The organism is Rhizobium sp. PL01 (assembly GCF_033447125.1).
Lineage (GTDB): Bacteria > Pseudomonadota > Alphaproteobacteria > Rhizobiales > Rhizobiaceae > Pararhizobium.
Genome location: NZ_JAWQUM010000017.1, coordinates 1 through 111,572 on the forward strand (window position 1 = coordinate 1; position 111,572 = coordinate 111,572).

General features: G+C 60.8%; 102 protein-coding genes and 4 pseudogenes. 49 read left to right on the forward strand and 57 right to left on the reverse strand.

Annotation, left to right across the window (positions count from 1 at the left end):
- Positions 1-433: 433 nt before the first annotated feature.
- Positions 434-1,663 carry a PD-(D/E)XK nuclease family protein gene (locus R6X40_RS29205; protein WP_318418448.1) on the reverse strand — a complete coding sequence of 410 codons (1,230 nt, stop codon included), beginning with the start codon at positions 1,661-1,663 and terminating at the stop codon, positions 434-436.
- Between the two features lie 198 nt (positions 1,664-1,861).
- On the opposite strand from R6X40_RS29205, the gene R6X40_RS29210 reads away from it, so the two are divergent.
- A complete protein-coding gene (locus R6X40_RS29210) occupies positions 1,862-2,491 on the forward strand; it encodes a recombinase family protein (protein ID WP_318418450.1) in 630 nt (209 codons plus the stop codon).
- A 583-nt stretch (positions 2,492-3,074) separates the two neighbouring features.
- On the opposite strand, the gene R6X40_RS29215 is transcribed toward R6X40_RS29210, so the two are convergent.
- The 11 genes and pseudogenes from R6X40_RS29215 to rsmI all read right to left on the reverse strand — a co-directional run bounded on the left by R6X40_RS29215 (position 3,075) and on the right by rsmI (position 16,199).
- Positions 3,075-4,382, reverse strand: coding sequence for a hypothetical protein (locus R6X40_RS29215; protein ID WP_318418451.1), 1,308 nt, complete (start codon positions 4,380-4,382; stop codon positions 3,075-3,077).
- A gap of 528 nt (positions 4,383-4,910) precedes the next feature.
- The gene (locus R6X40_RS29220) at positions 4,911-6,614 is read right to left on the reverse strand and encodes a recombinase family protein (protein ID WP_318418453.1); all 1,704 of its coding nucleotides are present in this window, start codon (positions 6,612-6,614) and stop codon (positions 4,911-4,913) included.
- A gap of 46 nt (positions 6,615-6,660) precedes the next feature.
- Positions 6,661-6,762, reverse strand: a pseudogene (locus R6X40_RS29225) (ATP-binding protein); the annotation flags it as partial.
- A gap of 254 nt (positions 6,763-7,016) precedes the next feature.
- Positions 7,017-7,964, reverse strand: a complete 948-nt coding sequence (gene gshB, locus R6X40_RS29230) for a glutathione synthase (RefSeq protein ID WP_318418455.1) — start codon at positions 7,962-7,964, stop codon at positions 7,017-7,019.
- A gap of 750 nt (positions 7,965-8,714) precedes the next feature.
- A complete protein-coding gene (locus R6X40_RS29235) occupies positions 8,715-9,923 on the reverse strand; it encodes a hypothetical protein (protein ID WP_318418456.1) in 1,209 nt (402 codons plus the stop codon).
- A gap of 464 nt (positions 9,924-10,387) precedes the next feature.
- Entirely contained in the window at positions 10,388-11,497 is a 1,110-nt protein-coding gene (locus R6X40_RS29240; RefSeq protein WP_318418458.1) for a sn-glycerol-3-phosphate import ATP-binding protein UgpC, read from the reverse strand.
- A 13-nt stretch (positions 11,498-11,510) separates the two neighbouring features.
- The gene (gene ugpE, locus R6X40_RS29245) at positions 11,511-12,353 is read right to left on the reverse strand and encodes a sn-glycerol-3-phosphate ABC transporter permease UgpE (RefSeq protein ID WP_318418460.1); all 843 of its coding nucleotides are present in this window, start codon (positions 12,351-12,353) and stop codon (positions 11,511-11,513) included.
- Between the two features lie 14 nt (positions 12,354-12,367).
- Entirely contained in the window at positions 12,368-13,297 is a 930-nt protein-coding gene (locus R6X40_RS29250) for an ABC transporter permease subunit (protein ID WP_318418607.1), read from the reverse strand.
- 211 nt (positions 13,298-13,508) lie between these two features.
- Positions 13,509-14,807, reverse strand: a complete 1,299-nt coding sequence (locus R6X40_RS29255; protein ID WP_318418462.1) for an extracellular solute-binding protein — start codon at positions 14,805-14,807, stop codon at positions 13,509-13,511.
- A gap of 104 nt (positions 14,808-14,911) precedes the next feature.
- Positions 14,912-15,280, reverse strand: coding sequence for a YraN family protein (locus R6X40_RS29260; protein WP_318418463.1), 369 nt, complete (start codon positions 15,278-15,280; stop codon positions 14,912-14,914).
- Positions 15,270-16,199, reverse strand: coding sequence for a 16S rRNA (cytidine(1402)-2'-O)-methyltransferase (gene rsmI / locus R6X40_RS29265; protein WP_318418465.1), 930 nt, complete (start codon positions 16,197-16,199; stop codon positions 15,270-15,272). The genes R6X40_RS29260 and rsmI overlap by 11 nt, the downstream gene beginning before the upstream one ends.
- A 258-nt stretch (positions 16,200-16,457) precedes the next feature.
- Between rsmI and dnaN the strand changes: the two genes are divergently transcribed.
- The 7 genes from dnaN (at position 16,458) to R6X40_RS29300 (ending at position 21,694) form a co-directional block, all read left to right on the forward strand.
- On the forward strand, positions 16,458-17,576 hold the full coding sequence (gene dnaN / locus R6X40_RS29270; RefSeq protein ID WP_318418467.1) for a DNA polymerase III subunit beta: 1,119 nt from the start codon (positions 16,458-16,460) through the stop codon (positions 17,574-17,576).
- A gap of 235 nt (positions 17,577-17,811) precedes the next feature.
- On the forward strand, positions 17,812-18,408 hold the full coding sequence (pmtA, locus tag R6X40_RS29275; protein ID WP_412178490.1) for a phospholipid N-methyltransferase PmtA: 597 nt from the start codon (positions 17,812-17,814) through the stop codon (positions 18,406-18,408).
- Positions 18,409-18,417: 9 nt separating this feature from the next.
- Positions 18,418-19,008, forward strand: coding sequence for a histidine phosphatase family protein (locus R6X40_RS29280; RefSeq protein WP_318418468.1), 591 nt, complete (start codon positions 18,418-18,420; stop codon positions 19,006-19,008).
- Complete coding sequence (gene pyrF, locus R6X40_RS29285) at positions 19,005-19,703, forward strand: orotidine-5'-phosphate decarboxylase (protein WP_318418470.1); 699 nt, start codon at positions 19,005-19,007, stop codon at positions 19,701-19,703. The genes R6X40_RS29280 and pyrF overlap by 4 nt, the downstream gene beginning before the upstream one ends.
- Positions 19,704-19,890: 187 nt before the next feature.
- Positions 19,891-20,178, forward strand: a complete 288-nt coding sequence (locus tag R6X40_RS29290; protein ID WP_318418471.1) for a DUF1330 domain-containing protein — start codon at positions 19,891-19,893, stop codon at positions 20,176-20,178.
- Between the two features lie 121 nt (positions 20,179-20,299).
- Entirely contained in the window at positions 20,300-21,280 is a 981-nt protein-coding gene (locus tag R6X40_RS29295; protein ID WP_318418473.1) for a complex I NDUFA9 subunit family protein, read from the forward strand.
- A gap of 249 nt (positions 21,281-21,529) precedes the next feature.
- The gene (locus tag R6X40_RS29300) at positions 21,530-21,694 is read left to right on the forward strand and encodes a hypothetical protein (protein WP_264220845.1); all 165 of its coding nucleotides are present in this window, start codon (positions 21,530-21,532) and stop codon (positions 21,692-21,694) included.
- A 95-nt stretch (positions 21,695-21,789) separates the two neighbouring features.
- Here R6X40_RS29300 and R6X40_RS29305 read toward each other — a convergent pair whose 3' ends face one another.
- Positions 21,790-22,596, reverse strand: coding sequence for an undecaprenyl-diphosphate phosphatase (locus R6X40_RS29305; RefSeq protein ID WP_318418477.1), 807 nt, complete (start codon positions 22,594-22,596; stop codon positions 21,790-21,792).
- A 178-nt stretch (positions 22,597-22,774) separates the two neighbouring features.
- Between R6X40_RS29305 and R6X40_RS29310 the strand changes: the two genes are divergently transcribed.
- The 10 genes from R6X40_RS29310 to R6X40_RS29355 all read left to right on the forward strand — a co-directional run bounded on the left by R6X40_RS29310 (position 22,775) and on the right by R6X40_RS29355 (position 34,677).
- Entirely contained in the window at positions 22,775-23,467 is a 693-nt protein-coding gene (locus tag R6X40_RS29310) for a glutathione S-transferase family protein (RefSeq protein ID WP_318418479.1), read from the forward strand.
- A gap of 11 nt (positions 23,468-23,478) precedes the next feature.
- Positions 23,479-24,639 (forward strand): tRNA epoxyqueuosine(34) reductase QueG, encoded by a 1,161-nt coding sequence (gene queG, locus R6X40_RS29315; protein WP_318418482.1) that lies wholly within the window; start codon positions 23,479-23,481, stop codon positions 24,637-24,639.
- On the forward strand, positions 24,639-25,511 hold the full coding sequence (locus tag R6X40_RS29320) for an SDR family oxidoreductase (RefSeq protein WP_318418484.1): 873 nt from the start codon (positions 24,639-24,641) through the stop codon (positions 25,509-25,511). Before queG ends, R6X40_RS29320 begins: the two co-directional genes overlap by 1 nt.
- A 469-nt stretch (positions 25,512-25,980) precedes the next feature.
- Positions 25,981-26,373, forward strand: coding sequence for a septal ring lytic transglycosylase RlpA family protein (locus R6X40_RS29325; protein ID WP_412178492.1), 393 nt, complete (start codon positions 25,981-25,983; stop codon positions 26,371-26,373).
- Between the two features lie 182 nt (positions 26,374-26,555).
- Positions 26,556-27,845, forward strand: a complete 1,290-nt coding sequence (locus tag R6X40_RS29330) for an RsmB/NOP family class I SAM-dependent RNA methyltransferase (RefSeq protein WP_318418487.1) — start codon at positions 26,556-26,558, stop codon at positions 27,843-27,845.
- Between the two features lie 231 nt (positions 27,846-28,076).
- Positions 28,077-29,357, forward strand: a complete 1,281-nt coding sequence (locus R6X40_RS29335) for an imelysin family protein (protein WP_318418489.1) — start codon at positions 28,077-28,079, stop codon at positions 29,355-29,357.
- 49 nt (positions 29,358-29,406) lie between these two features.
- Positions 29,407-31,032 (forward strand): di-heme oxidoredictase family protein, encoded by a 1,626-nt coding sequence (locus tag R6X40_RS29340; protein ID WP_318418491.1) that lies wholly within the window; start codon positions 29,407-29,409, stop codon positions 31,030-31,032.
- Positions 31,032-32,159 (forward strand): imelysin family protein, encoded by a 1,128-nt coding sequence (locus tag R6X40_RS29345; protein WP_318418493.1) that lies wholly within the window; start codon positions 31,032-31,034, stop codon positions 32,157-32,159. Before R6X40_RS29340 ends, R6X40_RS29345 begins: the two co-directional genes overlap by 1 nt.
- A 219-nt stretch (positions 32,160-32,378) precedes the next feature.
- Positions 32,379-33,368: a magnesium transporter CorA family protein gene (locus tag R6X40_RS29350; RefSeq protein ID WP_318418495.1), complete on the forward strand. Its 990-nt coding sequence runs from the start codon at positions 32,379-32,381 to the stop codon at positions 33,366-33,368.
- Positions 33,369-33,576: 208 nt separating this feature from the next.
- Positions 33,577-34,677, forward strand: coding sequence for a DUF1513 domain-containing protein (locus R6X40_RS29355; protein ID WP_318418497.1), 1,101 nt, complete (start codon positions 33,577-33,579; stop codon positions 34,675-34,677).
- Positions 34,678-34,686: 9 nt separating this feature from the next.
- Here R6X40_RS29355 and R6X40_RS29360 read toward each other — a convergent pair whose 3' ends face one another.
- Positions 34,687-35,241 (reverse strand): GNAT family N-acetyltransferase, encoded by a 555-nt coding sequence (locus R6X40_RS29360; RefSeq protein ID WP_318418499.1) that lies wholly within the window; start codon positions 35,239-35,241, stop codon positions 34,687-34,689.
- An 82-nt stretch (positions 35,242-35,323) separates the two neighbouring features.
- Between R6X40_RS29360 and R6X40_RS29365 the strand changes: the two genes are divergently transcribed.
- From R6X40_RS29365 to R6X40_RS29385, 5 genes are all read left to right on the forward strand, one after another.
- The gene (locus R6X40_RS29365; RefSeq protein ID WP_318418611.1) at positions 35,324-35,776 is read left to right on the forward strand and encodes a TspO/MBR family protein; all 453 of its coding nucleotides are present in this window, start codon (positions 35,324-35,326) and stop codon (positions 35,774-35,776) included.
- Positions 35,777-35,798: 22 nt separating this feature from the next.
- Positions 35,799-36,287 (forward strand): PaaI family thioesterase, encoded by a 489-nt coding sequence (locus R6X40_RS29370; protein WP_318418501.1) that lies wholly within the window; start codon positions 35,799-35,801, stop codon positions 36,285-36,287.
- Entirely contained in the window at positions 36,284-36,922 is a 639-nt protein-coding gene (locus R6X40_RS29375; RefSeq protein WP_318418503.1) for a 5'-methylthioadenosine/S-adenosylhomocysteine nucleosidase, read from the forward strand. The genes R6X40_RS29370 and R6X40_RS29375 overlap by 4 nt, the downstream gene beginning before the upstream one ends.
- 108 nt (positions 36,923-37,030) lie before the next feature.
- Positions 37,031-38,593 (forward strand): glutamine-hydrolyzing GMP synthase, encoded by a 1,563-nt coding sequence (gene guaA / locus R6X40_RS29380; RefSeq protein ID WP_318418505.1) that lies wholly within the window; start codon positions 37,031-37,033, stop codon positions 38,591-38,593.
- 318 nt (positions 38,594-38,911) lie between these two features.
- Entirely contained in the window at positions 38,912-40,168 is a 1,257-nt protein-coding gene (locus tag R6X40_RS29385; protein WP_318418507.1) for a tyrosine-type recombinase/integrase, read from the forward strand.
- Here the strand turns inward: R6X40_RS29385 and R6X40_RS29390 are convergent.
- The 5 genes from R6X40_RS29390 to R6X40_RS29410 form a co-directional block, all read right to left on the reverse strand.
- A complete protein-coding gene (locus R6X40_RS29390) occupies positions 40,158-40,427 on the reverse strand; it encodes a helix-turn-helix transcriptional regulator (RefSeq protein ID WP_318418508.1) in 270 nt (89 codons plus the stop codon). The two genes, R6X40_RS29385 and R6X40_RS29390, sit on opposite strands and share 11 nt — an antisense overlap.
- A gap of 277 nt (positions 40,428-40,704) precedes the next feature.
- A complete protein-coding gene (locus R6X40_RS29395) occupies positions 40,705-42,993 on the reverse strand; it encodes an excinuclease ABC subunit UvrA (protein ID WP_318418509.1) in 2,289 nt (762 codons plus the stop codon).
- Between the two features lie 230 nt (positions 42,994-43,223).
- A complete protein-coding gene (locus tag R6X40_RS29400) occupies positions 43,224-43,940 on the reverse strand; it encodes a hypothetical protein (protein ID WP_318418510.1) in 717 nt (238 codons plus the stop codon).
- 11 nt (positions 43,941-43,951) lie between these two features.
- Positions 43,952-44,677, reverse strand: a complete 726-nt coding sequence (locus R6X40_RS29405; RefSeq protein WP_318418511.1) for an ABC transporter permease — start codon at positions 44,675-44,677, stop codon at positions 43,952-43,954.
- On the reverse strand, positions 44,674-45,648 hold the full coding sequence (locus R6X40_RS29410) for an ABC transporter ATP-binding protein (RefSeq protein WP_318418513.1): 975 nt from the start codon (positions 45,646-45,648) through the stop codon (positions 44,674-44,676). The genes R6X40_RS29405 and R6X40_RS29410 overlap by 4 nt, the downstream gene beginning before the upstream one ends.
- Before the next feature lie 50 nt (positions 45,649-45,698).
- On the opposite strand from R6X40_RS29410, the gene R6X40_RS29415 reads away from it, so the two are divergent.
- Positions 45,699-46,394: a TetR/AcrR family transcriptional regulator gene (locus R6X40_RS29415; protein ID WP_318418515.1), complete on the forward strand. Its 696-nt coding sequence runs from the start codon at positions 45,699-45,701 to the stop codon at positions 46,392-46,394.
- 18 nt (positions 46,395-46,412) lie between these two features.
- On the opposite strand, the pseudogene R6X40_RS29420 reads toward R6X40_RS29415, so the two are convergent.
- A pseudogene (locus tag R6X40_RS29420) lies at positions 46,413-46,577 on the reverse strand (HipA domain-containing protein); the annotation flags it as partial.
- 127 nt (positions 46,578-46,704) lie between these two features.
- Here R6X40_RS29420 and R6X40_RS29425 point away from each other — a divergent pair.
- The 3 genes from R6X40_RS29425 (at position 46,705) to R6X40_RS29435 (ending at position 50,102) form a co-directional block, all read left to right on the forward strand.
- On the forward strand, positions 46,705-47,478 hold the full coding sequence (locus tag R6X40_RS29425; RefSeq protein ID WP_318418517.1) for a TetR/AcrR family transcriptional regulator: 774 nt from the start codon (positions 46,705-46,707) through the stop codon (positions 47,476-47,478).
- On the forward strand, positions 47,475-48,677 hold the full coding sequence (locus R6X40_RS29430) for an NAD(P)/FAD-dependent oxidoreductase (protein ID WP_318418518.1): 1,203 nt from the start codon (positions 47,475-47,477) through the stop codon (positions 48,675-48,677). Before R6X40_RS29425 ends, R6X40_RS29430 begins: the two co-directional genes overlap by 4 nt.
- Positions 48,678-49,091: 414 nt before the next feature.
- Positions 49,092-50,102: a LysR family transcriptional regulator gene (locus R6X40_RS29435; RefSeq protein WP_318418519.1), complete on the forward strand. Its 1,011-nt coding sequence runs from the start codon at positions 49,092-49,094 to the stop codon at positions 50,100-50,102.
- 148 nt (positions 50,103-50,250) lie between these two features.
- Here R6X40_RS29435 and R6X40_RS29440 read toward each other — a convergent pair whose 3' ends face one another.
- The 12 genes from R6X40_RS29440 to R6X40_RS29495 form a co-directional block, all read right to left on the reverse strand.
- Positions 50,251-50,484 carry a DUF2274 domain-containing protein gene (locus tag R6X40_RS29440; RefSeq protein ID WP_318418612.1) on the reverse strand — a complete coding sequence of 78 codons (234 nt, stop codon included), beginning with the start codon at positions 50,482-50,484 and terminating at the stop codon, positions 50,251-50,253.
- The gene (locus R6X40_RS29445; RefSeq protein ID WP_318418520.1) at positions 50,484-51,707 is read right to left on the reverse strand and encodes a TrbI/VirB10 family protein; all 1,224 of its coding nucleotides are present in this window, start codon (positions 51,705-51,707) and stop codon (positions 50,484-50,486) included. The genes R6X40_RS29440 and R6X40_RS29445 overlap by 1 nt, the downstream gene beginning before the upstream one ends.
- Entirely contained in the window at positions 51,704-52,753 is a 1,050-nt protein-coding gene (trbG, locus tag R6X40_RS29450) for a P-type conjugative transfer protein TrbG (RefSeq protein WP_318418521.1), read from the reverse strand. The genes R6X40_RS29445 and trbG overlap by 4 nt, the downstream gene beginning before the upstream one ends.
- The gene (gene trbF / locus R6X40_RS29455; protein ID WP_318418523.1) at positions 52,750-53,433 is read right to left on the reverse strand and encodes a conjugal transfer protein TrbF; all 684 of its coding nucleotides are present in this window, start codon (positions 53,431-53,433) and stop codon (positions 52,750-52,752) included. Before trbF ends, trbG begins: the two co-directional genes overlap by 4 nt.
- Positions 53,433-54,788, reverse strand: coding sequence for a P-type conjugative transfer protein TrbL (gene trbL / locus R6X40_RS29460; protein ID WP_318418525.1), 1,356 nt, complete (start codon positions 54,786-54,788; stop codon positions 53,433-53,435). The genes trbF and trbL overlap by 1 nt, the downstream gene beginning before the upstream one ends.
- Before the next feature lie 4 nt (positions 54,789-54,792).
- Positions 54,793-55,182: a putative entry exclusion protein TrbK-alt gene (gene trbK-alt / locus R6X40_RS29465; protein ID WP_318418527.1), complete on the reverse strand. Its 390-nt coding sequence runs from the start codon at positions 55,180-55,182 to the stop codon at positions 54,793-54,795.
- Between the two features lie 10 nt (positions 55,183-55,192).
- The gene (trbJ, locus tag R6X40_RS29470) at positions 55,193-55,969 is read right to left on the reverse strand and encodes a P-type conjugative transfer protein TrbJ (protein WP_318418528.1); all 777 of its coding nucleotides are present in this window, start codon (positions 55,967-55,969) and stop codon (positions 55,193-55,195) included.
- A complete protein-coding gene (trbE, locus tag R6X40_RS29475) occupies positions 55,966-58,422 on the reverse strand; it encodes a conjugal transfer protein TrbE (protein WP_318418530.1) in 2,457 nt (818 codons plus the stop codon). The genes trbJ and trbE overlap by 4 nt, the downstream gene beginning before the upstream one ends.
- A gap of 12 nt (positions 58,423-58,434) precedes the next feature.
- Positions 58,435-58,716: a VirB3 family type IV secretion system protein gene (locus R6X40_RS29480; RefSeq protein ID WP_318418532.1), complete on the reverse strand. Its 282-nt coding sequence runs from the start codon at positions 58,714-58,716 to the stop codon at positions 58,435-58,437.
- Positions 58,716-59,048 carry a TrbC/VirB2 family protein gene (locus R6X40_RS29485; protein ID WP_318418534.1) on the reverse strand — a complete coding sequence of 111 codons (333 nt, stop codon included), beginning with the start codon at positions 59,046-59,048 and terminating at the stop codon, positions 58,716-58,718. The genes R6X40_RS29480 and R6X40_RS29485 overlap by 1 nt, the downstream gene beginning before the upstream one ends.
- Positions 59,045-60,028, reverse strand: a complete 984-nt coding sequence (gene trbB, locus R6X40_RS29490; protein ID WP_318418536.1) for a P-type conjugative transfer ATPase TrbB — start codon at positions 60,026-60,028, stop codon at positions 59,045-59,047. The genes R6X40_RS29485 and trbB overlap by 4 nt, the downstream gene beginning before the upstream one ends.
- A gap of 302 nt (positions 60,029-60,330) precedes the next feature.
- Positions 60,331-60,786 (reverse strand): Rrf2 family transcriptional regulator, encoded by a 456-nt coding sequence (locus tag R6X40_RS29495; protein ID WP_318418537.1) that lies wholly within the window; start codon positions 60,784-60,786, stop codon positions 60,331-60,333.
- Between the two features lie 87 nt (positions 60,787-60,873).
- Between R6X40_RS29495 and R6X40_RS29500 the strand changes: the two genes are divergently transcribed.
- On the forward strand, positions 60,874-61,653 hold the full coding sequence (locus R6X40_RS29500) for a class I SAM-dependent methyltransferase (RefSeq protein ID WP_318418539.1): 780 nt from the start codon (positions 60,874-60,876) through the stop codon (positions 61,651-61,653).
- Positions 61,654-61,801: 148 nt separating this feature from the next.
- Here R6X40_RS29500 and R6X40_RS29505 read toward each other — a convergent pair whose 3' ends face one another.
- The 16 genes from R6X40_RS29505 to R6X40_RS29575 all read right to left on the reverse strand — a co-directional run bounded on the left by R6X40_RS29505 (position 61,802) and on the right by R6X40_RS29575 (position 72,909).
- The gene (locus tag R6X40_RS29505; protein ID WP_318418540.1) at positions 61,802-62,233 is read right to left on the reverse strand and encodes a CopG family transcriptional regulator; all 432 of its coding nucleotides are present in this window, start codon (positions 62,231-62,233) and stop codon (positions 61,802-61,804) included.
- A gap of 8 nt (positions 62,234-62,241) precedes the next feature.
- Entirely contained in the window at positions 62,242-64,230 is a 1,989-nt protein-coding gene (locus R6X40_RS29510) for a conjugal transfer protein TraG (RefSeq protein ID WP_318418541.1), read from the reverse strand.
- A gap of 26 nt (positions 64,231-64,256) precedes the next feature.
- Positions 64,257-65,996: a relaxase/mobilization nuclease domain-containing protein gene (locus R6X40_RS29515; protein ID WP_318418542.1), complete on the reverse strand. Its 1,740-nt coding sequence runs from the start codon at positions 65,994-65,996 to the stop codon at positions 64,257-64,259.
- A gap of 244 nt (positions 65,997-66,240) precedes the next feature.
- On the reverse strand, positions 66,241-67,002 hold the full coding sequence (locus R6X40_RS29520; RefSeq protein WP_318418544.1) for a lytic transglycosylase domain-containing protein: 762 nt from the start codon (positions 67,000-67,002) through the stop codon (positions 66,241-66,243).
- A 3-nt stretch (positions 67,003-67,005) separates the two neighbouring features.
- A complete protein-coding gene (locus R6X40_RS29525; protein ID WP_318418546.1) occupies positions 67,006-67,353 on the reverse strand; it encodes a DUF736 domain-containing protein in 348 nt (115 codons plus the stop codon).
- 45 nt (positions 67,354-67,398) lie between these two features.
- A complete protein-coding gene (locus R6X40_RS29530; RefSeq protein ID WP_318418547.1) occupies positions 67,399-67,944 on the reverse strand; it encodes a S26 family signal peptidase in 546 nt (181 codons plus the stop codon).
- A complete protein-coding gene (locus tag R6X40_RS29535; protein ID WP_318418548.1) occupies positions 67,941-68,459 on the reverse strand; it encodes a DUF2840 domain-containing protein in 519 nt (172 codons plus the stop codon). Before R6X40_RS29535 ends, R6X40_RS29530 begins: the two co-directional genes overlap by 4 nt.
- Complete coding sequence (locus tag R6X40_RS29540) at positions 68,456-68,710, reverse strand: hypothetical protein (RefSeq protein WP_318418549.1); 255 nt, start codon at positions 68,708-68,710, stop codon at positions 68,456-68,458. The genes R6X40_RS29535 and R6X40_RS29540 overlap by 4 nt, the downstream gene beginning before the upstream one ends.
- Positions 68,707-69,345, reverse strand: coding sequence for a ParA family partition ATPase (parA, locus tag R6X40_RS29545; protein ID WP_318418551.1), 639 nt, complete (start codon positions 69,343-69,345; stop codon positions 68,707-68,709). Before parA ends, R6X40_RS29540 begins: the two co-directional genes overlap by 4 nt.
- 208 nt (positions 69,346-69,553) lie before the next feature.
- Positions 69,554-70,441, reverse strand: coding sequence for a replication initiator protein A (locus tag R6X40_RS29550; RefSeq protein WP_318418553.1), 888 nt, complete (start codon positions 70,439-70,441; stop codon positions 69,554-69,556).
- Between the two features lie 11 nt (positions 70,442-70,452).
- The gene (locus R6X40_RS29555; protein ID WP_318418555.1) at positions 70,453-70,734 is read right to left on the reverse strand and encodes a helix-turn-helix domain-containing protein; all 282 of its coding nucleotides are present in this window, start codon (positions 70,732-70,734) and stop codon (positions 70,453-70,455) included.
- A 138-nt stretch (positions 70,735-70,872) separates the two neighbouring features.
- Positions 70,873-71,253, reverse strand: a complete 381-nt coding sequence (locus R6X40_RS29560; protein WP_318418557.1) for a DUF2285 domain-containing protein — start codon at positions 71,251-71,253, stop codon at positions 70,873-70,875.
- Between the two features lie 64 nt (positions 71,254-71,317).
- Complete coding sequence (locus R6X40_RS31700) at positions 71,318-71,629, reverse strand: transcriptional regulator domain-containing protein (RefSeq protein WP_412178491.1); 312 nt, start codon at positions 71,627-71,629, stop codon at positions 71,318-71,320.
- A gap of 123 nt (positions 71,630-71,752) precedes the next feature.
- Positions 71,753-72,016 carry a DNA -binding domain-containing protein gene (locus R6X40_RS29565; RefSeq protein WP_318418560.1) on the reverse strand — a complete coding sequence of 88 codons (264 nt, stop codon included), beginning with the start codon at positions 72,014-72,016 and terminating at the stop codon, positions 71,753-71,755.
- Between the two features lie 129 nt (positions 72,017-72,145).
- Positions 72,146-72,391, reverse strand: coding sequence for a hypothetical protein (locus R6X40_RS29570; RefSeq protein ID WP_318418561.1), 246 nt, complete (start codon positions 72,389-72,391; stop codon positions 72,146-72,148).
- A 188-nt stretch (positions 72,392-72,579) separates the two neighbouring features.
- Positions 72,580-72,909, reverse strand: coding sequence for a DUF736 domain-containing protein (locus tag R6X40_RS29575; RefSeq protein ID WP_318418562.1), 330 nt, complete (start codon positions 72,907-72,909; stop codon positions 72,580-72,582).
- A 797-nt stretch (positions 72,910-73,706) separates the two neighbouring features.
- On the opposite strand from R6X40_RS29575, the gene R6X40_RS29580 reads away from it, so the two are divergent.
- Positions 73,707-74,147 (forward strand): MarR family winged helix-turn-helix transcriptional regulator, encoded by a 441-nt coding sequence (locus R6X40_RS29580; RefSeq protein WP_318418563.1) that lies wholly within the window; start codon positions 73,707-73,709, stop codon positions 74,145-74,147.
- Positions 74,147-74,746, forward strand: coding sequence for a hypothetical protein (locus R6X40_RS29585; RefSeq protein ID WP_318418565.1), 600 nt, complete (start codon positions 74,147-74,149; stop codon positions 74,744-74,746). Before R6X40_RS29580 ends, R6X40_RS29585 begins: the two co-directional genes overlap by 1 nt.
- Before the next feature lie 79 nt (positions 74,747-74,825).
- Here the strand turns inward: R6X40_RS29585 and R6X40_RS29590 are convergent, their stop codons facing one another.
- A complete protein-coding gene (locus R6X40_RS29590) occupies positions 74,826-74,990 on the reverse strand; it encodes a hypothetical protein (RefSeq protein ID WP_318418567.1) in 165 nt (54 codons plus the stop codon).
- Between the two features lie 599 nt (positions 74,991-75,589).
- On the opposite strand from R6X40_RS29590, the gene R6X40_RS29595 reads away from it, so the two are divergent.
- Entirely contained in the window at positions 75,590-76,720 is a 1,131-nt protein-coding gene (locus tag R6X40_RS29595; RefSeq protein WP_318418568.1) for an NAD(P)/FAD-dependent oxidoreductase, read from the forward strand.
- A 45-nt stretch (positions 76,721-76,765) separates the two neighbouring features.
- Here the strand turns inward: R6X40_RS29595 and R6X40_RS29600 are convergent, their stop codons facing one another.
- The 3 genes from R6X40_RS29600 to R6X40_RS29610 form a co-directional block, all read right to left on the reverse strand.
- Positions 76,766-77,692, reverse strand: coding sequence for a DUF2493 domain-containing protein (locus tag R6X40_RS29600; RefSeq protein WP_318418569.1), 927 nt, complete (start codon positions 77,690-77,692; stop codon positions 76,766-76,768).
- 320 nt (positions 77,693-78,012) lie between these two features.
- Complete coding sequence (locus tag R6X40_RS29605) at positions 78,013-79,059, reverse strand: toprim domain-containing protein (protein WP_318418613.1); 1,047 nt, start codon at positions 79,057-79,059, stop codon at positions 78,013-78,015.
- A complete protein-coding gene (locus R6X40_RS29610) occupies positions 79,059-83,399 on the reverse strand; it encodes a strawberry notch family protein (RefSeq protein ID WP_318418571.1) in 4,341 nt (1,446 codons plus the stop codon). The genes R6X40_RS29605 and R6X40_RS29610 overlap by 1 nt, the downstream gene beginning before the upstream one ends.
- 113 nt (positions 83,400-83,512) lie before the next feature.
- Between R6X40_RS29610 and R6X40_RS29615 the strand changes: the two genes are divergently transcribed.
- Positions 83,513-84,001, forward strand: a complete 489-nt coding sequence (locus tag R6X40_RS29615) for a hypothetical protein (protein WP_318418572.1) — start codon at positions 83,513-83,515, stop codon at positions 83,999-84,001.
- On the opposite strand, the pseudogene R6X40_RS31705 reads toward R6X40_RS29615, so the two are convergent.
- A pseudogene (locus R6X40_RS31705) lies at positions 83,970-84,101 on the reverse strand (DUF6117 family protein); the annotation flags it as partial. The gene R6X40_RS29615 and the pseudogene R6X40_RS31705 overlap by 32 nt on opposite strands.
- 174 nt (positions 84,102-84,275) lie before the next feature.
- Here R6X40_RS31705 and R6X40_RS29620 point away from each other — a divergent pair.
- A complete protein-coding gene (locus tag R6X40_RS29620) occupies positions 84,276-85,745 on the forward strand; it encodes an FAD-dependent monooxygenase (protein ID WP_318418574.1) in 1,470 nt (489 codons plus the stop codon).
- Between the two features lie 206 nt (positions 85,746-85,951).
- Here R6X40_RS29620 and R6X40_RS29625 read toward each other — a convergent pair whose 3' ends face one another.
- Complete coding sequence (locus R6X40_RS29625) at positions 85,952-88,069, reverse strand: ParB/RepB/Spo0J family partition protein (RefSeq protein ID WP_318418576.1); 2,118 nt, start codon at positions 88,067-88,069, stop codon at positions 85,952-85,954.
- A gap of 171 nt (positions 88,070-88,240) precedes the next feature.
- A complete protein-coding gene (locus R6X40_RS29630) occupies positions 88,241-89,437 on the reverse strand; it encodes a DUF932 domain-containing protein (protein ID WP_318418578.1) in 1,197 nt (398 codons plus the stop codon).
- A gap of 311 nt (positions 89,438-89,748) precedes the next feature.
- Between R6X40_RS29630 and R6X40_RS29635 the strand changes: the two genes are divergently transcribed.
- From R6X40_RS29635 to R6X40_RS29690, 12 genes and pseudogenes are all read left to right on the forward strand, one after another.
- Complete coding sequence (locus R6X40_RS29635; protein ID WP_318418580.1) at positions 89,749-90,360, forward strand: hypothetical protein; 612 nt, start codon at positions 89,749-89,751, stop codon at positions 90,358-90,360.
- A gap of 63 nt (positions 90,361-90,423) precedes the next feature.
- Complete coding sequence (locus tag R6X40_RS29640; RefSeq protein ID WP_318418582.1) at positions 90,424-91,077, forward strand: hypothetical protein; 654 nt, start codon at positions 90,424-90,426, stop codon at positions 91,075-91,077.
- Positions 91,074-91,853 (forward strand): hypothetical protein, encoded by a 780-nt coding sequence (locus R6X40_RS29645; RefSeq protein ID WP_318418583.1) that lies wholly within the window; start codon positions 91,074-91,076, stop codon positions 91,851-91,853. Before R6X40_RS29640 ends, R6X40_RS29645 begins: the two co-directional genes overlap by 4 nt.
- A gap of 184 nt (positions 91,854-92,037) precedes the next feature.
- A complete protein-coding gene (locus R6X40_RS29650; RefSeq protein WP_318418585.1) occupies positions 92,038-94,380 on the forward strand; it encodes an AAA family ATPase in 2,343 nt (780 codons plus the stop codon).
- Entirely contained in the window at positions 94,377-96,269 is a 1,893-nt protein-coding gene (locus R6X40_RS29655; RefSeq protein WP_318418586.1) for a UvrD-helicase domain-containing protein, read from the forward strand. The genes R6X40_RS29650 and R6X40_RS29655 overlap by 4 nt, the downstream gene beginning before the upstream one ends.
- A 256-nt stretch (positions 96,270-96,525) precedes the next feature.
- Entirely contained in the window at positions 96,526-97,119 is a 594-nt protein-coding gene (locus R6X40_RS29660; RefSeq protein ID WP_318418588.1) for a DUF6088 family protein, read from the forward strand.
- Complete coding sequence (locus R6X40_RS29665; RefSeq protein ID WP_318418590.1) at positions 97,112-98,128, forward strand: nucleotidyl transferase AbiEii/AbiGii toxin family protein; 1,017 nt, start codon at positions 97,112-97,114, stop codon at positions 98,126-98,128. The genes R6X40_RS29660 and R6X40_RS29665 overlap by 8 nt, the downstream gene beginning before the upstream one ends.
- 94 nt (positions 98,129-98,222) lie before the next feature.
- Positions 98,223-99,005, forward strand: a complete 783-nt coding sequence (locus tag R6X40_RS29670) for a DUF1837 domain-containing protein (RefSeq protein ID WP_318418592.1) — start codon at positions 98,223-98,225, stop codon at positions 99,003-99,005.
- Positions 98,992-102,495 (forward strand): DEAD/DEAH box helicase, encoded by a 3,504-nt coding sequence (locus tag R6X40_RS29675; protein ID WP_318418594.1) that lies wholly within the window; start codon positions 98,992-98,994, stop codon positions 102,493-102,495. Before R6X40_RS29670 ends, R6X40_RS29675 begins: the two co-directional genes overlap by 14 nt.
- 13 nt (positions 102,496-102,508) lie before the next feature.
- Complete coding sequence (locus tag R6X40_RS29680) at positions 102,509-102,685, forward strand: hypothetical protein (protein WP_318418597.1); 177 nt, start codon at positions 102,509-102,511, stop codon at positions 102,683-102,685.
- Between the two features lie 60 nt (positions 102,686-102,745).
- A pseudogene (locus R6X40_RS29685) lies at positions 102,746-103,197 on the forward strand (hypothetical protein); the annotation flags it as partial.
- A gap of 3 nt (positions 103,198-103,200) precedes the next feature.
- A complete protein-coding gene (locus tag R6X40_RS29690; protein WP_318418614.1) occupies positions 103,201-103,827 on the forward strand; it encodes a hypothetical protein in 627 nt (208 codons plus the stop codon).
- 387 nt (positions 103,828-104,214) lie between these two features.
- Here the strand turns inward: R6X40_RS29690 and R6X40_RS29695 are convergent, their stop codons facing one another.
- Positions 104,215-105,324: an agmatine deiminase family protein gene (locus tag R6X40_RS29695; protein WP_318418599.1), complete on the reverse strand. Its 1,110-nt coding sequence runs from the start codon at positions 105,322-105,324 to the stop codon at positions 104,215-104,217.
- Between the two features lie 84 nt (positions 105,325-105,408).
- Positions 105,409-106,437 carry an agmatine deiminase family protein gene (locus R6X40_RS29700; RefSeq protein WP_318418600.1) on the reverse strand — a complete coding sequence of 343 codons (1,029 nt, stop codon included), beginning with the start codon at positions 106,435-106,437 and terminating at the stop codon, positions 105,409-105,411.
- A 166-nt stretch (positions 106,438-106,603) separates the two neighbouring features.
- On the opposite strand from R6X40_RS29700, the gene R6X40_RS29705 reads away from it, so the two are divergent.
- The 4 genes from R6X40_RS29705 to R6X40_RS29720 all read left to right on the forward strand — a co-directional run bounded on the left by R6X40_RS29705 (position 106,604) and on the right by R6X40_RS29720 (position 111,476).
- On the forward strand, positions 106,604-107,509 hold the full coding sequence (locus tag R6X40_RS29705; protein ID WP_318418602.1) for a LysR substrate-binding domain-containing protein: 906 nt from the start codon (positions 106,604-106,606) through the stop codon (positions 107,507-107,509).
- A gap of 510 nt (positions 107,510-108,019) precedes the next feature.
- Positions 108,020-108,784, forward strand: coding sequence for a cadherin-like beta sandwich domain-containing protein (locus R6X40_RS29710; RefSeq protein ID WP_318418603.1), 765 nt, complete (start codon positions 108,020-108,022; stop codon positions 108,782-108,784).
- A gap of 44 nt (positions 108,785-108,828) precedes the next feature.
- Positions 108,829-110,466, forward strand: a complete 1,638-nt coding sequence (locus tag R6X40_RS29715; RefSeq protein WP_318418604.1) for a site-specific integrase — start codon at positions 108,829-108,831, stop codon at positions 110,464-110,466.
- Between the two features lie 74 nt (positions 110,467-110,540).
- Entirely contained in the window at positions 110,541-111,476 is a 936-nt protein-coding gene (locus R6X40_RS29720; protein WP_318418606.1) for a hypothetical protein, read from the forward strand.
- The last annotated feature ends 96 nt before the right edge of the window (positions 111,477-111,572 follow it).

A 111,572-nucleotide genomic window follows, 5' to 3' on the forward strand; every position in this document is an offset into this window, starting at 1 on the left:
TGTGCGTGCCGATCCTGGAGCGGCATAAATAGATCTCAGCAGGCGCTAAGCTGTTGGTCTTCCCGAAGCTGGTCGGGGTTGCGCAGGGGAGACCAACAGCGCTTGGTCGGTTATCTCTGACTGATTGACAGAATCGTAGATTCTGGCAATCGGTCAACCAAGCCTACAGTCATTGATTGAAGATCATCGAAAAAGATTCATTCGGTCGCGGGCGTCGTGGCAAAATCCTAACCGGTTCGCAATGAGTAAGAATTGCACAGGAACTATTGTTCAAAGCTGGCGCGTAGCGCTGTTGTCTAGTCGCAAGGTGATCGTGCGACGGGATGCTCATTTAACGTTGTGCCTCTAAATGAAAAAGACGATCCTTCAAACATAAGCCAGGGTTTACGTTTGAAGGTGTCCCACAAAACAGCCGTTCCAGTCTGAATGAGCTTTAAGAAGCGGGAGCGTGAAGATGGTCCACAGGTTGTAACGTCGACAACAGCGCGTTCGTGCGGCTTGCGCTTTCTAATATATACGCCTTAAACCCAGAAATGATCTGCTCCACCGCCTCGTCCGGGTCGGCGTTGCTTGCATCCGCTGCCGATAAAAGTAAGCGACTTTCAAGTCGTGTCCAACCCGCGGTCAGTTTTTTCGATTTTCTTATTGCACCTAAAGCATTTAGGATCGAATCCCTCTCTTTCCCACCACCCCGGCCCATATAGAGATAACCACTGACTCCGTTGGATTCGAACTTCAGTTCGTACAATAAAAGTCTGTTTGTAGGGGTCCATTCGTGCGCCGTAAGCATTCCGGGTATAGTGTCCCATTCCACAATAGCAAATCGCGTAATGCGGCTTGTGTCGTGATCCCGTTGGAGGGTTAGAGGCGACTGTCTATTTGCGGTTTCAGGGATTTCATGCACCCGGTCTAATAAGGCGCGATGTATAGGTCCCCAAATGTCGGGCTGATGGCTTATGAGGAACGTGAGAGCCTGCTCATGGCGTGACCAAATAGCATTGGCAAGCTGAACCAGATCGCGGTTTTCCATGTGGTGTCTTTCTGCCATCGCGCAATAAGCGCTCAACATCTGGTGGGGGAGGGTAGCTTGATTTAGCTCGGGTTGAGAAATATAGCCTTTAAAGGCTTCGATAACGAGAGACAAAGGCATTGGTAACCACTGCAGGTCATCAGGCATTTCATCGTGCTTCGTCAGAAAAATGAATATTTTCCGCCAAGCAATATCGGGCCATTGCTCGTGAACAACACGTCGGTAGCCAGTCAGTTGACCCTTTGATTGCGATGCATCGATCTTTAACTCGACGGCAACCACCAGTTTCGACGTTGGCGCTATCAGGAGGAGATCGATATTTCTCCACTCGCGTCGAACCTCGACAACTTCCATATCCATGAGGTGGATGTCCAGGGGGGTGAGACCAGCCGAAAGACCCTTCTCATGGCCGATGCGCATTGCAGACATTAAAAATGTCCTCAACAGAGCACCCTTAAATCCATGAGGCCTATTTGGGTTCAAAATATACGATAAGAAATTTGAATGACGGATTTCGGCGCTGACCATTCCTACCGCTTCAAACGGACAGAATATATCCAGCGACTTTTCCAAATTTTGAAAGTCGGCGTCCTCCATGATCAATTCGCTGATGCGCAGAGGAATATCGTCCAAGTGAAACACCTTTAAACAGACCGGATAAGCCACTTTGCAGTTATTTCACGGCCTGTCAGTTTCCATCACAGACTCCTCGGGCTTCTCCCTGTCTTTTTTAAACGTACGTCAGCATCTCCTTTCTATGTTGACCTCATTGACGGGAGGTGAGGAAGGTAGGAACCGCGAAGCATCGCAAAAAGCGCTCAAAGGAGGCCGATGGACTACGTCGCTTATTACCGAGTATCGACCAAAAGACAGGGGCGATCCGGACTGGGGTTGGAAGCTCAGCAAGCCGCCGTGAATGCGTTCCTGGAAAGTTCCGATACTATCATTGCCGCGTTTACGGAGGTCGTGTCGGGACGAAAGGAGAACAGAGAGCAGCTTCAAAAAGCGATGAGGCTTGCAAAAGCAAAGGCGGTGCCGCTCTTGATTGCTAAGCTTGACCGCTTCTCACGCAGAGTCAGCTTCATAGCATCGGTGATGGAAAGTGGAATTCAGTTAACGATAGCCGAGATGCCGCGAGCAACGGAATTTCAGCTCCACATATTCGCAGCTCTGGCTCAGGAAGAACGACGACTGATTTCCGAGAGAACAAAAGCAGCACTCAGCCAAGTCCGAAAGCGAGGTAAGCTGCTTGGACAACACGGCAAACAGCTTGCATTGATAAACAGAGATTCGGCAGATCAATTTGCGGGTTCACTTGCTCAACACCTTCCCAGTGACTGGGCCACGCTGAGCTTCTCCGCGATAGCACGTGTTTTGAACCGCAAAAACGTTAAAACGCGAACCGGCTCGCTTTTCTATCCCCAGACAGTCAAAAATTACCTGGCGAGAATGAGCGGCTAAATCTCTAAACGACTGCCGCTACCTGACCTTTTTTGCGTGGGGGCGGATGAAAGCATTGCCGTGAGGTCTATACCGCACAAACGGACGCGGCGCTGACAGTGTTAACCGGTAGAAGATAAACTCAGTTTCGGCCCTTTGGCCGAATCCTAAATCGTCCATCGAGTATCATTTCTTTTCAAAAGTGAATATCAGGAAGACTATGCGCAACTGTTTCGCTAGAGGTCGCACGGATTCTGGTCCTGCCCGCCACGTCTCCGACGCGAAGCTTTGAAGCAATTGAGAAGTCGCCTAATCCCGGTATTTGGAACGACGCCCGTCCGCAATGTCTACCCAAGCTTTTAATCGTGCCCAGCGGCCATATCAACCACCAATAGTTTGCGCACGCTATCTCTCCATCCTTGTCCGCGGCAACTAGAACGTTTCCGGTGAGATTGAATTGCCAGTATAGATCAGCACTCTCTCCCGGCTCTACCCAAATCGTTTTAAGATCGGCGTCGCTCGCAGCAGAAAGCCCGCCCAGCCATAGAGAGAATATGGATGACAACGTTGCGAAACCAATTGACCTATAGTGCATATGCATCTCCTAGAAGTCGTGCGGAGCCCTTGGGCGAACGACGAAGCGGTGTGCGCCCTGCGTGATCGTAAGCATCTTCATCGCACCAGCGCCGTCGAATGTGTCGGTGGTCCCATCAAACAGCACTATTGTAATTTGGCGGGATACAGCGTTTTGCGGCTCGTTAAGCACTGCACCTTTCCAAGATATACCTCCGCTATCACCGGGTCCGTCGATCTCTTGTTTAACAACGCGATACCGTGGAATAACAATCGAGCAATTTACCCAAGCGTCACGGCGTCCCTGCCAATTGTCTCTATTGTCAACCCGCGCATACATCACCACGCCGTTCTCCGTCACGGTTGGTTCCCGAATGCCTTCGCAGCGACCGTGATCACCTCCTCCGTTCACGAGCCTTATAAGGTTTCTGCGCGTCAGATCGAGGCGCCAGCCTAGCTCGGTCTCTGGTACCTGAACGGCTCTATCTATCTCGCCGTTTCTCCCTTGAAAACGGCCAAGGTTGAGAGTGAATTCATCTGTATCACGCCGCTCGTCCAGAATTCGAGTTGTCATCGAGTAGGTGCCCATGTTCTGAGGCATGAGCATTATTGGGATTTCCGCATCCACCCGAGTGGTGCCGAACCATGTTGCTGGACGCCACATAGAGAAAACCGTTTCATCGTGCTGGAGTTTGGGTTTTAAGAGCTTGGTTGAGGACTTTGGAAAATCCAGCGTCGACCGATCAATCTCGAAGATTAACTCCTGGGCTTTTGATGATGTTATCGTGGGATCAGAGAGGCCCTCCAACGTGACCTTCGGGTCCGACCTGTAAATGTTCGGCCCAATAACTTTCACGATTACGTTCTTATCGCCGACCGGAAGGAGCACCCGGGGCGTATAGGTCATCACATAGAATCGGTTATCTGAGATTATGGTGTTGGCCGCAATTTGGCCTAGCGCACCAGTAATATTGTTTGCCTCCGCTACAGCGTTTTCCACGGTGGCGTCGATCTGCGTCATCGTGCTGTCGAGCTGCCGGAACGAATCCTGCAGGGATTTGTCCAGAGACGAGAATGCCTGGCTCAGGAGAGCGGAATTAGCCTTCTCCCAAGCGTCGATACTGTCCTTTACCTGAATTCCCATTCGAGTGATCAGGAAGTCGCCCGTGCGCTTACCTTCTTCGATAAGGCTGGAGGCTCGATCTTTTATCCCATCTAAGACAGCCGATACGGGGCCAGTTTCAAGAAGTGCCGCATAGGATTGCGGAGCTATCGGTGGGAGGTAAGTCATGAAAACCGATATTATGAAAATCGAAATGTTGCGAACGATTTTGGCCACAAGTTCTCTCCTCGGCGCAATAACTTCAATACATGCTAATATAAGTTGAGACTAATATAATATACAATTTTTACAAGACGTTTCGAGCGTTGAGCGGCGACAACAGGCTAATCACAAGGACTACACTGCTAGCACCGGGCTACTTAAATGGGATGAATGACATGGGACACAGCTAGTGACCAAGCGGTTGAACCTCCAGCCAACAACGGAGCCGCAACGATTTAAAAACTGCGATTTTTAACATTCAAGGGAATTCAGGAGAGGATGTTGAAAAATTGCATTTCTCTAGTTCAAACCTTGAAGAACTCTTCACATCCTTCTCAGCTTTACCGACGGTCAAAACCCAACCTGCGCATCGAAATGCGCTGAAATCTCGCGAGCTGAAGCATCCTCACGGCACGAAACCCCACGGCAGAATCATCCATCAGTGCGGATTAAGAGCAAGGTCGCGAAATTGCACCCATTTTCCAAGGGACTTTTCTCGGGCTGCGAAACCAAACAAAACTAGAGCGCGCGCTTACCGTCATCCTATTCACTGTCAATGACAGGGTCTTTCCATTCTTCAACGGAGCCGTCTTCATTTTCCAACTCCCATCCCGCTTCGTCCGCATAAACAGCGAATTCAAAGCTTGTCGGATCGGAACCTTGCAAACGAACGGTCCTAAATACCCCGTTTTCAAACGACACTGAAAACTGCCTCCGTCCAGCTGGTGAAAGGCGTTCCGCTGCTGTCGCAGCCTGTTCTCCATCGAGGCCATCCGGAAAAACGATCAGCTCCCTTATATTGAGCCTGATCCAGTCTGCTATTCGGATCCGATTTTCGACCCCATCATTCTCTGTTTTGATGCTGCGAATCCAGTCGAGCACATCCACCTGAGCGTCCGTGCTAAGTGCCGTGAGCTTGCTAACCTGTTCATGCAGAACGCCAATCTCGCACTCCAGCGTAGAGATTTTCCCCGACAGCTCATCCACCTTTTCAACAAAATAGGACGCGGATGCCGAGGGCTGCAGAAGCAATTCGAGGAGTTTATCTCTTTGCCCCAGAGCAGCGTCCCGCTGAGAACGTTTATTCAACGTGCTTGTTTCGAGCTGCTGTCGTTCTGCCTTCTGGCCCTTGCTGTTTAGCAGCGCGGTCAAGTCCAGTTCCTTGACGAAAAATAGGAAGGCAGTCTCGAAATGTTCGAGTTGCCATGACCCAGCATCACATCGAAACCCACGACGCGCGCTATCGCAACGGAGGTACACGCCGCCCTTGGGCTTTGCTCCTTTGTCGATCACCATCATGCTCGCGCCGCAGTAGCCACACTTTGCGACTCCCGAGAAGAGGTTCACATGCCGGTTACCTTTTCTTCCGGCACCTCTAACGCGTCGAACTTTCCTTCCATATTGAACACGGTCAAACTGCTCTCGGTCGATGATTGACGGGTAGTAGTCGAGAACCGGATCGCCGGATGGAATCCGTTTATTTGCTACATAGTGATGAGGTTGATATTCCCCGATTGCAGCTCGATTCGTCAAAATTTTCGTTATGTATGACTCGTGCCAGCCATTTGACTCGGTTATTGGTTCAACTTTCTCGACGTTCAGCTTACGAGCAATCTGATTTGATCCTCTGCCCTCGTCGGCGTACTCGAAGATTTTTTTGACGAGTGCTGCCTTTTGATCGACAATTTCAAACGCCGTTCGATCGTCGGATAAACGTAGCCAAGCGGGAGCAACCTTCGTCAGTTTTCGGCTGGCAGCATTGTTTCGCTTGTTTTGCCATGCTGCGGAAACGCGCATGCTCTTGGTTTGAGACTCCTCAAACGCGCGGCTCATGATGATAACCGATACGAGAATGTCCGCAAGGTCGTTGCTGTCAGATCGGTAGAGCCGTTTGTCCGCTAGCGTTACAATGTGAACCCCGGCTTCCAAAATCTGCAGGAACAAAGCAGTCGCCGTGTGAGGCCTTTCTCGGCTTAGACGGTCGAGCGACTCGACGAGAAGGTAAGAGCCAGAGGGTATCAGCCGTTCTTCTACAGCTTTCAGAAAGAGCCCCAAAGCACCTTGTGAAACGTTCAGTCCTTTGAACGCGGATACGCCGATGTCTTCGAGCTCGAAGTCTCGCACCAATTCGAGATTGTTTTCGGCAGCATAAGCTTCGGAAGCCTCAGTCTGCCGGCGCAGACTGTCGCCTTTCAACTGAACGTCAGTGGACATTCGGATGTATGAATATGCTAGAGGTTTCGGCATCAAATCTCCATTGAGATTGACGGGTACCTTAAAAATTAATCCACCTCAACATCTGCATGCCGACTTTTCCCGGCGCAACCATCACCTGAACATCGACTGGCACACCTTCTATGCCTTGAAATGCAACCGTACTGACACGCGCGACCATGATTGCCCCTCTTGCCGCGAGGCAGGCCGACAGCCCGCCACCACAACCTCTATCGGTTGTGGTGTGAAATCTTGCACGAATAACGGAATAAAACAAGAACAATTATCGAACAGAGTGGGCAATCACAATCGGCCAGGTTGTGGCCGATTGTGTTTCAGGAACGGAGCGGAACAACCGTGAACATCCGGAGGATGAAATGGGGTTGCAGCGCTTGTGCCGGAACGAAAATCTGCACCGGCCTGTTCAAGACACCGTCAAGCGCGCTTGCGTTCGATCGCGTCCCAGAGCAGGGCCGCAATATCCGCGCCGCCGAAGTTCTTCACTTCGCGAATGCCTGTGGGAGATGTGACGTTGATCTCGGTCATCACGTCGCCGATCACGTCGATACCGACGAGCAGGAAGCCGCGTTCGCGCAGGGCCGGGCCGATGCGGGCGCAGATTTCCTTTTCGCGCGCCGTCAGTTCCGTCGGCATCGGCGTGCCGCCGGCATGCATGTTGGAACGGGCGTCGTGTTCGGCAGGCACCCGGTTGATTGCGCCGACCGGCTCGCCGTCGACGAGGATGATGCGCTTGTCGCCCTTGCGCACCGCCGGCAGGTATTCCTGCGCAATGAAGGGCTCGCGGAACATCTGGCCGAACATTTCGAGCAGCGAGGACATGTTGCGGTCGTCGCGGGTCGAATGGAAAACGCCGGCGCCGCCATTGCCGTAGAGCGGCTTCAGGATGATATCGCCCATTTCGGCGCGGAAGCTGGCGATCTCGGCCGGGTCGCGGGTGATCAGCGTCTTCGGCATCAGGTCGGGGAATTCGGTGACGAAGATCTTCTCCGGCGAGTTGCGCACCCAGGCTGGATCGTTGACGACGAGTGTTTTCGGGTGGATGCGCTCGAGCAGATGCGTCGAGGTGATATAGGCCATGTCGAAGGGCGGATCCTGGCGCAAAAGCACCACGTCCATGGTCGACAGATCGATGCGTTCGGCATCTCCGAGCGTATAGTGGTCGCCCTTGACGTCGCGCAGCGTCATCGGCTGTACCGTGGCGATCACCTTGCCGTCGCGCAGCGACAGCTGGTTCGGCGTATAATGGAAGAGCTTGTAGCCGCGCGCCTGTGCCTCAATACTCATGGCGAAGGTGCTGTCACCCGCGATATTGATGCCCGAAACATGATCCATCTGGATCGCGACATTTACGATTTTCGCCATGAGACATTCCCTGTTGATCGTGGGCATCGTTGAGAGAGCCTGTCTATATCAAATGCGGTTCGGGAAGCCATACAGATTTCTAACGTCGTCTCCATCGAACACGCCTTCTCCTTCACGCGGCGGCTTTTTCGCCCGTGGCTTGAAACATCTGCAGGTTCGCCGGCCTCTTGCCTGGCGGAATTGGCCGGGGCACATCGGGTGCCGTAGGTAGTAGGAGTAGGTGACACACGATGTGCCCCGCTTCAGTGTCTTTTGCCGCGCTTCTCAGGTTCTTCTGCGCTTTCCTTTGTTATGGGAAAGCCTCCAATGCCCCGGCCCGCCGCTTATCCGCGGGCCTTTCAATGAGGCGGGGTTTGGTCCTGGACCGTCAAGGACGGCGTGACCACCCGGCACGCCCGGTCCGCTTTCACGAACCGGAGGAGAACCACCTTTCACGCAGCCCCGGGGATTTCGCGCGCGTTTCGCCAAACCGTCCGGGCACCGGCCCCACCTCGCCGGCAACGCAAACCGGTGTATCCGTGGTGGGACGGGAGAAGTATGGCACGGGTTTTGAGGGCGGGGATTTGCGGGGATGATTTTTTTGTGGGTGGATGATGTTCGTAGCGCCTTTGCGCCAGAAGCGGTCATTAGCATAAATGCCCGCCCTCGTATCCGAGCGAACATGTAGTCCTTTGTCTGATGCATCCCGATGGCCCACACGAACAGGCCGGACCACGAATGGAAGCGGTCCTGTCAGTCAGATCGGCCGCCTCACGTCACGCCGTATATGAGTGAGGCCATCTCCTTAACGTCAGAAGGGGTGTTGGCCTCCAGTTCGTCGAGGTAGGCCATAAAGTCTTCGCGGTCGGAAAAGGAGAAAATTCTCGCCCTGTATTCCAAATCTTCTGAAAGCGGTCGCTCTTGAAGTAATTGAGCTGACGTCTTGTCCACGAACATCGCATCAAGATATGGGGCATAGGCTGCGATAGCGCGGATATCGTTCATCATTCCCTTGTTGATGATGGTCTTCTGCCCTCCTACGACCCGTCTGGCTGTGGCAGCGAAAAGATAAGCTGAAATGCGATGATGTGGCAGCTGCTTATAGACCTCAGACGCCCATACTTCGCGCACCTTTTGGCCTGCCTCATTGTCAGGAACGCCCGCCCTTCGCATGACGTCCAATAGGGTTCGGGCTTCCCTTTGGATCGGCGAGTTGACGGCATTGAAGAAGGTATCCGGGTCGGCACTAGACTTTTTCCTTTCAGTCGCAGCCAATGCGCCGACCTTCCCAGCAAGAACTGCGTCCAACTCCACCTTCAGAACGTCATTGAAAGTTGGTTTCTCTGCTGCCCAACGAGCTGCAAGCTTCTCCATGTCACCATGCGCTTCGTCACGCATCTTTCGAAGGCCATCAGCAAACTGGCTATAATCGGACCGCACGGAGATATGCATGTCCGATAGCCACTCATTTCGCTTGCTTTCTAAAACTTCGTCCACCGAGAGACTAAGGGAAAGCGGCGTGCCGTTCAGATAGGCGTCTGCGGCGTCCAGCGCTTGCTCCAGTTCGACAGTCGAGGTGTCGGATAACGAGATGTCTCCACCGATAAATTCGTATGCTTCCCGCAACTCCATCGCGCTGTGAAAGACGGTTGTTTCGTCTCGATGGATATCAGAGTGTGGGAGAATGATTTGTTGCAGCAGAACCAGGCGGCGTAGGCGCTCGTGCAACTTCGTGGCGAACGCTTCATTCCCAACTGGCAAGCGCCCACCAGAAACAACATTGAAAAGCAAGCTGAAGACGAACTGGTCGAGGTAGATCACCTTCTTGTCGACCGGCGGAAGCGCGATGGTTTCTGTATGCCGGCAGCTTGAACATCTCATCGTAAGCGTATGGCCACCGGCTTGGAGAAGTCCAAACGTTTTCTCTTTACAGACCACACAAACAGAAAATGGTGCTCGCTCCCAGGTAAAACCCTTCATTAATCACCTTGAAGTCTGCTGCCGTGTCGGGCGGGCGGGCCATGACTCCCAGATATTACCCCAGCGGCAGGGTCCTCTCAATGGCTAACGAAAACGGATTGAGAGCTACCGCCGCTGAACCAATGTCTGTGATCTCTGAATGTTGGCAGAGCGAGTGCTCAGGTCCGTGAGCTGTTGGCCAAAAACGCATGTTTGTGCATGTATTCCTTGTTGCCCGATGCGCGAACGACGGAGGTCGGTCAGATTGCGTGACGGACCGGGTGGTTCAAACCTTAAAGCTTGCCGACCTCGCGATGAGTAAGAGTACGCCATGTCCTGCCGCTCGTTTGGTTTGAAACTTGAAAGTTTCGGCGGCGAAGTGGGCCATCACTATTCAAACCTTAGTCCAGAAAACATAAGCAGCTTCGGGGGTAAGAAGAGCGGAAGTCAATCGTCGGCTTCGGGCCGAAAGCGGCCTTTCCCGCTCACGTATCCGCGATCTCCAGTCTCTCCACGCGCCTACCCTCGGATACCGCGAACGGCTGCGCCAGACGCTTGCCGGTATCGGCATCGAAGAAATGCAGCCGTTCCGGTGCGATCGTCAGCGCCATCGTTTCGCCGATGCCGATCTCGGGCGACAGCGACGCCGTCAGCTTTTTGCCGTCGATGGTGCCGTGGACGAGGCGCTGGGCGCCGAGTTCCTCGATGTAATCGACCTTCAGTGTCAACGCCTGTTCGCCTGTTGTCGCGATCCGCAGGTCTTCGGCGCGGATGCCGACGGTGATCGGTCCGGGAAATGCAGGAGCGCGGCCAAGGTCGAGCACCTGGCTGCCGAAATGCAGCAGGTTGCCTTCGCGGGTGCCGCGCAGAAGGTTCATGGCCGGCGAGCCGATGAAGGAGGCGACGAAGGTGGAGGCGGGCGTGTGATAGACATCGAGCGGCCTGCCGATCTGCTCGATCTGGCCACCGTTGAGGACGACGAGGCGATCAGCCAGCGTCATCGCTTCCAGCTGGTCGTGGGTGACATAGAGCGAGGTCGTGCCGAGGCGCTTCTGCAGCTGCTTGATCTCGCCGCGCATCGAAACACGCAGCTTGGCATCGAGGTTGGACAAGGGTTCGTCGAACAGGAAAGCGGCGGGTTTGCGCACGATCGCCCGGCCCATGGCGACGCGCTGGCGCTGGCCGCCGGAAAGGGCGCGCGGCTTGCGGTCGAGATATTGTTCGATCTCCAGCATGCGGGCGGCTTCGGCGACGCGCGCATCGATCTCTGCCTTCGGCGTGCCGCGGTTTTTGAGGCCATAGGCAAGGTTGTTGTAGACGGTCATATGCGGATAGAGCGCGTAGTTCTGGAACACCATGGCGATATCGCGCTCGGCCGGTTCCACATCGTTGATGACGCGATCGCCGATTTCGACCGTGCCTTTCGATATGGCCTCAAGCCCCGCGACCATGCGCAGAAGCGTGGACTTGCCGCAGCCGGAGGGGCCGACGAGGACGATGAACTCACCGTCCTCGATGTCGATCGACACGGATTTCACCGCCTCGACGCCGCCTGCGTAGATCTTCGAAACATTGGTGATGTTGATCGCTGCCATGGCCGCGTCTCCTCTACTTGTCGCTCTCGGTGAGGCCTTTGATGAACCAGCGCTGGAAGATCATCACGATCATCACAGGCGGCACCATGGCAAGGATCGCCAGGGCAAAGGCTTCGTTATAGTCGGGAATGTTGGAGCCGACCCAGACCAGCAGAATCTGCTTGATGCCGCGCACCAGGGTGAAGAAGCTCTCGTCGGTGGTCATCAGCGTCGGCCAGAGATACTGGTTCCAGCCATAGACGAACATGATGATGAAGATCGCCGCGATCATCGTCTTCGACAGGGGGATGATCACGTCGATGAAGAATTTGAACGGCCCGGCGCCATCGATGCGGGCGGCCTCCAGCAGTTCATCGGGGATCGATTTGAAGAACTGGCGGAAATAGAAGGTGCCGGTGGCAGACGCCAGGAGCGGCACGATCAGGCCGGTATAGGTGTTGGTCAGCTTCAGCGTGTTCATCACCTCATAGGACGGCAGGATGCGCACTTCGAGCGGCAGGAGCAGCGTCGTGAAGATCATCCAGAAGGTGATGGTGGCAAAGCGGAAGCGGAAATAGACCAGCGCATAGGCAGCCAGCATCGACAGGATGATCTTGCCGGCCGCAAAGCCGATACCGAGGATCAGCGAATTCATCATCATGCGAAGGCCGGTGATCTTGCCGGTGAAGCCACCTTGCTTGGTCAGTACCGTCGTGTAGGTGTCGATGAAATGGCCGCCGGGCAGGATCTGCAACCCGTTGCGATGGATCTCGGCCGCCTCGTGGCTGGAGGTCATCAGGGCGACCAGCAGCGGGCCGACCATGAAGAAGACGCCCATCATCAGGATGACGTGATCGAAAAGTTTTGTGCGATGCATTGTCTCGCCCCCGCTCAATTGTAGTGGACGCGCCGCTCGATGAAGCGGAACTGGAAGATGGTGAGCACGAAGACGATGATCATCAGGATGACCGACTGGGCCGAGGAGCCGCCGAGGTCATTGCCGCGGAAGCCGTCCATATAGACCTTGTAGACCAGCGTAATCGGGTTGTTGGCGGCCTTGTCCTTCACCATCACGTCGATGACGCCGAACGTGTCGAACAGGGCGTAGGTCGTGTTGATGATCAGGAGGAAGAAGGCGGTCGGCGCAAGCAGCGGCAGGATGACCGTCCAGAACCGGCGGAAGCCGGAGCGGCAGTCCATCAGCGCCGCCTCGCGCACCGAGACCGGAATGCCCTGCAGGCCTGACAGAAAGAAGATGAAATTGTAGGGAATCTGCTTCCAGACCGAGACCACGATCATCGCGAACGCGGTGTCGTTGTAATTGAGGCCGACCTTGATTTCCCAGCCGAAGAAGGCGGCGAATTTGACCAGCGGGCCGATATGCTGGTCGAACATCATCATGCCCATCAGACCGGCAACCGGTGGGGCAATGGCATAGACCCAGATCAACAGCGTCTTGTAGGTGGCATTGCCGCGAATGACGCCGTCAGCCTTGACGGCGAGCAGCAGGCCGATTGCCAGCGAAAAGAAGGTGACGAGGGCCGTGAACACGGCGGTAAAGCGGGCAATGCCCAGATATTCGCCGGATTTCAGCACGTCGGTATAGTTGGCCAGCCCGACGAAGGTGGAGCCGAAGCCGAAGGGGTCCTCAAGGTAGAAGGACGAATGGATCGCCTGAACCGAGGGCCAATAGAAGAACACAAAGATGATCAGCATCTGCGGCGCAAGGAACAGATAGGGCAGGAGCCGCGAGTTGAACTGCACGCGCTTGGCGTCCGTGTCTTCCGGCGGTCTGCTGGCGGATTTGCTCAGGCCGAACATGCGCCAAAACCCACCAGGGGCGGGCGCAGCGGCAGTTCCGGACATTGCCTGGGATGTGGGCGTGTTCGTCATGAACGGGCTTTCGAAGTATCGGAGTTACGCAGGGGCTCCCTCCCCCTTGTGGGGAGGGTTGGGGAGGGGCTCTTTTGAAGAAAGAACCCCTCCCGGCCCTTCGGGCCACCCTCCCCAAAAGGGGGAGGGAGATCAGAGATCAGCCTGCTGTCTTGGCAAAACGGGCGAGAAGTTCGTTGCCTTCCTTCTCGATCGTGTCAAAGGCGTCCTTGACGGAGACTTCGCCGGCGAAGATGCGGCCGTATTCACGTTCCATGATTTCGCGGATCTGCGGGTAGAAGCCGAGGCGGTAGCCCTTCGACCATTCGCCAGCCGGCAGCATCAACTGCTTGATGCCGATTTCGGCAGCAGGCTTCTCGTTGTAGTAGCCGTCCTTCTTGGCAAGCTCGTAAGCTGCCTTGGTGATGGCGACGTAACCGGTGGCTTCATGGTAAAAGACCTGGATTTCCGGCGAGGTCAGGAACTGGAAGAAGTCGGCGACGCACTTGTTTTCTGCTTCCGGCTTGCCAGCCATTGCGAAGAGGGCAGCACCGCCGATGAAGGACGAGGTGCCAGCACCCTTGATCGAACCCCAGTACGGCAGGAAGGTTGCCGAGAAGGGCATCTGGGCCGTCTTGGTCAGGCCGCCGAACGAGCCCGACGAGCCGATCCAGAGGGCGGCCTTGTTTTCTTCGAACATCTTCTGGTTATCGTTCCAGCCAGCGCCGTAATAGGCGAAGTAGCCTTCGTCGGCCCAGGCCTTCAGCTTGTCGAACATCATGATGAGGTTCGGGTCGGTGACCTTGAGCGTCGTATCGGTGACGCTGTCATAACCGTTGTTGTTGGTGGCGAACTGGATGTTGTTGCGCGAGAAAAAGTTCTCGGTGAACTGCCAGGTCAGTTGCGACTGGACGAGCGGTATGAAACCGGCGGCCTTCAGCTTCGGGGCTGCGGCTTCGAATTCTTCCCAGGTCTTCGGGGCTTCGACGCCAGCCTTCTTCAGGGCTTCGTCATTGATGTACATGATCGGTGCCGAAGAGTTGAACGGCATGCCGACGAACTTGCCGTCGCTATCGGCGTAGAAATAGCGAACGCCATCGATGAAGGCGTCGCGGTCGAACTTGTAGCCGGCATTGTTGATCAGGTCTTCAGCCGGGATAACGGCGCCCTTGGCATTGATGATCGTCGCTGCACCGGCGTCGAAAACCTGCAGGATGTTCGGCTGTTCGCCCGAACGGAAAGCGGCGATGCCGGAAGCGAGCGCTTCCTCATAGGTGCCCTTGGAAACCGGGGTCAGCGCGCAGGCGGCCTGCGACGCGTTGAACTTCGTTGCAATCTCGTTGATGACTTCGCCGTTACGGCCGGCCATGCCGTGCCACCAGCTGATATTGGTCGCGGCAAACGAAGATGTTGCGGAGAAAACCAGCGCGAGGCCGGTCATCGTGAATTTCCTGATCATGGCAGTTCCTTTCACCAGGTTTAGGGTGAGGAACCGGCTAAAGCCCTTTGATGACGTCCGCATAACGGTTTTGTGTCGGAATGATTACAACTGTGCACAGCTGTTCAAAAAGCATCGGAAAGATGCACCGGCCAGCGCCAGGGCGTGACGGAGATTATGTCGTAGCGGATTGAAAGCTCCGCGGAATCCCGCTGTTTGGCAAGCCAGAGGTCGCTTGCAGCGCGGATGCGGCGCTGTGCAAAATCGGAAACGGCAAAAACAGATTCTTCAAGCGACCGGCGGGCCTTCACCTCGACGCAAGCGACCAAATTGCCCTTGCGTGCAATAATGTCGATTTCACCCAGCTTCGTCCTGTAGCGGAATGCGACGATGCGGTAGCCCTTGAGGAGGAGGCAAAGGGCGGCGCGATATTCCGCAGCCGAGCCGCGCCGGAGCGCCTTGCGTCTTTTCTGATCTGGCGGCTCAGGTCTCATCCCGGTCTTTGAGCTCCAGCAGCCGGTCGTAGAGGTCCTTGCGGTTGAGGCCGGTCTGTTTGGCAGCCTCCGTTGCAGCCTTGCCGGTCGACATATCCTTGACGAGCTTCAAGAGAATGGCGTCGACATCGTCAGCTTCTGGCGCTGCGGGGGCGTCGGGCGGGCCGATGACCAGCACGATCTCGCCTTTGACGGTGGCACCCTCGTCATAAAAGGCCTTGAGCTCGGCCAGTGTGCCGCGGCGGAATTCCTCAAATGTCTTGGTCAGTTCGCGGCAGACTGAGGCGCGGCGCTCACCACCCAGCACGTCGTGGGCCGCAACAATGGTGGCTGCGATCCGGTGCGGTGATTCAAAGAACATCAATGTCGCGGGAACTTTGGCAAGTTCGGCAAACCGGTCGCGGCGGGCCTTATCCTTGGAGGGCAGGAAACCTGCAAACAGGAAGGCATCGTTCGGCAGGCCGGAGCCGACGAGGGCTGCGAGAGGCGCTGAAGCGCCGGGGATTGGCACGACGCGATGCCCGGCCTCGATGGCGATCTGGCCGAGCCTGTAGCCGGGATCGGAGACCAGTGGCGTACCGGCATCCGAAACGAGGGCGACGGATTTGCCCGCGTCGAGCGCCGCCAGAAGCTTGGGGCCGACTTCGTTGGCATTGTATTCGTGATAGGCATACGGCCGGTTGACGATGCCGTAGCGATCGAGCAGCACCCGGGTAACGCGTGTGTCCTCGCAGGCCAGCACGTCTGCGCCAGCCAGTGTTTCGAGCGCGCGCAGGGTAATATCGGAGAGATTGCCGATCGGGGTTGCGACCAGATAGAGCGCGGGTTCCAGCGGCCGTGCGGGCACCGCGACATTGTGCAGGCGGTAGCCCTTCTGCCGCTCGTTCGTCTGCGTTTCGCCGGATGCCTGCTTTTCCAAAACCGTCTGCCTCTATGCCTTTGCCCGCCGTTGAGCCGGCGCCCGGTCTTTATGGGTGAGTGGCAGCACTTCGGCAAGAGCAGCGGATTTGCGGCGGTGCAAACATTACTGGGGCTCAACCACCGTTACCCCTTGCTTTTCACGGCTTGTTTCTGCCATTTTGCCCGTCCACATCTTCCCCGTCCGAAAGGGGACATTTCAAAAGTTCTAGCCGGGAGGCGCGGCCCGCCCGGCGATGGTTGAAAGCGGTAGCATCTCATGCGCATTACTCTCGAGCGGTCCAATCTCCTGAAGTCGCTGAACCACGTTCACCGCGTGGTCGAGCGTCGCAATACCATTCCGATCCTCTCGAACGTGCTTTTGCGCTCCGACGGTGCCAGCCTTGAAATGAAGGCAACCGACCTCGACCTCGAAATCACCGAAGCAACGCCTGCCCAGGTGGAAACACCCGGTGCAACGACTGTGCCTGCGCATCTGCTTTACGATATCGTCCGCAAGCTGTCCGATGGCTCCGAGGTGGTACTCGCTACTAATGCCGAAGGCACGGCCATGACGGTCCAGTCCGGCCGCTCGAAGTTTTCGCTGCAATGCCTGCCGCAGTCCGACTTTCCGGATCTGACCGCCGGCGCCTTCACCCACACCTTCCGCATGAAGGCCACGGACCTCAAGATGCTGATCGATCGCACCCAGTTTGCGATCTCGACGGAAGAGACCCGCTATTATTTGAACGGCATTTATATCCACACGATCGAAAGCAACGGCCAACTCAAGCTGCGTGCCGTCGCCACCGACGGCCATCGTCTGGCCCGTGCCGATCTCGAAGCCCCGTCGGGCTCGGAAGGCATGCCGGGCATCATCATTCCGCGGAAAACCGTCAGCGAGTTGCAGAAGCTGGTCGATAATCCCGACGTGATCGTCACCGTCGAAGTGTCGGACGCCAAGATCCGCCTGACGATCGGCTCGATCATCATGACCTCGAAGCTGATCGACGGTACGTTCCCCGATTACCAGCGTGTCATTCCGGCCAATAACGACAAGGAACTGAAGATCGATTGCCAGTCGTTCGCGCAGGCCGTTGATCGTGTTTCGACGATTTCGTCCGAGCGTGGCCGCGCCGTGAAGCTGGCACTGTCTGACGGACAGCTGACGCTGACTGTCAACAACCCGGATTCGGGCAGCGCCACGGAAGAACTCGCCGTCGGCTACGACAGTGACCCGCTGGAGATCGGCTTCAACGCCAAGTATCTGCTCGATATCACTGCGCAGCTGTCCGGTTCCGAAGCTGTTTTCATGCTGGCCGATGCCGGTTCGCCGACGCTGGTGCGCGACATGGCGGGCGATGACGCTCTCTATGTTCTGATGCCGATGCGGGTTTAGGCCCGGCAGGAGTTTGAAATGGAAAACGGCCGGACCTGATCCGGCCGTTTTCGTATCCGGTTATCCAGCGGCGAGGGTGGTGGCCTAGTTGTTGGCAGACTAATATAATGACGCGAAATGACTTGTTTTTGTCGCTCAGGGCAACACATACTCATTTCGGAGTTGGAGACGCTGCGTTTGCACCGGCAGGCATGAAGCCTGTTGGCACACAGACGAGGTTTTGCTGGAGATACGCATGAATTTTCGTCTGAAAGAGCGCTTTGGCAAGAAATTCGATGAAGAAATCCGTTTCTTCAAGGGCTGGCGAAGCAATATGAAGGCGGTTGGCTCCATTGTGCCGACATCCGGCATAACGGCCAGACGCATGGCCAGCGTCGTCAACCCGCATTCGGGCCTGCCTGTTCTTGAGCTTGGCCCAGGGACCGGCGTCATCACCAAGGCGATCCTGCAGAAGGGCGTTCAGCCGGAAAACCTGGTATCAATCGAATTTTCCACCGATTTCTACCAGCATCTCGTCAAGACTTATCCCGACGTCGATTTTATCAACGGCGACGCCTTTGATCTCGACAAGACGCTCGGCACACGCCGCGACCAGAAGTTCGATAGCGTGGTTTCCGCCGTGCCGCTTTTGAACTTTCCGATGCATATGCGCGTCTCGCTGATCGACGATCTGCTTTCGCGCATCCCGGTCGGCCGCCCGGTCATCCAGATTTCCTATGGTCCGCTCTCGCCTGTTGTCGCCATGCCGGATCGCTACCAGATTTCCCATTATGATTTTGTCGTCCGCAACATCCCGCCGGCGCAGCTGTGGGTTTACCGCAAGACGCATTGAGGCCTGTTGATGTTCGGGGTTTACATTACGCATCCGCAAATCCGCCTTGAGCCGGATGTGCCGGTTCCACGCTGGGGACTGTCGGAGATCGGTGTCGCGCGAGCGGGAAAGGCAGCGCAGTGCAATTGGGCACAGCAACTGTCCCGTATTCTCTCCAGCGACGAGACCAAGGCTCTGGAGACGGCCGCAATCATGGCTCGGGCAAGCGGCGCTGAGGTCGAAGTCCTCGAACATTCCGGTGAAAACGATCGCTCGGCGACGGGCTTTCTGGTTCCCGAGGAATTCGAAAAGGCTGCGAACTGGTTCTTCGCCAATCCCGAGCAGAGTTTTCAGGGCTGGGAGCGGGCAATCGATGCCCAGAAGCGGATTGTGACAGCGGTCACATCCATCCTTGACCGGCATGACCCGGCAAAGCCGATTGCCTTCGTCGGACATGGCGGCGTCGGTACGCTCTTGAAATGTCATCTGGCTGGCCTGCCCATTTCCCGCAGCCACGACCAGTTGGCAGGCGGTGGTTGCCTCTACGCATTTTCCCTTGCAGACCGTTCCCTTGCATGCGACTGGACCGCGATGGAACTCTGGCAAGGATGGCAAAAATGACTGCGACCGCGCGCGACCGGCTGATCGTCGGTCTGGATATCCCCACCATCGGCGAGGCCGAGGTGATCGTGAAAGCGCTGGGCGATGACGTGCTGTTCTACAAGATCGGCTATCAGCTGGCATTTGCCGGCGGTCTGGAATTCGCCCGTGATCTGGCCGCCGACGGCAAAAAGATCTTCCTCGACATGAAGCTGCTCGATATCGACAACACGGTTGCCAAGGGCGTCGAGAACATCGCCAAGATGGGCATGTCGATGCTGACGCTGCATGCCTATCCGAAGGCGATGCGCGCGGCTGTGGAAGCTGCCCGTGGCTCCGATCTTTGCCTGCTCGGTGTTACCGTGCTCACCTCGATGGATGAGCAGGATGTCATCGACGCCGGTTATGAATACGATCCCCATACGTTGGTGTTGCGCCGCGCCGAACAGGCGCGCACTGCTGGCATGGGCGGCATCGTGTGCTCGGCTGAAGAGTCCTCCGCCGTTCGCAAGATCGTCGGCCCGGACATGGCAATTGTCACTCCCGGTATTCGTCCGGCTGGCAGCGACAGGGGCGATCAGAAACGTGTGATGACACCGGCCGATGCCTTGCATGCAGGCTCCAGCCACCTCGTCGTCGCCCGCCCGATCGTCAAGGCGGCCGATCCGCATGCCGCCGCACTGGCGATCCTCAACGAGATGACCAGCGCACTTTGAGCAATGACCGTTGTCTCCGATCCCGGGACGAGCATGCCTGACCTTGCCAATTCCGTTTCGCTCCCGGCGCCGGTTGTGAAGCTGTCGCACTTTCCTGAGAGACTTCCAAATTCTGACTGGTCAAATGATTTGACGAAATAATCTGAAACGATAATTCTGGTTGCGACGAGTTTTGGGGGGGATTGCCATGGCCAAGGGCTACTGGATTGCGCGGGTCGATGTCCGCGATACTGAGCGTTACAAGGATTACGTTGCCGCCGCCAAGCCGGCGTTTGAGAAGTATGGCGCGAACTTTCTGGCGCGGGGCGGCGCCTTCCAGCGCCTGGAGGGCGATGTGCGTGGCCGCAATGTGGTGATCGAGTTCCCGTCGCTGCAGGCCGCCATCGATTGTTATCATTCTGCAGAATATCAGGTTGCCGCCGCCATCCGCCAGCAATGCGCCGATGCTGAAATGGTTGTTGTCGAGGGTGTCTGATGCACGGCCGCAACTGCGGCGGAAAGCGGCAGCAAAGCCATGGTGATAAGCCTTCCCGTGGCCCGATGATTGGGCTATGTAGCTCATATACGCCATACTGCAGATCAGGAGTGCCTGTGCCATGACTTTGTCCAATCTCCCGCCGCTCGTTACCGTTTTCGGCGGTTCCGGGTTTGTCGGCCGGCATGTCGTGCGGGCCCTGGCCAAGCGCGGTTTTCGCATTCGCGTCGCCGTTCGCCGCCCTGATCTGGCGGGTTTCCTTCAGCCTTTGGGTAATGTTGGCCAGATTTCCTTCGTTCAGGCCAATTTGCGCTACCGTAAATCGGTCGATGCCGCCGTGCAGGGGTCCGATCACGTCGTCAACTGTGTCGGCATCCTGTTCGAGAGCGGGCGCAACACATTCGATTCGGTTCAGGATTTTGGCGCCCGCGCCGTGGCTGAGGCCGCGCGTGGTGCTGGCGCGACGTTGACGCATGTGTCAGCCATCGGCGCCGATGCCAATGCCGAATCGCATTACGCGCGCAGCAAGGGCCGGGCGGAACGGGCAATCATCGAGACTGTTCCGGACGCGGTTATCCTTCGCCCCTCGATCGTCTTTGGCCCAGAGGATGGCTTCTTCAACAAGTTCGCGGAAATGGCGCGCTTTTCGCCGGTGCTACCGCTGGTCGGCGGTGGCAACATGGAATTCCAGCCGATCTATGTTGCCGATGTTGCCGAAGCTGTTGCCAAAGCTGTCGAAGGCAAGGTTGCCAAGGGCCGGATCTACGAGATTGGCGGACCGGACGTTCTCACCTTCAAGAACTGTCTTGAAATCCTCCTGAAGACAATCGATCGCAAGCGCACCTTGCTGCCGATCCCCTTCGGTATCGCATCGCTGATTGGCTCTGTCGCCTCGATGGTGCCGCTCATCACGCCGCCGCTGACCGCCGATCAGGTTACCCTGCTGAAGAGCGACAATATCGTGTCTGCAAAGGCGCAGACCGAAGGCCGGACGTTGCAGGCGTTCGGTATCGAGCCCACCTCCGTCGAGGCTGTGCTGCCGTCCTACGTGGTCCGCTATCGTCCGCAGGGTCAGTATACCCGCTCCGGCAGCACCGCCTGATCACGCTGCGCGCAGCTTGAAAATGAATTGCCAAATGAGCCGCCGGTACCCACCGGCGGTTTCTTTTTGACCGTCGCAGAATAAAACGTTGCAGTTCTGCCTCACTTAAAAAAGCGATTGGTCTTTACTGTCGATTCAACATGTATCGATATTGATAACAACAGTTCCAGCACATACACAGCAGCCGCACCGCTCGTTCACCCAAGGAATGACCGGCGCACTCACATCACCTTGAGAGGCACATTTTTTATGGGCAAGTCGATCGCGATTTTCTTTGCGTGCGCGGCACTTATTATCCTGGCTGGATCCTTCGCTGCGCCGAAGACGGTCGCCAGCAATCATAGCGGCTGCGCCCCGGCGTATGGCGTCGATCCTTGCACGACCGCATCGATCGGCACGCTGGCCGGCGAATAAGAATTTCCGCCTTCTGACAAGGCGGCACAGACAATGGCGGGGGCCAGGAACCGCATGCACTCTCTTCAATGAGGTGCATGCGGTTTTTTATTGGCTTAGCCGAACAGCCAGAGGCCGATGAGGCCTGCCGTACCGACGATAATGCGCCAGATGGCAAACGGTGCGAAGCCCCGGCTCGAGACGAAGTTCAAAAGCGATCGCACCACCAGCAATGCGGATACGAAGGCGGCGATGAAGCCGACGGCGATCAATGTCACGTCGTCGAGGTTGAGGGCATCCCGATTCTTGTAGAGGTCGAGCGTGAACGCGCCGAGCATGGTCGGCATCGCCAGGAAGAACGAGAATTCGGCGGCCGAACGCTTGTCGGTTCCCATCAGAAGGGCCCCGGCGATCGTGGCGCCGGAGCGCGATGTGCCGGGGATCATCGCCAGGCACTGGCAAAGACCGATTTTGAATGCCAGCGAGGGTGGATAATCCATGACATCGCGATATATCGGCTTCAAAGGCATGCGGTCGATCGCATATAGAATGACGCCGCCAATGATCAGGACGACGCAGATCAGCATCGGCGTTTCGAACAGGACGGTCTTGATGAAGTCATGGGCTATGGCGCCAATCACGGCAGCCGGCAGGAAGGCGAGAAGGATCGACAGGACGAACCGTCTTGCCTTCGCGCTTGATGGTAAAGCCAGCGCGATAGACAGCAACCGCTGGAAATAGACCAGCAGAATGGCGAGGATCGCACCAAGCTGGATGAGTACGGCAAAGGTATTGCCGGGCGACTTGAAACCGAGGAAATGCCCGGCAAGCAGGACGTGCGCGGTGGACGATACCGGAATGAATTCCGTCAGGCCTTCGATAAGGCCAAGGATAAGCGCACTGATGATCGATTGATCGGCCATGAATTAAGCTTCCCTGAAGCATTGGAGGTTAGGCTCTGGGGCCAACGAAGGGCATTGGCTGATTCGCTTGTGTTTGCGGCAGCAAGTTCCTATAGCTTTTTCTAACACACGGTGGCCAGACGAAACCGCCACGACAAGACCATCCCCTCCCAACCAAACTGACGAAATCCGATAGCTTATGCCGACACTTTATCACCACCCGATGTCCACGTCCTCCCGGTTTGTCCGCCTGATCCTGTCGGAATACGGCTATCAGACGGAACTGGCGGAGGAGGCTCCCTGGGAGAAGCGGCGGGATTTCCTGACGCTCAATCCGGCGGGCACATTGCCGGTTTATGTCGATGACAGCATGCGCGCGCTCTGTGGCGCGATGGTGATTTCCGAGTATGTCGACGAAACGCATGGCGTGCTGAAGCGCGATCGCCGGCTTCTGGCGGAAGACCCCTTCCAGCGCGCGGAAATCCGCCGGCTGGTCGAATGGTTCCTGCAGAAGATGGAAGCCGATGTGACACGGCCGCTGGTACGCGAGCGTATCTTCAAGCTGCAGATGACGCCTGATCAGGGCGGCGGCGCGCCGGACTCCAAAATGCTGCGCACATCGCGCTCGAACATCCGCCAGCACCTCAAATACCTGGGCTGGCTTGCGGGCTCGCGCACCTATCTGGCCGGTGACCGGCTGTCCTACGCCGATCTTGCCGCTGCGGCCGCCATCTCGGTACTGGACTATCTCGGTGAAATCGATTGGTCGGAAGTGCCTGCCGTCAAGGACTGGTACCAGCGTCTCAAGTCCCGGCCGTCTTTCCGTCCGCTTCTGGCTGAGCGCGTGCGTGGCGTCACGCCCGTTTCCCACTACGCCGATCTCGATTTTTAAGGAGCGGTCCCGTGCCCGGCAATGCGCTCCTTGAGGAGAAGCATGATAGAAGGCGCCGGACGCTCACCAGCTTCCTGAAGGACGAGGCCCGCGACAAGGGTTTTGACGTCTGCCGGGTGACGCTTCCCGATTCCATCCCGCAAGCGCCGGAGCGGCTGGCTGATTTTCTCGCCGAAGGCTATCACGGCACAATGGACTGGATGGCCGAGACGGCCGACCGCCGGGCCGATCCGCGTGTGCTCTGGAGTGATGTACGTTCTGTCGTGTTGTTCGGCATGAACTACGGACCGGACGAAGATCCGCGCTCTATCCTTGAGCGGCCCGAACTCGGCGCAATCTCCGTCTATGCCCGCAACCGCGACTATCACGATGTGATCAAGGGTAAGCTGAAGGAAGTCGCGACCCGCTTTGCCGCGCGGGCAGGCGAAGACGTCAAGGTTTTCGTCGATACCGCCCCGGTGATGGAAAAGCCGCTCGCCGAGCAGGCCGGCCTCGGCTGGCAGGGAAAACACACCAATCTCGTCAGTCGCGAATTCGGGTCCTGGCTGTTTCTCGGCAGCATGTTCACCACGGCGGACCTTTTGGTCGACACGCCGGAACGGGACCATTGCGGCTCCTGCCGCGCCTGCCTCGACGCCTGTCCGACGGATGCATTTCCGGCACCCTACCGGATTGATGCGCGCCGCTGCATTTCCTACCTGACGATCGAGCATAAAGGGCCAATCGATCCCGACATTCGGTCCAGGATCGGCAATCGCATCTATGGCTGCGACGACTGCCTTGCGGCCTGTCCCTGGAACAAGTTTGCAGCCTCAGCCTCCGAGATGAAGCTGAGGGCGCGCGAGGATTTGAAAGAGCCGCCGTTGTCGTTTCTGCTGACGCTCGATGATCCCACGTTTCGCACGTTCTTTTCCGGCTCGCCGGTCAAGCGTATCGGCCGCGACCGGTTTGTCCGCAATTGTCTGATCGCTGCCGGTAACTCCGGCGAAACTGGCCTGATCGATCTCTGTCTCACCCTGTCCGGCGATCCGTCGGCGACCGTGCGGGGCATGGCGGTTTGGGCGTTGTCACGGCTGATGACGGCTGGTGATTTCTCCGGTTTTGCGGCAAGACGGCAAGACGAGACCGATTCCGAGGTCATCGCCGAATGGAAACTGGCAGGAGTTGTCTGATGCATGTTTTGATCTTGGGTGCGGGTTTTTCCGGATCGGCGATTGCCAAGGCCTTCTTGCCCCTGGCGCAGTCGGTCACGGGAACGACCCGGTCCGAGGACAAGCTTGCCGGCCTGCGCGCGCTGGGCATCGAGGCGCTCGTCTATGATGGCGTAACGATAACGGCGGAACTCGCTGCCGCCATGAAACAAACGACGCACCTCATCCAGTCGATTGCGCCAGGGCGCGATGGCGATCCGATGATGCGGCCAGATGCGCCGTCGCTTGCCGAACTGATGCCGAACCTGCAATGGGCCGGCTATCTCTCGACGGTTGGCGTCTATGGCGATCATGGCGGTGCCTGGGTGACGGAGGATGCGTCTTTGGAGCCGGTCTCTGCGCGGTCCATCGAACGTGTCGCCGCTGAACAGGCCTGGCTTGCGTTTGGGCAAGCCCATAACATTCCCGTCGCGGTGCTGCGACTGTCGGGGATTTATGGCCCCGGTCGCAACGCGTTCTGCAATCTTGCCGCCGGAACCGCGCGCCGCCTGATCAAGCCCAATCAGGTCTTCAATCGCATCCGTGTCGAGGATATCGCCGGCTCTTCAGTCTTTCTTTCTGGCCGGTCAATCGGCGGCATTTACAATGTCACCGATCACGAACCGGCGCCGCCGCAGGATATCGTGGCCGAGGCCGCCCGCCTGATGGGTGTTGCCCCGCCTCCTGAAATGCCCTTCGAAACCGCCGAACTCTCGCCGATGGCACGGTCTTTCTATGGAGAGAACAAGCGGGTTTCCAATACACGGCTGCGTGATCTCGGATTTGTCTTCCGCTTCCCAGACTATCGGATTTCGCTAGCGGAGTTATGGAGTAATGGCCACTGGCGCGGCTGATCTTTCAAGTAAAAGGCGGCTCGGATAGTCTATGCCTTGTTTCTGATAGAACCGGGTGAATTGTGGCCAAATATCGTTGTGGCCATGGCCATTTGGTCTATCGGAATTGCAAGAATATCCGCGTAGTGCTGCCTAAATCGTACACCTATGGCGGGAAGCCTGGATTCTCTAGCTTCGAAATTGGCCGGATTTCACCAATTTCAAAAAATTGAATCCTTTTTCCCGCGCCTATAGATGTTCACGAGGATGTGAGTGGGGTCCAGCAGACTAACGCCTGAATCCAAAGCATTTCCCCGGCCATATGACAGAATTTCAAAATTTCGTAATTTGAATTTTTCGTAGATCGTCAATAGTTCCTAATGCAACGTTAAAGGTTGAAGCACGTTTTCGCCATTTTTACCCCCGACAACCCGAGCCAACGTATAAGGCTTAACTAAATTTCGAGTGAAGGGGTCATCTTTTGATCAAGATGAAATTGATGTCTGCTGTTGTGGCGGCGGTTTTTACCTTGGGGGCGACACTGACAGCTGCCACACCAAGCCAGGCAGCACCTGGTCAGGCGAAAACAACTCCGGCCAAGGCTGGTAATTGCGGCGGCGCATCCTGGTATGCTCTCACGTCGCGCACCGCATCCGGCGAACGGATGAATGCCAGCTATCTCACGGCCGCTCACCGCAATCTCAGGTTCGGCACAAAGGTTGCTGTTACCAACAAGCGCAACGGCAAGACCGTCGTCGTTCGCATCAATGATCGTGGCCCCTTCATTCGTGGCCGCGTGCTTGACCTTTCGAAGGCCGCCGCTTCCCATATCGGCATGATCAGCTCCGGCACCGCCAGCATCTGTTATCGCGTCGTCAGCTAAAGACAGAACACGCCCGTCCGGGATTTGTTCCGGATGGATTTGATACGGTTCCAGCGATAGACGCAGCCGTCTGGTCTGGACCCACAGCCTCCCATCTGGTCAGCATTCGTCATGCGCACGCGCCTCCCGGCTTGCTCTTGACGGCCATCACCGCTACCACGGCGGAAAATGGAGTTTAAAAGATGCGACTGGGTGGCAGGCTCGCCGGAGCCATTGAGGTTCTTGCCGATATCGAAACGCGCAAGCGTCCCGTTGCCGATGCCCTCAAGGATTGGGGGCTGGCACACCGGTTCGCCGGATCCGGCGATCGGGCCGCGATTGGCAACATCGTCTACGATGCCCTGCGCATGAAACTTTCGCATGCCTATCTGATGGACAGCGACAGCCCCACGGCGCTGGGTCATGCCGTTATGTTCCGCCAGTGGGGCGTTTCGCCCGAGCAACTGGCCGGCGAACTGGAGGGCGACAAGTTCGCTCCCGAGCCGCTGACAGCAGAGATGATTGCCGCCTTTGCCAGCCGCAAGCTCGAAGATGCGCCGCTGCACGTTCAGGGCGATATCCCGGAATGGGTCCAGCCGTCGTTTGAAGAAAACTTCGATGAAGACTGGCTTGCCGAAGCGCAGGCTCTGGCTGGCCGTCCAGCGCTCGATCTGCGGGTCAACACGCTGAAATCCACACGTGACAAGGTCCTCAAAGCGCTGGATCGCAGCCCTGTCGAGCCAACGGCGATTGCCCGCAATGGTATCCGCGTCAAGGCGGGTGAGGGGGCATCGCGCCTACCCAACGTCACTGCCGAAATCTCCTTTGAAAAGGGCTGGTTCGAGGTTCAGGACGAAGGCTCGCAGATTGTTGCCGATCTCGTCATGCCGAAGGAAAATGACCAGATCCTCGACTATTGCGCCGGAGGCGGCGGCAAGACGCTGGCCATGGCCGCAGCCATGCACAACAAGGGCCAGATCCACGCCTACGATACCGACCGCAAGCGTCTGGCTCCGATCATCGAGCGGTTGAAGCGCGCTGGTACCCGCAATGTTCAGGTCCATGACCGGCTGGACGGCCTGAAGCCGTTCATCGGCAAGTTCGACCGCGTTCTGGTCGATGCGCCTTGCACCGGCACCGGCACCTGGCGCCGCCGTCCGGATACGAAGTGGCGGCTGACACAGAAGAACCTTGAAGAGCGGCTGGGCCAGCAGCAGGAGGCGCTTGCCGGTGCTGCATCCTTCGTGCGTCCGGGTGGTCACCTGATCTATGTCACCTGTTCGGTGCTGCCGGAGGAAAACGAGGCGCAGGTCTACGCGTTCTGCGAGGATAATCCCGAGTTCGAAATCCTGTCTGCGGCGGATGCGTGGGCCGATCTCTACGGTACCGACAAGAAGCAGCCCTGGTCGGCAGACATGAAGACCGTGACGCTGACGCCGGCATCCACGGATACGGATGGTTTCTTCTTCTGTGTGATGGGCCGCAAGAGCTAAGTGCTCCGCAAAGGCTTTGACCGGGCTCACCGCAGGTGCTGTGGTGGGCCGTTCTGCCGCGTCCAACATTGAAAACATTCTAAACTATACGCTTTGACACAAGTTTTGTTTTGGTTCATGAAAACCGGGCTGAACAGCCACGCCCTCGTCTCGGGCCGCGCGGCTTGCGCGACCGGCGACACCGGGCGGCGGGAACACCGGATTCATTCGGGAAAGATATCAGGAGAGGCCATGACCAAATCATTCCTTCGCGGCGCCGCGCTGGCGCTTGCTACCGCAACCTCGATGCTGGCGCTGCAGTCGGCGCATGCTGCAACCGATGCTGCTGCAGTCGTCAAGCATTATGCCGATGTGGCGCATGCCAAATTCTCGGACGCGCTCTCGACTGCTGAAACGCTCGACAAGGCCGTTGACGCACTGATCGCGACCCCGAGCGAAGCGACCTTGAAAGCCGCCCGCGAAGCCTGGCTTGCTGCCCGCAACCCCTATCAGGAAACCGAAGTATACCGTTTCGGCAACCCGATCGTCGATGAGTGGGAAGGCAAGGTCAATGCATGGCCGCTGGATGAAGGTCTGATCGACTATGTCGATCCGAGCTACGGGACGGAAAGCGACGAGAATGCGCTGTTCACCGCCAACGTCATTGCCAACAAGACAATCAAGATCGACGGCAAGGATGTGGACGCAACCAACATCACCCCGGAATTCCTTTCGGGCACCCTGCAGGAAGCAGGCGGCATCGAGGCGAACGTGGCCACCGGCTACCACGCCATCGAATTCCTGCTCTGGGGCCAGGACCTGAACGGCACCGGCCCGGGCGCCGGCAATCGTCCCTACACCGATTACGACACCAAGGCCTGCACCAACGGCAATTGCGACCGTCGTGCTGCCTACCTGAAGGCTGCCAGCGACCTGCTTGTCTCTGATCTGAAGGACATGGTTGCCAACTGGACGCCGGATGGCGCTGCCACCAAGAACGTCGAAGCCGACCCCAAGGCTGGCCTCGGTGCCATCCTGACCGGCATGGGCTCGCTCTCCTACGGCGAACTGGCCGGCGAACGCATGAAGCTCGGCCTGCTGCTGCACGATCCGGAAGAAGAGCATGATTGCTTCTCCGACAACACCTACAACTCACATCTGCACGACGCGATCGGCATCCAGGCTGCCTATACCGGCGAATACACCAAGGTTGACGGCACCAAGATGACCGGCCCGTCGCTCTCCGAACTCGTTGCCGCCAAGGATCCGGCGCTCGACAAGGAAATGAAGGAAAAGCTGGCGACCACGATCACCGCGATGCAGGCCATGGCCAAGCGCGGCGAAACGGTTGAGAAGTACGACCAGATGATCGGCGAAGGCAACACCGAGGGCAATGCCGTCATTCAGGCCGCCATCGATGGCCTCGTTGCGCAGTCAAAGACGGTCGAGCGCGTCATTGCGTCGCTGGAGCTTGGCACGATCGAGCTTGAAGGTTCCGACAGCCTGGATAATCCTAACGCTGTCTTCCAATAAGAACGTAAAGGCGGGCCGCCGCTTCCGGCGAGCGGCCCGGTTTTTGAGAATGCATGCTTGGGCCACCCGACGCCTTGTTCTGCCGTCTGCCGTAGCGCTTCTGTTCGCGGCGGGCGGTTTTCCTGTTTTTGGCGGTGATCCCGCCTCGATAGAGGTAGCCTCGCCAGAGGCCACTGCGTTCGGAGCAGGGCCGCTCGCTGCAACGGAAAGCACCCGGATCGACAGGCTGCCGCTTGAGCCGCGAACCGATCTGTCGGCCGCTGATCAGGTCCGCGTCCGCACTGTTACCCGCGCCGTCAGTGATTTTACCAAAGCCGAGAAATTCGAGGCCATGTCCGGTGGTGCTGGCACCTCGATTGCATCCGTCAATCAGGACAGCTTTTCGCAGTTCTCGTCCAACATCACCTTTGCCGAGGAAGGCACCTTCAAACTCGGCAACGCGATGTTTCGCAAGCTGTGGGTCTCGTCTCCGTCTTCGACGCAGGCATCGGATGGGCTTGGCCCGCTCTACAATGCCCGCGCCTGCCAGACCTGTCATCTGAAGGACGGCCGTGGCCATCCCCCGGAAGGGGCGGATGATGCAACCTCGATGTTCTTGCGCCTCTCGCGTGCGCCAAAGACCGATGCCGAGCGGGCGGCAATCGCCGCGCATGACGTCTTGAATTTCCCCGATCCGGTTTATGGACAGCAGTTGCAGGACAGTGCTGTGCCCGGCCTTCCCGCCGAGGGCCATATGCGGATCAGCTATACCGAACTCCCGGTGACACTCGCGGATGGCGAAACGGTGTCCCTGCGCAAGCCGCAATATTCCATCGACGCGCCCGGCTACGGCCCGCTCGACGAAACGACGACGTTGTCGCCGCGGGTGACACAGGCCATGTCCGGCCTCGGCCTGATCGAGGCCATCCATCCGGCCGATATCCTGGCAAACGCCGATCCGGACGATGCGGATGGCGATGGTATCAGCGGCAAGGCGGCACTCGTGCGTGATCCGGCGTCCGGCATTCTGACGCTTGGCCGGTTCGGCTGGAAGGCCCAGACGGCCACCGTACGCCAGCAGGCAGCCGAAGCGCTGGCCGGCGACATCGGCATCTCGTCGCCGGCCGCAAAACGTAGCCACGGCGACTGTACGGCCGCGCAAACCGCATGCCTCGCCATGGCCGACGGTGTTCAGCCGCGCCTTGGCGATACCGAAGCGCCGGATCCTGTGCTGGGCCTCATCACGTTCTATTCGGAAAACCTCGCGGTCCCGGCCCGGCGCAAGGCAAGCTTTGCCGAAACGCTCGATGGCAAGAAGGTGTTTTACGACACCGGCTGCATTTCCTGCCACACGCCGAAATTCGTCACCCGCCGCGATGCCGCGAACAAGGCGCATGCGTTCCAGCTGATCTGGCCCTATTCTGATTTTCTGCTGCATGACATGGGCGAAGGTCTTGCCGATGGCCAGCCGGTGGGTGTTGCGTCGGGCAGCGAATGGCGCACGCCGCCGCTCTGGGGCATCGGTTTGACCAAGACGGTCAGTGGCCACACATTCTTCCTGCACGATGGGCGTGCCCGCAACCTGACGGAAGCCATCCTCTGGCATGGCGGCGAGGCGGCAAAAGCCCGCGACCGGTTTGCCGCGCTGGAAAAAGCCGATAGACAAGCCCTGATCACATTTCTGGAGTCCCTCTGATGCGCTACCGGCATATCCTGCTTCTCGGTTTGAGCCTTGCCTTCCTGCCGGTATCTGCGCTGGCAGAAGACGAAGAGGCCGTAGCACCACGCGCCGGGTTGAATCAGGATGCCGTGCCGGGTGTCATGCAGAAGGCCGTCGATGACTTTATCCGCCCCGGCTACCGCGATCTGCTGGAGGGAACCGAAACCTTGGCCGAGGCAGCGCATATGCTCTGCGAAAAGCCATCCGATGAAACGCTCGGCGACGTGCAGATGAGCTTCGATGAGGTCATCCAGCAATGGTCGGCGATCGAAATCGTTCGGGTGGGACCGGTCATCGAAGGCAATCGTTTCGAGCGTTTCCTGTTCTTCCCGGATCGCAAGAGCACAGGCCTGAAGCAGGTCCAGCGCATTCTGGCGACGAGTGATGAAACGGCGACCTCGGTGGAAAGCCTGAAAGGCAAGAGCGTTGCGGCGCAGGGCCTCGGTGCGCTGGAATATGTGCTTTACGGCACCGGGGCGGAAGTTCTGCCAACCGAGAAGAACGGTTTTCGCTGCCGCTATGGCGCTGCCATCGCCGACAATCTGAAAGCGGTAGCCGGCGAGCTTCACGCGGAGTGGGAAAAGCCGGATGGTATCCAGTCCGCCTGGAAAAATCCGGGCCCGAACAATCCCATCTACCGCGATGGCAAGGAAGCGGCGACCGAATTGCTCGGTATTTTGGTCCATGGTGTCGAGAGCATAAGAGACCAGCGGTTGCGGCCGTTCTATGCCGGCATCGTCAAGGGTGAGCCCGACAAGGGGCATCCGAAAATGGCGATCTACTGGCGTTCCGGCAATACGATGCCGGCGCTGTCGGCGAATTTTACGGCGCTGCAGACCCTGTTCAATTCGGCAGACATGAAAGCGCTCCTGCCGGATGGGCATGCGGATGTGGTCAGCGCCGTGAACTATCTGCTCCAGGCCATCGTCGACGATCTCGACGAGATCGATTTGCCGGTCGATCAGGCGATCGCCAGTGACGAGCAGCGCGGCAGGCTCAACCGCATTTTGCAGAACACCAACGATGTGCTGCAGCGGCTCAATCTCGATTTTGGTGCCGCGATCGGGCTCGGCGCAGGCTTCTCTTTTGCCGACGGCGACTGAGCCGAAGAGATCATATTTCGACAGCCAGCAAGCGGTTGACAACAAACGCACATTGGCGCAATGGATCGGCCGTGTTCCTCATTGCGGACACGGCCAAACAAGGATCAACGGATCATGAACCCCGACAGTCGAAGTAGAGCTTCGATTTTTTCGACCGTCAGGCCCTGATCACAAGGGGTGTCCGCTGGCGGTCGAGGACTTGCCAGATTGGAACCCGACATGCTGCGCATTTATTCCTGCCAGAACAATCACCTTGCCGTTATCGACGCCATCCCGGAACTGCCTGAAACCACCCCGATCGTGTGGTTCGACCTGTTCAACCCCGCTCAGGACGAAACCCGCATCGTCGAGCAGCATCTCGGCATCGAAATCCCGACCCGCGATGAAATGCAGGAGATCGAACTCTCCGACCGCCTCTACCAGGAGGACGGCGCCGAATTCATGACGATGACGGCCGCGACCGAACTCGATGGCGACAATCCGATCAAGGTGCCCGTGACCTTCATCCTGAAGGGCGCGACATTGGTGACGGTTCGCCATGCTGATCCGAAGCCGTTTCATCTCTATGCCGCGCGCATGCAGCGCCTGAACGGCGTGTCCTGCGAAAGCGGCGAACTGGTGATGGTCGGGCTTTTGGAAGCCATGATTGACCGGACGGCCGATGCGCTGGAACGGACAGGCAACGAGATCGATGGCATCTCACGGGACGTGTTTCGCAAGACCAATTCCAGCGTTACGAAAAAGACGCGCGATCTGCAGTCGTTGATCGAGCAGATCGGCTTGAAGGGCGATTTTCTCAGCGTTATCCGCGAAAGCCTCGTCAGCGTCGGCCGTCTCGTCGCCTATCATTCGGCGCTGGACGGGATCGGCACGCGCAAGACGGTCAAGGAAAGCCGCCAGCGGATCAAGCTGATCCAGCGCGACGCGGCCTCGCTTGGCGACCACGCGCTGTTTCTGTCGAACAAGATCAACTTCCTGCTCGACGCGACGCTGGGCCTGATCAATCTCGAGCAGAACCAGATCATCAAGATATTCTCGGTCGCATCCGTCGTCTTCCTGCCGCCCACTCTGGTCGCCTCGATCTACGGGATGAACTTCGATGCCATGCCGGAGCTTAAATTCCAGTTCGGCTATCCGGTTGCGCTGTTCATGATGGTGCTATCGGCCTTCCTGCCGTTCCTGTATTTCAAGCGGCGGGGCTGGCTTTAGGCCGGGAATTTTATGATGATCGGGATCGGTCGGTCCACAGCCCGTCATCCTCGCCCTTGTGGCGGGGATCCAGCGCGCTCACGTCTGTGAGCGAAAGACCCTTTCACGCGACGGACGTCGCGTGGCTGGATTCCTGTGACAAGCACAGGAATGACGGAAATGGGAGAGGCCAAGCCGGGCAACGGCAATTTATGCTGACGGAAATCTCATGGCATATCAAAACATCTCCACCGGCCTGACAGACCGCCGCACCTTCCTGACGATGGCCGGTGCCGCTTGGGCGGCGACGCTTGCCCCTCAAGCCGCCTTCGCCCTGTCGCGCACCGACGCGATCTATGCGTCAGCTTTCATGGCGCCCGACGGGTCCTATGGCGTGGCGACGCTGACGGAGGAGGGGGCAATCATCGAGCGGGTGCCGTTGCCGGCCCGCGCGCATGGCATGACCTGGTCGCCGGTCAGCAACCGCGCCGTCGCCTTTGCCCGCCGTCCCGGCACCTATGCGATGATTTTCGCGCCGGATGACAACATGGAGCCCATCGTCATCACCTCGGTCGAAGGCCGGCACTTCTATGGCCATGGCTGTTTTTCGGCTGATGGACGCCTGCTTTATGCCACCGAGAACGATTTTGCGGGAAATCGCGGCATGATCGGCGTCTATGACGGCACCAACAGCTTTGCCCGCATCGGCGAGTTTCCGTCCTATGGCATCGGTCCGCACGACATGACCCTGTCGGCAGATGGCCACATGCTTGTCGTCGCCAATGGCGGTATCGAGACCCATCCGGATTTTGGCCGCACCAAGCTCAATCTCGACCACATGCAGCCGTCGCTGGCGCTGATCGACACGGCGACTGGAGCAATGATCGAGCGTCACGCCATGCCTGATAACCTGCGCCGGCTTTCGACCCGCCATGTCGATATCGATGCAGACGGAAAAGTCTGGTTTGCCTGCCAGTATGAGGGTGCGCGAAACGACCTGCCGCCACTTGCCGGGTCGTTTGCGCGCGGCGAGGACATTCGTTTTCTCGACCTGCCGGAAGAGACGACGCTTGCGTTGGCTAATTATGTTGGCGCCATAGCGGTGAACCGCAAGGACGGGCTGGTGGGGCTAACGTCACCCAAGGGCGGTACGCAGGTCGTGGTGGATGCAAGGACCGGCCGTGTCACACGGCAGGATAGCCTTGCCGATGCAGCCGGAATAGCGCCTGCCGCGAAGGGCTTCGTCGCATCGTCCTATTCTGGCGAATTCGGCAAGACGCAGAGCAAGGTGGCCTGGGATCAGCATATCGTCCGGGTCACGAAAGCCTGAAATCCAGTTTCAGGATTGATCGCCGGCCCTCTGAGTCAAGGCCGTGATATCCTCCCACAGGTAGGCGGTTTGCTCGTAGCTCCGGTCACCAAGGCCGATGTCGCCTGTCTCCACCGCTTTTGCTCCCATCCGCTTATAGAACTCCCGATTGGGGTTGCTGGAGAGAACCCACGCAAACAATGCCGTGGCGCCTTGTCCGGCACACTGCGATGCCGCAGCCTGGACGAGCGCCCGGCCGATCCCCATACCCTGATAGTCCGCCCGGATGTAAAGCGCATAGATCTCGTACACATCGGCCGCCACGCGGCCGCGGCCTAGCCCGAAATTGGCAAAGCCGATAACGTCACCGGCGAAAGGTTCGATAGCGACCAGATAGGATACGCCGCCAGCAGCCATGCGCCGTGCATGGCGGACAGCCTGATCCTCGCGCGACATGCCATCGAGATAGGCGTCGGAGAGCAGGCCACGAAAGGTCGATCGCCATGTATCGACCAGCACGCCGGCGATCATGAACAGATCGTCGCCCGCGCCTGCCCGGATCTCGAAAGAGGTGTGGTCGTCCATTGCATCGATATAGGCATTGCAGGGGCCGAATTTAAACCATGCGATGGCTGGCGATTGCGGAGAAATGCCCTATGTCGTCAGCATGAACCGCATTCTCGTCCATATCCTCTTCATCGCCGCCGTTCTCGGCTGCGGCCTCCTCATCGGCATCAACAACATTCCCGGCGAATGGTATCAATCACTGGCGAAACCCTTCTTCAATCCGCCCAACTGGATCTTCGCCCCGGCCTGGACAATCCTCTACATCATCATCGGCTTTGTCGGCGCCCGGACTTTCCTCAATCATCGCCTCACCGCTGCGATGCGGTTCTGGGTGGCGCAGATGATCTTCAATTTCGCATGGTCGCCGCTGTTCTTCGGGCTGCACGAGATCGCGCTGGCGCTGATCGTCATCATTGCCCTGCTGATCTCGATCGCCGGCTTCATGGCTGTGAGCCGGAAGCAGGATGGTCTGTCGGCGCTGCTATTTGTGCCCTATCTCGCCTGGGTGGCATTCGCCACCGCGCTCAACACGTCGATTTTCCTCATGAATTGAGGCTTGTCCTTGTTTTTCCGCCATGCGACTGTCTGCGCAACCGGGGACCAGAAACTTAGGCAACAGAGAGCACACGGTGGAATTTCGCGAGCGCATCCGCAACAGCTTCGGCAGACAGGCCGCCATGGCGACCATCGGCGCAGAATTGACGCGGGTGGAGCAGGGCTCCGTCGAGATCGAGCTTCCATTTGATGAGAAGCTGACACAGCAGCACGGTTTTCTGCATGCAGGCATCATTTCGGCAGCTCTCGACGCTGCCGGAACCTATGCCGCCTATTCGGTGATCGATCCCGACGCCTCGATCCTCACCATCGAATTCAAGGTCAACCTGATGTCGCCGGGCCGCGGCGAACGCTTCCTGTTTCGCGGCGAGGTGACGAAGCCCGGCACGACGATCATCGTTTCCGATGGCCGCGGCTATGCAATTTCGCAGGATGGCCCGGCCAAGCTGATCGCCTCGATGACCGGCACGATGATGGTGATCCGCGGACGCGAGGGTATCGAAGGATGACATTCGAACTGAAGCACGTGGCAGGCAAGGCGCTGCTCTACGTCATGGCCGTCGATGCCGAATATGGCGTGCATCTGCGTGAACGCATCTCGCCGCTGATGACCGGCGTCGGCCCCGTCGAAGCGGCCGTGACGCTGACGCGGACGCTGGCCGAATTGGCAGGCCGCGGTAGCTTGCCTGATCTCGTTATCTCGCTCGGCTCGGCTGGTTCTGCCCGGCTGGAGCAGGCCGAAGTCTATCAGGCGACCTCGGTTGGCTATCGCGATATGGACGCCTCACCCCTCGGCTTCGAAAAAGGCGCGACCCCGTTTCTCGATCTGCCTGTCACGGTCGATCTGCCATTGCGTATTGCCGGTGTGAAGACCGCAAGCCTTTCGACCGGCGCCAATATCGTTTCCGGCGCGGCCTATCAGACGATTGCCGCCGACATGGTGGAGATGGAAACCTTCGCTGTGTTGCGCGCCTGCCAGTCCTTCGCGGTTCCGCTGATCGCCCTCCGTGGCATCTCCGATGGCAAGGCCGAACTCAAGCATGTCAGCGACTGGACGGAATATCTGCACGTGATCGACGAGAAGCTGGCTGGTGCCGTCGATGCGCTGGAAAGCGCCCTTAAAACCGGCGAAATCGCCCTCTGACGCCGCAAAATTGTCCGGGTGCAATGTAATCGTTGCGCTTGGGGCCGCCTTTATTTAAAGGCTCGCCATAGTTCCCCATCAAATGATCCAAGCAAGCGGAAGCGCGTCATGACAGCGACAGTCCATCCCGATACCGTTCTCATCGTCGATTTCGGCAGCCAGGTCACCCAGCTGATCGCCCGCCGTGTGCGCGAAACCGGCGTCTACTGCGAGATCGTCCCCTTCCAGTCGGCCGAAGAAGGCTTCAAACGCCTGAACCCGAAGGCAATCATTCTCTCCGGCAGCCCGGCTTCAACGCTGGACATCGGTTCGCCGCGTGCGCCCAGCGTGGTGTTCGACAGTGGTCTTCCTGTTCTCGGTATCTGCTACGGCCAGCAGACTATGTGCGAACAGCTCGGCGGCAAGGTCGAGGCCGGTCATCACCGCGAATTCGGCCGCGCCTTCATCGAAATCGACAAGGAATGCGCACTTTTTGACGGCATCTGGACCGTCGGCTCCCGCCATCAGGTCTGGATGAGCCATGGCGACCGCGTCACCGCGATCCCTGCCGGTTTCGAGGTTGTCGCTACCTCGCCGAACGCGCCGTTTGCGTTCATCGCCAACGAAGCGAAGAAATTCTACGCCGTGCAGTTCCACCCGGAAGTCGTGCACACGCCCGATGGCGCCAAGCTGCTCGCCAATTTCGTCCACAAGATCGCTGGCCTCAAGGGTGACTGGTCGATGGCCGCCTATCGCGACAAGGCAGTTGCCGAGATCCGGGCTCAGGTCGGCGACAAGCGCGTCATCTGCGGTCTTTCCGGCGGCGTCGATAGCTCGGTTGCTGCTCTTTTGATCCATGAAGCCGTCGGCGACCAGCTGACCTGCATCCTCGTCGACCACGGCCTGATGCGCAAGAACGAGGCGGCCGACGTCGTTGCCATGTTCCAGGAACACTACAATCTGCATCTGGTGCATGTCGATGCGTCTGACATGTTCATCAATGCGCTGGAAGGCGAGAGCGATCCGGAAACCAAGCGCAAGACCATCGGCCGCCTGTTCATCGACGTGTTCGAAGCCGAAGCCAAGAAGCTCGGCGGCGCCGATTTCCTCGCCCAGGGCACGCTTTATCCGGATGTCATCGAAAGCGTTTCCTTCACCGGCGGCCCGTCAGTCACCATCAAGTCGCACCACAATGTCGGCGGCCTGCCGGACCGCATGAACATGCAGCTGGTCGAGCCTCTGCGCGAACTGTTCAAGGACGAAGTTCGCATTCTCGGCAAGGAACTTGGCCTGCCCGATAGCTTCATCGGCCGCCACCCGTTCCCGGGTCCGGGCCTTGCCATCCGCTGCCCGGGCGGCATCACCCGCGAAAAGCTCGAGATTCTGCGCGAAGCCGATGCCGTCTATCTCGACGAAATCCGCAAGGCCGGCCTTTACGACGCGATCTGGCAGGCTTTTGCCGTGCTTCTGCCGGTCCAGACCGTCGGCGTCATGGGCGATGGCCGCACCTACGAATTCGTCTGCGCACTTCGTGCAGTCACCTCCGTCGATGGCATGACGGCAGACTTCTACCATTACGACATGGACTTCCTCGGCCGCGCCGCCACCCGCATCATCAACGAAGTCCGCGGCATCAACCGCGTCGTCTATGACGTAACCAGCAAGCCGCCCGGCACGATCGAGTGGGAATGATTTTTACCCCTCCAGGAGTATCCGACAATACGCCGCGGTACGACATAAACCATTGATAAATAAGAGAAAACCATTCGGCACCTATCGTCATCTATCGAGGGTCAAAGCCTCGATTTGACGGTATAGTGGACGGTATGGGAAATCTTGTTCGATCTGCAAAATAGCTATACCGTCAGGGCCAAGAGAGGTGCTGACGGTATTTTTTTGAGACATAACAAGCTGATCTCAAAGAGAAATCTGGCTTCCTGCAACGTCGTTTTTGGCCTGACGGTATAATTGGTGCCTCTCTCCGATGTTTTGGCAATTTTGGAGGCTCCCATGCTTACGGACACGGCGATTAAGGCGCTGAAACCACAGGAGAAATTATACAAGATCAGTGACCGTGACGGTATGTACGTGGTCGTGCAGCCGTCGGGTGCGATCGTGTTCCGATACGACTACCGTCTGAACGGTCGGCGCGAGACGCTGACGCTCGGTCGGTACGGACCTGAGGGCCTCTCGCTTGCACGGGCCCGGGAGAAGCTGATCGACGCGAAGCGGGCCATCACGGAGGGTCGGTCTCCCGCCCAGGAGAAGCAGTACGACAAGCGGCGGCTCAAGGAGGCAAAGCGCTTCGGCGAGTTTGGCGAGAAGTGGTTCGAAGGGTCGCGCATGGCTGACAGCACGAAGGCCATGCGGCGCTCAATCTACGAGCGCGATATCCTGCCGACGTTTCGGAATAGGCTGTTGACGGAGATCACGCCGAGCGATCTTCGCATGATGTGCGTGAAGGTGAAGGAGCGCGGCGCTCCTGCTACGGCTGTCCACGTGCGAGATATCGTGAAGCTGATTTTCGCGTTCGCCATCCTCCACGGTGAGAAGGTCCCCAACCCGGCGGATGAGGTGGGCCCCGCGTCGATCGCGACCTTCGTTCCCAAGGATCGTTCGCTCTCTCCGGCGGAGATCCGCGTCATGCTCGGTCAGCTAGAGCATGTGCCGACGCTGCCGACGATCCGGCTGGGAATGAAGCTGTTCCTCCTGACGATGGTCAGGAAGAGCGAGCTGCAGGATGCAACATGGGGTGAAGTCGATTTCGAGAACGCCGTCTGGTCCATTCCCAAAGAGCGAATGAAGCGGTCGAAAGCCCACAACGTTTATTTGTCGCAGCAAGCAATCGACATATTCATCGCCCTGAAAACCTGCGCGGGAAATTCGCGATATGTTCTGCCGTCTCGCTACGATGCGGACGCGCCGATGTCGCGGGCCACGTTCAATCGCATCACGACTGCGGTCGTCGTTCGGGCGAACAAGGAGGGCTTGCCGCTGGAGCCGTTTACGGTTCACGATCTACGGCGAACCGGATCGACGCTGCTAAACGAGCTGGGATTCAATAGCGATTGGATCGAAAAGTGCTTGGCGCATGAAGATGGACGGTCGTCGCGTGGAATCTATAACAAAGCAGAATACGAACATCAGCGACGCCACATGATGCAGGAGTGGTCCAACCTGGTGGACGCCTGGAGCGCAGGAAAAAAATACATACCAACGCTACTCCCGCCTACGATGGAGGTGTTGGAGTTGGAGCCTAGTGTTTGACGGGTCTGGTGCGGCGAAGTTTTACGTCTGGGCTTGGCGCCCGCTTCACCGCTTTCGCCCGCGACGCGGTTCGGCGGGCGTCAAGCCAGGCTTCTACTTCTGCAAGATCCCAAACGACGCAGCGCGAGGTGAGGTAGAAGCGCTGCGGAAACTCCCCGCGCTGCTCCATGTCGTAAATCGTACTGTCTGCCAGAGGCACGATCTCTCTGAGCTGTTGACGACGAATTGTTCGTCGGCTTACTTGGGGTGCTTGGCCCATCTCGCGTCTCCTCTTCGATCCTCCGCTCGGAGATAGAAGACGATAGATCGCGTGGTTTGGAAGACCTCAACTCCGACCGTGCGGCGATATCGGGCCATAGCGTACAAATCGGACAAACGTCTTCCGACGATATCGGTGCTGTATGGGTGCAAAGCTCAGGGCGACGAATTCGCGCATGCGTTCGCGATAGCGGGAGAAGGCCTGGTCGCGGTCCTGCCGCAGAGCGATGTTCTGATTTGGAGTTATGAGATTTCCGGAGCTTCAGGACAATCTTCCGTCAAATCAGGTACTGCCCGGTCAGCGAGGTACGCGAAACGATCATACCCTCAGGCCTGCCCTCGAAGATGACCCGTCCGCCGTCTCGTCCGGCTCCGGGCCCCATCTCTACGATCCAATCCGCCTGGGAAATCACATCGAGGTTGTGTTCGACCACAAGTAGGGTGGCGCCGTTATCGACAAGGCGGTTCAATAAACCAATCAACCGCGCGACGTCCGACATATGCAGACCCGCGGTGGGCTCATCGAGGATAAAGATTCGCCCGGCGTTCTGGAGTTCTGTAGCGAGCTTGATCCTTTGCCGTTCACCGCCAGATAAACTGCTCAACGGTTGGCCGAGCGTCATGTAATCGAGGCCTACTTCCGCCACCCGATCCAAAGCTGGGCTGATGTCTGGACTATCGAAGAACTGACTGGCGTCCGCCACGCTCATGCGCAACACGTCGTCGATATTCTTGCCTCTTAACTCATACGCCAACACTTCATCGGTGAAGCGACGTCCATGGCAGACCTCGCAAGTGCTGACGATGGTATCCATGAACGCCATATCAATTTGGGTTATGCCAAGGCCTTTGCATCCAGGGCAGGCGCCAATGGAGTTGGCGCTGAACAGAGAAGCACTCACGGCATTGGCTTGCGCGAATAGCCGACGGATCGGATCGAGCACCTCCGTATAGGTCGCTGTGTTCGACCTGCTGGAACCGCCCAAGGCGGCTTGGTCGATGCAGATTGCGTCGGGGTAGCGCCGCGCGAACGCGCCATTGATCAGCGAACTCTTGCCCGAACCCGCCACGCCCACGATCGCCGTCAACACGCCTTGCGGTATATCGACGCTGAGGTTCCTCAGATTGTGCAACGTGACGTCGCGTAGCGGCATCACGCCGGTCGGCTCACGGACTAGGACTTTTGGGCGTGGTCGCGCCTTCATGAAACGGCCGGTCAAAGTGTCAGACCGTTCAAGATCGTCGACCTTGCCCTGGAAAACGACGCGGCCGCCCTTATCCCCGGCTCCGGGGCCCATGTCGATTACGTGGTCGGCCACGGCGATGACCTGCGGATCGTGCTCGACGACAAGCACCGTGTTGCCTTTGTCGCGAAGCTCGCGCAACAACGCGATCAATTGATTCACGTCGCGCGGATGCAATCCGACGCTCGGCTCGTCGAATATATAGGTCAGGTCGGTAAGGCTGCTGCCGAGATGCCGCAGCATCTTGACGCGCTGCGACTCTCCGCCCGACAGCGTCGACGTCTGCCGGTCCATGCTTAGGTATCCGAGGCCGATGCCGATGAGATGTTCAAGCCGCCCGGCAATGGCGGCAACTATCGGCGCCGCCACCGACCCACTGATGGCCGAAACGACTGAGACCAGGTCGATCGTCGGCATGGCTGCGAGATCGGCGATGTTGTTTCCATTGATCTTGGAACGCAACACGTCCGGCTTCAGCCGCGCGCCATGGCACGCCGGACAAGGTCCGCTTGTCACCACACGGTCCAATGCTTCGGCATAAGTGGAGCGCTCGCCTGACTTCCCCAGAAAACTGCGGTGAAAGCGTGGTATGAGACCCTCATACATCGAGCTAGCCCACCATCCCTTTCTGGGGTGAGGAGGCTTCCTTGGCTCGGCGTTCAGCAGCAGGTCCCATTCCTCGTGACTGTATGCGTCCAGCTTCTTGTCGTTATCGAAGTATCCTGACAAGACGTATCGCTTCCAGCGCGCACTGCCCACGGCCAAGGGAGGAAAGCGAATGGCGCCCTCGTTGAGCGACTTCGATTTGTCGAGAAGCGCGTCGATTTCTACTGTATTCGTCGCGCCAATACCCTCGCAGCGCGTGCACATCCCCTCCGGATGATTGAATGAGAAGACGCTCGATTCCCCTACAAAGGGTTTCCCCACTCGAGAGAACAACAGGCGCAACAAGGCTTGGATGTCAGTGGCAGTTCCAACAGTCGACCGCGCATTTCCGCCTAGGCGCTTTTGATCGACGACGATCGCCACGGCGAGGTTTTCGATGGAGTCGACATCAGGCTGGCCGTAGTGCGGCAGGCGATGGCGGACGAATGAACTGAAGGTTTCATTGAGCTGCCGTTGAGATTCCGCGGCGATGGTGTCAAAAACCAGCGACGACTTCCCGGAGCCCGACACACCTGTGAACACGGTGATTAGCTTCTTCGGAATCTCGATACTGATGTTTTTGAGATTGTGCTCGCGGCTGCCGACGACACGGATCACCCCGTGCTCTCGAGATGCATTTGTTCGCGGAGCGGTTTTTCGGGGTGCGGATGCTGTCATTTCGGCTCCTTGATTCATTCGACGTGCAAAGGATGTTGCAGACCGAAAAACGCATCAGGCCCTACGGAGGCGGTCGCGCCCGCGTTGCGCCATGCCAGGTGATCTCCTGGCCTTTGCTGCGGTCGCTCGTGTCGCGCGGTAAGGCGGACGACTTCCAAGTGCATTCCACCGATCGGGCGCGAGTGTCTGTTCGATCGCAGCTCTCACACCGATTCTTCTTCGAAACTGAATTAACGAGCTTGGAGATACTGACGGCGCCAGTAGGCACGCCCAGCCCATGCCAACAGCGCGAGGAAGAAAACAAGGCCTCCTGCTGACCAGAGGTAGCCTGCGGTCTCCCGACCCTCGGTGAATGCTACGATGCCCTTCACCGCCCAGGTCGCGGGCGTCAGCAACAACGGATAGCCGTACCAAGCGTCCTGCGGAATGAACAGGCTGACCGCTGCCACCTGGATATAGAGGTTCAAGGTTTTGAACAGACCGAGCGCCTGCACCTTGTCGCGCGAAATCGCTGGCACCAGGAGCGTCACCCACGGCACCGCCACTGCCAGCGTCAGGACCGGCAGAACCCATTGCTGGAATGGAAGCCCGATCATCCGGCTCGCGTAGATCAGGGCAAAGGCATAGATGAGCACGAAGCCTGTCGCGAGCAGGGTCCGTGCGCCCACCACGCCGATCGCCGATACAGGCGAAACCAGCAACGCCTGGTTCACTCCGCTGTCGATTTCATCGACGATCAGCATGCCAAACAGATAGCCCATGCCGGGCATGTAGCCGAGCAGCAGGACGATGAGGATATTCGCCCACCAATCCGGGAAATACCCCATGTGTCGAACCCCGGCGGCGACGATCACCAGCACCACCATCATGCCGACGATGTTGAGCATGACCCTGTCGCGGGTGATGCCGACGAGGTCGCGGCGGACCAGACTCGCCAATGCGGGCATGAATCTTCTCCTCAGTCTTCGGTTCGGCCGAGATCCGCGCCGTAAACAGTCAGCGACCAGCGAAACAGGATCGCGCTCAGCACCGTCAAATAGGTGAAAGCGTAGATGACGTCGGGCATCGTCACTGTTGACGGATCGGCTGCCCAAAGCAGTGCGCGCAGCATGGCATGGCCTGGGTTGACCGCGAACAGCAGCCATTGCCAGAGTCCGGTCACGACACCGAAGTGTGCGAAAAGCGGCAAGAAGAGCAGGATCGTCACCGGAAAGGCTCGCGCGATCAGGTGGTTCATGGAGTTGGCCCGAGCCACGAGGATCAACCCGCCGACGACTCCGAGCGTACCTGTGAAGGTCAGTGCCACCACAAATCGCAGTAGCCGCACCGGGTCGACCGGCCAATAGGCAACGAGGACGAGGGCGAGGCCACCTAAGATGGTGAGAAGCGTCAGTGTGATGACCTTGGACACTACATAGTCGCCCGGCGCCGCAGGCGATACCGATAGCGCCGCCAGCGTATTCTGGCCCCGTTCCATCAGCACGATCGAGCCGACGAAACTGCTACCGACGATAGCCGGGTCGAGGAACAGGATTGCGGTGATCACGGCATCGGGCGTGCCAGTCGGCAAGAGCGCGATGAAAACACCGAATGCGGCCGTTGTCAGCACCGTGAAGACATAGACATTTTCGCGGGCCTGCAGACGGAGATCCCAGGCGATGAGGCGGCGAAGCGTAACGCTCATCGGGCTGTCTCCGGCTCGGCCTGATCGAGGCTGTGGCCCGTCACGTCGTTGAACACCTTGTCGAGCGTCGCCTCCTGACTGTGGATGCGCCGGACGGCTCCGGCCCTCAGCAAATCGAGGAAGCGTGCGTTGTCGCCGAGCCCGTCGAGCGGAAACTCCGCCTGGCTCTCCTCGACCGCCCCGTGGGTGACGCGCACCGTCCGGCGGCCATGCAGCGTCTTCAGCGCCTCCGGTGTATCGAGCGCCGCGAAGCGCCCGTCCACCATGAAGGAAACGCGATCGCACAGCTGATCCACATCGCTCATGTTGTGGGTCGTCAGGACGATTGTTTTGCCGGCCTTGCGCAGGTCAGAAACGATCGATTTCACGATGCCGGCATTGACCGGATCGAGTCCGGCGGTCGGCTCATCGAGGAAAACCAAGTCGGGATCGTGCTGGATGGCGCGCACGAAGTTAAGACGCATGCGCATGCCCTTGGAAAAGGTCTCGACCCTCTTGTCGGCAAACTTGTCGAGTCCCACCATCGACATGAGTTCGATCGGGTCGCGGCTCGCACGCCGGTAGAGCGAGGCGAAGAACTTCAGGTTCTCGACGGCGGTGAATTTCAGGTAGTGGTTGGGCAGTTCGAACCCGACGCCAATGGCCTCGAAGAAGTCCTGGCCCCACTCATTGAGAGGCTTGCCCAGCACAGATACGGAGCCCCCAAAGCTCCGCTGCTGCCGAGTCAGAATTTTCTGCGTCGTGCTCTTGCCGGCACCTGACGGCCCCAGTAGGCCGAAAATCTCGCCCGTTCCGACAGAAAAGCTGATGCCGTCAACGGCCGCATTTGTCTGTCCAGCATAGGTGTAACGTAGGCTATCGACGACGATTGCCGGATTGGTGAGGGCGCTTTGCATTCGGTGACCTTGGCGTTGTTTCCACGGGCTAGTGCGCAGTTGAGGCGCCTTGCAGTTCGCACTGATGGATGCCATAATACAAACCGATGGTCGGTCTTGCAAGTGGAAAGGCTTGGAGGGAAGCAATGGCGGTGACGCGACGCAAGAATCTCAAGCCGGAGGATCGCCGGGAGCAATTGCTCGATTGTGCTCAGTCGCTTTTCTTTGCCCGTGGTTACGACGCGACAACGATCAATGACATCATGACGTTGGCTGGGGTGTCGAAAGGCGGTTTCTACCACCACTTCGCTTCAAAGGATCAGGTGCTGGAGGCGTTGAGCCGCCGCATGGCGGGGCAGGCCGTCGAACGAATAGGTGACGTACTCGACCATCCCGGGCTATCGCCGCTCGATCGGCTGAACCTGGCTTTCGAACGTATGCGCCAGTTCAAGGCAGGAGACGGGCCCAAGATCGTCAAGGCGTTTGAAGCCGCGTTTACTACCGAAAACCTCATTCTCTACGACCGGCTGAACAGGGCAACGAGCGCCGTTGTCGCGCCCCTGCTCACCACCATCATCGAAAAAGGCATGGATGAAGGCGCCTTCAACGTTCCCGATGCCGCGATCGCGGCGGACATCATTCTAAGGCTTGGCGCCCTGAGCCGCGAAGCCGTCGCCGTCGCCATCACGGCGCGCGGAACCGCGGACGCCCAATCCGCCAATGAGCAGTTGGAGCGGACGATGAGGATGCAGGCGATCGTTGTCGACCGCATCCTTGGCCTGCCCGATGACAGCGTCAGACTGGTTGCGCCCGGCTTTGTCGACGCGCTGCTGAAGGCCTGAAGGATGCAGCCAAGGTTAGCTGCCGCGCTCGCCGTCCTTGGCGCCTATCATTGCCATTGCAGACAGGAAGGGAACGCGGATCGCACCGGAACGATCGAAGCGACGAGACAGCATCACCGCCTTGCCCGCGACCTCAATCAGCTCATGGTGCGGCGTGGTGATACCGGCCTGGTCGGCTAACCTCGATCGCCGCTTAGCGGACTACGATGGTGGACGTCGACGTCGTTTAGACCGTCGGTCTAAGAAAATCATTGCTAACATTCGACCACTGGTCTAATAATATTGCAAATAGCCGTGCGGAGGAGCCATTGTGGTAAAACGTGATCCGCTACCTGCAACGCGACAGCAATCGGTCCCAGGGAAACGAGGGAGGGTTGCATCGCTCCTTACCCCGCGCGAGCGTTTCGACGCATTGCCTCCGGATCGCCAAGCCGGATTGCTCGATCCTGCGGAAGACGAGTTCTCCGCGCACGGCTACGAACAGGCCTCTCTCAACCGCATCCTTGAGCGTGCGGGTCTCAGCAAGGGGCAGGCGTACTACTATGTGAAGGATAAGGCTGCACTTTATCTGTTGGTGGTCGAACGTGCTTTTGCACGCCTTGCCGCTACCATTGGCCCCCTCCCAGCGACCGCGAAAGACCCTGACGCCTATTGGAAGGCGATCCAGCTTCTTTTCAGGCGTGTTCCTGTCGTGCTGTCCCAGGACACAAAACTGGCGGACCTCGCCCGCGCCATCTATCCGACCTCCGCCGCCGCGAACGCCGCGCTGGAGCCGCTCCTGGCGCGCCTGCTTGATCAGCTTAAAGACCATGTTCGCTCCGGGCAGTCGTTCAGAGCTGTCCGCGATGACGTTCCCGCGGATTTTCTCGCGGCGGGAATTTTCGGCTTCATCGCACGCCTCGACCGCTGGTTCGCGATGAGCGGGCACTCCCTTGATACCGATGAGGCTAGCCGGCTGAACGACGCCGCGGTGGCCATGTGTCGCGCGATGGTGTCGCCTCCCACAGAACCCTCGGAAAGCGAGAACGGCCGGCGCGCGCCGTCGCCTGGATCGCGCCATTTCGGCAGAGGACTGACTTCATGAGAGCCATCCCGGTTCAGGAGAAAACAGTCTCCGAAAGACTTGAACCCTATCTTGCCAATGTCCGGCTGCGCATCCTCATAGTCGGCGCGGGCATTGCCGGGACGACCCTGGCCGCCTTGTTGCGGCAGCGTGGCGAGCGGCCGGTTGTCATCGAACGAGGGACGGCCAATGCGCAAGCCGGCTACATGCTGGGCCTCATGCCGCTTGGCGGACGGGTTTTAAACGGTCTCGGACTCGCCGAGGACTATCTCAACCTCAGTTGTCAAATCAGTCACTATGAGCTTTTTGCAAATCACGGCAGGACCAAGAGAAACTATTCGCTCGACCCTCTCATGGATGAGTTCGGCTTGCTTCGCGGCATCGAGCGTGGCGAATTGCTGTCGCTTCTGCGACGGGCCGCGGGCAAGGACGCGATAAGCTTCGAAACGTATATCACGCACCTCCAGAACGATCCTGATGAGATCATCGTCACGTTCCATGATGGTTCAAGACAGACGTTCGATCTCGTGGTCGGGGCCGATGGGATGCATTCGGATGTCCGTCGCCGCATCCTGAACGAGAATGAATATGCCTATTGGAGAACCGGATGGGCCGGCTGGGTCGAATGGGCCGCGCTCGGCGACGGGCACCGGGATAGCTACAGCGAGCTGTGGTTGGCCGGGCGGGGTGTCGGCGTTTATCCGGTCAAACAACGGATGGGGATCTTCCTTGCCGGCAGGCTGCCGGATCTGGAGCGCACGACGGCACAAGCATTCTCAAACCAAATAGCGACGCGGCTTCCCTCTGGGCCAATCCGCGAAGCGCTTGGCAGGGTCGATCGATCAATGCCTTCTTTTCTTTGGAAAATGGAGGACTGCCGCGCGCAAACCTGGTCGCGAGGTCGCGTCGTACTTTTGGGCGACGCCGCCGCGGCATTCCTCCCGACAGCCGGGGTTGGCGCGTCCATGGCGATGGATTCCGCCGCCGCTCTAGCCGACGAATTGTCGCGTGCCGACGCGACCCACATGACCTATGCGCTTCGGCTCTATGAGCGCCGGCAACGAAGGCGGGTGGAACTTGCCCAGACCAATTCCCGCTGGCTCGCGAAAGTGATGTTCGTGGACAATCCCGTCCTTGCCTGGCTTCGCGACCGAGTGATCCGGTTTTACACGATCAAAATGATGATCAAGGACATTTCTCGAGTCATGGAGGGCAAGTAATTTGCTCAGCCAAGGCGTTTCAAGGCGCACCCATCTTATCAAGCGAGAGTCAGACGCCTCCCCGGTGACGCGATTGCTCGGTCCGGGGACGCTCGGAAAGGAATAGAAGTGAGAAACGGTGCGACTTATCTGAAGTGCGGGTACGCCAGCCCCTGCTTTGTAGACCGAGGACTAACCTGGATTTGCGGTGCCCAGTTGGGCCAGCGCGATCAGGGGGCAGCATGAACGACCTGCCGCCCCTCAGCATCCAGCGCGATGTAATGCTTGCGATCCGGAGACGCTCTCGCGCGCGTTGCCTGAATTGCGGAGTGGACTTCGCGACCGAGCCTCCGTCACCTCTCCACGCGGATACGAAGGCTTTTCAGAAGGCCGAAGCAGTTGAGCCACAGAGCGGTTGTGATCCGGCCGGTCGTGATGCCTGATCTGACGCTCGACCTTCGATATCTCCGGTATGCGTTAATGGCGGCGGAGCATCATAGTTTCCGTCGCGCTGCGGCTGTATTGGAGGTCCCTCAATCGACTGTCAGCCGCAGAATACAATTGCTGGAACACCGTCTTGGTTTCTTGATCTTCGAGCGCGGTCCTCGCGGCGCCACACTTACGGCAGCGGGAGAGACCTTTCTCCATCATGCGGCCACTGGCGTGAACCATTTCGATCGAGCTGTTCAGATTGCCATCTCGACCCATCGTGGCGAAAGCGGTGATTTACACATCGGCATTTTGGGATCCCTCACGTCGGGCTTCCTTCATCAAATCCTGCGTCAGTACCGTGCGAAACATGCCGACGTAAGAGTCAGCCTTCATGAGGGAACGACCCAGGAGAATTTTCACCGCCTTGCAACGGGGAGCTTGGACGTGATCTTCGTCACCGGTGATCCCGTTCTTCCAGGCTATCGTTCCGCCAAGTTGGGGAGCGAGTGCGTTTTCGTGGCTTTGCCGAGTAGTCATCCCCTCGCAGTAAGAAATGAGGTGACGTGGGAGGAAATTCGCGATGAAAACTTCATCGTCAGCACGGGCGGTCCTGGCCCCGAAATCCGAGACTATCTGATCAAACGCCTAGCGGCGTTCGGTTTTAGTCCGAAGATAGACCCGCAAGAAGTCGGCCGTGAAAGCGTCATGAATCTCGTGGCGATTGGGTACGGTTTGACGCTTGCAAGCACCTCAGCTCTGGGAGCGGAGATCGTTGGTGTCGTCTTTCGGCCGATAGCAGGCAATGACGATATCCTGACGTGCAGTGCAGTTTGGTCGTCCAGCAATATCAATACGGCGTTGAAGTGTCTTCTGGCGGTGGCGAAGGCCGTCGCACGGGAATTCAAGCCTTCGAGAGACAAGAGCGCAGCAGCAATCCCAGTCATCCATCTTCTCATTCCGATCGGATGTTTCGCCAGAGCGCCGATGGATCTGTTTGCACAGATCATGGGCTGAGTTCCCGTTTGGAAGCCAGCCTATCGCTCGCGCTTCGCTCTGGAGAACCCGCGATCGCTGGCGATGAATTTCTTGACCGTCGAACGATCAAGCGGGCAGGCGCCACGGGCGAAGACCCTGTATCGAGCGCGAGCGCCTCGAACCCCATCTAGCCGGTCGCCGTGTCGTCCGTTCGCCGAGCTTTGGCGAAGCCTCGATCCGTCGCGATGAAACGCTCGAGCATTGGTACGATCAGTCTTACCGGATCCTGGATGGTCTGGCCCTGTTCCCGGCCCAGGATCTCGGCATAGCGAACGAGATCGCGGTGGAGGGAGACCGGGAGTTCAATCGCAACCTTGATGGGTTTGTCTTCGACTATCGGGCCGAGCTTCAATTTGGTCATCATCGAGCTCCGTAAGGTTCAAGCACAAGGTCGCGCGTGACGATCACTCGGACGGGGAATCCTGGCCTGATCGTTAGTGTCGGGGCGACGTTGAGCTGGCGGCGGACGATCTGCTGACCGGCATCGTTGATCGTGTCTTGGCCGCCGTTACGGATCGCGCTGATCAGCCGATTCTCATCGTTCGTCGCCAGCTCCGCGCCCACACTGAGGAGTGTCGAGAGCCCTGCGGCCTTCGCCAGATCCCACCAATGGTAATCGACGCCATCCTCAAGTCCGGCATAGCCCTCTGCGTCCGCTCCAGGTTGGCGTTCGAGGACGATTGAGCGGCCATTCGGGAATATCAGCCGGTTCCAGACCAGAAGCACGCGGCTCTGACCGAACTGCACGTTGTTGTCGTACTGGCCGACGACGCGCGTGCCCTGCGGCACGAGGAGGATGCGGCCGGTCGGGCTGTCGTAGATGTTCTCGGTGACCTGCGCTGTGATCTGACCCGGCAAGTCAGACCTGATGCCGGTAATCAGCGCGGCCGATATAACGGCGCCCGCTTGCAGGATATTCGGAGACGCCGGCGCAGCAACGCGGTCAGCCGCGATGGTGCGGCGATCCGCGGCCGCATTGAGGAAGGCGTTCTGGCGGTCCTGCGCCGATGGTGTCGCTGGCGGAGGCGCCAAGCCGAGGCCAGCCAGATTGGGTGCTGGTGGAGGGGAGATGGTGGGCACTGCGGCTGAAGCTCCAGCGCGGGTCTCCGTCCCAGAGAAGAGTCGGCTGGTCCTCGCCGTCTCGATCTCCTGCAGCCTGCGCTGTTCCTCGGGACTAATGCCGGTGTTCGGCGTGGCGATGCCGGGCACCGGCACGGGCTGGCCGCGTTCCTGCGCTCCGACGATGGGACGACCGAGATCTCCGGGTAACGGCGGCCCGAGCCGGGGGACACCACTATAGTCACGCGGCAACCCGGCGAGCCCATCTGCGGTCGAGCGGCTCTCCGTCGAATAGAGTTCTTCGCTCGGTCGGCCGCTATCGCGGTTCTGCAGCGCATACACGAGAGCGCCGCCAAGTCCGACACTGGCGACCAGGCCGATACCCGCGAGAACCTTGCGCGACAACCGGGTCACACGCGGCGGCTCGGCGCGCAGCCGCATAGGCGCGGCGCTGACCGGCTCGCCGGTCAAGGGCTGCGCGTCATTGTGCGGCGTGTCCTCGTCCCGGGGCTCGTTATCACTCACGACGCGGGCCTCCCGTCGGTGCGCGTGATGCGGACGCGCCGTTGACGATCGCCGGAGCCGAAGCGCAGCTCGGCGGCGGCGAAAAGGCGGTCGACGATCATGTGGTGGCCGCGGACGCGGTAGTTGACCAGTTCGGAGGTGTTTCCCTCTGGGCCTACCACGAACAGCGGCGGCATTTCGCCCTGACCGATGCCGCGCGGGAATTCGATGAAGACCTGGCGTCCGTCGTCGAAGGCACGTAGCGGCCGCCATGGCGCGCGGTCGCCCTCAATCGCATAGCGGAAATTGACGTTGGCGAGATCGACACCGCTTGCCACCGGCTGGGCAGCTTGCGCTTCGGCATTCTGGCGGCGTAGCGCGATGAGCTGGTCCTGCGGATATTGCCAGGAAACCGACGCCATATAGGTCCGCTCGGTCGAGCGAAGTTCCATATGATAGGTGCGGAGGTTGGTGTTGATGATGAGGTTGGTCATCAGATCGGCGCGGCTCGGCTTGACCAGAATATGGATCTGGCGCGTCGTGCCCGAACCGCTCTCGGTATCGCCGATGATCCAGCGCACAGTGTCGCCGGCGGCGACGGGGCCTGAGCCGACGAGCTGTTCGCCGGGCTGTAGCGCGATGTCGGTGATCTGACCGACCGCGGTATAGACCTGATAGAGCGCGCCCTGCGTGAAGGGATAGACCTGCATCGAATTGATGAAGCCATCCCGCACCGGCTGGATGCGAGCGGCCGCATTGGCCTGGTTCACCCTCGCCGTCGGATCAGTGGGTTCTGGCGTGCGCCGGGATGGCTCGACCCGCTGCAACTGGCCGGGCAGCGGCAGCGGGCGCGGTAGTTCGACAACGGTGACGGGCGCGGGCGGATCGACGGTCTGTACGGCAGGCGCGGCGTTGTCGTAGGATATCTCCGGCGGCGGCGTAGTGGTGGCGCAGCCGGCGAGCGCCGTCGTCGCCAGCAGCACGAACGGCAATGCGGATCTGCGCAGAGCCGGAGATACGAGGATGTGTGAAGCCGGGTTTCCAGCTTTACGGAAAGACGGCTTCATTGCCCAAGCTCCCGTGACCAGTTGATGGCGTTGACGTAGATGCCGAGCGGATTCGCCCTGAGCCGGTCGGCGTTGCGCGGGATCTGCACCACGATTGTCAGGATCGCGGTCCAGCGGGTGGTCTCGGCGATCTGCCCGTTCTCGTAGCGGCGCTCGACCCATGCGACGCGGAACGAGTCCGGTGATGCACGGATGACGCTGGAGACGTCGACGGCGACCTGTTGGCGGCCAACCTTGGTGAACGGGTCGTTCGACCGTGCATAATCATTCAGAGCCATCGCCCCGCGATCGGTCGTGAAATCGTAAGCACGCAGCCAGTTCTGTCGGACAATGATTGCGTCTGCGGGGATCGAGCGGACCTGCTCGATGAAGCGCGCCAGGTGGAAAGCGATCTGCGGATCGGTCGGCCGGTAGTCGGCGACGGCCGGCGCGACCGCCTGGGCCTGACCAAGGCGATCCACCTGCACCACCCATGGCACGATCGTTCCTCGCGCCGATTGCACGACGAGCGCGGTGGCAAACCCGGCTGACAGGATCAGCGAACCGAAGGCCATCAGCCGCCAGTTCTTCGCCTGAACGCGCGAAGCCCCAATGCGCTCGTCCCAGACCTGGGCGGCGCGCTGGTACGGCGTCTCGGGCTCGGCGGCTTTGCCGTAATGAGTGGAGGGTCGTTTGAACATCAGCGATCACCTTCGGAAAGATTGACGGAAGAGCCGCCGCCATGGGCGTCGCCGGAGCGGACGGCGTGGGCCGTGGCCTGCACGGCATGGGTCATGCTCTGCGAGCGGCGCATCCGCTGCGCCCAGGCGGGCGGGTCGCCAGCGTTCGCGGAAGCGGTGCCGTTACCGGCGGCGTCACCGCCGATCGAGCCCATTGTGGAAGAGCCGCCTGTCGCCTCGAACGCGGCCTTGCCGCCAGCGTTGAAGCTGGATTTCATGCTTTCGGCGGCGCGGGATGCGGCTCTCCGAAGTGGTGAGACGGCCGCGCTCCCGCCAGCGCGGGCGACACCACCGAACCCTGATGCGACGCCCGCGGCGCCGGATTGACCGGCTGCACCGAGGCTGTAGGCGGTGGATGCCCCGCCAGCGACCGCCGCGCCGCCACGAGCGGCGGCAGCAGCACCTCCGGCCAGGGCCGCGCCACCGGAGGCGGCGACGCCGACGGCGCCTGCACCAAGCGCGATCATGCCGCCGGCGGCCATCCCGGTTCCGACTGCGGCGCCGGCGCTGAGTTGTGGGCCGCCGGAGACGATGCCGCTGGCGATGCCGGGACCGAAGATGCCGAGGCCGAGCAGCGACAGGGCGGCGAGCACGATCGCCATCGCTTCGTCGATAGTTGGAGTCGCGCCGCCGAAGCCCGAGGTGAATTCGGAGAACAGCGTCGAGCCGATGCCGATGATGACGGCCAGCACCAGCACCTTGATGCCGGAGGAGATGACGTTGCCAAGCACGCGCTCGGCCATGAAGGCCGATTTGCCGAAGAGGCCGAAGGGGATCAGCACGAAGCCAGCGAGTGTCGTCAGTTTGAATTCGATGAGCGTGACGAAGAGCTGGATGGCGAGTATGAAGAAGGCGAGCAACACCAGCGCCCAGGCGAGGAACATGCAGGCGATCTGGATGAAGTTCTCGAAGAACGACCAATAGCCCATCAGGCTGGAGATCGAGTCGAGCAGCGGCCGACCGGCGTCGAGCCCGGTCTGCGCCACCTTGCCCGGGCGCAGAAGATCGGCCGTTGTGAAGCTCGTCCCGCTCGCCTTCAGGCCGAGGCCGGCGAAGCTCTCGAAGATGATGCGGGCGAGATTGTTCCAGTTACCGATGAGATAGGCGAAGACGCCAACGAATAGCGTCTTCTTCACCAGGCGAGCCATGATGTCGTCGTCGGCGCCCCAGCTCCAGAACAGCGCCGCCAGCGTCACGTCGATGACGATCAGCGTGGTGGCAATGAAGGCAACTTCGCCGCTGAGCAGGCCGAAGCCGCTATCGATGTAGCGGGTGAAGACCTCGAGGAAATGGTCGATGACGCCGGTGCCGCCCATAATGTTATCTGGCCTCTTCGAGCGACCGCGGCGCGATCGGCACGGCGGGCACCGGAGCCGGCTGATCGGTGCGGCCCGGTTGGGGGATGACATTGTCTCGCGGCGCTGGCGGCATGTCCGGCAGCCGCTCGGCAGGTCGCGCGCCGGGAGCCAGGAAGCGGTTGCGGTTCTCCGCCCAGGCGCGCATGCAGGCCGGATCGCGCGGACCGGCCTCGCCGAGGAACTGGCAGCGGGTCAGCTCGTCGCGAAGCGGATCGGCCTGCGCCTGAGTGGTCCGGCCTGAAGGCCAAGCCTCGGGTGCGTCCTCTTTCCGGTTCATCTCGATCGCGGTCGCGGTGATCGCCACCGCCACGAACACGACGGCGCCAAGCCGCGCGAGCATCTTGCCGTCCATGGCCGTGTCCTCAGTTGCCGTTGGGGAACATGCGGGCATTGCCGGGCTGGTAGCCCGTGCCCGGTGTCAGGAAGCGGCGGCGCTGTTCGCGGCCCTGTTCGGCCGCGGCGGCGCGTTCCGCTTCGGAGAGGTTTTGCGCCCGACCATTGGCGGCGACGACAGCCGTCAGGTCGGCGAGCTGCTGCGCCTGCAGAGCGAGAAGCTGGTTGCCGGCCTGGGTCGCCTGAAGCGCGCCGGTCGCGCCCTGGCTCTGGCCGACCAGCGCCGACATCTGGGTCCGGTTCGTGTCTAAGTTGCCGACAACACCGGCCTGGACCCGCATGGCGTCCTGCAGGCCGCCGACGGTGTTCTGCCAGCGGTCGCGCGCACCCGCCACGAGCGACTGATCGGAGGCCGACATCGACGCGTTGCCGTAGGTCGTGCGGAACGCCTGGTCGATATTCTGGACGTTGTAGGCGATGCGCTGCGCCTCGCCGAGAAGCTGCTGGGTGCGCTGGACGGATTGTTGGAGCTGCTGGAGAGACGAGAATGGAAGGCTTGTGAGGTTACGGGCCTGATTGATCAGACCGGTCGCTTCGTTCTGAAGCGAGGTGATCTGGTTGTTGATCTGCTGAAGCGCCCGCGTGGCGGTCAGAAGATTCTGAGCGTAGTTCGTCGGATCGTAGACGATCCCTCCGAACTGCGCGTGCGCGGGCGCCGCCAGAAACGGGATCGTGGAAACGGATGCGGTGAGCAGCGCGGCGGTCATGCGCAGCGCGCGCGAGCGGGAACGAACGGAACGGGTCATGGGCGTGCCTCCGGATCGGCTTGGGGGGTGACGTTGGTGAGGTCGGCGATGAGGTCGGCGGCCCAGGCGAGCCGGTTTTCGGCAAGCCACTCGGCAAGGAATCCGTCGGTGCCGCTGCGGGCGTGGACCGTCGCGATCAGCGCCTGATGCTGTTTCGACGAGGCGGCGCAGAGCGCGAGCGCCACGTCCGACAGGCCCAGTTCGAAAAGCCGGTTGCCGCGCCGGGACTGGCAGTAATAGTCGCGCTTCGGCATAGCCCGCGCGAGGATCTCGATCTGGCGATCGTTGAGGCCGAAGCGGCGATAGATGGCCGTGATCTGCGGCTCGATCGCGCGCTCATTCGGCAGCAGAATGCGCGTCTGGCAGCTCTCGATAATGGCGGGCGCGATGGCCGAGCCGTCGATGTCCGATAGGGACTGAGTGGCGAAGATTACGCTGGCGTTCTTCTTGCGCAGCGTCTTCAGCCACTCTCGGAGCTGGCCGGCGAAACCCTCGTCGTCGAGGGCGAGCCAGCCCTCATCGACGATCAACAGCGTCGGGCGACCGTCGAGGCGATCCTCGATGCGGTGGAAGAGATAGGCGAGCACAGCCGCCGCGGCGCCGGTGCCGATCAGACCCTCGGTCTCGAAGACCTGAACATTGGCTTCGCCGAGATGCTCGGCCTCGGCATCGAGCAGCCGGCCATAGGGACCGCCGACGCAATAGGGCCGCAGCGCCTGCTTCAAGTCGTTGGACTGGAGCAGCACGGACAGACCCGTCAGCGTCCGCTCGCTGATCGGCGCGGACGCCAGCGAAGACAGCGCCGACCACAGATGCTCCTTTACCTCGGGCGTGACCGGCACATTCTCGGGCCCCAGGATCGCGACCAGCCAGTCGGAAGCCCAGGCTCGCTCGGCGATGTCGTCGATTCGCGCCAGCGGTTGCAGCGACACGCTGTCGTCTGAGCCTTCTGTGAGGCCGCCGCCGAGATCGTGCCAGTCGCCGCGCATGGCGAGCGCGGCCGCCCGGATCGAGCCGCCGAAGTCGAAGGCAAAGACCTGGGACTGCGGATAGCGCCGAAACTGCAGCGCCATCAGGGCCAGCAGCACGGACTTGCCGGCGCCGGTCGGGCCGACGATCAACGTATGGCCGACATCGCCGACGTGGATGGAAAGCCGGAATGGGGTCGAGCCTTCGGTCCTGCCGTAAAGCAGGGGAGGGGCGTTGAAGTGCTCATCCCGTTCCGGCCCCGCCCACACCGCCGACAGCGGGATCATGTGAGCGAGATTCAATGTGTTGATCGGGGGCTGGCGGACATTGGCGTAGACATGGCCAGGCAGCGAGCCGAGCCAGGCGTCCACGGCGTTGATGGTCTCGGGCATCGCGGTGAAGTCGCGGCCCTGAATGACCTTCTCGACCATCCGCAGCTTTTCAGCGGCAATGCGCGGATCATCGTCCCAAACGGTGATCGTCGCGGTCACATAGGCCTGACCGGCATAGTCGGCGCCCAGCTCCTGCAAGGCCATGTCGGCATCGGCGGCCTTGTTAGCTGCGTCGGTATCGACCAGCGCCGAGGCTTCGTTGGTCATCACCTCTTTCAGGATGGCGGCGATCGACTTGCGCTTGGCGAACCATTGCCGCCGGATCTTGGTCAGCAGTTTGGTGGCATCGGTCTTGTCGAGCAGCACGGCGCGCGTCGACCAGCGATAGGGAAACGCGAGCCGGTTCAGCTCGTCGAGGATGCCGGGTGTGGTTGCGGTCGGAAAGCCGACGATGGTGAGGATGCGCAGATGTGCATCGCCGAGCCGGGGTTCGAGGCCGCCAGTCAGCGGTTGATCGGCCAGCAGCGCATCAAGATACATCGGGGTTTCGGGGACACGGACGCGATGCCGTTTCGTCGAGGCGGTCGAGTGCAGATAGGTGAGCGTCTCGCCGTCATCGAGCCAGGCGCATTCCGGCATGAAGGCGTCGATGAGCTGGAGGATGCGATCGGTGCGATCAGCAAAGCCGCGCAGGATCTCGTGCGCATCGACACCCGCATGATCGCGACCCTCGTAGAGCCAGGTCTCGGCGCGCGCGGCGTCCTCGGCCGGCGGCAGATAGAGAAACGTCAGGAAATAGCTCGACTCGAAATGCGCGCCGGCCTCCTCGAAGTCGGCCTTGCGCTCGGCGTCGACCAGGGCGGAGGCGCTGTCGCCGAACATGCTGGCCGGATAGGTTGCGGCGCCATGACGCTGCGCTTCAACGAAGATCGCCCAGCCGGAGCCGAGGCGACGGAAGGCATTATTGAGCCGGCCGGCGACGGCGACCAGCTCGGCCGGTACCGCGCTATCGAGATCGGGACCGCGGAAGCGCGCAGTGCGCTGAAGGCTGCCGTCCTTGTTCAGCACGATGCCTTCGCCGACCAGCGCGACCCAGGGAAGGAAGTCGGCAAGGCGGGTGTTGCGGTTGCGATATTCGGCAAGGTTCATCATCGGGGACGCTCCTCAGACCGACAGATGGCCGGGTATGCGCAGATGCTTGCGCACGACGTCGACGAACTGCGGATCGCGTTTGGCCGCCCAGACGGCCACGAAATGCCCCACGGCCCAGAGGCCGAGGCCGACCAGCCAGAGGCGCAGGCCAAGCCCGAGCGCGGCGGCCAGCGTGCCGTTGAGGATGGCGAGCGAACGCGGGGCGCCGCCGAGCAGGATATGCTCGGTCAGCGCCCGGTGGACCGGGACGGAGAAGCCCGGCAGTTCGCCGCCATGGTCTGCGCCGTCGGCCATCAGACGAGCGCCCCGCCGCCGAACGAGAAGAACGACAGGAAGAAGCTCGACGCGGCGAAGGCGATCGACAGACCAAACACAATCTGGATCAGCTTGCGGGCGCCGCCCGACGTATCGCCGAAGGCAAGCGTCAGGCCGGTGATGATGATGATCATCACCGCGATGATCTTGGCCACAGGTCCCTCAATCGACTCGAGGATCTTCTGCAGCGGCGCTTCCCACGGCATTGAGGATCCGGTGGCATGGGCAGCCGGTGCGAGCACCAACGTGAGGAACGTGACGGACACCGCCGTGGCGATGTGGCGGCGGATGCGCATGGCATGCTGGATCATGACGGGTCTCCGGTGAGGGGATGGCTTGCGGGGGTGACGCGGTAGTCGCCGTCAGGGCCGAGACCCTCGATGCGGGCGAGTTCGGCGAGGCGGCGCGACGCGCCGCGGCCGGAGAGCACGGCGACCAGATCGATCGTCTCAGCGATCAGTGCGCGCGGGACGGTGACGACGGCTTCCTGGATGAGCTGTTCCATGCGGCGCAACGCACCGATCGCGGTGCCTGCGTGGATCGTGCCGACGCCTCCGGGGTGTCCGGTTCCCCAGGCCTTCAAGAGGTCGAGCGCCTCGGCACCGCGCACCTCGCCGATCGGGATGCGATCAGGGCGCAGGCGGAGCGAGGAGCGGACGAGATCGGAGAGCGAGGCGACGCCGTCCTTGGTCCGCATGGCGACGAGATTAGGCGCGGCGCATTGCAGCTCGCGAGTGTCCTCGATCAGGACGACGCGGTCGGAGGTCTTGGCGACCTCAGCGAGTAGCGCGTTGGTGAGGGTCGTCTTGCCGGTCGAGGTGCCGCCGGCGACGAGGATGTTACGCCGGTCAGCGACGGCCTGGCGCAAGGTCTCGGCCTGACCCGCCGCCATGATGCCGGCGGCGACGTAATCGTCGAGCGTGAACACCGCGACGGCGGGCTTGCGGATCGCGAAGGCCGGCGCGGAAACGACTGGGGGCAGAAGCCCCTCGAACCGCTCCCCCGTCTCGGGCAACTCGGCTGAGACACGCGGGGCGCCGGGATGAACTTCGGCGCCGACATGGTGGGCGACCAGGCGGATGATCCGCTCACCGTCCGACGGCGACAGCACTTCACCAGTGTCGGAAAGCCCTTCCGAAAGCCGGTCGATCCAGAGCCGCCCATCAGGGTTGAGCATCACCTCGACGATCGCGGGGTCTTCCAGAAACCGGGCGATCGCGGGGCCGAGCGCGGTGCGCAGCATGCGCGCGCCGCGAAGGATCGCCTCGGATTTCTGGTGAGTAGCCGCCACGTCGTCCCCGTTCTCTTGCGGGTCCGCGACATGCGGCCCTGGACCGGGGATGAGTAGAAGGGGCAGAAATTATGGTCTGACAACAACCATCATGTGGTCGTCGTACCGTAGCGTAGTAATACAGGGAAACGGCGGAACAATAGACCATGTGAATTTCACCGCACAAGATCTAAGCCATCGATTTCGGAGCTCGGCGACGCGCGAGGTGCTGCGACTGATCGGGAACGGGATAGTGTCGAGCAAATACTCGCACCGATAGCGGGCGGACCGCAGCTGACCAATCTGAGGCGCTCAGTTTCGCTTCACCTATGCCTCGAAGCTGGCGCGCCAACGGTCGCAGCGCAGCGTGCGTCGAAGCCTCGGCCCAGCTCGGCGAGGCTGATCGCGCCCAGCCGGTGGATTAGCAGCGCCTCGGCGTCGCGCAAGGCTTCCCCCACTGCTTCGTTGACGATCCGCTCGACAGCGCAGTCCGGGTTGGAATGCTCGTTGCCGATCGCGAATAGCTTGGGGCCCCCGACGGCGCGGTGAATGTCGAGCAGCGACACGCGCTCGAGATCGCAAGCGATAACCCAGCCGCCGCCATGCCCCTTGTGCGAGCGAACGTATCCTTCGTCACGGAGCCCCGCCATCGTGCGGCGGACCACGGCCGGATTGGTCCTGAGCATCGCGGCGATCGCCTCCGACGTCATCGGACCCTCGTGCCGCGCCATGTGGAGCAGGACGTGGAGCATCCGGGAAAGACGGCTGTCGTTTCGCATTTTCGATCTCCCGTGGTCCTAGCGAGGTTGGAAGCTGTGCCCAATTCATGCTACTTATGAAGTTACATGAGTCGAGGAGCAAACGGAATGCAAGAATTCGAAAACCCGGATCACTGGGATAGAGCGGCCAGTCATTACCAACGGACCGCGCATCCTTTCACGGCACGCTTCGCGGAAGCGGCGCTTGCGCGGATCGCACTGAGTTCCGAGAGCCACGTGCTCGACGTCGCGACAGGAACCGGCGCGCTTGCGCTGGCGGCGGCGCGCACTGGAGCGCGGGTGCTGGCAACCGACTTTTCGCCTGGCATGGTGGCGTGCGTCGCCGCCGCAAATCTGCTGAATGTCGAAGCTCGCGTAATGGACGGACAGGCGCTCGACCTACCCGACGCGAGTTTCGACGCCGTCTTCTCGATCTTCGGCGTGATCATGTTCCCCGACTGGCGGAAGGGTCTGGCCGAGATGCGGCGGGTTACGCGGCCCGGCGGATATGGCGTGGTTGCGACCTGGCAAGAACAGGGCGCGGCAACCTTTCTGTTGCTTGGCCAGATACGGCGGAAACTGTTTCCCGAGCGTGGTGGAATGGCGATGCCCGAGGCGGTGCGGGCACTCAGTGATCCACAGGATTTCGCCCGCGCGCTCGTTGCGGCGGGTTATCGCGATCCGCAGGTCGAGAGCGTGACCCATGATTTCACGCTCGATGTCGCGACCCTCGAAGAGCCCGACACGCTGTTCGGTATGTCGCCTGACTGGATCAGCCTGAGCGACGCGGATAAAGTGGCGGTGATTGCCGAGGTGCGGCAAATGGCCGATGATCAACCGGTCCTTCCGATACCTTCGACCGCACTGATTGCCGTCGCAGAGCGCTGAGGGCAGTCCCCGTCCACTGCTTTCGAACCACCATGTTCGATCAGGTTTTCAAGACGGCATTCCAGACTCTGTCGCCCGAAGTGCTCTTCTTTACATCCTCCTCACAAGGCAAATACGACCTCAAAGTGCAGCACTTCAGGGGAGAACCTCACGCCCGCTGGGTAGGATCAACCTCCTCAGAAATCTCCTGCCTAAGCTTTGGCCCCTGAGCGAGTCGTCGGCCGAGCGCGGTTACGAACGCCTCGTACCGCTCGCCCGCCTTCGCTCGCGCGGCGGCCTGCGCCGGCTCGGGCAATGGGGGATTGGTCGTCAACCAGAAGCGAACGAAGACCGCCAGCGTTTCGACGGAAATGCCAAGGTCGCGCTCCATCCGTGCCATGCGCCGGTCGAGCTGGTCGAGCCGCTTGGTCGTGGCCGCTTCCTGCCGTTCCGCGGCGTCGGGCGACAGGAAGGAGGCGATGCCGGCTTCCGCGATCAGCGAGAGGGATTGATCGCGCCGGGCGGCATGAGCGGCGAGTGCCTTCATAACGTCCGGTTCGAGATACACCGACAGCCGTTGCTTTTTGGGAGGCTTCGTCATGGCGCCACCTACAGCTCGATGCCGTCGCCGGGATCGAGGGAGGCTTGGAGTGCCACCTGGCGAAGGGTCTGGTTCATGCGCGACAGTCGTGCGGCGTCCTCATCGGCATCATCGCGGGGATCGATCTCGAACTCGTTCTCGATAGGCTTATTGGGCTCGGCCGGCTTCGCACGGCTCAACTCCGGCTGATGCCGACGCTCGGAGTCGGTCGTATCCTCATCATCCGATCCGCGCTCGCCGCCCGTTGCCACTGACAAGGCCGGCGTCGCTGGAAGAGGCAGCTTGCTCCAGTCGTCCGGTCGGGCCGTTGTCGGTTTCACCAACGTCGGTGGCGGCAGAATGCGCTCCTGAAGCCGGCGATCCTCATAATACCGTGCCTTCTCCGCGCGGATCGGCGGAGTACCCGCTACCATGACGATCTCGTCGGCCGACGGGAGCTGCATGATTTCGCCGGGCGTCATCAGTTGCCGGGCCGTTTCCGAACGAGACACCATCATGTGGCCGAGCCAGGGTGACAGGCGATGGCCAGCATAGTTCTTCATGGCGCGCATCTCGGTCGCGGTGCCGAGCGCATCGGACACGCGCTTGGCGGTCCGCTCATCGTTCGTCGCGAAGCTGACGCGCACATGGCAGTTGTCGAGGATCGAGTTGTTCGGCCCGTAGGCCTTCTCGATCTGGTTGAGCGACTGGGCGATGAGGAAGGCTTTCAGGCCGTATCCGGCCATGAAGGCGAGCGCGCTCTCGAAGAAGTCGAGGCGGCCGAGCGCCGGAAACTCGTCGAGCATCAGGAGCAGCCGGTGCCGGTTTCCCTTCGCCTGGAGATCCTCGGTCAGTCGCCGGCCGACCTGATTGAGGATAAGGCGGATCAGCGGCTTGGTTCGATTGATGTCCGAGGGCGGCACGACGAGGTAGAGCGTGGTCGGATGTTTGCCGCCGACGATATCGGCGATGCGCCAATCGCACCGGCGCGTGACCTCGGCAACGACGGGGTCACGGTAGAGGCCGAGGAACGACATGGCCGTCGACAGCACGCCCGACCGTTCATTGTCGGATTTGTTCAGCAGCTCGCGTGCGGCGCTGGCGATCACCGGATGCGGGCCGGCCTCGCCGAGATGGGCTGTCTTCATCATGGCTGCGAGCGTCGACTCGATGGGCCGCTTCGGATCGGAGAGGAAGGCGGCGACGCCCGCCAGCGTCTTGTCTTCTCCCGCATAGAGGACATGCAGGATCGCACCGACCAGCAGCGCGTGGCTGGTCTTCTCCCAGTGGTTCCGCTTCTCCAGCGAGCCTTCGGGATCGACCAGGATGTCGGCGATGTTCTGGACGTCGCGGACTTCCCACTCGCCGCGGCGCACCTCGAGCAGCGGATTGTAGGCCGCCGACTTCTTATTGGTCGGATCGAACAGCAGCACGCGACCATGACGCGCGCGATAGCCGGCGGTGAGCGTCCAGTTCTCGCCCTTGATGTCGTGGACGATTGCGGAGCCCGGCCAAGTCAGCAGCGACGGCACGACCAGGCCGACTCCCTTGCCGGATCGCGTCGGCGCAAAGCACAGCACATGCTCCGGCCCGTCATGGCGAAGATAGTCGCGATCGAACTTCCCCAGGACGACGCCGTCCACGCCCAGCAGGCCGGCGGCGCGGACTTCGCCGGCATCGGCCCAACGGGCGGAGCCGAAGGTCTCGGCATTCTTGGCTTCACGCGCCCGCCAGACGGACATGCCGATCGCGACGGCAATGGAGATGAAGCCGCCGGACGCGGCGATATAGGCGCCTTCGATGAAGATCGGCGGGGCATAAGCGTCGAAGGCATACCACCACCAAAAGAAGGACGGCGGATAGTAGATCGGCCAACCGGCGAATTCGAACCAGGGAAGTCCGAGCTGCGACTGGAAGCCGAGACGGTAGGCCGTCCATTGCGTCGCACCCCAGGTCGTCATCAACACGATCAAGCCGACGGTGAGTATCTGACCCCAGAGGATTTTGGTCGCCGACATGGCGGGCACTCCTTTCTTGATTGCGGCTACATGCCGAGGCTGCGGTTGCGGCCGAAACTCCAGTCGACGCCACCGGCGCCGCGAGAGACGCCGGAGACGTGCTGACCGAGATGCCGATCGAGGGTTGGTGACCAGGGTACGAGCTGGAAGCCGAGGCCGTCGTCGATCATGGCGAAGCGGCCGGAGGCGAGCGGGAAGCGCTGGCGATAGGTGCCTGCCACATACTCGCCCGTTCCGGCCTTCGAGAATTGACGGCCGGTCTCGGCCGCGAGCTTCTGGCCAAGGGCTTCCACCTCGCGCTGGCGCAGGGTGTCGATCAGGCCGGGCGAGAAGCTGACGCCGCGCGTTTGCCGCTCGGCGAGGCCCTGGCCAACGAGATGCTCGGCCCGCCTATCCATCGCCTGGCGAACTTCCGCGCCGAAGCCGCCACCGCCGAGCGCGACGGGATCGCGGGCGATCGCCTGTCGGTCGAGCCAGGTGGCGCCGGTGGCACTGACCTGCCGTTCGATGTCGAGATCGGAGCGTATGGCGAGCGCGACGCGGCGGCGGCCTTGCGCGTCATCGAACTTGCGCAGCTCGACGATCGAGCCCGGCGCGCTGTCGCCGGCCGCGTCGAGGTCGGGCAGCTTGATGTGATGGGTGCGGCCGTCCGTGCCGTCGACCACGGCGTAGGCCGTACCCTTCAGCTCGTCGTCGAGACCCCGATCGACCAGGCGGCCGACAACGGGATGGTCGAGGCTTTCGCCGGCGAGCACGTAGCTGGCCGCGCCGCGCTCGATGCCGCGCTCGGTCAGGCCGCGATGGATGCGCTTGATGATATCGCCACGCTCGCCCAGCTCGCGCAGCGTCGCCTCGGCATTTTCGGAAACGGCCCATTGGCCGGGGCCGACCTGATCGGCGAGGTCTAGCGTCTCCAGCTTCCGCAGACGGCCAACCTTCATCGCATGGAATTCGTCGGGCTGGCGGTCGGGATGCGGGGCGAGATCGACGACGCCAGTGCGATAGCTGTCGCGGGCAAGTTGCCGGTCGAGATTGGTCCAGCGTTCCGCCCCGATCTGCCGTTCGAGATTGCGGCGGATCTCGTGATCGGTGCGCGGTCCCAGTTCCTGGGTGACGAGATCCTGCGCGCGGGCGCGCATGCCTTCCTTGATATAGTCGCGGGAAATGACGAGGTCCTGGCCGTCATCTGTGCGGCCGCGCAGGATGATGTGGACGTGCGGGTTGTCGGTGTTCCAGTGATCGACACCGACCCAGTCGAGTCGGGTCGCCACGTCCTTCTCCATCTGCCCCATCAGGTCGCGGGCGAAGGTCTTGAGGTCGGACATCTCCGTCGCGTCCTCGGGCGAGACGATGAAGCGGAAATGATGGCGGTCGTCCTGGGTGCGCTCGGCGAAGGCCTTCGGATCGGCGTCCTCGGTCTCCGGCCCGAACAGCTTGGCCTTCTCCCCATCCCGTGTGACGCCCTCGCGCCGGAGATAGCTGAGGTGAGCGGAGAGCGGCGCGGCCCGAGCGGTATGGCGGACGACGCGCGTCTTGATCACCGTGTTGCGCGATTTGCTGGTGAGCAGCCGGTTGGCCTGCACCGTTGCGCGCTGGCCGCGCCCGAACCGCGATCGGTTGCCCGAGCTGATCTTGCCGGAGCGCGAGATGCTGCCGCCGGCACGCTGGGCGGCCGCGAGCGCCTGCGCGATGAAGGGCCGTGCCTGCTGTGCGCGGGTGGAGCGGATGCGGCCTGGCCGGATGCGGAAATCGTCCTCGCCGCTCATGACGGCGATCCCGCACATCGCGCGAAGCCGAGGATATTCCTGATGAAGTCGCGATAGCGCAGGCTGCGCCGATCAGGCGCACCTCGCGAAGATGCGCCATAAGTCCCTGAAAACACACGACCGCACCAAGCCGCACATCGCGCGCTTTTATCTCGCCATCGTGCGGTTGTGTTGCCTGCTCCTCCTCCCCGGACCGCCATCTGTCCGCCAGAGCACGCCATTCCTCGATCAGGTGCGAACGCCGTCATCGGGGGGCTCCAGACAGATTGCGAGCGACGAACAGCCCATCGGCCTGTGGTGCAATCGCGTTTTGATCGCGCGCTGGGGCTGATATTGCTGCGTCATCTGGCGTGCTTTCACGCTGCATCGGAGCGACGGTCATGCTGCTCGATGGCTGCGAGACGAAGAGCGGCGCACGGGTCCAGGCGAGCGGATCGGCGGTAGCCACCATGACCGGGGCTGTAATCTCGCTGCCGCCGACAAGCGGTGCGAGCATGGCGACATAGGCGCGCGTTTCAGCAGGCAGCGGTCGGCCGGCGAGATACTCTTCGTAACGACCGGGACCGGCATTGTAGGCCGCGAGGAAGCCCGGCGACCCGTAGCGGTCGTGCATCTCGCGCAGATAGGCTGCGCCCGCCAGTATGTTGTCGCGCGGATCGTAGGGGTTCGCGCCGAGACCGTGACGGGCGCGAAGGCTGGCCCAGGTGGCTGGCATGATTTGCATCAGCCCCATTGCGCCGGCAGAGGAGATGGCGCGCACATCGCCACGGCTTTCGACGCGCACCACGGCGCGAATCCACGCCTCCGGCATCCCGAACCGTTGCGCCGCCTCTGCGATGAACGTCGCATAGGGATCGACGCGTGATGGGGGATGGGCGGGCATATCCTGTGCAGCGGCGGCAAGCGCGAGCGGCGCGGTGAGAAGCAGGCCGGAAAGGAGAAGGAAGGCTGTGCGTCGGAGGGCGATCCTCACTCCGACGACAGGTTGCGAGCGAATGATGGGCATCGCTCAGTCCCGCTCAACGCGCTTCGGCGGGCGATTCCAGTGCAGACCCCAGGCGGATTTATCGTCGGCCGACTGGAAGAGATTGGCGCGGATCGGATGACCGAAGGTCGGATCGTCGATCTGCAGCGAGACGTAATCGCCGGCCTTCTCGCCGGTGCGCTTCCAACCCGCGCCGACCTCTGCGCCGGGTTCGTTGCCTATACCGTCGAAGACATGAACGCGGAAATCCGGCGCATTCTCGGCATCGGAGGCGTCGGCCGGAATGATGATGATGTCCTGTTGCAACAAGAGCGTTTGCAAATGGCCGATGAAGCCGGAATCGTCGCGCGTGAATTGACCGATCATGGGCATGGGTTTCTCCGTGGCTGTGCGGTGAACAAGGTCATGGGCGTGCCGTCACCGCGTCGGCGCGCGCCAGACGAAGCGGCCATCGCCGTCCTCGTCGGTGTAGAGAGGGGTGGCCCGGCCGATGACCGAGCTGGCGGGGAGCGGGCCGAAGTACCGGCCGTCCAGGCTGTCGCGGACTTCCCAGTTCACGAGGAACAGCTCGCCGTCCGCGACCACGCGACAACCCTGCCAGATGGGCAACGGTCGCCCGCGTCGGTCGTGATCGAGCGCGTCACCCATCGCTACGCGATCGACGGTGATGGCGAGTCCGGTTCTGCACACGCGCTGCCCAGGAAGCCCGGCGACGTGCTTCATCAGCGGGACGCCGCGCGGCAGATATCCGCCATCCGAAAGGAAGGTCGCGAGCGGCTCTGGCGCGCGCACGGCGACCAGATCCGTCACGTCGAGGCGGCCGGGTTCACCTATCGCATACAGGCCGATCGGCGTGCTGGCCGAGGCATTCCAGACCAGCCTTGGCGCAAACGAGGCGATCGACGTAATGCCGAGCAGCGACACGGCGGCCGTCGTAACGAAGGCATAGGCAAGCCGGGTCATGCGCCAATCTCCCGGCGCAGGAGGAAGGCGCGGTGCTGCTGCGCATCGTAGGCGCGCGGCCCTTCTCCGACGGTCAGACGGTTATGGACATGACGCCAGTGGTCTGGCGAAACCTCGATCGGATCGATGCCGCGCGCCTCGATCGCGTCGATGAGCTGGAGCACATGCTCGACCTTCGGCCAGCCGTCGGCGCGCAGCAGGATGTCGCCGCCGGGCTGCACGAACGGCAGCGTCTGACAGCGCTCGCCGGCATGCACGGCGCGCACGATGTCGAGGCGCGACAGCGCGGTGCCGTAATCGTTGGAGGTCCAGCGAACGAAGGCGAAGACGCTGTTCGGTGCGAACGACACGACGCGACGGCGGCGGTCGAGGATCTGTTCGGTGGCTTCGCGCCCAAACCTGATCCAGGATTCGATCTTCTTCTCGATCCACGTCAGTTCGACATGGGTCAGGGCATCGGCGGCCAGCGCAGGTGGCAAGCCGCTGCGCGCCGATGCGTTGGCGACGCCAATCATCTTGGCTCTCCTTCGCTGGTTGGGAATTCGCGCTCGAACAGGGCGCGCAGCATGTCGGCGACGGTCTGCCCGCGCTGGAAGGCGGCGATCTTGATCCGGCCGCGCATGTCGGCGGTGACGTCGATCGTCAGCCTGGCGGTGAAGTCGGCGGCGGCCTCCGCGCGTAGCGATGGACGGTTCGGCGCCTTGATCCAACTTTCTTGATCGGCCGGGCGGGACGCGAAGCCGCGTTTCGGGGACGGCTCGCTCATGTGCATATCCTCGCGACTTCCTCGGCGAGCGCGGCGATCTCCCGCGCGGCGGGCGATGTATCGTCCTGCTCGGCCGCGAGGCGCCCGGTCTGGATGACATCAGCGAAGGCTATGCGCTGACCGATTGTGGTCAGCAGCGGTGGCGGATCATGATCGGCGAGCGTCTCGGCGGTCTCGCGCGCGAGCACCGTGCGGGCGGCGCAGCGGTTCAGCACGAACCGGGCTTTCAGGTCCGGGCGGTAGATGCGCGCTTCGCCGAGCAGCGTGAGCATCTCGGCCGACGCCCAGCCGTCGAGCGGGGATGGCTGCACCGGGATCAGCACGAGGTCGGCGGCGAGCAGCGCCGAGCGCATCAACCCCGCAACACGAGGCGGTCCGTCAATGACGATGTGATCGACGTCACGCGCCAGCTCCGGCGCTTCGCGGTGGAGCGTGTCGCGGGCCAGGCCAACGACACCGAACAGCCGCCCCAATCCCTCCCGGCTGCGCTGCTGCGACCAGTCGAGCGCGGAGCCTTGCGGGTCGGCGTCGATCAACGTCACGCGCTTGCCATTGCGCGCCCATTCACCAGCGAGATGCAGGGCGAGCGTCGTCTTGCCGACGCCGCCCTTCTGGTTGAGGAGCGCGACGATCATGACGGTCTCCCGGCGATCGGGGACTCGTCCACAGCCGTCGAAAAACGGGCTTCCGTTAGAAAGATTCCGTAGGAATCTAGGTTAGATAAGTTACGGGGCTCGCAAGCTGCTGATTCAGCGCGATGAATCGGCGATTTCGGTCCCCGATAGCACGAGAGTCCGGTCCCCGATGGCACGATAGTGCCGGTCCCTGATAGCACGAGATGATTCACAGCTTATCCCCAGGTCGAGTTGTCGAGCGGCGACGGCGGCGCGGGATGCCGAGAGCGTCGGGATCGGTTGGAACGAAGGACAGGATTTCGGGGCCGCCGATGCATTGCTCGATGGCCAGGCGGTAGCCGGGCAGCGGCTGTCGGCGGACGATGTCACGCAGGTCGTAGGCGAAATGTTTGAGCGGCGAGAGGCTGCCGGACTTCGCGTGGAGATGCGGGAAATCGAAGCTCCAGCCGAATTCTTGGCGGCCGCCGTGCTTGCGCACGAGGCGGTACAGCCACCGCTCAAGGCCGCCGGTGAGCCCGAAATAGTTGCGGTCGATGGTCAGCACCAAAGCATCGTCGAGCACCGCGCCGTAGAACCAGTCTGGCAGGATGAGTTCGAGGCCGAGCGGTCTGCCGCGATGATCGGCGCGCTCCTTCCACTCGTTGATCCAGGAGAAGCGGTGCATTCGCCGCTGGGTCGGCTGGCGGATCGAAGTCGCAATGGTGGTGGATTGCAGTCGGTCGAGTGCGGCCTTCAGCCGGTCGTAATCTCGCAGCGAGACACCGCGTCCGATGAAGTTCAGGATTTCGTAGGGCGTGGTCGCCATGAGACGTGATGGGCGCAGGCCAACGTCGCGTGCTTCGACGATCTGGGAGGCGGCCCAGATCAGGATGTCGGCGTCCCAGATGGTCGCCATGCCATGTTCGGCGACGGCCTCGACCCTGATGATGACCGAGCCAGCCTTGAAATCGATCGGGGTCAGGCGCTTCGATTTCGCGAGCGAGAAGAACGGATACGCCATGAGGTCCTGCGCATCGCGCGGCGCGAGATCGCCGGGCAGCGCCCGGAACAGATCGAGTTGCGCGCGTTCGTCGGGGTGATGCGGGCGGGACGACATAGCCGGACGTCTCAGCGCGGCTGGCGGCCGGCGAAGCGGCGGTCCGTCGGCTCCTGCCTCTTCGCGGGAAGCACCGTGCCGCGCGGGTCGGAGGTCGAGCTGACGAGGCCGCGATCGGCCCATGTCTGCAAATCTTCGATGGCGTAGACGACTCGGCCGCCGAGCTTCCGGTAGGCTGGACCGGTGCCGTAGGTGCGGTGCTTCTCAAGCGTGCGCTCGGACAGTCCGAGAAAGCGGGCCGCTTCCTGTGTGCGCAGGTAGCGTGGCGGGATGCCGGCGGGTGTTTCGGCCATTGTCGAGCCTCCGTGGTCTCATCGGGGGCCGCTGCCGTCAGGCGGCGGTTCGAGAGCACGGTGGCGTGAAGACGGTGGGTGGGACGATGTCGAAGATAGGAATCTAATTTCGACACGCCTCGGGCGCTCGACGGCGGGCTATGACCGGCGGGGTCGGCGCAGGAGGGAGCGGTAGCCGCCTTCGACGAGTTTCAGGCCATCGCGCACGAGGCGGATCGTTGTTTCACGAGCCGAATTTCCGACCCACGATTTCGCGTCGATCTGATGGTCAGGGAAGAGCGTTTCGCCAATGGCGCGGTAGGTCTCACCCTCGTCGTGCGCGTCAACCGCTCGGAGCATCGTCCGCATTCGCTGGCGTCGCGGGGTGGTCAGACGATCGTCGGGCCGGGTCTTCCGCCGCCACATCGTCGACCAGAAACGGTCGATCGCCTGGAGTCGATCCGGCGTGACGTCGTCGAGGATAACGAGGGCGGCGAGCGCTGCGTCGCCGGCTTCGCCATGAAAAGCGATGTCGAACATCTGGCCACCGGCGGCGAGACGAATGGTCCCGTCGGCAGCAAGGCGAGTGGGGGAAATTGCCTCGCTAGTTACCCCTGTGCCAGCGGGCGATGCGGGTGACGGAGCGAGGAGAAGTTTGAACGGATCGGCGGTAAGGGTCCAGGAGATAGCCACAGTCAAGGCATTGAGAGCCGGGTCTGTAGCGAAAAGACAACCCCCAGCGATCAGACAACGCCCTAGCTTTATCTGGAGCGAGGTGACCGGCCTGCTGTAATTCTGCGTATTCGCGGCGGTAGTCGTGGTTTCTCCGCAGAAATTCCCACGCAATATCTGGCGCACTCAGATGATCAATATAGTCATAGGCCGAGCCAGATTTCCAACTTGCTTCCTCAGACATGCTTTTCCACTCCCTTCGCGCCTCTTTGGGGCGAGCAATGCGGAGAACACGATTCCAAGTTGTCTTTGGCTTGGGAAGTTCGAAGGTGGCGGAACGTGATGCAGGTTCCGCATCACCGGCCGATCAGTGGTAGCTCGACCGGATTAGATGGCGGAAGCCGTTCTCGGTCATCCATCTCGCACGGGCGAGATGGCTTTGGTAAACACGCTCAGCCCGCTGAGCCTCATTGTCTGGATCGAGGCCGAATATAACGGTGACCGCTTCTTCCCAGCACGCGCCGTCGGCCTCGGCGTCCAGCAGACGCAGATAGGTTTTCAGGTGCTCGCGATCATAAGGCGTGAGCACCGCGCTATCAGGCGGTTGGTCTAGGAAGTCTGTCTTGGTCACACCGGTCCCCTGTCGTCATTCTTATCCATTCCGGTGGCATTTGTTAACCGTATGTCGGTTGCATCGCAGCTACGTCCGCGCCGGTGATGGCAACGGCTTACCGAGGGCATTCGGTTAGCAAGGGAGACGCTATCGCTTGTCGATTTTCCCACGAACCACCATCACTCCTTCGCCTTGGTCGGTGGTCAGGAGGAGGATGCCGTGGCCTTCAAGCGCCCGCCGCACCTGATCGCGTGTGGTCTCATACACCTCGAGTCCGCTTGCGGATTCGAGGCGCTTGAGCGCGGTCAGTGATACTTGGGCCTTGTCAGCGAGCGTCTCCTGATTCCATCCGAGCAACGCGCGTGCGGCCCGCGATTGTCGGGAGGTGATCATGCATGATCACCTCCCACTCAGGCCGACGCGCTTACCAGAACTACGACTATAATAGTCGCTCTTAAGCATCGATGCTACCTTATACTGCCTTTGCAGGAAGACCAGACAGTCGCTGGAACTCAAACTGATTCGGTCGCCCATAAAGCGATCAGCCCCGCCCGGCTTGGCCGGGCGGGGCGTCGCTCGCTTCACTCGCCGTTGCGGCGGCCGTTGGGGCGGGACCAGATGAGGCTGAAGCCTTCGCCTTCCTCGTCGTCGAAGAGGTTGGCGTAGATCGGGGCGTTGAAGCTGGGGTCGTCGAGCTTCAGGCCCAGATAGGCGCGGCCCTCGTTGGAGGTCTTGGACCAGGCGGCGCCGATCTCGGCGCGGCCGACGAAGATGCGGTGGCTAGGGGCGTTCTCGCCGGTGGCGCGAGCATCGGGGACGATGCGGACGTTTTTGGTCTGGAGGCTAAGGGTGACGATTTCGCCGGTGAACTCGTTGTTGCCGGTCTTCTTGAAGGTGCCGATGGTCGCCATGGTAGTTCTCCTTGAACTCTGTTCCGAGCCCGCACCATTGCGGCCTCGATGGCGATCGACAGGCCGGAGGTGATTGACGGCGCACCCCGTAGGGGCCTGACAGCAAAGGAGGGGCTTTCTTGTCCCGCGAGGAATGGCGGCGCAGCCGGCAGGGGATGAAAGTTTCGACGCCGCTGTTGCGGCATAGGCGATCGAGGCGCAGCCGCCCTTCGGCCAGATCAGCCCATTGAAGAGGCCGTTTTGGAGCGGTCGACCTGACAGAGATGCATCAAAGGAGAACGAGGCGACACCGTCGTAGCCACCGAGACACCGGCAATAATGTTCACAGGCGTCGATCCTCTCGTCGCGCTTTCCTCCGGGAATACGCAGGCAGCTTCCGAATCCACACTCAGGACACAGACGGCGACAGCCCGATATCGTGCTGGGACGTGCGTCACCGGGCGTCGTCGATCGCTCCAGTGAGGTTTGATCTATGGGTACGGCGTCGCGCTGCATCGCCGCTGAAGTACTGCCTCTCGCTCAATGAGCCGGGCGGAAAAAGTAGGTGTCTGGGCCCGAAGTTCACCGACACGGGAATCGCCTGCGATGCTATGACGGCAACGATAACTGCGGGACCTTCATCGGAGCGGGCAGATCAGGTAGGCGGAGCAGAACGGCAACGTCGCGGCGCGCACGGACAGGCCTGCATCCACCTGAATGGGAACGAAAGAGTGGCAAGCCGGGTGAGGCCGGAATACCAAGTCTACGTCTCACAGTTTATTGACAATACCCTGTCATAATGGCAATTACTTGTCATTATGATTCTTTCACCCCTTGGTAGTGCCTTCAGCGAGGTCGTCGTTGAGATTTTCCATCTCAACGGTCTCGCGCTAGCGGCAGGCGATGCGTTAGCAGAGCCCGCAGGTCTGAGCAGCGCGCGCTGGCAGATTCTGGGAGTGGTGGACCACGCCGCTGCACCTGTAGCCAACGTCGCGAGGGTCATGGGACTCTCTCGGCAGGCAGCGCAGCAGACGGCAGACGCACTAGAAAATGAAGGCTTCGTGGAGTGGAAGCCGAATCCGCATCACAAGCGGGCGAAGTTGGTCTCCATCACTGCGAAAGGCCGGGAGGCGTTGCATGCGGTGGAACGACGCCACGCCGCATGGGCCAACCAGATAGCCGCCCTCCTTGGAGAACAGACATTGAGTTCCGCGCTGACCGCACTAAGAGCGATCCGCAACGCGATGGAGACCCAGTGATGAAGGTCCTCGCGATTCCCCTATTGCCATGCCAGTCGCTCGGCGACGTGTTGCCGTTCTATGAGGCGCTTGGCTTCGAGGTGACGATGCGACAACAGCGCCCCAATCCTTATGCCGCCACGCGCTGGCGAGAGACCGACTTGCACTTCTTTGGACGCACCCCGTATGACACGGCGAATGCTTACGGTATGTGCCTATTCATCGTACCGGAAGTAGAGCAACTCCACGCTCACTTCAGCCAGGCCATTCGCGCATTGCTCGGCAAGGTGCCCGCGACGGGCCTCCCACGCATCACACGGATCAAGCCCGGTCAAGCACGTTTCACCGTCGTCGATCCCGCTGGGAACTCGATAATCTACGTTCGTCGCGGAGAGAAAGACCCGCACGAAGAGACGAAGCAACTTCAAGGCCAGCTATCTCCGCTCGGCAAGGCTCTTCGGGCCGCCGAGGTGTTGAGCGATTACAAGAATGACGATGTCGCCGCCGCAAAGGTCTTGCGAACGGCGATTTCAAAGCACGGAGATGCAGACCCACAAGAAGTCGCGCTTGCGATATCAAGGCTCGTTAATCTGGAATCGTCAGATTTGAATGATCAATAGTGATGAGGAATTTCCAAGGAGAGCGCAGGCGGGAGCGGAACTCCGGCAGGATCTCCGCTTCGCGAGAGCGGCACCCCGGTCAGGTGGCGAAGGGATCGATCTCCGCTACGACCTCGGCGTCGCCGTCGAACTCGGTGATGGGCGTGACAGAATGGGTGCCGTCGCCTGCCTTGAAGATGATAATCGCGACCATGAGGGTGGTGGCGAGGCTGAAGGCGTAAGCGTGTGCGTCGTTGAGGGACATCGTACCGGCTCCTGTCTTGGAGGCGGGGGACCATCCCCCGCGTGACAGGCGCCCGATGTGTCCGGCCGAGGGCCGCAATCACCGCGTCGGCGAAGCCAAGCGGCGGCATGCTCGCATAGCCGACCCTTTACGGGTTGATGGCGTCAGGCCTTCGGCTGGACCAAGGATCAGCGCAATGGAAGCGGGTGATGGTTTCCCCGACCCGACCCGGACCCTGCAGGAATGGCCTTGGTACAAACACGGTGTTCAGCGTTGTATCGGCCCATACGGTCGAGGACATTGCGACTGGCAGGATACAAGCTGTCGCCGCTGGGCGGTGAACCCATAGATTGGGAATGGGTAAGATGGGTGGATTTGCGAAAGGCCACGTTCAGGTGAGGGACCTTGCTTCGCCCAATAGATCGATATATCTCACTACCGCCGCGAAAAACGACTCCCTGATCTCAGCGTGACACGCTCGGCAGGCTGTCGAATACACGTCAACCATGCGCTTCGCATGGTTCGGCCAGCGTCTCCGAAAGCAACCGCCTGACGACGTCAGGTAATGCAGCCATCAGCGCCTGCGGACGCTGCATGTTTGCGACAATAGGAGCGCAACAATGCGAAATCCAATTACAATTATTGGTGCCGGACTCGGCGGTCTCACACTCGCCCGTGTCCTACACCTCCATGGTTTTGCAGCAACAATCTACGAAGCTGAAATCTCGGCCAGCGCAAGGACGCAGGGAGGCCTGCTCGATATTCATGAGCATATCGGTCAGATCGCCCTTAAAGCAGCCGGGCTATTTAATTCGTTCCTTCAACTCGTCCGTCCAGGCGAAGATGCAAAACGTGTTGTCGATAAAGACGGCAATGTCTTATTCGACAAACCCGGCAGCCACACCGGCGAGCGCCCCGAAGTGGATCGGGGCGATCTTCGAAAGATGCTTATCGATTCAATCCCGACCGGGATGATCCATTGGGATCATAAAGTTACGTCTGTAGTGGCGATCGGAGGCGGGCGACACGAAGTCACCTTCGCGAACGGTTCAACGGTTACTTGCGGCGTCCTCGTCGGCGCCGATGGCGCCTGGTCTAAAGTCCGTCCGCTTCTTTCAGATTCAAAGCCCACCTACACCGGCACCTGTTTTGTCGAGACGTTCCTGTTCGATGGTGACACGCGTCATAAGGCAAGCGCGGATGCGATCGGCAGCGGCACGCTCATGGCGGTTGCTCCGGGCAAAGGCATCCTGGCGCATCGTAATGCAGACAGTTCTCTCCACGTTTACGTGGCTTTGAATAAGCCAGAAGACTGGATTGCTTCCATCGATTTCAGCGATGCAAAAGCTGGCCTGGCTCATATCGCCGAGCAATTCAAAGGGTGGGCTCCGCAGCTGACTGCCCTCATTACGGGTAGCGAAATCGACCCAGTGCTTCGACCGATCTACGCACTCCCGGTCGACCATCGATGGAGCCGGGCACCGGGCTCAACTTTACTCGGCGATGCGGCGCATCTGATGTCTCCGTTCGCCGGCGAAGGCGCTAACCTTGCTATGTATGATGGCGCAGAGCTTGCCCAAGCGTTCCTTGCCAATCCCGATGACATCGAAACCGCACTCGCTGCCTATGAAAACGGCCTCTTCCCCCGAAGCGGTGAAGTTGCCCGCGAGAGCGCGCAAAACCTCAAGCGGTTTTTCGACGATACCGCGCCCCAGAGCGTGGTTGATCTCTTCAGCAAGCATCTTGCGTGAAGGGAGGGACGGTCGGCAGATAGCAAGCCTTGCAGGCGGCGGCGCTCACGCGCCGCCGAACTTCCAGACGGGGATGCCGAGCTTCTTCGCCTTGTCGGCGAGGTTGTCCTGAATGCCGGTGCCCGGGAAGTGCATGACGCCGATCGGCAGCACGTCGAGCATCTGATCGTTGCGCTTGAACGGTGCCGCCTTGGCGTGCTTCGTCCAATCTGGAGCAAATCCGACCTGCGGCACCTTGCGATGGTCGGCCCATCGGGAGGCGATCTTCTCGGCACCCTTCGGTGATTTGCCGTGGATCAGCACCATGTCGGGGTGCTTGGCGTGGACCTGATCGAGCTTGGCCCAGATCAGCGTGTGATCGTTGAAGTCGAGCCCGCCGGTGATGGCGATCTTCGGACCGGCTGGCAGCAGCACCTCGTTGTCGGCGCGCCTCTTCGCGGCGAGGAAGTCGCGGCTGTCGATCATCGCCGAGGTCAGGTTGCGATGGTTGACCATCGATCCGCTGCGCGGACGCCAGGGTGAGCGGGTGTGCCGTTCGTAATGCTCGGCGGCCTGGTCGCGCATCAGCTCGAAGGCGTTGCGGCGCTCGATCATCGTCTGGCCTTCGGCCGTCAGGCGTTCCAGCTCGACCGCCTTCACCTCGGAGCCGTCCTGTTCGCGTTGCCCGCGGCGCTGTGCCTGCTCGTTATCGTCCAGCTCGCGTTCGATCCGGTCGGTGGCGCGGTGGAAGACGTTGACGGTCGACCAGAGGAGATCGTCGAGGTCGGGCTCGAGGCGGGTGTCTTCCAGGGTGACGATCAGGGCGTCGAAGATATCGGTGATGGCGCCCGCGACTTGGTTGCCTTCGGGTAGCGGTCTTCCGTCGGGTTCGTCCGCAAAGGGACGGTAGCCATAAAGCTGAAGCTCGTGGAGGACGTGGTCGGTGGGGGATGATTCATGATGCGGCTCGTAGCTGTCGTCGTGCTCGCTCATCGGGATGCTCCTTCGTCGGTGTGACCGCGACCCTCGCGGCCTTCTGGCGACGAAAGCCGGCAGGCGGACCGGACCTGCACCCGGAGCGAAGCGAGAGGGCCGGAGCGCAGCGGAGGATGGCGAAGGCCGGCTATTTTGTTTCGCGATGGAAAGCGGCCTTCAGGCCGCGCCGGAAAATAGTCGGGCGCCGACGTTGTTGGTCCGGGTCGTTTGCTGGCCGATCGCCCTCTCGAAGGCCGGGTTGCGGCTCTCCCCGACACCTGGGAGCATCCGAGCGAGTGCCAAGCGACGGCGTTGCCGTCACCAGCATTCCCTGCCGGCTATGCCGCCAGTGCCATAAAGCGCGCGACGTCCTGTGGTGCGATCTGCACCCGCGCCGCTGCCCGCAGGCTTTCCATTCCCAGGCGGCGGAGATCCTCGTTGAAGTCGCCCAGAACAGGAGACACGACGATCGCCTCGATACCGGCCGCGTTCGCCCGTTCGATCAGCGGCGCCACCGCACCGTCGCCGGCCGGATCATTGTCGCGCGCGATGTAGAGTCGGCGCAATGTCTCGGGGAACAGGATTGCGGAGAGATGTGCTGCCGAGAGCGCCGCCGCCATCGCCATGTCGGGCAGCACGCATCGCAGCGACAGCACCGTCTCGATGCCTTCGCCGGCCGCCATTACCTCGCCCGGTACACCGAAGCGGACCGCGTGCCCGAGCAGATCGCCCATCGCCCGTCGCGGGGTGTCGATCGGCGCCTTGTCCGAGCCGTCGGGAGCAAGCCAGGTGCGGTGCGCGCCAGTGATCCGGCCAGCCAGGTCGGTGACGGAGGCGATCATCGCCGGCCAGGTCTCGGTCGGGGAATGCTCGTCTGGGCGGTAATAGCAACGGGGGTGGAACCGCAGCGATCCGGTTCCGTGCAAAGCCGTAATCGCACGTTCCCGCAGATACGCTTCCACGACAGTGCCCAAAATCGGCTGCGACATGCCGACGAGCCGCCGCGCCGCTTCTGGCGATCCGGTTGGCGCCGGTGATTTACGCTCGCCACCATGCGGATGGTCTGGTTCGGGATGTGGCATCGACAGGAAGGTGCGGGCTTCGTCGGCGACGTCCTTGAAGTCGACCAGGCCGCAGCTCTCGCGGATCACGTCGAGGAGATCGCCATGTTCGCCGGTGGCCGCATCGGTCCATTTGCCGGCCGCTCCCTTGCCGGTGTCGCCGCCCTTCAGCCGCACGAACATCGAGCGGCCCGGCGTGTTGTGGACATCGCCAACCAGCCAGTAGCGGCCTTCGCGATGTCCGGTGGAGAGATAATGACGGCAGACCGCCTCGGCCTGTCTGCCGAGACGCTGCGCCAGTTCGGAAGCATCCTGACGCACCATCATGCTGCCTCCCGCTCGCCGATGCGCTCGATCGCGAAGCGCTCCAGCACCTTGGTGAGGATCGCGGGGCCGGCAGCGTCTGTCGGCACGAAGAACCGCAGCTTCCACGAGATGATCTCGCTGAACAGGCCATAGGCCCGCAGGCGATCGCGCATTGAGTCGGTGAAGCCGGACAGTTCGATTCGATTGGCGCCCATGACGCGTGCGCGGCGGAGCTGCATGCCCTCGGCGATGTCGAGGATGGTGCGGCCGTCGATCAACGCCGTGAACGCGTCGTCCGGCGTCAGCGTATTGGCGCCCGTCGCCAATGCGCCCGCGACCCAGGCCGGCGAGACGCGGCGGCCAATGATGCGTTCGCCCGCATCGGTCTGGAGCCGATAGACTCGGGTCGACTCGTTCGGCAGGCGCTTCCAGATCGGCAGAAGCAGGCCGGCGACGATATGGATCGTGCTGTCGGCGAATTCTGGCACCTCGGCCATCTCGGTGGTCCAGGCCTCCACGAAGCTGTTGCGATCGGCTTCCTCCCAATGGCTCTCGTCCATCGAGCGGAGGGTGGCATGGTGCTGCTCCATCGGACGGATCAGCGCCACGCGACGCTCGATCTCGCCATCGTCGAGCATGATTGACGATGCCGGAACCTGTACGGCGGCACGGCCGGAGCGACCGTTGACCAGCAGCTTTGTGCGTGGGTCGGCGAGAAGATCGAACGCGCCGTCGAGCGAGGTCGGACGGTTGCGTTCGCGCCGGGTGACAGTGAGCAACTGCGTCTCGGCGCCGGTGCCAGGATGAACATGGATGGTACGACGATCGGTGACGATGAAGCTCTCGGCCTGCAGCGTCTCGAGCCCGAGGTCATAGACGCCGCTGGTGATGGCGCCCTCGATCTTGGCGTTGAGGAGCTGCTCGAAGGCCGTGAACAAGACACCCTGCAGCGAGATGGTCAGCGCCAGAAGGCGGTTGAGGAAGGTGGTGATCGGCGGCAGTTCGTCCTTGATGCCGTTGTCGTCCATCAGCTTCAGGCCGGTGGCGTCCTCGAACATCTGGAGCGAGCAACCTTCGACCTTGCCGCAGACCAGCAGCAGGTAGAGGTGGCGCAGCGCGTCGCGCGCATAATGCGATTCCAGATTGTCTTCCGGCCGGAACAGCCCCTGACCGCCGGTCTGGCGTTGGCCGCGCGTAATCGCGCCCAGCGTGTCGAGCCGGCGGGCGATCGTCGACAGGAAGCGCTTCTCCGCCTTCACATTGGTGGCGATCGGCCTGAACAGCGGCGGCTGCGCCTGATTGGTGCGGTTGGTGCGGCCGAACCCCTGGATCGCGGCATCCGCCTTCCAGCCGGGTTCGAGCAGATAGTGGACGCGCAGCCGCTGGTTCCGCACCGACAGGTCTGCGTGATAGCTGCGGCCCGTGCCGCCGGCGTCAGAGAAGATCAGGATGCGCTTCAGGTCGTCCATGAAGGCGGAGGTCTCTGCCAGGTTGGCGGAGGCCGCGCGGTTTTCGACGGCAAGGCGTTCGCCCCTGCCGTCGGCGCCCGACTTGCGGACGATCCGGCGCGACCGGCCGGTGACTTCGGCGACGATGTCGGTGCCGAAGCGCTGGACGATCTGATCGAGCGCGCCGGGGACCGGCGGCAGGCTGGCCAGCGTCTCGATCAGGCGATCCCGACGCGCGACGGCCTCGCGGCTTTCGACGGGCTGGCCATCGCGATAGACCGGCCGTGACGACAGATTGCCCTCGCTGTCGCTGAACGGCTCGTAGAGCTGCACCGGGAAGGAATGGGCGAGGTAATCGAGAACATATTCCCTCGGCGTGATGTCGACGCGGACGTCGTTCCATTCCTCGGTCGGGATCTCCGCCAGGCGGCGCTGCATCAGCGCCTCGCCGGTGGAAACTATCTGGATCACGGCGGCATGGCCATCGGCCAGGTCCTGATCGATTGAGCGGATCAGGGTCGGCGTCTTCATGCTGGTGAGGAGGTGGCCGAAGAAGCGCTGCTTGGCGCTCTCGAAGGCCGAGCGCGCGGCGGACTTGGCCTGCCGGTTCAGCGTGCCGGTATCGCCAGTGATGTTGGCGGCCTGCATCGCGGCGTCGAGATTGTTGTGGATGATCCCGAACGCCCCGGCATAGGCGTCGTAGATGCGCGTCTGCTCTGGGGTGAGCTGGTGCTCGACCAGTTCATATTCGACGCCGTCATAGGATAGCGAGCGAGAGGTGTAGAGGCCGAGCGAGCGCAGATCGCGGGCGAGCACTTCCATCGCCGCAACACCGCCGTCCTCAATGGCTTCAACGAATTCGGCGCGTGTGGCGAAGGGGAAATCCTCTCCACCCCACAGGCCAAGCCGCTGGGCATAAGCGAGATTGTGGACGGTGGTGGCCCCGGTCGCCGAGACATAGACGACGCGGGCGTTCGGCAGAGCGTGCTGGAGCCGCAGGCCCGCGCGGCCCTGTTGCGAGGCGGCGACATCGCCGCGTTCGCCCTTGCCGCCGGCGGCGTTCTGCATGGCGTGGCTCTCGTCGAAGATGATCACTCCATCGAAATCGGAGCCCAACCATTCGACGATCTGCTTGACCCGCGAAAGCTTGCTCCCGCGATCGTCGGACCGTAGCGTGGCGTAGGTGGTGAATAGGACGCCTTGCCCGAGGGTGATCGGCTTGCCCTGCGGGAAGCGCGACAGCGGCGTGACCAGCAAGCGTTCCATGCCGAGCGCCGACCAGTCACGCTGCGCATCCTCCAGCAGCTTGTCGGATTTGGAGATCCAGACCGCCTTGCGCCGCCCACGCATCCAGTTGTCGAGGATGATGCCGGCAGACTGGCGGCCCTTGCCCGCGCCCGTGCCGTCGCCGAGCATGAAGCCGCGGCGGAAGCGCACGGCGTTCTGGGCATTATCCGGCGCGGCCGAGACGAGATCGAAAGTCTCGTCTAGCGTCCATGAGCCTGCGAGGAATTCGCCATGGGCGTCGCCGGCATAGATCACGGTTTCGAGCTGAGCATCGGACAGGATGCCGTCGGTGACGATGCTGGCGGGCAGCATCGGCCGATAGCTCGGCTTCGGCGGTGCGACCGAGGCCATCGCGGCCGACTGGACCAGCTTGGTCGGGTGCGCCTGAGCGCCGGGAATACGGATCGCCTGAAGGCCGTATTCCTCATAGATGGCGTCGGTCAGGTGGCCGCCCTCGGGCGGCGCCCAGTCGACAATCTCATAGGCGAGTTCGACGCCCTCGGGCTCGGTGATCGGGCGTGCAGCAGGCGACGACGCGCCGCGAGCGAGATAACCGCGCACGGTGCGAGGCGCCGAGACGGCAGATATCGTCCGCGGCAGTGTGACCGGGAGCCTTGCCGGCACCTGGGTTTCGATCCATCCGAGCACCGTCGCGACATCGGGCGCAATACCAGCTGATGGCGGAAATACCGTGGGATCGTCGGCGGGCGTCTTGTCGATGACGGTCAGCCGGGTCTCGATGGTCGTGCCATGCTTGGCATAGACCGCACCGTCGATGGCCGCGGTGAACACGACACGTCCGCGCTCCTGCAACCGGGCAAACGCGTCGCACCAGGCCGGTGCGTCGGGTGCGAAGCCAGCGCCCGTGATCGTCACGAGCCGTCCGCCATCGGCGAGCCGGGCGAGTGCCGAGGCGACGTGGCGATAGGCGGCGTCGGCCATGCGGCCGGAGACGTTCGCCATCACCGAGAACGGCGGATTCATCAACACGACGCTCGGCACCGCGGTCGCGTCGAGGTGATCGTCGATCTGTGCGGCGTCAAAACGGGTGACGGGAATGGCCGGAAAGAGGGAGGACAGAAGGTCTGCGCGCGTGTCGGCCAGCTCATTGAGCATCAGCCTCGCCCCGGAGATCTCGGCCAGGACGGCGAGCAGCCCGGTCCCGGCCGAGGGCTCCAGCACGCAGTCGGTGGGTGTGATCGCGGCGGCAGCGAGCGCGGCGAGACCGAGCGGCATCGGCGTCGAGAATTGCTGGAAGGCCTGCGTCTCCTCCGAGCGCCGCGTATGCGTCGGCATCAGGCTCGCGATCTTGGCCAGCATGGGCAGGCTGGCAGCCGGAGACCCGGACTTGCGCATAACCGCCTTTCCGTATTTGCGCAGAAACAGCACCGTCGCCGCTTCGCAGGCCTCGTAGGCCGTCTTCCAGTCCCAGGCGCCGGACGTGTCGGAAGCGCCGAATGCTGCCTCCATCGCCCGGCGCAAGGTTGCGGCATCGACGGGCTGGCCGCGTTCGAGATGGGGGAGAAGGCTGTTGGCGGCGGCGAGGATGGCGGCCGGCGCCGGGCTCGCGGCAAGCGGAGACGGCGCAACCGGAACGGTCGCGGATGCGGAAGCGATAGTCATGGAGGACACCTCGGGAGAGCGGGGAACGGAGGAGCCGGCAGGCGCTCTCTCTCGACCGCACCGGCTCGAATCCGTCCCGGCCCACCTCTCACTCTGGCGCGTGCGATGACCTTTTGACCGCTTCGTCTTCCGAGGTCGGCCGCGCGGCGCTACACAACGTCATCCAGAACATGGCGGGCGGCGGCCTCGAGGATCGAGGACACGCGCCCGCTTCACCGAGCGAGGACGAAGGAGAAGCGGGTATGAAGAGAAGCGCGATCGGCATGGTGGCGGCGGGATGCTTGGTGGTGGGATTTGGCGTGGGATTCGTGGCGCGCCCCATGATTTCGCCGGGCGGATCGTCGGCCGCCGCCGTCGCCGGCGTTGCGCAACCCAACGAGGAAGAGGCGATCGCCGCCGTCCGCCGCCATCGGCTCTTCACGGGAACGTCGCTCGCGAATGCGACCCTGAAACTCGGTGATTGTTCGCCCGGCGGCGTCGGTCCCGGCGTGACGTGCTTGACACAGCTCACGATGGACACGACGCGGGCAAACGCCACACCGCAGAACCGGCCGGTTGGCTTCGCCCGTGTCAACGGCCAGTGGGAGGTGGCGGTCTGGTAGCGATATCAATCCGTGATGCCGTCCCGCCCTTCGGAGGCGTGTACGCTTCGCAGGGATCGCCGTCGGCGAGATGGCGGAAGGGGGTGAAGACATAATCTCTATCGTCGCGGCTGTCGCCGAGTCTGCTTTACGACGGGGCTTAGATAGCTAAAATAGGGGTTATTGGGTCGACAGCGGACCTGAGACCGAGGCGTGGGCCTGCCCGCGTCGTCAGCGCTGAACATCGTGATGTTCAAACGGCAATCGAGGTTGCCGAAGCGCAAAGGCTATTGTTTTGACCTATGATGTCGTGATCGCGGGCGCTGGCCCGGTCGGTTTGTTCTTGGCGTGCGAACTACGCCTGACGGGGTTGTCGGTATTGGTGCTCGAACGCGCCGACCGCCCAAACTCGCCCATGAAAGAGCCCCCATTCGGCCTGCGGGGTCTTTCTGCGCCGACGACTGACGCCTTCTACCGTCGGGGACTGCTGAACGAGATTGTCATTCCGCAACCGCGTCAGTCTGGAGGACATTTCGCGGGCATCCCCATAGCCCTTGATCGCGTCGATACGGCGAACTGGACATACCGGCTTCCGACACCTGCCGCCGCGAACATGGCGACGACGATGCAACGTCTCGAAGCTGCTTTGACCGAGCGGGCCGCGGATATGGGAGTTGATATCAAGCGAGGCATCGAGGTTGAAGGGCTCGAAAAGGGCGCCAGCCATGTGGAGATCCGCGCCGGTGAGGCGACCTTTTTCGGGCGCTGGCTTGTCGGCTGTGACGGTGGCCGCAGCGCGGTGCGCAAACTGGCGGGGTTCGATTTTATAGGCACCGATCCGGAGTTCACCGGCTATTCGGTCCAAGTCAAAATGGCCGATCCAGACCGTCTAGCGATGGGGCGCATCTACACGCCTAACGGCATGTATTTTCAATCGCAGCCCGGCGCCATTGCCATGGTCGAGTTCGATAGCGGGGCCGCCCACAGGTCCGAGGCGTTGACGTTGGATCATGTGCAGAGTGTGCTGCGTCGAGTGTCCAGCATCGATGTCACTTTGACAGCCCTGAAGTCGGCCGCCAGCTGGACTGACAGATCTCTTCAGGCGACGCGCTATCGCATCGGGCGGGTACTGCTCGCTGGCGACGCCGCGCACATTCATTCCCCTTTGGGCGGGCAAGGTCTGAACCTCGGGCTAGGCGACGCGATGAATCTAGGTTGGAAGCTTGCGGCCGTCGTTAGAGGCAGGGCGCCGGACGGTCTGCTGGACAGCTACTTCGACGAGCGGCATCCCGTTGGCGCCCAGGTGCTGGATTGGTCGCGTGCGCAAGTCTCACTCATGCGTCCGAGCCCGAGTTCGCGCGCATTGGAAGGAATTATCCGCGACCTCGTCGACACGCGCGACGGCGCGACCTATTTCGCACAGCGCGCATGGGGCGTGTCGCTCCGATACGATCTCGGCGGTGGCCATCCCATAGTCGGCCTGAGCGCTCCGGACTTCCAGCTCAAGGACGGCAGGAAACTCGGAGACCTGCTCCACTCAGGACGAGGCCTCCTGCTGGACTTCGACGGTCGTGCGCCCCTCCAGACGCTTGCCACTCGCTGGGCAGACCGTGTCATCTACGCGACCGGCGAAGCCGCTGACCAAATGGGCTTAAGCGCCCTTCTCGTACGCCCGGACGGCTTCGTCGTCTGGGCAGCGGAGGCAGCGCCCGAGCTTGAAGACGTCACAAGAGCGACTAGCCGTTGGTTCGGCGGCGCTGACTAAGCCCGGAGGTATGGCCAACCGGAGCCCGCGCCTAATCCTGAAGCCCGGCGTCTACTTCGAGGCAATTAGCTGGGTTGTTCCCACTTAACTCAGCCCGTGAGAAGGTCAGTTCTCAATTTGCGGCCGGTCTTGACACTAAAAATCGCCATGCGAGGCTGCTTGAGAAAAGCGGCGGGGAGCGATCGGGGCGCTCCCCGCCAAGGGACTTATTCGGCGGCGATCAGGTCAGATGCGTCCTCATCGGCCTCGACCACCTCGTCATCGTCACCGGCGAGGAAGTCCGGCAACGCCTCGGCGTCACCGACGTCAGGCTGACCGGGAAGAGCAGCGAGGCGCAGCGGCTCGGGCAGCCAGCCGCTGTCAGCCAGGAGCCGCTCGGCCTCCTTGGCCATGTCGCTCTTCTTGAGGTGGTCGATGAGCTGCGCGGCCTGTTCGCCCGTCGCCTCGCGGACGGCTTCGAGGATGCGCGGCTTGGTCACGCGATTGAGGTAGTTGCCGAAGGTCGGACGCCAGCCAGCCTCCACCATGTCCAGCCCGGTCGCGCGCGTCAGGCGGTCGGCCTGAGCCAACCGCATGTCGAGCGTATGCTGCGACACGCCGTTGGAGCTGTGCGGATTGGGTCGCTCGTAGAGCGCGTTGACGCCGTAGCTGACGCAGTGCGCCAGCAGAGCCAAGCGACTGGTGTCGTCGAGGCCCGCCAGCCAATCCCAAAGCGCGTCGTCGTCCTTCGGGATGTCGGCGGCCCAGGCGTCGTGCCGCTCCTGCACCGCGCGCGCGGAAGGGCTGTCCGTCAGACCCTCGTCCTGGGCAGGGAAGTAGATGTGCTTCACCGCCGCCTCCATGGCTCCGGTATACATGCGGGTCATGAACCGATCCGAGACGAGCTTGTGCAGCAGCGCCGTCATGGCGATGTGCGGGTTGTTCGCAACGGCATCGCGCAGCGCGAGCGTGCGGTGCGCGGTCAGCTCAATGACCAGGCGTTCGGGCAGCGGCTTGATCGTGTTGTCCTCGTCGTCATCTTCAGGCTCGGTGGGCTGGCCGCCGATGGTGATGATGGCGCGCTGCACGATTGGGCCGGCGGGTTCGCCCGATACGTTGTCGACCTCCCGCCCGCCGTCCCCGTCGAGCGGGATGGCCGGAACGTTTTCGGGCCGGACAAAGCCACGATCGACCGTGAGCGAGCCGTCGGCGTCGATGCTGACGAACACACCGGCGATGGCGATATCGGCCGGTTCGTAGTGAACCGGGCGATCCTCGAAACTCGCGAGCGCGGTCTCGATTTCGCCCAGACGCTGATCGACCTCATCCGGCAGCTCGTCGGCGTCCTGATACTCGGCTTCCAGCTTCGCCATCTCGGCGTTCAGCGCGTCGATGGTCGCCTGCTCTTCCGCCGAGAGGTCGAGCGGCATGCCGGTGATCTCCTGCAGGCCGCGCGCCGCGTCATACGGGAAGCTGACCGCCACCTCGATCCACTTCCAGCCTTCGGCCGCGATCGTCTCGGCTTCGGCCTTCAGCTTTTCGCCGACGAGGCGGTCGAGGAGCGCCGGGTCCTGAAGCCAGCCGCCGTCGTCGGACTGGAACAGGTCGCGCATGACGATGCCGCCCGCCGCCTCATAGGCCTTGATGCCGACGAAGACGGCACGCTTGTCGGAAGCGCGCACCGTCGTCTCGGTCAGCATGCGCCGGATCTGATAGGGCTCCTTGGACCAGGCGTCCTTGATCGCGTCCCAAACCTGCTGCTGGCGCGCATGGTCGTCGGAGACCGTGAACGCCATGAGCTGCTCCAGCGTCATGCCGTCCTCGGCATAAACGTCGAGGAGCGCCTGGGAGACCGAGGCGAGACGCAGCCGCTGCTTCACCACATTCACCGGCACGAAGAACGCCGCGGCGATTTCCTCCTCTGTCATGCCCTTGCCGCGCATGTCCTGGAAGGCGCGGTACTGATCGAGAGGATGAAGCGGGGCACGCTCGATATTCTCCGCGAGCGAGACCTCCTCGGCGAGGATATCGCTGTCGTGGTCGCGCACGATGCAGGGCACCGGCGCGATCTTGGCGAGGCGCTTCTGCTTTACGAGCAGTTCGAGCGCCCGGTAGCGCCGGCCCCCGGCCGGGACCTCGAACATGCCGGTCTCGACGCCATCGGCATCGACGACGGGCTGGACGCTGAGGCTCTGGATTAGGCCGCGACGGGCGATCGAGGCCGCGAGGTCCTCGATCGAGACGCCGGCCTTCACGCGCCGGACGTTGGACTGGGACAGGACCAGCTTGTTGAAGGGGATGTCGCGCGAGGACGACAGGGTGATCTTCTGAACGGCAGTAGCCATCGGGGTAGTCTCCGCGACGGGCGCCGAGAGACTCTCTCTCAGCCCTAAACCCGTCACGAAGCGAAGCGCCGCCCTCTTCCTCTAAAGGGGGCAGCGCCACGGAACGGAATTGGGACACGCGGAAGCGCAAAGCCGGAGACACGGAAAACCGCATCTCCGGCTATGCGGATGTCAGGCGGCTCGATTGAGCAGCTTCTTCGCCTTGGCCTCCATGTCGAGGCGGGCGTCCTGATGGGGCTTGTCGCGCGCGACGGCGGTGATGCCCTGCACGAAATCGAAGATGCTCTCGGGCGGCCGCCCTTCCTCGGCCAACACCGTGTCGATGATCTTGCCGGTTTCGGCCTTCGAGAAACCGCGGCGGCGCAGGAAGTCAGTGCGATCCTCGTCGCTGCGCGCCACGATCCGCTCGCGGGCCGCCTTGATGCCGTTGACGAACGGCAGCGGCGAGGAATTGGCGAAGTTCGCCAGCGCCGGCGCCGCCTCATGGGCGAAGCGGTTGGCGGCATGTTTGGAATGACGGATGGTGATCTCCTCGAAATCCTCCACGCCCCAGAGATTCCGGTTCTGGCAGACCGCGCGCAGATAGAAGCTCGCCATGCCGAGGGTCTTGGCGCCGACCTCTGAATTCCAGCAGTAGAAGCCCCGGAAATAGAGATCCGGCGAGCCGTCTGGCAGGCGACCGGCCTCGATCGGGTTCAGGTCATCGACGAGGAAAAGGAAGACGTCGCGGTCGGAGGCGTAGAGCGTCGTCGTATCCTTGGTGATGTCGACGCGGGGATTGTAGATTCCCGTCGACCAGTCGAGCACCCCGGGCACTTTCCAGCGGGTGTCGCCCGTGCCGTTGCCGGCGATGCGCTGCACGGCCTCGACCAGCTCGTGGTCGTAGATGCGGCCATAGTCCGGGCCGGTGACGGCGCGCAGTTCGACCCGGCCATTGTCGGTTTCCAGCGTCTTGATCTGCTCTGCCCGATTGGACGTCAGGCCATATTGCAGGTTGATCGCGGCGAGTGGTGCGGGGAGTTGGCGCAGATAGGCTGCCGGGGCGCCGACCAGGCTGGCCAGTTGGCCGAAGCTCCAATGGGTCGGGGCGACGGGCGTATCCGTGCCGGGCAGTATCAACGCCAGCCGCTCGGGGTCGCTGCGGTTCGCCTCCACATGGATGAGCGCGCTCTCCACGAGGCGCGTCCGGCTGCGATCGGCGCGGTCGCGAACTGAGTGCGCCAGTTCGGACAGCGACAGATATCGCTCGTCGGCCGGGCGCGAGAACCATTCGGACGATACGCGGCCGATCCGCTCGCCGCGGCCGACATCCACTCTGTAGCCGCCGCTGGCGTCGCGGCGGGCCTCTAGAACTGAAATCTGGGTCATGGGACCAATCTCCATGACGGGCGCCGGAGACCTCTTCTCCAGCCCTCAACCCGTCACGGAAAATCCGTCCGCACTCTCACTCTCAGGGGGCGTTGCGGGGCCTCCCGCAGAAGGGGTCGGCCGAGACGTTCGGCTCGGCCGCAGGGGAAGGCTTTCCCCTCTTGGCAACCCCAAGATTTTCGGACGTTCTGCCTATGGAAAGTCTGCGGACGAACCAGTGTTCGATCTGCTACGAGTAGCTTGAGCCATTCCGCGATGAAGGACGATTACTTTCGGCCCATCAGCTACACTAACGGCCGGGGAGGGTTGTCATGGATTTCGAAGATCTCGTTACGGCTTTGTCGCCGCCGCCAAACCGGATCGGAAAATCCGACGGCGAGCACGAGCACCATCTCTACGAGGGCGCGGTCATGATGGCCTATGCCATGCACCTGTTGCGGACGCAGGATACCCAACACGTCCGTGTTCACCCCGATGGAGAGCACGGCAAGCAATTCGACTTCGCCGCCTGGCTGCTTCGACGCGATTTCATCAAGATCTCCAGCGTCGGCACCACCAGCTATGGCGGCACGTACCGGAACGCTGCGGGCCAGGAGATCACCGTCAATCCAAAGTCGGGGCTGCGTGATGTGGTCGCAGAGGTCGGCAACCACGTCATCTCCGCCGAATGCAAAGGCGGGATCATCAACACGAGGCATTCGGGCCAGGTGTCTCGGCTCTACAAAGGTCTGTGCGAGACGGTCGGCATGTTGATGGCGACACCGTCGCAAGGACGGCAAGTGGCTGTCGTCCCTTTCACGGAAGGCACCTTGCGTCTGGCCGAACGATTGGCGCCGCGCTGTGCCTTGGCCGGCATCGAGATCGCCTTGGTAGGGAGTCGCGGCGAAGTCAGGGACGTGCCGCCTGTGCCAGCTGCGGGTTGAGATTGTAAGGCCTAAGTCGCCGATCGACACGACAGAACGAACTGAGGGCAACAGGGGCGAAAATTGCAAATCACGGATCAGTTGCCACGCATCTTCCAAGCAAACCTGGCGCGACTGTTTGAGCGGGTGATCCAGCCAGCAATGGAGGCGCTGCCGGTCCATTCGTCGCTCGAAAGCGGCGAGGCGGCGACGATGGATCAATTTCTCGATCGCGCTGCGGCCCAGGTCGACAACTACACCGCCAATGAGGCGGCGAAGGCGTTCACGCTGACCCTCGCTGCTATCTTCGAACGTCAATTGAGTATTTGGGCACGAGCTCTCCATCTCGACAGCGCGATGGATATGCCGAAGGCGCGCGGTTTCCAAGATTTCCTGGCGCTGTGTGCCCAGCGCGCCGGGATAGATGTTGAGCAGGGCGAACTGGGAGCCGATCTGAGCGAGATGTTCAAGGTCGCCAACGTCGTCCGTCATGGCGAAGGTTCGTCATGCGAGAAGCTGAAGGCGATCGCACCGGCGCTGTGGGACGATGCCGCCAACGACTATCACGATCTCTTAGCGGGGCCGCCGATTCCGAGCGAACACCTCAGAATCCGGATGAACGACCTCGTTCGCTACATCCGGGCAACAACGCGTTTCTGGGGCCTGGCCGATCCTTTGCCGATGGCGGTGATCGACCCGCCGTATCGGGGCGAGGCAAAGGGCGGGGAAATCACATGACGGACGCCGACGAATTTGACGATGAGCGGGACGATCAGCCCCGCTACCGCGATGTATCTGAGATTGGCACAGGCGACCTCTACGAAGCGCTGATGAGCTTGGCTGGTTTCGCCGAGAATCCTTACCTGGCCATGCAGGCGAGCCAGCTTTGCCTCGTCGATAATTCGCTGAACGCGCTGGAGCAGGAGGTCATGCGCCATCACTTCGATGATGAGCCTCCGCGTGGGAAGATCGCGTTGCTGGGTGCGCTCTCGCCCATGTGGATATACGCGGCCTACGAACTGCTGCGGACGTGGCATCAGCGCTGCGAGGACGTCATCAAGCTTGCCGAGAATTCGGGGATTGATCTCAAGGCTGCCCATCTCGAACGAGACCTGGGATATCGCCACTACGATCGCGAGCTGCGCGCGCAGCAATTGCGTGATGCCAAGAAGAGGCCCGATCTTGTTGAGCAGATGCGTCTCGATCTGCGGCGGACGGAGATGGGCTTCACCACGCTCGAATTCATCCGCGTCGCGCTCGCCAAGCATGAAGTGAGCAAGAAGGGAAACAAGAAGCCTATCGCATTCGCGCCGGGCCTCGCCCGTCCCAACCGCTGGTGCGGCTCGATGGAGTATGAGCTGAGCAGTGGCGGCGCGATCATAAGCTATGTCACGCGTCGCGACATCGCCGAGACCATCCGGTTCATCCCCGAGGCGGAAAATCCAAGCGACGACGATCTGGCGGGCTTCCGTGCCTATATGAACCCGCCCGATGTTGAGGCGCCGGCGGGGTGATGGAAGCGATTCCACGCATCAGGCGTCGGCCGGTCAGCGGCTGTCGCGTTGCGGAGCACACCGAGCAGAAGCATATTTGCATCGATGGTTGCCGCGATTGAGTAAACAAAAGTATATATCTAGAAAAGGCAGCGAGCGGGGGCGATGCCCGTGTTAGCATGGGTCGCCTTGGGGGGAATGCTAAGTGCATATCGAGTTTCTTGAAGTCGCGAATTTTAGAAAGCTTCTGTCGACGCGAGTCGATCTCTCCGCCACGACCACACTATTCGTTGGTGCGAACAACAGCGGCAAGACATCAGCGATGCTCGCGCTGCGGCGCTTTCTTTCGCCCAGGCGCTGTCCGTTCGAAATGCACGATTTCACCTTGTGCCATTGGCCTTCGATTATCGCGCTTGGTGCTAAGTGGATCGATGCCCGAAACGCGGAGGAGGTTGTTGATCTGGTCGTTGATCCTTGGGTCAGCTCATTGCCGACACTCGACATATGGCTGCATGTTGAAACGGGCGAAATGCACCATGTCCGTGACCTCATCCCAACGTTGGATTGGGAGGGCGGAAGGCTGGGGGTGCGGCTGCGCTACGAGCCAAAGGACCTTGGCGTTCTCTACAAGGAGTTCATGGGCGCCATAAGCGATGCCGAGACGATGAAGGCGGCGGCTATCGCTGCCATCGGGGCTGACAATCCTGACACTGATCCGCCTCCTGCGCCGCCCAAGCTGACGATTTGGCCCGAAAACCTCATCGACTTCCTCGGCAAGCGCCTCTCCACGCACTTCACGATACGCGCCTACTCATTGGACCCGACTCAGCTTGCGCCGCCTGCGAGGTCTCTCGCGAGGCCGCAACTCCTGCCGGATACGGCGCGAGTGATAGAGGGCGACCCGTTGAGCGGGCTGATCCGCGTGCATGACATCCCAGCGCAGCGCGGATTTGGCGAAGAGCAGCAAGCGACGGAGGATGACGAATCTCCGGCCGCGGCAGCCGGAAGTAGGCTGTCGGACCAGCTAAAGAGCTATTACTCCAAACACCTCGATCCAACAAAAGGGCCGAATGCAAAGGACCTAGGCGCCCTCCAAGCAATCGAGGCCGCCCAAGACGCCTTTGACGAGCGTTTGACCGAAAGCTTCAGAGCCGCCTTCACCGAGGTCGAGGGTATGGGGTATCCGGGCGTCACCGATCCGCGCCCTCGTGTCTCAACACGATTGAAGGCCACCGACGGGCTCAACCATAGCGCAGCGGTCAGCTTCGAGGTCGACGTGATCGCTGAAGATGGCGCGACTACGCCTGTGCTGCGATTGCCGGAAGCGAATAACGGGTTGGGTTATCAGAACCTGATTTCGATGATCTTCCGCCTTATGAGCTTTCGCGACGCGTGGATGCGTGTTGGCAAAGCCTCGACCGGAAACACAGCGATCGCCACCGAGCCTCTGCATTTGGTGCTAGTCGAGGAGCCGGAGGCGCATCTCCATGCGCAGGTACAGCAGGTCTTCATCAAGAAGGCCTATGCCGTCTTGCGCGCCCATGAAGATCTCGGTGAGAGCAAGAAGCTACGAACCCAACTCGTCGTCAGCACCCACTCAAGCCACGTTGCGCATGAAACCTCGTTCGCTTGCCTGAGATATTTCCGACGCTTGCCAGCTGGCATGGCCGCTAAAGTGCCGGTCTCGACTGTCATCAACCTTTCGGAGGTGTTCGGACTAGGCAGTGAGACGGAGCGCTTCGTGACCCGGTATTTGCGAGCCCAGCATGCAGACTTGTTCTTTGCGGATGCGGCGATCCTGGTGGAGGGTCCCGCCGAGCGAATGCTGGTGCCAAATTTCATTCGCGCTCATTATGACGATCTCAACCAGTGTTACATCACGTTGCTTGAGATCGGGGGCAGCCATGCTCACCGCCTAAAGCCTTTGATCGATCACCTTGGGCTGCTTACTCTTATTATCACAGACTTGGACACGTTGACCGATACTGGGGGCGCATCTGTGCAGCCTGCGAAGGGCGCCGGTCAAAAGACCAACAACGCGACGCTCAAGACGTGGGTGCCGGGCTTTGACGACGTCGATGAGCTGATGTCTGCCGGCGGCGCAGCTAAGACATTGCGTGAGGATACCGACCCCCTGTTCGCGGTGCGAGCCGCCTACCAAATCCCGATAGGCGTCACATCCCCCGGCGTAGTTGGGCCGGAAGTCGCGTATCCTTACACGTTCGAGGATGCGCTCGCGTTTGAAAACCTCGGCCTCTTTTCGGAGCTCGACGGCACGGGGCTGGTTCGAAAATTCCGTGACGCGATCAACGCTGGCGGCGGAGCGGCTGCGATTGGTGAGCAAATGTATCTCGCGTTAAAGAACGGCAAGAAGGCCGAATTTGCACTCGACGTTATTGAAGTGGAGAAGTTCGACGACATCGTGGTGCCACGTTATATCGCCGAGGGGCTTGAGTGGCTGCTGTCCCAGCTCAAGAAAAAGCAGGTCGAGATTCTGCCCCAGATCAGGGAAGAGGCCCCGCCGCGTATAGAGCAGGTCGATGCATGAGCGCCGTTGATGACGTGTTCGACGCCGAGGCCGACGAAGCGATCCTAGTTTGCCTCAACATGAAGAAGCCCAGGAGCTTCTTTCTGTACGCCGGCGCGGGATCGGGAAAGACTCGCTCGCTCGTCGAGGCGATCCGAACTGTATGTAGAGAGCAGGGAAGACGTCTCTCGCTCACCGGTCAAAAGATCGGTGTCATCACCTACACGAACGCGGCCTGCGATGAGATTAAGCAGCGACTCGAGTTCGATCCACGCGTGGAAGTGTCCACGATACACGCCTTCGCTTGGTCCCTGATCGCGGGCTACGATTCCGATATCCGGAAGTGGCTAGCGACTAGGCTGCTCCAAGACATCGGGGAGCTGGAAGAGGCTCAGGCTAAAAGTCGACCGAACAGCAAGGCTGCGTCGGATCGGGCTCGCTCCATCGAGAGCAAACGAAGACGACATGCCAGCCTGCCGATCATTACGCGTTTTGTGTATAGCCCGACGAGCGACAACCGGACGCGCGACTCCCTCAACCACGCCGAGGTCATCGCCATGACTGCGGATTTTCTGAGCGCTAAGGCTGGCCTTCGCCGGCTGCTGGTTACCCGTTTCCCGATCCTGCTGATCGACGAGAGCCAAGATACTAGCCGGCGACTTATGGATGCTCTACTCGATGTTGAGGCGGCGTACCGCGACGCTTTCTGCCTTGGGCTTTTTGGCGATATGATGCAGCGCATCTACGCCGACGGCAAAGATCGATTGGCCGAGGCGATCCCAGATGCCTGGGCCAAACCTCGAAAGAGGATGAATCATCGGTGCCCGACGCGAGTCATCGCGCTGATCAATAAAATCCGCCGTGATGAGGATGGTGAGGAGCAGCAGCCGCGAAGCGATGCTGAACCTGGTGTCGTTCGCCTATTCGTTGTCTCGCAAGCAATTGCCGACAAGACGGCTGCCGAGGCTACCATCGCCGCTCGTATGGCCGAAATCACCGGCGACCAATGCTGGGCGGATGGATCGGATTCGATCAAGACGCTCGCTTTGGAGCATTCGATGTCAGCGCGGCGTTTCGGATTCGAGCGGTTTTTCGAGCCGCTGTACGCGGTCGAGCGAATTCGAACGAGTTTCCTGCAAGGTTCCGGCGCAGGCATTGGCCTGTTCACTCGGGAAATCTTGCCGCTCGTCTCAGCCCTGCGCTCAAAGGATCGGTTCGCGGTGGCGGCGGTGGTGAGGCGAACTTCTCCCTTGCTCGAACGAAGGACGCTTGAAGCAGCTGGCGAGAAGCAGGTCGAGATTCTCGGCAACGTGAGGCAGGCTTGCGACGGCCTTCTGGCATTGGTCGATGCCGAGGAGAAGCCGACCGCACGCGCTGTCCTGCGTTATGTCTCAGAGGCCAACCTTTTCACTGTTCCGGACGTGCTACTTCCATTTGCATCAGCCGATGTGGCCGGCGCCGATGGGGATATTGACGAAGAGGAAGGCGAGGAAGCCGACCAGAAAAGTGAGCTCGGCGGGTGGCGCTTGGCGCTTGATGCGCCGTTCGATCAGATTGAAAAGTACGACCGCTACGTTCGAGGCGTCTCGCAGTTTGATACGCACCAAGGGGTAAAGGGGCTGGAGTTCCCCCGCGTGATGGTTGTCGTCAGCGACGACGAGGCCCGTGGCTTCATGTTCGCCTACGACAAACTCTTCGGTGCCAAGGAAAAGAGTAAGACTGATCTCGACAACGAGACGGCCGGAAAGGAGACCACGGTCGATCGCACACGGCGCCTTTTTTACGTGACCTGCAGCAGGGCAGAGGAAAGCCTGGCTGTTGTGTATTACGCGGCCCAGCCCGCGCAAGCGCGTGATGCTATGATTCGGCAGGCCTGGTTTGACGCTGAAGAGATAGAGCTGATCGCGTAGATCGTGGCACCACGCTCTATGCGGCAGACGTGACCGCTCATTCATAAGGCACCTGTCGCATCAAAGCCGTCGGCACCTTCATCGCGCTCGAAACCAATGCAATTGGCCTGCGCCGCCTAGCCGAGAACGCGGCTGGATCGCAGCCGACAGCGGAAGTCATGCAGTTTCGAGCAGCCAGCTCCCTAGTCGATCCTTCGAAGCCGTCGTCCTTGAAAAGTGTCAGAAAACTGTGTATTCTTCTGACAGGAGACTGGCTATGCAACGCTTGACCGAAGAGATTCTAGCGCACGCGAAAGGGCTGCCTGAGGGCACGCCGGTCGCGGCTAAAAGCTTGCTCCACCTCGGCAACCGCGCCGCGGTGGACCAGACTTTGTCGCGCCTGACCGAGAGGGGCCAACTGATCCGGGCGGGGCGAGGCGTCTATCTTCTCCCGATTACGAGCCGGTTCGGAACGCGATCTCCCTCCGTGGAGCAGGCGGTCGAGGCGCTGGCCAGCCAGCGGGGAGAGACCATCGTCCCAAGCGGCGCCGCTGCGGCCAACACCCTGGGCCTCACGACTCAGGTGCCGGTCCGGTCGGTCTATCTGACCTCCGGTCGCACCCGGAAGATGAGCCTCGGCAAGCAGGTCGTTGAGCTTCGCCACGCGCCGCGATGGCAGCTCGCCATGGCGCATCGACCCGCTGGCGAAGCGGTGCGGGCGCTGGCCTGGCTTGGACCGGAGAAGGCGGAGGCCGCCCTCCAGACCTTGAAGCGAAAACTTCCCCCAGGCGCTTTCAGCGAGCTGGTCGCGGTAGCGCCACAGCTTCCGACCTGGCTCGCCCGCAGCGTAGGAAAAGCCGCGCATGGCTGATTCCTTTCTCCACCTTCCGGTCGAGGATCGCCGCGACGCGCTTGGCGTCGCGGCCGACCGATCGGGTCGGCCGGCGCACCTCCTGGAAAAGGACGTGTGGGTGGTCTGGGCGCTCGCTACTCTTTACGGTTCGGCGCTCGGTGAACATCTGGTGTTCAAGGGCGGCACGTCACTGTCCAAAGCCTATCAAGTCATCCGGCGGTTTTCCGAGGACGTCGACCTGACCTACGACATCCGGGCGATCGCCCCCGATTTAGTCGGCGAGGACGGCGAAGCGCTGCCGAAGAACCGCAGCGAGGAAAAGCGCTGGTCCAGCGAGGTGCGCAAGCGCCTGCCCGAGTGGGTCGAAGGAATTGTCCAGCCAATCATAGTGGCGGCACTCGCGGCTGAAGGTTTGACAGCCGCGGTCCGCGTCGAAGGCGAGAAGCTGTTCATCGACTATGAGGCCACGACGGCCGGCTCAGGCTATGTGGCGCCGAGTGTGATGCTCGAATTCGGAGCGCGGTCGACGGGCGAACCCGCGAGCTTGCGCGACGTCGTCTGCGATGCGTCTGGCCTGATCGAGGGCGTGACCTTTCCCACGGCTCGTCCCCGCGTCATGCACGCGGAGCGAACCCTCTGGGAGAAGGCGACCGCCATCCATGTCTTCTGCCTGCAGGAGCGGCTGCGCGGGGATCGCTTTGCTCGTCACTGGCACGATGTCGCGCGGTTGGACGAAGCCGGCTTTGCAGCGTCCGCCTTCGCCGATCGCGACCTGGCTAACGCCGTGGCGCGCCACAAGGCGATGTTCTTCGCCGAGAAAGCGTCCGATCGCACACCCATTGATTACGCGGCGGCTGTCAACGGCGGTCTGCGGCTCGTGCCCGCCGGCGTCGGTCTGAAGGCGCTGGAAGAGGACTACGCCCGAATGGTCGACGATGGGCTTCTCCTGGAATACGCCGAGCCTTTCGACACGCTGATGGTGCGGTGCGCCGACATCACCATGCGTGCGAACAATGCGGCTGCATAAGAAATGACTTAGGGGTCGTGTTTGTGGAATTGAGCGGAGGCGCAGAGATCACCGAGTGATCAAACTGCGCAGCGCGATGGCAAGGGGGGAATGCGTGGGACTGTACGAGAGGTGGTGTGACGCCACCAAAGAAAAGGACAAGCGGAAGCGTTACTGGACCTATGTCGAGAAGGATGACGGCCGCGATGAGATTCGCGATGATTTCGCCAAGACCGTCCGCTCGCACTACGATCGACTTGAGCGCATCGCCGAAGACGTCGAACGGCTCGGATACAAAGTCGCCGCCAGTATCCTCAGCGCGGCGATGCCCCAAACTCCCAGAGGCCGCTCCGGCGATCTCGGCGAGATTCTAGCAACGGAGCTGGTCGAGGAAGAGATTGGCCTCCGCGTTCCTGTGCGCCGCCTCCGCTACAAAGACGGCCGCAACATGGCCATGCGCGGCGACGATTTCATCGGCGCCGGATATGATGGTGCCGGCGAGAAGCTCTGGCTCCTGAAAGGCGAAGCCAAGAGCAACAAGGTTCTTGGAAAATCCACGATCACGAGCGCTCGCAAGGTGCTTGATCGCGACAACGGCCGTTGCACGCCCGACTCCCTGCTGTTCGTCGCCAACCGCCTGTTGGAGAGCACCGATCAGGACGATATCACGCTGGGCCGCAGCCTCCGTGACGAGGTGGGCCTGAAGTCGCTCCGCGCCGATCGTATCGACCATATGCTCTTCACCGTGTCGGGTAACGGCCCGCATGCCTCGATGAAGGAGGATCTCGACGCGACAGGGACCAACCGGGACCATTACGTCGTGAACATCCACGTCGAAGATCACCAGGACTTCATCGCAGCCATGTATCAGGAGGCGGAAGACCTTGGAGACGATTGACGAACTGACGGTATTCTTGGCGACCGCGACCGCCGACGGCATCCTTGGGCGCCTCCTCTATCGCGGTGCGGCCTGGTCGCTGATGCGCGAGGAGGGCGTGCTGCCACCGAATGCGCCGCCCCTCGGCGCAACAATTGAAACCGATCTTTCCGAACACGGTTTCGCCTTGCTTCGGGGCGCGATGGCTCTGCGTGCCCAGGCTGGCGCCTCGGAGCTGACTAGCAAGGCGTTCGAGCGCGCCGCCAATGCGTTCGAAGCCTTGGTGCGCAACGGCGACCCGGAGGCGCCCGATCGCGGCTTCCGTCGCATGATCGCCGCTTCCGCCTACCATCTGGCCGGCTTTTCGGCGGTTGCCTATTCGCTCTTCAACGAGACGGCAGACGACCTCAACGCCTCGCCGGGCGAAACCGCGATCCGACACCTCATCTTGCGCGATCTCGGGCAACTGCGTGGCTTCGTTCGCGAATGGCTGGACGACGATGTTCATGGCGATGAGCAGATCGCCGAGGCGCTACGAAGGGAAGAGCCTGATATCGACGAGGTGCTGTCGACTATCCTCAACACGACGATTTGCCGAGCGCTGGCGTATTTTGACTTCGCGCTCGAGACAGGCGAACCCGAGCCGATCCAGACCGCACGGACGCTGCTCGCCACGGCGGTCAGTCTGGCGGACAATGCGGAGAATGTGCCGCTGTGGTGGATTTCGAACCTCTGCCGCCACCTGATCGACGACCTCTGGCAGCATTCGCTGCATCAGACCCTGCCGACCGAGCCGCCTGAGGGGACAGAAGAGAAATACCCCGATCTGCGGCGCCTGTTCATCTCGTCGCTCTATGCCCGCAAGACCTCCGAGGTGGAGCTATGGCCGTCGCAGCGCGAAGCGGCTAGGCGCTCCACCGATGTCACGGACGATCTGGTCGTGGCCTTGCCTACCAGCGCCGGCAAGACGCGGGTGGCTGAGATCGCCGCATTGATGACCCTGTCATCGGCGCGCCGAGTGTTGATCGTCACGCCATTGCGCGCCTTGTCCGCCCAAACCGAGCGATCCTTCAGAAAGACCTTCGCGCCGCTCGGTTTCAGCGTCTCCTCGCTTTATGGCGCCAGCGGCCTTTCGGTTGGCGATGAAGATGCCTTGCGCACCCGCGAGATCATTATCGCGACGCCCGAGAAGCTCGACTTCGCATTGAGAAGCGACTCGTCGGTGATTGATGATGTCGGTCTGATCGTCCTCGACGAAGGCCACATGATCGGCCCGAGCGAGCGTGAAATCCGCTACGAGACGCTGGTGCAACGCCTGCTACGGCGCGCGGATGCGGGCGAACGCAGGATTGTCTGTCTCTCCGCAATCCTGCCCAGCGGCGACGAGTTGGACGATCTCACCGCATGGATTCGCTCGGACGAACCGGGCGAGCCAGTGCGTTCCGACTGGCGCCCCACGCGACAGCGGTTCGGCGCACTCACTTGGCGGGGTAAGGACGGGCTGCTCCGGCTCGACCTCGACGACGATGGTCCCTTCCTCGACAAATTCGTTGTAGAGAAAACGGCGCTCGGGAAAGAGAAGAAGCCCTATCCGCGCAAGAACTCGCACCTCGCCTTGTTCGCGGCGTGGGAGTTCGCAAGCCAGGGCAAGCGGACCCTGATCTTCTCTACCCAGGCCAATTGGGTCGAGAGCTACGGCAAACAAGTCGTGGACCTCTGCAAGCGTGGCTATCTGGACTCGCTGCTGGAAGACGAAGCGTCGATCGCGCGTGCCTTGGAGGTGGGCAAGGAATGGTTGGGCGAGGACCATCCCGCCGTCGCCTGCTTGAAAGCGGGCGTCGCCATCCACCATGGCCGGCTGCCGAGCCCGTTCCTGCGTGAGTTGGAAGCCCTCCTGTCCGATGGTGTCCTGAAAGTCATCGTCGCGTCGCCGACCTTGTCGCAGGGCCTCAACCTCAACGCCGCCGTATTGTTGGTGCCAGCGTTGTATCGGGCGTCCGAGAAGATCAAAGGCGAGGAGTTCGCGAACGTCGCTGGCCGCGCCGGGCGCGCCTTCGTGGACGTCGAAGGCCTCATCGTCCACGTCATGTTCGACAAGATCGATTGGCGAAAGAAGGAGTGGCGAAAGCTGGTCGCCTCCGCCAAGGCCCGCACGCTGAAAAGCGGCCTCATCCAGATCGTCGCCGAGATCCTTGATCGCTTGTCCCGCGAAGGTGTCCTGGATCGCGATGATGCCTGGGAATACCTCGCCAATGCCCGCGAAGCGTGGAGATCGCCCAAGGAAGAAGCCGCGGTCGCCGAGCGCCTCGCTGCCGGCGCGGAATACGATGCCGATGGCGAAGAAGATGAAGGCGGCGGCGGTGACGAGGAAGAAGGCGTCGATGAGGAGCCGCTCTCGCAAATCGTCGAGCGCCTCGACGCGACTGTGTTCGGCTTGATCGAAGCGCTTGATGCCGATCGGGCTGACCTGCCGAAGCTCTTGGACGAAGCGCTCAAAGGATCGCTCTGGGCACGTCAGATCGCCCGCGAAGACGAGGACGTCGCCCCGCTGCACAAGAAGGTATTTGAAGCGCGTGCCGATCTTATTTGGAAAACCACCACGGCGCCAGCGCGGCGCGGGCATTTTGCCATGGGTGTTGGACTTGAGGCGGGCCTCTCGATCGACGCGATGGCCGACGAGTTGGCTGCACTGCTTGACCGTGCTGACGCGGCAGCGCTGAGCGGTGACATCGACGAACTTGTCGATGCGCTTGGTGGCCTTGGGGAGCGCCTGCTGTTCATGCGGCCGTTCATCCCCGATAAGGCGAACGCGCTGCCAGCAAACTGGAAAGTCATCCTGCGAAGCTGGGTTTCTGGCGAGGATGTCGCCAAGATTGGGCCGCAGAACATGCGCGCGGTCGAGGAGGCCTTCACCTATCGCCTGGTCTGGGCGCTGGAAGCCATCCGCACCCGCCGAATGTCGCTCGGCTGGTCGCCGGACACGGTGGCGGGCGGTGCGGCGGGATCGGTTGAAACTGGCGTCCCGCAGTTCATGATGGCGATGCTGATCCGCGCGGGCCTTCCGTCAAGGCGGGCGGCTATGGCCGCGATCGAAGACGCCAAACCGATCTTCGTCACGCCCGCCGAGATGCGGGCCTGGCTCGAATCCGACGAGATCACGGCCTATACAGACGCTGGCGACTGGCCGACGCCCGACACCGCTGCGCTATGGGCACGCTTCCGTACAGAGGCCCTCAGCGGCGGCATCCAGAAGTGGTCGGTCGAACACTACAAGCGCCTGCTCGACATCGCCACCGCTCCGCCTGCTGGCCTTTATCGGGTCGTCACCGACGAGGGCGACGGGCGCACGTGGCTGGCGACGCCCGATTACCAAAGAGTGGCCGCGTTTAAGAAGTCGGCGGTCGATCCCAAGCCCAGCCTCTTCTCGGGTCGATTGCCGGGTAATACCAGGATGGTGGAAGCCTTGCGCGTCGGTCGCGGAAAACTGCGCTGGCCGACGGCCGACGCGTAAGAGGGAATAGGTCGTGGCTAGTGATCTTCATGGGCTTATCGCAGCTGTTTTACAGGCGATGACCCATGCCGAGTTGAGCGAGGCGCCGCAGCAGATCGCAGGACTGGTCGTACCTAACGCGGATGGCCTGTCAAAGCGGAAGCGTATCGAGCTGGCGCTGGCGAACCTCACCCAGGAGGAATTGGCTTGATTGGCGCTTAAGTTCGCCGACTCCCGTGGCGACATCGCGCTCGATGAAGCGGCCCGCAAGGTGCTTGAAGCCGACGACCCGCCCCTGAGCCACATCACACGACGAGACCTCGCGCGGGTCTTCGGAGATGATCTCGCCGACGAGCGTAGCACGGTGGAGATGGTTGGACGCTATTTCCCTCTTTCTACGCCCATTGATGACTTCCTCGGGAGCAGCGGTCGGAGCCTGCGCGACCAAATCGCTCGGCACATGGATAACAATCCCGGCGATTGGTCGGTGGAATATCTGTTCGGTGAAATCGGCGCATTTGACTGCTCCAGAGCCAGGTTTGGCGCGTTGCTTGAGGAGGCTGTTCACCCCCTCGGTCGGGAGATGAGCAGTTACGGACGGTCGCCGCCCTCAACAAAATCCTGGCGCGCGACGGATACGAGCTAGCGCAGGAAAGCGAACTCTCCGGTCACCCGATCTTTGCCTTCCGCCCTCTCGTGCGTGGGGTAGGCGGTCGACCCAAGAACTTGATTTTCGCCTCGCGGGGGCCGAAGCCGGAGATCGGTTTTGCCGACGCCATCAACAACGACATCGTCATTCTATCCGGCGAAGAGAGCTGCCTGATCTACGACCGGTCGATCGGCTCAAATGGCCTTCTCTGGTCCGAGCTCGTGTCTTGGTGGAGCGATGTCACACCGGGGGCCGATGCGGCAAATCTCGGAGCGCGTCTCCAGGAATCCCTAGCCTCAGATGCTGAGCGAAAGCTCTTCGCCACCTACTTCAAGGCCTATCGATCCGTGCTCGGTGAGGTGCTGCCCGCGCTCCTTCCGCAGGTCTATCTTCACTATGATCCTGCCGTCGTGAAAACCCTACGCCATCGCCTACCTCTTCCGCGTCAACGTATGGATTTTCTGCTGCTGCTTCCTGGGCGGCAGCGCATTGTGCTGGAAGTAGATGGAAAGCACCACTTCTCGGAAAATGACCATCCGTCCTTGAAGGTCTATGCGGACATGGTCTCAGCTGACCGAGAGTTGCGCCTTGCTGGATATGAAGTCTACCGGTTTGGAGCCAACGAGTTGGTCGGCGATAGGGCTGAACAGAGGGTCACCGATTTCTTCGAAAAGCTCTTTCGACTGCACCGCGTCCGGCTATGAAACCGCCTACCAATACGACACGCGGCGGGAGTAGCAGGCTCATCAATCGGCCGTGCATGGCGATAGATGGTGGAAGGTGCGTTTTGCGAAAGCAGCCGAAAAAGCCAATGTTTTCAGTAGCCGGTATTTTTGACGGTGTGTCGGACGGTATAGTACTTCGCAGAAAATATTTTCGTGTGTTAAGACAACGGCTTATGACACTAGGAAATAATCGAGTGGGAATAAGGGAACGGCATCCTCTGGGAGCAGCGGCAATCTGGCGGTGAGTTTCACTGCCAGTCTGCCATTTTCAATCGGCTCCTCACCTGCGGGATACTCTATGAACTCCTCACGGCGTTCGTAGAGTCAATCTGGCCCATTGGCGATGCGCCCCGGATCCGGGCGCTTTCAAGCGGGCTGTTGTTGCGTGGTGCAGTGGATTCCACCGCCACCAGCGGCGATGCCGTCAATGTTTAGCTGGATGATGTCTCGGCCTGGAAACAAGTCCCGTAAAGCGTCTCGGGCATTGTTGTCAGCCGTCCGGTCGCCAAACTCCGGGGCGATGACGGCACCGTTGCAAACATAGAAATTGATGTAACCGGCTGCGAACTCCTTGTTCTCATATTTGCGGCGTACGGTTGACGGTCCTTGCAGGACCACTACCTCCAATTTGTGTCCGTTGATGTCCGTGGATTGCCGCAGGATCTCCAAATGCCGTTTGGTGACCGCGTGGTCATAGGATTGTGGATCCATATCCATTCCGGCAACGACCACGCCCGGGGTGGCAAATCGCGCATAGAAATCGGTATGACCATCGGTAATGTCCTTGCCGGCAATGCCCGGCAGCCAAATGATCTTTCGCACGCCGAGCAGGCGCGAGAGTTCTTTTTCGCATTGGGCCTTGCTCACGCCGGGATTACGGTTTGCGTTGAGCACGCAGCTTTCGGTGATGATGGCCGTGCCTTCGCCATCCACCTCGATGCCGCCGCCTTCGAGTACCAATTTCGTCTCGATGAGGCCAGCAGCGACCGCGTGGGCGATGAAACCGGCAACGTCAGCGTCATTACCGTGCTCTTGCTTGCCGCCCCAGCCATTGAAATTGAAGCCGACCGCGCCAGCTTCTGCAGCCTGGTTTTTCACGAAGACCGGCCCGGTATCGCGCATCCACAAATCGTCGATCGGCTGGACCACCAGCGTGACAGAGGCGCCGCACAGGCGCGCCGCGATGTCATAATCCTCTTCGCGCACCAGCATCTTCACAGGTTCATGCGCCGCAATCGCCTTGGCTATGCTGGCCAGATTGTCTCTGGCCACGGGAAGCAGCTTGTCACCCCAAACGTCGATGCTGGGACCAAAGGCCATCCATGTTGCAGCGTGGGCTGCCCCTTCATCGGGCATGTGCCAGGTGCTGTCATCGGCCTCGCTGGCCGTGCCGAGGCTGCTGGAAAACGCACCTGTTGCCAGAGCACCTCCGGAAACCAGCAGGCTCCGCTTCAAGAAATTGCGCCGTTTCATCATCAAGAACTCCTTATGCGAATAGGTAGCTGGAAGTAGTTTCACCGGGAGCCGCGCCCAGCCGGAGTCTGCATTTCCTTGTCGCGATCATGTCGAAGGTTCCTGCTGCGTGATGCAATGAATGCCACCGCCGCCGATAGCGATATTGGCGATGGGAACCTGGCGTACGGTGCGGTCGGGAAAAAGCGCCTCAAACGTCTCGCGCACCAGATCGTCGCTGCGGATGCCGTATTGCGGCATGATCACGCCACCATTGACCAGATACGAATTGACATAGGACCGGCAAAACCGGTCTCCGGCAGCCTCGGCCTCCAGCGCCTCCGGGATCGTGATCAGTTTGATACGCCGGCCCTTGGCGTCTGTCTGGCCTTCCAGCGCCTGGATGTTGGCCTTGTTGATGGCGTGCCACGGGGAGTCCGCATCTCCGGCCTCGATCAGCACGACGCCGGGTGCGACGAAGGCGGCAATGCCGTCGACATGGCCGTCCGTCTCGATTTCCTCCGGATTGCCAGGCAACCAGATCACCTTGTCGCCGCCGAGCATTTCCTTGAGTTCGCTCTCGATTTCGTCTTGCGACCAGTCCGGATTGCGATTGATGTTCGGAAAGCAGCTTTTGGTGGTGAGGATTGTGCCTTCTCCATCCACGGACAGCCCGCCGCCTTCCGCGACCAGACGCGAATTGAACGTGGGGGCATTTGCCTGCGCCAATACATAGCTGGCAAAGGCGTTGTCCTTGTCATGGGGATGATATTTGCCGCCCCAGGCGTTGAACTCGAAATTCACGCCGGCACGTGTGCCTCGATCGTCGACGACAAAACAAGGGCCGGTGTCACGAGCCCAGGAATCGTCGATTGGCGTGATCGCGAGTTCGATATCGCCGCCCAGCATCGAACGGGCTTCTGCCGCATCCTCCGGGCGCACAGCCATGGTGACCGGTTCGAACGCACGTATGGCATGGGCAACTGCAGCATAGTCGCGCTTGGTGGCGGCGATATCGTCCCAGAATCCGGCCCTTGCCGGCCACATCATCCAGCTGCGCGTGTGATGCTCCCATTCCGCCGGCATTCGGAACCCTGACTGCTTCGGCGTAGCCATGCCGGTGGTGTCTTGCATCATTAATTCCATGATTAAAACTATTCATCGATAAGAGTGTCGAAGCCGTTCTTCTTGAACAGTTTCCATGTCAAAAGCTATATTCCCCGGAATGTTTGGCAGCAAACGCGAATCTTTCAGGTTTTTGATGAAAAAAACTCATGTGAACCCTTATCGGAACCTGCCGCCAATGGCGGCGATGGCAGGCTTTGAAGCCGCTGCGCGGCTGTCCAGCTTCTCGCTGGCGGCGCAAGAGCTGAACATGACGCAATCGGCGGTCAGCCATCAGGTTCGGGCACTCGAAGAGCATCTCGGTCAGCCGCTGTTCATGCGTCTCAACCGGCGCGTCGAGCTGACCGATGCCGGGCGGGATTTCCACGACACCGTGGCTGCCACTTTGGAGACGCTCCGGCTGGGCGTTCGCAGGCTCGGCTTTTATATCAAGCCCGGGTCGGTCGTGCTGGCGATGCCGCCATCCTTCGCTTCGGGCTGGTACATGCCGCGGCTGGCAAAGCTCAGAGCCGACCATCCGGATATGGAGCCATGGGTGGTAACGACGGAGGAGGAGGTGAGCCTGGCCGAATCTGAAGTCGACATCATGGTATCGCGCGGACGTGGCAATTGGGACGGCATGATGTCGGTCACCCTGTTCACCGATACGGTATGGCCGATGTGCTCGCCTTCGTTGCGGTCCACGATGCCTGCCGATCCGGATGGGCGGACGTTCCTCGACTTTCCGATGCTGCACGACGAGACGGAAGACGACTGGCAGAAATGGTTTCTGGCCGAAGGGCTTGATGGCGGCGCTCTCGTCAAAGGCCTCAATTTTTCCGATTCCGGCGTCATGCTCGATGCCGCCACGCGCGGTTTTGGCGTCTGCCTCGGCAGTATCAACCTTGCGTCGGAGCGGTTGGCAAAGGGTGAACTGGTGCTCGTCGGTGACACGGGAATGGCCTGTACGAAACCTTTTATGCTGGCCGCTCATCCCCGCAATCTACGGCAACCCGTGGTGATCGCCCTCTGGGATTGGCTGGTGGCAGAGGCTGACCGCGGGCTCTCGGGAGCAAGTGGTCAGGCTAGGGGGGGCGATGAATAATTCCTCCCTTGCAAGCAAGGCGTGGATGCGCCGTATCGTGCTGTATAGGTCAATATCTTTCTGACAGGACCGCTTTCGCGTGCATAAGCCTGACGCGATCAGACTTAGTCGGGAACCGTCGCTCGACGCACTTCACAACAGAAATCACAGCCTGCCAGCAGGCTCCATGCAACTCGGTGTGGCGCCAAATGACATGCCCGGGTAATCCCCTGTAAGATAGTCTGGTTGTAGTGGGTGGTGGTGGAAATTCAGATTAAGCTAATGTAAGTACATGCTTTATTACCGCCGCCGCTCGGTTCATCGAACCTTTTCTGGGGTGATTCCAATTAATTGGCTACGTATGGTTGCGTATTTCTACGTCAATCACTAGGACGGTATCCATCTATATTTTAGATCTGGGGTTGGTGGCCGATTGCGCGCTGGGGAGCATGCAGAAGGTCTTTGGGGGTAAGTTTTTCAATGTATCAGTCATTTTCGCAGCGCGACCCAGCCAGTCGCGGTTTCAAATCTTTGGCAATTTTTGCCGTTATGCTTTTTTTAACGTTTTTCGGCATGGTCGCGCCGTCCTATGCTGCTTCGTCGAACGCAAATCTTTCGATGATCTCGCTGCTACAGGGTCAGCTCAGCCCAGGCTTCGCGTCTGGCATAACGAGCTACACGGTTTCCGTTCCCAGCGGCGTATCTGCAACTAAAGTAGGGGTCTTTGCCGCGGACGCCACCGCGACCATAAAGGTGAAAGGCACGACGGTGGTCTCTGGTGCCGAGTCGGGCATCATCAACCTTGCAGTTGGCGCTAATCCGATCGACATCGTGGTGACGTCTCAAGACCTTTCAACAACAATGACCTATACGGTTACGTACAATCGCGCCGCGCCAATCAATGCCAACCTCACCACTCTCAGACTGTCGAGCGGCCTTCCTAGCCCATCGTTCGTTGCCACCACGACAAGCTACACTGCGACGGTCGCCAATGCCGTCTCGTCGATCACGGTGACGCCGACTGTCGAGGACTCGACCTCGACCGTAACGGTGAACAGCGTTCTGGTGACGTCCGGTTCGTCGTCCGGTGCAATCCCCCTCGTTGAAGGAAGCAACACGATCACGGCTGTGGTGACAGCGCAGGGCGGTACAACGCGAACCTATACGGTCACCGTCACGCGCTCCGCGCCGCCGCCGCCGTCTTCTGATGCGGCCCTTACGGGGATCGGCCTTTCGGCCGCCGGCATGAGCCCGACCCTCTCCGCCATAAACGCGCCATTGATTTCATTGGAATAATTGGCTTTTGAGCCGGGGATGTACCCACAGGTGTACCCGGATCAATGTACCTCACACGGCGTGACAGCGGCTATCGCTTCCAGATTCGAATTCCTTCCGACCTCAGCAGTCGGCTTGGAAAATCTCCCCTGCGTATCAACCTGGGCAGGATTGACTTCAACGCAGCAACAAGGATCGCCCGTTTACTGGCTGGTCATACCGAAAAGATATTCGTGGCTCTCCGAAACCATGGCCATCCCGAGATGAACATTCCAGATATCCGCGACCTGATCATCACCGAATTGATCGATATTGTCGCAGCCTCGATTGATGATCGGATTGAAATTCTTGAGAGCGCTGAACAGGCCAGACAAAAGGCAGTCAAGGCCACGGAACTTCGGTTGCTTACAGAGTCCCACGAACAGCAAGCGGAACTCCAGCTGAGAATTAAAGAGATAGGCGAGCGCATCAGAACGGTTCAAAGCCAGGTTGACATCGCGGGCGAAACTGGGCTTGCGAAAGTCAAGAACGATCTTTCCTCCCTTTATGACGCAGTAAAACTTTCTCTCGAAGGCGGACCACAACGGCCGTTATTGTCGCACTGCTTGAACATATGGACTGATGAGGTCCGCCTTCACGAAGGAATCGACATTAAGAAGGTTCAAACCGACAAAAACCGTATCGACGATTTTGTAGCTTTTGCAGGCGACAAGCCGATAAATAAGTACACTTACTTAGATGTACAAAAATTTGCGATACTTCTTGCGCAGGTTCCTGCAAACTACAACAAATTACCGGCGCTTCGTGGCCTTAATCGCGCCGAAGCGGCAGCATATAATAACAAACTTCCAGATGATCAGCGCCTTCCCACTCTTGTAGGAAAAAGTATCGAGGATAATTACTTATCTCCACTAAGAATGTTTTTCCGAGACATGGCTGCTGAGCATAATTTTCGCTCACCGCTGCACGATGTGAACATCCGAATACCCAAGTATGCAAGAGGATCAAAAGACCGCGCACCGTTCGAGGTGCCCGATCTTAACAAGTGGTTCGCTTACGCTGCCCAGCAGAAGCGACCCGATACAAAGTGGCTTCCATTGCTTGGCACGATTACAGGTGCACGCGTTGCCGAGCTTATCTTTCTCCAGGGAAAGGATATCTATCAAATGGGGGAGGACGGAGGCGATTTATATTGGGTAATTGACCTGCGTACTGATCTCGTTGATGACGACGGGACGAGCCAGTCGCGAAAATTAAAAACCGATTCCAGCCATCGCCTGATTGCTCTTCACGAAATCTTCGAGGAGCTGGGATTCATACGCTACGCGCAGGACCGTCGTCCCCACGATTACCTATTTCCAGGTGCGTTCTATCACGGAAAAGAGCGGGTCGCCGACCCCGCCGATGCCGCCAGCAAGAGAATGAATTCCATGCTGAAAAAAGTTGGCATTCATAGGCAATATGAGCAAACCTTTCATAGCACGCGACATAACGCCAAGGATATTATGCGCCTGGCAAGGATCGACGAGCGTACCCACGATCTTCAAACCGGGCATACCTTAAAGACTGCTGTCTCTAGAAATTATGGAAAGAAATTCCTGAGACCGGAGGAAATGGAGGTTCTCAGCGTGATGCCTTTGCCCATGGGCCTTGATCTCTCTCCTTATATTCCCAGCGCTAGCCATCTCAATTATGGGAAATGACTGGCGGTCGCAGCGAGCTTGACTGTGGCCACAAATGCCCTGACCCTTGACGGGGTATCAATCAGAGCAAAACTGTGACCGCCTCCAACTCTCCCTTCGCTGCGGCGTACTTCCTCGCAAAACGTCTTGTCTCTATAGGAATAAATCCCTTTCAATCCGACGCCGAACGTTACGTCGTTCTACTGGGAGATGGTGGTGGCGAAATCATCGATTGGGGACGGCCGTTGCGAGGAACGCGCTACTTTGGCCCTAATGCAATCCGCAAAGACAGGCCCATGGTGGACTCATTCCAGAGCTTCGCGAAACAATACGGGCTGCATGATTGTGTCTTTTGGGGCGTTGGGCTAACGGGGGCCAAAGCGGAGCCCGATCATCTCAACGCCGCGCTGAAAAGCTTCAATCGGAAGATCAACGTCGAGTTCAGCGAGCTTAGGAAGAGTGGCGCGTTCGAACTGTTGCTCCTGGTCATTCATCCCCGTTACGACGAAGTGTCCGGCCTTTTCGATCTGCATGCTCACTTCATTGCCAAGGTTCCTTTGGAACATCGGGAGGCGGTGAAACATCGCTTGCGCGTCAAATTCAGTAAGTTCCATCTTCCAGACAATCCCATCAGGAATGCACCTGCTGCGGTAACGTACATGCTATGGGGCATCTTCCGGAACAAGATCATGATCCGGTGGCCCGACCACGCTCTTAAAGCGGCTTGGAAGCTTACAGAGAGCCGTTTTCGCTTTGTCAGGACAGGGGGGCGTTTTGCCAAGTGGAAGGCGTCGAAAACGCCCTCCAGGGACGGGGCCGTTGCGACCATGGACCAAGCCCAAAAAAGCATCAATAGGGCGGAGAGCGCTGATCCCAGGCAAAAGGTCGTGAACGGCGACAGGCTACTTTCTAAGATCATGTTGAAAATCCGAGGCGTTCGGACGTCGGCACTGCTGTTCGAGGCCGCGCCAAAAGCTAGAGCCGTCGCCGTTTCATCTCATCAAAGGATCGTGTCCCAGGACGTGGTGTAGCTTAGCGACCACGGCTCATCCCGGAGGGCCGGGTGATTGTCAGCGTGCCACTGCCGGCAAGCTGATGAGTGGATCATCGCTCATTTGCCCGATGGT

Coding starts and splice junctions, on each gene's coding strand:
- R6X40_RS29210 (WP_318418450.1), top strand. CDS start 1,862: ATGGACTACGTCGCTTATTACCGAGTATCGACCAAAAGACAGGGGCGA.
- R6X40_RS29220 (WP_318418453.1), bottom strand. CDS start 6,614: ATGCCGAAACCTCTAGCATATTCATACATCCGAATGTCCACTGACGTT.
- gshB (WP_318418455.1), bottom strand. CDS start 7,964: ATGGCGAAAATCGTAAATGTCGCGATCCAGATGGATCATGTTTCGGGC.
- R6X40_RS29235 (WP_318418456.1), bottom strand. CDS start 9,923: ATGAAGGGTTTTACCTGGGAGCGAGCACCATTTTCTGTTTGTGTGGTC.
- R6X40_RS29240 (WP_318418458.1), bottom strand. CDS start 11,497: ATGGCAGCGATCAACATCACCAATGTTTCGAAGATCTACGCAGGCGGC.
- ugpE (WP_318418460.1), bottom strand. CDS start 12,353: ATGCATCGCACAAAACTTTTCGATCACGTCATCCTGATGATGGGCGTC.
- R6X40_RS29250 (WP_318418607.1), bottom strand. CDS start 13,297: ATGTTCGGCCTGAGCAAATCCGCCAGCAGACCGCCGGAAGACACGGAC.
- R6X40_RS29255 (WP_318418462.1), bottom strand. CDS start 14,807: ATGATCAGGAAATTCACGATGACCGGCCTCGCGCTGGTTTTCTCCGCA.
- R6X40_RS29260 (WP_318418463.1), bottom strand. CDS start 15,280: ATGAGACCTGAGCCGCCAGATCAGAAAAGACGCAAGGCGCTCCGGCGC.
- dnaN (WP_318418467.1), top strand. CDS start 16,458: ATGCGCATTACTCTCGAGCGGTCCAATCTCCTGAAGTCGCTGAACCAC.
- pmtA (WP_412178490.1), top strand. CDS start 17,812: ATGAATTTTCGTCTGAAAGAGCGCTTTGGCAAGAAATTCGATGAAGAA.
- R6X40_RS29280 (WP_318418468.1), top strand. CDS start 18,418: ATGTTCGGGGTTTACATTACGCATCCGCAAATCCGCCTTGAGCCGGAT.
- pyrF (WP_318418470.1), top strand. CDS start 19,005: ATGACTGCGACCGCGCGCGACCGGCTGATCGTCGGTCTGGATATCCCC.
- R6X40_RS29290 (WP_318418471.1), top strand. CDS start 19,891: ATGGCCAAGGGCTACTGGATTGCGCGGGTCGATGTCCGCGATACTGAG.
- R6X40_RS29295 (WP_318418473.1), top strand. CDS start 20,300: ATGACTTTGTCCAATCTCCCGCCGCTCGTTACCGTTTTCGGCGGTTCC.
- R6X40_RS29300 (WP_264220845.1), top strand. CDS start 21,530: ATGGGCAAGTCGATCGCGATTTTCTTTGCGTGCGCGGCACTTATTATC.
- R6X40_RS29305 (WP_318418477.1), bottom strand. CDS start 22,596: ATGGCCGATCAATCGATCATCAGTGCGCTTATCCTTGGCCTTATCGAA.
- R6X40_RS29310 (WP_318418479.1), top strand. CDS start 22,775: ATGCCGACACTTTATCACCACCCGATGTCCACGTCCTCCCGGTTTGTC.
- R6X40_RS29320 (WP_318418484.1), top strand. CDS start 24,639: ATGCATGTTTTGATCTTGGGTGCGGGTTTTTCCGGATCGGCGATTGCC.
- R6X40_RS29325 (WP_412178492.1), top strand. CDS start 25,981: ATGAAATTGATGTCTGCTGTTGTGGCGGCGGTTTTTACCTTGGGGGCG.
- R6X40_RS29330 (WP_318418487.1), top strand. CDS start 26,556: ATGCGACTGGGTGGCAGGCTCGCCGGAGCCATTGAGGTTCTTGCCGAT.
- R6X40_RS29335 (WP_318418489.1), top strand. CDS start 28,077: ATGACCAAATCATTCCTTCGCGGCGCCGCGCTGGCGCTTGCTACCGCA.
- R6X40_RS29340 (WP_318418491.1), top strand. CDS start 29,407: ATGCATGCTTGGGCCACCCGACGCCTTGTTCTGCCGTCTGCCGTAGCG.
- R6X40_RS29345 (WP_318418493.1), top strand. CDS start 31,032: ATGCGCTACCGGCATATCCTGCTTCTCGGTTTGAGCCTTGCCTTCCTG.
- R6X40_RS29350 (WP_318418495.1), top strand. CDS start 32,379: ATGCTGCGCATTTATTCCTGCCAGAACAATCACCTTGCCGTTATCGAC.
- R6X40_RS29355 (WP_318418497.1), top strand. CDS start 33,577: ATGGCATATCAAAACATCTCCACCGGCCTGACAGACCGCCGCACCTTC.
- R6X40_RS29360 (WP_318418499.1), bottom strand. CDS start 35,241: ATGGACGACCACACCTCTTTCGAGATCCGGGCAGGCGCGGGCGACGAT.
- R6X40_RS29365 (WP_318418611.1), top strand. CDS start 35,324: ATGAACCGCATTCTCGTCCATATCCTCTTCATCGCCGCCGTTCTCGGC.
- R6X40_RS29370 (WP_318418501.1), top strand. CDS start 35,799: ATGCGACTGTCTGCGCAACCGGGGACCAGAAACTTAGGCAACAGAGAG.
- R6X40_RS29375 (WP_318418503.1), top strand. CDS start 36,284: ATGACATTCGAACTGAAGCACGTGGCAGGCAAGGCGCTGCTCTACGTC.
- guaA (WP_318418505.1), top strand. CDS start 37,031: ATGACAGCGACAGTCCATCCCGATACCGTTCTCATCGTCGATTTCGGC.
- R6X40_RS29385 (WP_318418507.1), top strand. CDS start 38,912: ATGCTTACGGACACGGCGATTAAGGCGCTGAAACCACAGGAGAAATTA.
- R6X40_RS29390 (WP_318418508.1), bottom strand. CDS start 40,427: ATGGGCCAAGCACCCCAAGTAAGCCGACGAACAATTCGTCGTCAACAG.
- R6X40_RS29395 (WP_318418509.1), bottom strand. CDS start 42,993: ATGACAGCATCCGCACCCCGAAAAACCGCTCCGCGAACAAATGCATCT.
- R6X40_RS29400 (WP_318418510.1), bottom strand. CDS start 43,940: ATGCCCGCATTGGCGAGTCTGGTCCGCCGCGACCTCGTCGGCATCACC.
- R6X40_RS29405 (WP_318418511.1), bottom strand. CDS start 44,677: ATGAGCGTTACGCTTCGCCGCCTCATCGCCTGGGATCTCCGTCTGCAG.
- R6X40_RS29410 (WP_318418513.1), bottom strand. CDS start 45,648: ATGGCATCCATCAGTGCGAACTGCAAGGCGCCTCAACTGCGCACTAGC.
- R6X40_RS29415 (WP_318418515.1), top strand. CDS start 45,699: ATGGCGGTGACGCGACGCAAGAATCTCAAGCCGGAGGATCGCCGGGAG.
- R6X40_RS29430 (WP_318418518.1), top strand. CDS start 47,475: ATGAGAGCCATCCCGGTTCAGGAGAAAACAGTCTCCGAAAGACTTGAA.
- R6X40_RS29435 (WP_318418519.1), top strand. CDS start 49,092: ATGCCTGATCTGACGCTCGACCTTCGATATCTCCGGTATGCGTTAATG.
- R6X40_RS29440 (WP_318418612.1), bottom strand. CDS start 50,484: ATGACCAAATTGAAGCTCGGCCCGATAGTCGAAGACAAACCCATCAAG.
- trbG (WP_318418521.1), bottom strand. CDS start 52,753: ATGAAGCCGTCTTTCCGTAAAGCTGGAAACCCGGCTTCACACATCCTC.
- trbF (WP_318418523.1), bottom strand. CDS start 53,433: ATGTTCAAACGACCCTCCACTCATTACGGCAAAGCCGCCGAGCCCGAG.
- trbL (WP_318418525.1), bottom strand. CDS start 54,788: ATGGGCGGCACCGGCGTCATCGACCATTTCCTCGAGGTCTTCACCCGC.
- trbK-alt (WP_318418527.1), bottom strand. CDS start 55,182: ATGGACGGCAAGATGCTCGCGCGGCTTGGCGCCGTCGTGTTCGTGGCG.
- trbJ (WP_318418528.1), bottom strand. CDS start 55,969: ATGACCCGTTCCGTTCGTTCCCGCTCGCGCGCGCTGCGCATGACCGCC.
- trbE (WP_318418530.1), bottom strand. CDS start 58,422: ATGATGAACCTTGCCGAATATCGCAACCGCAACACCCGCCTTGCCGAC.
- R6X40_RS29480 (WP_318418532.1), bottom strand. CDS start 58,716: ATGGCCGACGGCGCAGACCATGGCGGCGAACTGCCGGGCTTCTCCGTC.
- R6X40_RS29485 (WP_318418534.1), bottom strand. CDS start 59,048: ATGATCCAGCATGCCATGCGCATCCGCCGCCACATCGCCACGGCGGTG.
- R6X40_RS29495 (WP_318418537.1), bottom strand. CDS start 60,786: ATGCGAAACGACAGCCGTCTTTCCCGGATGCTCCACGTCCTGCTCCAC.
- R6X40_RS29500 (WP_318418539.1), top strand. CDS start 60,874: ATGCAAGAATTCGAAAACCCGGATCACTGGGATAGAGCGGCCAGTCAT.
- R6X40_RS29505 (WP_318418540.1), bottom strand. CDS start 62,233: ATGACGAAGCCTCCCAAAAAGCAACGGCTGTCGGTGTATCTCGAACCG.
- R6X40_RS29510 (WP_318418541.1), bottom strand. CDS start 64,230: ATGTCGGCGACCAAAATCCTCTGGGGTCAGATACTCACCGTCGGCTTG.
- R6X40_RS29515 (WP_318418542.1), bottom strand. CDS start 65,996: ATGAGCGGCGAGGACGATTTCCGCATCCGGCCAGGCCGCATCCGCTCC.
- R6X40_RS29520 (WP_318418544.1), bottom strand. CDS start 67,002: ATGCCCATCATTCGCTCGCAACCTGTCGTCGGAGTGAGGATCGCCCTC.
- R6X40_RS29525 (WP_318418546.1), bottom strand. CDS start 67,353: ATGCCCATGATCGGTCAATTCACGCGCGACGATTCCGGCTTCATCGGC.
- R6X40_RS29530 (WP_318418547.1), bottom strand. CDS start 67,944: ATGACCCGGCTTGCCTATGCCTTCGTTACGACGGCCGCCGTGTCGCTG.
- R6X40_RS29535 (WP_318418548.1), bottom strand. CDS start 68,459: ATGATTGGCGTCGCCAACGCATCGGCGCGCAGCGGCTTGCCACCTGCG.
- R6X40_RS29540 (WP_318418549.1), bottom strand. CDS start 68,710: ATGAGCGAGCCGTCCCCGAAACGCGGCTTCGCGTCCCGCCCGGCCGAT.
- parA (WP_318418551.1), bottom strand. CDS start 69,345: ATGATCGTCGCGCTCCTCAACCAGAAGGGCGGCGTCGGCAAGACGACG.
- R6X40_RS29550 (WP_318418553.1), bottom strand. CDS start 70,441: ATGTCGTCCCGCCCGCATCACCCCGACGAACGCGCGCAACTCGATCTG.
- R6X40_RS29555 (WP_318418555.1), bottom strand. CDS start 70,734: ATGGCCGAAACACCCGCCGGCATCCCGCCACGCTACCTGCGCACACAG.
- R6X40_RS29560 (WP_318418557.1), bottom strand. CDS start 71,253: ATGTTCGACATCGCTTTTCATGGCGAAGCCGGCGACGCAGCGCTCGCC.
- R6X40_RS31700 (WP_412178491.1), bottom strand. CDS start 71,629: ATGTCTGAGGAAGCAAGTTGGAAATCTGGCTCGGCCTATGACTATATT.
- R6X40_RS29570 (WP_318418561.1), bottom strand. CDS start 72,391: ATGATCACCTCCCGACAATCGCGGGCCGCACGCGCGTTGCTCGGATGG.
- R6X40_RS29575 (WP_318418562.1), bottom strand. CDS start 72,909: ATGGCGACCATCGGCACCTTCAAGAAGACCGGCAACAACGAGTTCACC.
- R6X40_RS29580 (WP_318418563.1), top strand. CDS start 73,707: ATGATTCTTTCACCCCTTGGTAGTGCCTTCAGCGAGGTCGTCGTTGAG.
- R6X40_RS29585 (WP_318418565.1), top strand. CDS start 74,147: ATGAAGGTCCTCGCGATTCCCCTATTGCCATGCCAGTCGCTCGGCGAC.
- R6X40_RS29590 (WP_318418567.1), bottom strand. CDS start 74,990: ATGTCCCTCAACGACGCACACGCTTACGCCTTCAGCCTCGCCACCACC.
- R6X40_RS29595 (WP_318418568.1), top strand. CDS start 75,590: ATGCGAAATCCAATTACAATTATTGGTGCCGGACTCGGCGGTCTCACA.
- R6X40_RS29600 (WP_318418569.1), bottom strand. CDS start 77,692: ATGAGCGAGCACGACGACAGCTACGAGCCGCATCATGAATCATCCCCC.
- R6X40_RS29605 (WP_318418613.1), bottom strand. CDS start 79,059: ATGGTGCGTCAGGATGCTTCCGAACTGGCGCAGCGTCTCGGCAGACAG.
- R6X40_RS29610 (WP_318418571.1), bottom strand. CDS start 83,399: ATGACTATCGCTTCCGCATCCGCGACCGTTCCGGTTGCGCCGTCTCCG.
- R6X40_RS29625 (WP_318418576.1), bottom strand. CDS start 88,069: ATGGCTACTGCCGTTCAGAAGATCACCCTGTCGTCCTCGCGCGACATC.
- R6X40_RS29630 (WP_318418578.1), bottom strand. CDS start 89,437: ATGACCCAGATTTCAGTTCTAGAGGCCCGCCGCGACGCCAGCGGCGGC.
- R6X40_RS29635 (WP_318418580.1), top strand. CDS start 89,749: ATGGATTTCGAAGATCTCGTTACGGCTTTGTCGCCGCCGCCAAACCGG.
- R6X40_RS29645 (WP_318418583.1), top strand. CDS start 91,074: ATGACGGACGCCGACGAATTTGACGATGAGCGGGACGATCAGCCCCGC.
- R6X40_RS29655 (WP_318418586.1), top strand. CDS start 94,377: ATGAGCGCCGTTGATGACGTGTTCGACGCCGAGGCCGACGAAGCGATC.
- R6X40_RS29660 (WP_318418588.1), top strand. CDS start 96,526: ATGCAACGCTTGACCGAAGAGATTCTAGCGCACGCGAAAGGGCTGCCT.
- R6X40_RS29665 (WP_318418590.1), top strand. CDS start 97,112: ATGGCTGATTCCTTTCTCCACCTTCCGGTCGAGGATCGCCGCGACGCG.
- R6X40_RS29695 (WP_318418599.1), bottom strand. CDS start 105,324: ATGATGAAACGGCGCAATTTCTTGAAGCGGAGCCTGCTGGTTTCCGGA.
- R6X40_RS29700 (WP_318418600.1), bottom strand. CDS start 106,437: ATGATGCAAGACACCACCGGCATGGCTACGCCGAAGCAGTCAGGGTTC.
- R6X40_RS29705 (WP_318418602.1), top strand. CDS start 106,604: ATGGCGGCGATGGCAGGCTTTGAAGCCGCTGCGCGGCTGTCCAGCTTC.
- R6X40_RS29715 (WP_318418604.1), top strand. CDS start 108,829: ATGTACCTCACACGGCGTGACAGCGGCTATCGCTTCCAGATTCGAATT.